Source organism: Bacteroidota bacterium (assembly GCA_016715945.1).
Classification (GTDB): domain Bacteria; phylum Bacteroidota; class Bacteroidia; order Bacteroidales; family F082; genus JALNZU01.
On sequence record JADJXJ010000001.1, the window covers coordinates 173,015 to 288,357 of the forward strand.

A 115,343-nucleotide genomic window follows, 5' to 3' on the forward strand; every position below is an offset into this window, starting at 1 on the left:
GCCCTCGGCCTGTGGTGGTGGTGGCACCTGTGCCATGTGCAAATGTCAGGTGTTCGAAGGAGGCGGAAGCATACTGCCCACCGAAACAGGCTACTTCTCCCGCAAGGAGCAGCAAAACCACTGGCGGCTGGGCTGTCAGGTAAAGGTGCGCGAAAACATGCGCATCGGGGTGCCACCTGAAGTATTCGGCATCAAAAAATGGGAATGCGAGGTCATCTCCAACCGCAATGTGGCCACCTTTATCAAAGAATTTGTGGTGAAACTGCCCGAAGGCGAAACCCTCGACTTCCTCTCCGGTGGATACATCCAGATTGATGTCCCTAAGATTGAAGTGGATTTTGCAAAAGATATATATGTCGAAGAAGAGTATCGCGACGAATGGGATAAGTACAAGATGTGGGACCTCAAGATGAAAAACACCGAAGAGCAGTTCCGCGCCTACTCCATGGCCAACCATCCGGCCGAAAACAATATCGTGATGCTCAATGTGCGCATTGCCACCCCGCCATGGGATCGCAAAACCAATAGTTTCATGAAGGTAAACCCGGGTGTGTGCTCTTCGTACATCTTCTCGCGCAAGCCCGGCGACAAGGTGATGGTTTCGGGACCTTACGGCGAATTCCATATCAAAAAAACCAATCGCGAGATGATGTTCATCGGCGGTGGCGCCGGCATGGCCCCCATGCGCTCACACATCTTCCACCTTTTCCACACCGAAAAGACAAGCCGCAAAGCTACCTTCTGGTATGGCGGCCGCTCGCTGCGCGAACTCTTCTATATCGAAGACTTCCGCAATATCGAAGCCAACTTCCCGAATTTCAAATTCTACGTAGCCCTGTCCGAACCCAAACCCGAGGACAACTGGACCGGCTACACAGGCTTTATTCATCAGGTAATTATGGATAACTACCTTAAGCAACATCCCGAACCTGAGGAAATTGAATATTACCTCTGTGGACCGCCTATGATGAATGCCGCCGTATTCAAAATGCTCGACGAGCTGGGCGTGCCCAAAGAAATGATTGCCTTCGACGATTTCGGAGGTTAAATTTACAGAGACCAGCCCATGGGCTGGTCTTTTCTTTTTAGTGATTTATCGGTTGTTCTCCGTATCTTTGGTTGTTATTCCAAACCTATGACCAAAATCAAGCCGTCAATCTTTCTTGCCTTTGCCACGCTCCTGTTTGCTCTTTCATGCAGGCAAAGCCCGGAAATGAAGAAAATTGTGCTCCAGGGCGAAACCCAGGGCACCTATTATGCAATTACCTATTACGACCCACAAGGGCGCAATTTTCAGGACAAAGTTGATTCCGTGCTCACCGTAATTGATAACTCCCTCTCGCTTTGGATTGATAATTCTATCATCTCAAGAATAAACAGAGGCGATACTTCAGCGGTTCCGGATGACCATTTCATTTATAACTTCCTGCTTTCGAAAGAGGTAAGCGCAGCCACCGACGGATATTTCGATTTTACCATCGGGCCGCTGGTGAGTGCATGGGGGTTTCATCGCAGGAATAAGATGGAAATGACCCCGCAGACCATCGACAGCTTGAAAAGCCTGGTGGATTTCAGAAAAGTGCGCATCGAAAACAATCGAGTGGTGAAAGACGACCCGCGCATCAGTTTCGATTTTAATGCCGTTGCCCAGGGCTATACAGTTGACCTGATAGCTGAACTTTTCGATGGCCTGGGTGTCCAACATTTTATCATCGACATTGGAGGTGAAATTGTAGCCCGGAACCATAAACCCGATGGAAGCCCGTGGCGTGTGGGTATTGAAACTCCTGCCGGATCGAAAGACGATGAGCGCAAGATTGAAACAATCATTACACTTGAAAACAAAGGGCTGAGCACCTCCGGAAGTTATCGCAAATATTTTGAGCAGGATGGCAGGCGCTACTCGCACAGCATCGATCCAACAACGGGATATCCCGTACAGCACAACCTGATGAGCGTGACCGTACTGGCCGAAAATGCTGCCCTGGCCGACGCCTATTCCACGGCTTTTATGGTCATGGGAATGGAAAAAGCAATGGAGATCATACCTTTTCTTGGCAACATCGAGGCTTTCTTCATTTACTTCGAGGACGGACAGTATAAAACAAAAGCGACCCCTGGGATGGAGTCGCTGATAGTTGAATAAACTTTTTCGAACCGAAGGCCTATTGTTCGGCAAGTGATTTGTTTTCGCAGCTGTTGGCTCCGCCACCACAACTGCAACCTATTTTCTGTCCGTTCACATCCACACTGGAGCATTGCTTTTTGAATTCACCGTTTTTCTGGAAGAACATCTTAATGGCAATACCCGCCATTCCAAGGCCAATGAGTACAACGCTGAGCAAAATTATTTTTAGAAACATGGGATGGTATTTTCTGCAAAGTTACTTCTTTTAACGTTTCAAAGCTGTTTTTGTTCTGCTAAACTCGGCAAGCAATATGGCTGCAGCTATGCCTGCATTGAGCGATTCAGCCAGGCTGTCGGCTGCCCGTGGTATGGTCAGCCGGAGGTCAAGGTTTCGCTGCAGCTCAGGCCGTATGCCGTGCGACTCACTTCCGATCACAAGCAAGGCGCCTTCTGGTTTGATCGGGGCTTCATAAATCGATTTTCCATCCATTACAGCTCCGTATATAATGGCATTTTGCAGCCTGGCCTGTTGGATAACGGCAGTGGAATCGGTGCGGATAATGTGGCTGCGGAAGAGCGAACCCATTGCGCTTTGCACCACCTTTGGCTGCCAGGGATCGGCACTGTCGGGTGAGCAAAAGATGTGCTTTACCCCAAACCATTCGGCAGTGCGTACGATCGTTCCCAGATTGCCCGGATCGGCAATCCCGTCGAGCAAAAGGCAGATGTTTTCGTCGAACCTCAATCCATCGGATGAGTATTCGGGGATCCGGCATTCGGCCAGGATGCCCGGTGGAGTTTGCATCTGGCTGATCTGCTGCATTTCGCGCTCGCGAACCACATGCACTTTGTCGCCAAAACGCGATAACCAGCGGTGAGCCGATTGGGCCTCGGTGCAGTAAACCGAAACGGTGTCGACCCGACTGTGCACAAGTTCGGATACCGATTTAACTCCTTCGGCCACAAAACGCCTGGTTTCGTTCCTGTAGCGGCTATCACCAAGCCGCCTCAGGTGTTGTATCTGCGCACGTGTCAACATAAAAAAAGCCCGGATTTCATCGTCCGGGCCAAAGTTAGGTTTATTGTGTCCTTATTCGGCAAATACTTCAAAATCAATCTCGAACTGCACTTCCTTGTGCAATTTGATCTTGGCTTTGTAATTGCCCAGTTCCTTAACGCTTTCTTCGTTGAGATGGATCTTTTTGCGGTCGATCTCAATGTTGGTGGCTTCTTTGATGGCGTTGGCAATCTGTACGGCGTTTACCGAGCCAAAGATCTTGCCGGATGCACCAGCCTTGGCAGGAATGCGGAGCGAAAGACCTTCGAGCGCTTTGGCTACCACCAGAGCTTCGTTTTTGATTTTTTCGGCTTTGAAAGCTTGCTGACGCTTGAGTTCGGCAAGGACTTTGCGGTTAGTTTCGTTGGCAATTACAGCCAGTCCTCTGGGAATGAGATAGTTGCGTGCGTAACCATCTTTTACTGTTACGATGTCGTGGGTAAATCCCAGATTTTCGACGTCTTGTTTAAGAATGATTTCCATGTCTTATTCCTCCGGCTTTTATTTAAGTAAGTCAGCAACATAAGGCATGAGGGCCAGATGACGGGCACGCTTTACAGCCTGAGCTACCTTTTTTTGATACTTGGTTGAGGTTCCTGTGATGCGGCGGGGCAAGAGCTTACCCTGCTCGTTCACGAATTTGAGAAGAAAATCGGCATCCTTGTAATCAATGTACTTGATGCGGTTTTTCTTGAAGCGGCAATACTTTTTCTTTTTGGTATCAACCGCGATGGGGGTCAAATATTTGATTTCGGTACTTCCTTGTTGTGCCATTGTTCAGATTTTTTAAAGTTGGTTACGCATTGGCCTCAGCAGCTTCAGTGGCTTTACGGCGTTTTTTCTCGTTGTAAGCAACTGCGTGTTTGTCGAGCTTCACGGTGAGGAACCTGATAACGCGCTCGTCGCGTTTGAGCTGGGTCTCAAATTCGGCAATCAGTTCGCCGGGTGCCTTGTACTCGATCAGATGGTAAAAGCCGGTCGATTTTTTCTGGATCGGATAGGCCAGCTTGCGCATGCCCCAGTGCTCTTCGTGAACGATTTCGGCACCTTGCTCCTTCAAAAAATCCTGATACTTCTTTACCGCTTCCTTCATCTGTTCGTCAGACAAAACGGGAGTTAAAATGAAAACGGTTTCGTACTGGTTCATAATTAGGATTTTGTAATCAGTAATTTGTAATTTGAAAACGGAGTGCAAAGGTAAGGATACTTTTTGAAAGTTTGCACGCCGAAAGAAAAATAATTGAATTTAAAGTGCTGGTGCTCAGTTCAGGCGTGTTTGAGCAGGGTGTGGCAGATAAATTCGGCTGCATGTCCGTCGCCAAAAATTTCAGGAAAACTGACCGGCCGGGCGTCCAGAAAGGCTTCATAAGCGCAAAGAATAGCTTTCTCATCGGCACCGGCAAGCCTTGCTGCTCCGCATTCCACAATTTCTGTCCACTCGGTTTCTTCGCGCAGGATGATGCAGGGTTTCCGGAAGAAGAAGGCTTCTTTCTGTACCCCTCCCGAGTCGGTAATCACCATGTCGGCCTGATTTTCGAGCCAGATCATCTGCAGGAATGAGGCCGGTTGTACCAAATGAAAATTTTTCTGTGCTTTCAGGGCATCGCGCAGGTTATTGGGCAGCTGCTTGTGCAGCACCGACATGGTCCGTGGGTGCAAAGGCAAATAAACTGAATGTCGGCCTTTTTGAGCTATTTGCAGCAAAGCGCTGAAAATCTGGCTGAGCCGGTGGCTGTCGTCGGTATTGTTGTTGCGGTGTATCGTGCAGAGGATGAAGGGGTTCGCTGACAGTTGCTCGTGTTTTTCCGGCAGTTGACTGGCATTGAGTGCCATTTGGGCAAAATGCAGGCTGTTGTCGTACATCACATCACCGCAATGAAAGATTGCCGGATTGTCGGCTGTGAAAGGCGGCCGGTTGTCGGGCCGGAATCCTTCGCGCAGCAGGTTGTCGAATCCGGTGCGGGTTGGGCTGAACAAAAAAGTGGAACAATGATCGCACACGATGCGGTTGATTTCTTCGGGCATGCTTTTGTTGAACGAGCGCAGGCCGGCTTCAATATGCACGATCCGGATGTTGAGCTTGGCAGCGGCCACCGCTCCGGCAAGGGTGGAGTTGGTGTCGCCGTAAAGTACCAGCATATCGGGTTGATAGGTTAGCAGTGCCTTTTCGATGCCTTCGATCATGCGGGCAGTTTGCACCCCATGGCTCGACGAACCTACGCCAAGATTGATGTCGGGCCGGGGAATCCGGAGCTCATCGAAAAACACAGCCGACATATTTTCGTCGTAATGCTGTCCGGTATGCAGAATCAGCTCGGTAATCTGTTCATCAAAGTGATTCCTGATGGCCCTGCTGATGGCAGCCGCTTTGATGATCTGGGGCCTGGCGCCCACCACGGTGAGTAGTTTCAGTTTTTTCATTTGTGTTATCTGGAAGGCATCAGTCCCTGGTCGGCAAAACTGAAATAGTTGTCGTGTCCGACGATGATGTGATCGAGCACGTTGATATCCAGTAGTTTACCGGCTGAGAATATTTTCTCTGTCAGTTGGGTGTCTGCCTGGCTTGGTCTGAGTTGCCCGGAGGGATGGTTGTGGCAGAGGATGATGTTGGTTGCACCGATTTCGAGGGCCAGGCGGAATATTTTTTTGGGGTCGGCCACGGTTCCGGTAAGTCCTCCCTCGCTGATTTCGGCAATGCGGAGTATCTGGTTGGCCTGGTCGAGCAGGATGATCCAGAATTTTTCGAAGCTCAGGTCGCTGGCCAGGGCATAAATGGATTCGAAGGCGTCGCGGCTGCTGCGTATGCTTTTGCGCTGGAGGATTTCGGCGCTTCGCCTGCGCTTGCCCAGCTCCAGGGCAGCTATGATGGTGATGGCTTTGGCTGTTCCGATGCCCCTGAATTTGGTAAGCTCGTTCAGGCTGAGTTTCGAAAGCTCGGCCAGGTTGTTGCTCACGTGGCCCAGGATGCGCCGCGACAGCGCTACGGCTGACTCCTTGCTGTTTCCCGAACCTATCAGTATGGCGATCAGCTCCGCATCGCTCAGGCTGTCTTTGCCTTTGAGCATGAGCTTTTCGCGGGGTTTGTCGTCGTCGGGCCAGAATTTGATTGGGGCACGTGGTTGTTGCTGATCCATGCTTTTCCGGGGCTTGGCTCAGCAAAGATAGGCATTGAAATTATCTGACCAACACTTACTGCTGGTCAGGAAACTTTTCCGGCCGGGCAAAAGCAGGGTTGGTCAGAAAATCTTCGTCGGTCAGCGCATTCAGAAATGCTTTGAGGTCGTTGCGCTGTGCGGGCGTGAGCCGCACGCCACCACGCATCACGTGATGCATAAGCGGGTCGATGTAAGGCGAGTATTTTACTCCGGTGGAATAGAATTCAATCACTTCATCAAGACTCGAAAAGCGACCGTCGTGCATATAAGGGGGAGTCACGCTGATGTTGCGCAGGCTGGGGGCCTTGAACGCACCGATGTGCGCCGGATTGCCGGTAATGGAATACCTGTCGGCAAGCTGGGCAAAGATGGTGTCTTTGCCATTATTATAAAATAGGTGTGTAGTGAATAGGGGATTGCCACCACCTCCGTGACAATGAAAGCAGTCGGCACCTTCTTCGGTGGTAAAGAGCACAAAACCCCGCAGCTCGGCTGGTGTGAGCTGCAACTCTCCCATCAGGTAACGATCGAAACGCGAATTGGCCGAAACTAGGGTGCGGACGAACTGGGCGATGGCCCGCTCGATGTTTTTGAAAGTGACCTGACTCGAACCAAATGCTTTGTAAAACAGTTCCGGGTAACCCTTCAGGCCCTGAAACAAAGCCTTGACCCTGTTGGTGTCGGCATTCATCTCGTCTTCGGCCATCACGGCTACCCGCACAAAATCTTCGATGTTGCGCAGATTGACATTCGGGTTGTCGGGATAGATAAACCCATTCCAGCCGTATCCGCTGTGGTTCCAAGCCAGATTGAAGAGCGGCAGCATCACGTGTTGGGTCGGTATGCCGGTGATGCCATGCACAAATCCACCCTGAAAACGCGGATGATCGATGCCGGCTTCGAAAGCGTTGGCCTGGATATGGCAGGTGGCGCAGCTCATCAGCGAATCGGGGTGTGTGCGCCCGCTGAGCCTGCCATCATAAAAAAGGTAACGTCCAAGTTCGATGCCCTCGACGGTGAGCGGATTGTTGGGCGGAATATTGAGCTGGGTGGGAAATCCGAACGGAATATCAAGCTGGTAGGGGGTGGGCTGCCAGGTTTCAATGGTCTTTTTTGTGCACGACGCAATGGTCATTGCCACAAAAGCGACTGCCAGGATGTATCTTGTCATTTCGTTGCCGTCAATTTCAGACTAAACACATTGTGCCCGTTTTCACAACCCAGCTTCATGGCGTTTTGCTGCTGCATGATGCTGCCACCCCAATGGTTGTGGTCGTACACATGCGGCTCCCTGAACCATTGGTCAATGTCCATTTGCAGTTGCAAAGCAGTGGTTTTGCCTGCCTCAACAACGATGGCTGCCGGAATATTTACCTCGAAATCGTTGTGGATAAAGCCAACCACAGGCAGTGTTTTTTGAGGTGGTTGATAGCCTTCGCAGTGCTGGGCATGTTTGCAACATTGGTTCATATCCACCATCGCAGCCTTGGGCGCTGCACTGTCGTAAATCTGCCCGATGCCAAGGTGAAAATTGAAAGGTTCGAGCAAGCCATTGTTGTTCAGCCATTTGCCGTTCAGTTTCATGTAATGGTAACCGCCGCCCAGGTAATCGGGCCAGAACATAAACGACTCCGGTGGATTGGTGTATTTCAGGCTTTTGTTCATGGCCTCGTCGAGTCCGAAAACGAAACTTATTCCATTGTATGTGCCCGCGGGTATCCCGGAAAACATTTGCGACAACGTAGCCGGAATATTGCTGTCGAAATAAACCGGCTCCCCGTTGTTCAGCACAAGTTTGCTGCCATCCGGCCGCGTCAGGCTCAGGCGGGAGATAAACCACTGCACCTCGGTGACGAGGTAATTGTTGCCTGCCGCATTGGTGTATATCATTTTGTTGGTTTCCAGCGGTTCCTGACCTACTTTGTGCACAGCAAGGAGCTCTAGGTCGCCGGTTGGAACCTGGCTTGGTTTGTTGCAAGATAACAACGATGCGGCGAAAACAATAATCGGGATTAAGTGCCTGATAAACAGATTTTTCATTGATTTTGAGTTTGGAGTTCCAAGTGTTAAATAAATACAAAAATAATACCAATCTACCTGTGTAACGGACAACCCATTCAGTCAAACTTGGCGGCAAACTATCTTTGCGGTTTAAAACATATACGCAATGAATAACATCAAACCCGGAGATGAGGTTCGTTTTTTGAATGCGACCGGCGGAGGAAGGGTTGTGCGGCTCATCGACAGCCGTATGGCATTGGTTGCCATAGAGGATGGTTTTGAAATCCCGGTGCTTATATCGGAGCTGGTGGTAGTGCAGCCGGAAGCTCCTACCAACAGGCAGGCTGCTACGGATGCGCTTCAAAAGGAATTGCAAGCCAGGCAGGTCGCTGAGGCTGAACTTCAGGACCAGGCGCGTAAAACCCAGCTTCGCCGCTTTGCAAAAAATCCCGAGCAGGAAGGGTTTTATCTGGCCTTTGTACCCCACGAGCAGCAATGGTTGCTCACCGGGCCACTCGATGTGGTTCTGGTCAATCATAGTCCGGTGGAATTGCTTTACACACTGCACATTTTCGCCGACGGACAATGGATGAATGCCGATTATGGCCAGCTTGAACCATACAGCAAGGCTGTGATTGAAACCATATCGCGCGACGACCTCAACCACTGGACCAAAGGTGTGGTGCAAGGCTTGCCGGTGTTCGACCAGGTGGCCGAGCCGCTTCGGCCCCTGCATGCACACTTCCATATCAAGCCCTCAAGGTTTTACAAAGAAGGAAGTTATGTCCAGCTCGCCGTGCTGGGCGAAAAAGCTGTTTTCATGCAACTCGAACCCTTTGCGGCTTTGCGGCAGACTGCAGAGAAAACTGATGCCGAGCCGGTCCGGGTTCAGGCTCCGGTCAGGGAAAAGGCGCTTATCGACAAACACCGTACGGCCGAAGGGGAGGCCGTAGTGGATCTGCACATTGGCGAACTGGTTGACAACATCAGCGGCCTGAGCAGCCACGATATGTTCAACATCCAGCTCGAATATTTCCACAAAGCCCTCAACAGCGCCATGGCGGAAGATTACCATAAAGTGACCTTCATCCATGGGGTAGGAAACGGTGTGCTCAAAAATGCCATCGTTCAGGCCCTTGAGAATTTTGAGGGAACTTCAAGCAGGATGGCCTCGATGAGCAAATTCGGCGTAGGCGCCATCGAGGTGCTCATACGCGACCGATGAACAGTTTTGTGGTCTTTTGTAACATTTTGGTAATTAAAACCTTGCTTTCCTGTTAAGTTTTTTAACAGGCCGGAACCGCCCGAATGCCGGTTGCGGCCCGGCCAGATTGTTTTTTTCGTATAGTTTTGAATTGTATTTAAATCATTCAAAAACAATTTGTTTAACCCATATGAAGCGATTTTTAAACATTCTTTTTTCGATGGAAATGATGAGCCTGATGCTGATTGCATTTGCCATTGCCATCGGCACGGCCACTTTCATCGAAAACGATTTTGGCACCGAAGCCGCCAAGGCGGTGGTGTATAATGCCACCTGGTTCGAAGTTTTACTGGTTCTGCTCGGTATAAACCTGGTTGCCAATGTATTCCGCTACAAGATGTGGCGCAGGGAGAAGCTCGTGATTTTTGTGTTTCACATTTCATTTATCGTCATTCTTGCAGGAGCTGCAATAACCCGATATATTGGCTATGAGGGTATTATGAGCATTCGTGAGGGCGAAACCGAATCTACGATGATTTCCGAGAAGTCCTATGTAGTCACCGAGATCAAAGATGGCGACAAACTGGTGCGCTCGCAACGCGAGGTGCTCATGTCGCCCTTGTCGGAAAAGGCATATCGCGAAAGGGTTTCGATCAATGATAAAGATTTTCGCATCAGGTCGGTGCGCTATATACCCAATGCACAGGAGATCCTTGTACGTGGCAATCCCGGCGAGGGCGAGCCATATCTGGTGATGGTGGTATCGTCTGGCAATGCCGGGCGTAATAATCTGATTATCAAAACCGGAGATCAACGCAACTTTCTTGGTGTACGATACATTTTCAACCAGCCATTCGAGGAAGGTGCCTTTAACCTTCGTATGACCGGCAATGTGGTGGAGTTCAATGCTCCGGAAGTAGTTACAGCAATGGCTATGATGGGTGGAACAAGCGACACCCTGGCAGCAGGGCAATGGCATCCTTTCGAAATGCGTAAGCTTTATGGCATGGGCGATACGCGCATCGTACTGACGGACATTTACGAAAATGGCAAGGTTGACTTTACCAGCTACAAGGGCAAAGACATGCGTTTTATGAATGCCATGATTGTTGAGCTCGAATCGGGCGGACAAACCACAAGCCTTGCCCTGAGGGGTGGAAAAGGTTACAAAGGCGAGCCTGCAGTGACCCAGCTCAACGGCGCAGAAATCAGGATGGTTTACGGAGCTATTGATATCCAGCTGCCATTTTCACTTAAGCTTGTTGATTTTCAGTTGGATAGATATCCGGGTTCAAATAGCCCTTCATCCTATGCAAGCGAGGTGATTTTGATTGATGAGCGCAAAGGAATTGAAATGCCATACAGGATTTTTATGAATAACGTGCTTAACTATGGCGGATATAGGTTTTTTCAGTCATCCTACGACAAGGATGAGCTTGGAACGGTACTGTCGGTGAACAAAGATGCTGCCGGAACGATCGTTACCTACATTGGGTACTTTCTGATGACCCTCGGCATGATGCTGGCCCTGGTGGTGCCCAATACCAGGTTTGCATTGCTCGGAAAACTTATGCGTAAAAAGGCCGGATTTGTTGCTTTGCTGATGATGCTTACGCCAGCCATACAGGCACAAAATCAACCGCATAGTGCCGACATTGGGCAGCTTAAAGTAGTGGACAAAAAACATGCTTCGGCCTTTGGAGAGCTGCTTGTGCAGGACCATGACGGCCGCCTGAAGCCCCTGAATACACTTGCCAGTGAAATGTTGCGAAAGGTGTCGCGCAAGACAAGTTTCGCCGGAATGAATCCTGAACAAGTGCTGATTGGCATGCAGATGGAACCGGAGAAATGGCAGCTTGTGCGAATGATCAAGGTGTCGCATCCCGAACTGAAGAAGTTTCTTGGCATTACCGGAAATCACGCTGCCTTTGTGGACATGCTCGACTTTAATCAGGGCGGGGGATATAAGCTGCGCGACCTGGTGAGCCAGGCCTATGCACGCAAGCCTGCCGAAAGATCGAAGTTCGATAACGATGTGATTGCGGTGGACGAGCGTGTGAATATCGCCTATTACGTCTACACCGGCGAGCTGCTCAAGGTGTTTCCCGATCCGCGCGACTCGCACGCACCCTGGTTTACGCCCGGAACCCGGCCTGCCGGGCTTAATTCCGATGATTCAACTTTTGTTGCCAGTGCTTTCAATGTGTATTTCAGTTCGTTGGCTTCGGGCAATATGGAACAGGCCAACCTTATTCTCGAGGGAATGAAGAATTATCAGCAGAAATATGGTGCTGAGATTCTGCCCTCGCAAGGCAAGATCCGGGCCGAAATGATCTACAACCGCATGATGATTTTCGACAGGCTTGGCAACCTTTACGGATTGGCCGGTGTGATCATGCTAGTGTTGGTGTTTATGAATATTTTCAGAGAGCGCAAATGGATCAACTCCACGCTGAATGTATTTTACTGGATCATGGTGGTCTTCTTTGCCCTGCAAACCTTCGGACTGGCCATGCGTTGGTACATAGCCGGGCGTGCACCCTGGAGCAATGGTTACGAATCCATGATTTATATCGGATGGGTTACCGTGCTGGCAGGACTTCTTTTCGCCCGCAAGTCGCAGATGACCATAGCAGCCACATCCATCATGGCGTCCATCATCCTGATGGTGGCTCATCTTGCCTGGCTCGATCCCGAAATAACCAACCTCGTGCCTGTACTTAAATCGTATTGGCTCACCATCCACGTTTCTGTGATAACTGCCAGCTATGGTTTCTTTGCCCTGGGCGCATTGCTCGGATTCATGAACCTGATTATCATGATTATGAAAACCGAGAAGAACTTTGGGCGCCTCGCTCAGAAAATCAAGGAACTCAACTATATCAACGAACGCACCATCATCATCGGGCTTTACCTGCTTACCATCGGAACTTTCCTTGGAGGCATATGGGCAAATGAATCGTGGGGCCGCTACTGGGGCTGGGATCCCAAAGAAACATGGGCTTTGGTTTCGGTGCTGGTTTATGCCTTTGTGGCTCACATGGGATATGTGCCCGGACTGAAAACCGACTACAGCTTTAGTTTTGCCACCCTGGTGTCGCTGAGTGCAATCATCATGACCTACTTTGGTGTCAACTACTACCTGTCAGGATTGCATAGCTATGCCGCTGGCGATCCGGTGCCGATCCCGACTTTTGTGTATTATACCGTAGCGATTGTAGCCATTGTCTCCATCACAGCCTACCTGAACGAACGCCGTTTCAGGTATCTGCCTGATCGTCAGGATTGATGGACGTTGAACAATGGTGCTTTCATTTTGTTGTAATGGCATGAACAGATTGATATTGCTTGCTGTATGGCTTGTGTTGAGCATGGCCGCTTTCGCCGGGCCGGGAAACAAAACGGTAAAAAACATTCCCACGCTTACATTTGAAGCGTTCGAGCCATTGCTCAGGCAGCAAAACGATACTGTTTACGTGGTAAACTTCTGGGCCACATGGTGTGCGCCATGTGTGAAGGAACTGCCTGATTTTGAGCGCTTAAATCAGAAATATCACCGTAATAAGTTCAGGATGATACTGGTTAGCCTCGATTTCAACCGGCAAAAGGAAAGTCGCCTGTTGCCTTTTGTGGAGCAGCACAAACTGAAAGCCGAGGTGATTCACCTCAATGCTCCTGATGCCAATGCCTGGATTGCCAAAGTCAATCCCGATTGGTCGGGGGCCATTCCTGCCACGCTCATATACAAAGGTAACAGGCAGGTATTTCGTGAAGGAAGCTATACCTTCGAAGAACTTGACCAAGTGGTTAAGCAACTCATCACCAAATAAATACACTGAACAATGAAAAAAATCACACTCATTTTCTCTATGCTGGCCCTGTCGGTTGCACTCATGGCCCAGGGCTATAAGGTGGGCGATAAAGCTGCCGATTTCAGGCTCCGCAATGTGGACGGACGTATGGTTTCGATGGCGGATTATCCTGATGCAAAAGGATTTATCGTGATTTTCACCTGCAACCATTGTCCCTATTCCGTTGCCTATGAAGATCGGAAGATCGAACTGCACAACAAGTTTGCACCCATGGGATATCCTGTGATTGCGATCAATCCCAACGACAGCATCGCCCAGCCGCAGGACAGCTATTCAAAAATGCAGATCAGGGCAAAGGAAAAGAACTTTCCTTACCCTTACCTGCTCGATGCGGAACAGACTGTGTACAAGGAATATGGAGCCACCCGCACGCCCCACGTGTTTTTGCTTCAGCGCCAGGATGCTGATCTGATTGTGCGCTATATCGGAGCTATCGACAACAATCACGAAGATGCCACTAAGGCAGATAAGAAATATGTGGAGAGCGCCATCGAAGCCATTGAGCAGGGCAAAAGTCCTGATCCAGACTTCACACGTGCCATCGGATGCACCATCAAAGTGAGAAAATCCTGATTTAAAGCATAGAAGAAAAGACAAAAGCAAGCGGCACGGCCGTTTGCTTTTTTGTTTTGTCCGCTTTCATGCATGCGGCACACAACAAAAAATAAGGGTTTAACTTTGGCTGCCGAATCAAAAACCAGAAACTGATGTTCAGAAACTTCATGCTGGCAGCCGTGGTCATCCTGGTTGCAACATCTTGTAAAACAAAACAAAAAGAAGCCCGAATGAATCCGTTCATGCAGCCTTACGAAACGCCTTATGGCATACCGCCTTTCGAGCAGATTCAGCTATCCGACTATCTGCCTGCATTCGAAGCTGGTATGGCTGCGCAAAAGGCCGAAGTGGATGAAATCGCAAATAATCCCGAGCCACCCACATTTGCCAACACCGTCGAAGCGCTCGAGCGCAGTGGCGCTTTACTGACCAGGGTAAGCGACGTGTTTTTCAACCTGAACTCCTCACTAACCAGCGACTCCATGCAGGCCCTTGCTAAGGAGATTTCGCCCAGGTTGTCGGCACATAACGACGACATCATGCTCAACCAGAAGCTGTTCGAGCGGGTAAAGGTGCTGCACGACCAGATGGATCAGCTCAGCCTGAACTCCGAACAGCGCATGTTGCTCGACAAATTGTACAAGCGTTTTGTAAGAGGTGGCGCCCTGCTCAATGATGAGCAAAAAGAACAGCTCAGGAAGATTAACGAGGAACTTTCGCTGCTCTCGCTTCAGTTTGGCGATAATGTGCTGGCCGAAAACAACAGGTTCAAATATTTTGTGGACGACATCAGCGAACTGGCCGGCTTGCCTGAGTCGTTTATCAACAGCGCGGCCGAGGCCGCTGCAGCTGAGGGAAAGGCCGGCCAATGGCTGCTTACCCTGCACAAACCCAGCCTGATACCTGTGTTGCAATATGCACACAACAGGGCGCTGCGCGAGAAGATGTTCAAAGGCTACATCATGCGCGGCGACAATGACGATGAATTCGACAACAAGAAGCTCGTATTGCGTTCGGTTGAACTGCGTATCCGGAAGGCACAGTTGCTGGGATATCCTAACCATGCCGCCTTTGTGCTCGACCAATCCATGGCCAAAACGCCCGATGCAGTGATGAACTTTGTGGCCGAGCTTTCGCGCGATGCCATGCCAATGGCGCGCAAGGAAGCCGAGGAGCTGCAAAAAATGATCTATAAAACCGGTGGCAACTTCAAGCTTGAGCCCTGGGACTGGTGGTATTATGCCGAAATGGTTCGCAAGGAAAGGTACGACCTCGATGAGAATGCCCTCAGGCCATATTTCAAGCTCGAGAACGTGCGCGATGGTGTTTTTGCGCTTGCCGGTAAACTTTATGGCCTCAGGTTCGATGCACGCAACGACCTTCCCAAATATCACCCCGATGTGGAAGTGTATGAAGTGACCGAGGCCGATGGCCGCCATGTCGGCATTCTTTATATGGACTACTTTCCGCGTCCGTCAAAATCGGGTGGCGCATGGATGAGCAACTTCCGCGAACAAAGTATCCGTGATGGAGAATTTGTGCATCCGATTGTAACCACCTGCTACAACTTCACCCCACCCTCGTCGGGCATGCCTGCCTTGCTGAGCTGGGACGAAGTGGAAACCTTGTTCCACGAGATGGGACATGCCCTGCATGGCCTGCTGGCCAACACTACCTATGCCTCGCTCAGCGGCACCAACGTGCCCCGCGACTTTGTGGAGCTGCCCTCCCAGATCATGGAAAACTGGGCATCGGAACCTGAGGTGCTGGCCCTGTATGCATTTCACTACGAAACCGGAGAGCTTATCCCTCAGGAACTTGTGGAAAAGATGCAACGCAGCGGAAAGTTCAATCAGGGTTTTGCCATGGCCGAATACCTGGCTGCATCGCAGCTCGATATGGACTGGCATGTGCTTGAGGGCGATGTGCCTCAGGATGTGGATGCTTTTGAAGCTGTTTCGGTGAAAAAGTCAGGTTTGATCCCCCAGATTGTGCCGCGTTACCGCAGCACCTACTTCAGTCATATCTTTTCAGGTGGTTATTCTGCCGGGTATTACAGCTACCTCTGGGCCGAAGTGCTCGACTCCGATGCCTTTGAAGCATTTAAGGAAAACGGCCTGTTCGACCAGGCCACAGCAAGCCGTTTCCGTACCTGGGTGCTCGAAAAAGGCGGCACGGTCGATCCCATGGAACTCTATGTGGCCTTCCGTGGCAAGCAGCCCGACCGCAAAGCCCTGCTTAAAAAGAGGGGAATACTCTGATATTCAAAAATAAAAAGCCGGCGTTCAAGCCGGCTTTTTTTATATAGGTTAGAAAAACTTATTCTTCGTCTTCGTCGTCAAACGATTCGTCGTCATCAAACCTGAACAGGTCGAAGTCCTCGGCCTCGTCTTCTTCGCTGTAAGCGTCGTAAACCGTGGGCTTTCGATCGCGCTTGGCAATCATTTTCTTCACAGGTTTGCGGATAAACTCGTCGTTTTCGGGGAGGTCGTGCCGACGTGTTTTTTTCTTTACCGGTTTCATGTCACAAAGTGTTACGTGATTGGTTTAGATTTAGTTATGAAATTGATTTGATTTAAGGGATTTCTGTTGTGCGCGCATTTGCCATGGGGTGGCAAAATGTATCGAAATATATGGCAGCTTATATGTTGACTTTTTAACTTATTGTTTAACTGATGATTCGGTGTTTCTTCTGTTCAAATCGGTGCAATTTTAATGTTTTTTGTTTTTCACAACATCGGCCATTGAAAAAAAATCTTTAAGGCAACACTCGGTATGGATTTCTGCTTTGGCGGGCAACGCATTGCATGCCGCCATAAGCCTATCTTTGCAGCATGAACAAACAGCATCAGATTCCGGCCGGGGAGGGGCTGCCTCGTGCGCACATCCTGAGGGGACGCTCAGCAGTGATGCAGCTTTTCGGAAATGGAAATTCTTTTGCTGTGCCGCCTGTGAGGGTGGTTTACCGTTGGCATGACGAGCAAGCTGATGTGCCTGTTCAGGTGATGTTTACCATTTCCAAACGCAGTTTTAGAAAGGCCTCGCACCGCAACCGGATACGCCGGCTGATGCGTGAAGCATGGAGGCGTCACAGCAATAGAGTCTGGGAACTTGCCCAGAAGCGTCAGAAAAACCTGCATGTGGCACTCATCTATTCCCGCCAGGATATGCCGGCCTATGCTGCGCTTGAAAGCAAAATAATTCAGGCAATACATCGTTTAACCAGATCCGATGAAGCATCTGATTAACATACCCACTTATCTGGCTATCCTGTTGGTGAGGCTATACCAATATACTTTGTCGCCCTATCTGGGGCGCTCCTGCCGGTATTATCCCACCTGTTCCAACTACAGCATCGAAGCCTTGAAAAAGCATGGCTTTCTGAAGGGGGGATGGTTGTCGGTCAAACGTATTGCTTCGTGCCACCCATGGGGTGGAAGTGGTTATGATCCTGTGCCTTAATACAATAAACTGACAGTTGCATGAAACACTTTTGCTATCTGATTGTCTTCCTGTTGCTTCCGTTTTTCGGGGCAGATGCACTTGTGGCACAAAGCCGCAACAACTTTGAAATCTCAAAGAGCCTTGAGATTTACAACAGCATCCTGAAGGAGCTCAATATAAACTATGTGGACGAGATCAATCCCTCTAAACTCAACGAGGCTGCTATCAATGCCATGTTGCAGGAGCTCGACCCTTACACAGTTTTTGTGCCCGAATCGCAGATTGAGGACCTCCGGCTGATGACCACGGGAGAATACGGTGGCATTGGCTCGCTCATTCAGCAGAGTGGCGAGTATGTCATCATTTCAGAACCTTACGAAGGTTTCCCGGCGCAGAAGGCCGGGTTGATTCCGGGTGATAAAATACTAGAGGTCAATGGTGTGGATATGAAAGGGCGTCCCTCGTCGGAGGTAAGCGAATTGCTTAAAGGTGCACCTGGTTCCACCCTGCGCCTGCGCATTGGCCGCGAAGGGGAAGAATTGCCCCTGGAGTTTGAACTCAAGCGGGAAAAGATTAAAATTGACAACATCCCTTATGCGACTGTTTTTCCTGGCGGAATAGGTTATCTCCGCCTGTCAGGCTTTACTCAGAAAGCTGCCGCCGAGGTGCGCGAAACCATCCTGAACCTCAAAAAGCAGCAGCCGCTCAAGGGCCTGATTATCGACCTGCGGGGCAACGGAGGAGGCTTGCTGAATGAAGCAGTGGATATTGCCGGACTTTTTGTGGAAAAAGGTGAGCTTATCGTCAGCACCAAAGGTAAGGCCCCGGAGCAAACCACTGTGCACCGCACCCGTACTGCCCCGCTCGAACCCGACCTCCCGCTGGTGATACTGGTGAACGAAGGCAGTGCTTCGGCCAGCGAAATTGTTGCCGGAGCCATGCAAGACCTCGACCGGGGTCTGGTAATCGGCCAGAGAACATTTGGCAAAGGCCTGGTGCAGAATGTGGTGCCTCTTGTTTACAATACCCAGCTCAAGCTGACTATCGCGAAATACTACATTCCCAGCGGCAGGTGCATACAGGAGATCGACTACGCCCACAAAGACGAGAACGGCGGCCTTGTACCCGATTCGCTCCGCTCGACCTACAAAACCCGCAAAGGACGCCTGGTGTACGACTATGGCGGCATCATGCCGGATATCGTCATGGACCCTGTGGAATTCAGCCCCATCAGCTCTAGCCTGTTCACCGGCAACTACATCTTTAAGTTTGCCAACGAGTTTGCCCGCACCCACAGCCAGATCCCTCCTCCTGAAGAATTTGAAATCACAGATGAGATCTACAACGACTTTATCAATTTCACCCGCCGGAAAAACTTTGACTACACCACCCGGAGCGAAAAGCTGCTCGAAGAGCTGAAAAAGATAGCCGAACAGGAATCTTACCTTCAGGAGGTTGAACAACATATTGAGCAACTGCGAACTCAGTTCAACGCAATCAAGGAAAAAGATTTTCAGTTGCACCGCCGCGAGATTGAGCAGCTGCTCAGGGTGGAAATAGTTTCGCGATACTACTATCAGAAAGGAAAGATTATCAGCGCTTTAAAGGATGATCCCGAGGTGAAGAAAGCCATTGAATTGCTTAGCAATCCTTCTGCATACCGCGCTGTTTTCGAAAGGGGCCGCATCTGAAAATCCGTTTTGCATGCAGCGACCTGGCATTGACTGGTACTTTATAGTTTTGATCCTGCTGGCTTGCAGCATCCCCTTGTCGGAGTTCGGGATGTCGGTTGCACAGATTTTGCTGCTGCTGGTCTGGATTTTTTATGACCGGCCAACAACTACCGGATTCTGGACTTCAGTGGGGCGAAACATCCGCCAAAGGTGGAGCGCTTTTCTCAGTAACAAAGCCGCTGTTGTCGCTGCTTCAGTTTTCCTTCTCCACATTGTTGGGTTGCTTTATACCTCCGATATGGCCTATGCTTCCAAAGACCTTCGGATCAAGCTGCCGCTTTCGCTGCTTCCTTTGGTGCTCGGCTCAATGCCCCGGCTTTCGGAGAAGAAAACCAATACCCTCCTGCTATTTTTCGTAGCGGCGGTTTTTGCCGGCAGTTTGTTCAGCTTTGCGGCTTATTTAAAAGGAAACTTTACCGATATCCGTGAGATATCCCTGTTTATCAGTCCGGTTCGTTTCAGCCTTACCCTCGTGCTCTCCATCGTCATTTTGATTGTGATGGTGCTAAGGTACCGCAACATGCCCTGGTATATGTATCTGGCTGCAATGGTGTTTTCGGTTTGGTTTTTCTACATCATCAATCTGCTTGAATCGGCTACCGGTTTTATCGCGCTTGTGGTCTTGCTTACCTTGCTGGCTTTTTGGCTTATCTGGCGGATCAGGCAAGCCGTGGTCAGGTGGTCGCTGCTGTTAATGGCTGTGCTCATTCCTGTTTCTGCTTTTGTGTTTGTTGCACGAACCACAAAAGACGTCTCATCGCGGGCTCGCGTCAACCTGGAGCAGCTTGACCAGTTCACTTCCAGAGGCTATCCTTACCGGCACGATACCGTGCATTTTGGCGTGGAAGACGGAAAACACATCGGGCTATATCTGGCCGAAGCTGAGCTGGCTGATGCCTGGAACCAAAGAAGCAGTTACAACTTTTATGGGCAGGACGAAGCCGGACAGCTTATCATGTACACCATCATACGATACATGACGTCCCTGGATTTGCGCAAAGATGCCGATGGTGTGGCCGCCCTAAGCCCGCAGGATATCCGAAATATTGAAAAGGGGATTGCAAATGCCAATTATCTGCAACCCGGATTGCGCACACGCATCTCCAAGGCATTCATGGGTTACCAGAACATGAAATTTTTTGGCGATCCCAACCGAAGCAGCGATTTCCAGCGGATTGAATACCTCAAAGCTTCGTGGCATATCTTTAAAAACAATTTCCTGTTTGGGGTAGGTACAGGCGATGCCCCGGAGGCTTTCAGGCAGGCATATGATGAGCTGAATACCCCCTTGCAGGAAAAATTCAAATGGCGTGCACACAACCAGTTTGTATCGGTGCTCGTTGCCTTTGGAATTGTCGGGCTGATCTGGTTTGTTTTTGCGTTGATATACCCAGCACTAAAGCTCAGACGCTACCATGACCTTATTTACCTGATGTTCATCGTGTTGATGATAATGTCCATGTTCACCGAAGACACCCTGGAGTCGCAGCCCGGGGTCACATTGTTTGCTTTCTTTAATGCCTTTTTCCTGTTCACCGCTGCGCTCAATCCACACAACAGCCATCGCGGCAGGCAATAGCGTGTTTTGTTTACATTTGCAGGAGCAAATCATCTTGACATGGCCAAATCATCCATCGTGCTGGACTATCAATGGTTTTCCAGTCTAGAAGAGCTCCCGGCCGGGGACGCCCGTTTGCTTGCCATGGCGCACGAGGCAGCCACAAGGGCGTATGCCCCTTACAGTGGCTTCAGCGTAGGGGCTGCGGTGCTGCTTGACGATGGCACCGTCATTACCGGCAATAACCAGGAAAACGCGGCTTATCCTTCCGGTTTATGTGCCGAGCGGGTTGCACTTTTTTATGCCTCAGCATTGCATCCCGGTATGGGGGTTAAAGCCATTGCAATTACAGCAAAAAACAAGCAAAGTATCATTGATCAGCCTGTTACGCCATGCGGCGCTTGCAGACAGGTAATGGCCGAATACGAAAAGATGAGCAATCTCCCGATACGCGTCATCATGCAAGGACAGCAAGGGCCGGTGATGGTTATCGAATCGGTTGCCAGCCTTTTGCCTTTCACGTTTGCCAACGACTTTCTGTTCAACCATAAAAACACACCATGAGAAAATATCTCGTTGCACTTTTGCTTCTTGCTCCGCTGTTGGTTTTTTCGGCCGACCCGCTTGCGTTCAGGCTGGTTGACTCAAAAGGCAGAAAGTCGTCGTTCGTAAAGATGCTTCGTGCCGCTTCGCAGGCCGATGTGGTGTTTTTTGGTGAGCTGCACAACAATCCCATAGCCCATTGGATGCAACTTGAACTGACCACAGCCCTTGCCGATAAATTTGGGGAACAACTTGTGCTGGGCGCCGAAATGTTCGAAACCGACAATCAGGCTGCGCTCAACAATTTTCTCGCCGGCCTGATCAATCGCGACAGCCTCCAGAAAGCTGCACGCCTTTGGCCTAACTATAAAACCGATATTGAACCTCTTGTGCTGCTTGCACGCGATCGCAAATTGCCCTTTATTGCCACAAATATTCCGCGGCGCTATGCCTCACAGGTGTTCCGCCAGGGCTTCGAGGCGCTCGAATCGTTGCCTGAGGACGAAAAGGCCTTCATTGCACCTTTGCCCATTGCTTACGATCCCGAATTGCCATCGTATAAAGCTATGCTCGACATGATGGCAGGGCATGGCGGAGGACCAAATGTGGCCAATTTTCCAAAAGCCCAGGCTGTGAAAGATGCCACCATGGCCTGGTTTATTCACCAGAACCTCGCTGCCGGGAAGAAGTTTATTCATTTCAACGGCGCCTACCACTCCGACAACTTTGAGGGTATTGTCTGGTATTTGCGAAAACTCCGCCCGGAATTAAAGATCATGGTCATTTCGACACTCGAAACAGCTCAGCCTCTCCGACTTCCGGACGATAAGAAAGGCGTAGCCGATTTTGTGCTGTTGGTGCCCGAAAACATGACCAAAACCCACTGAGCCGGATCTTATGCTGCTGCTTGCCGAATCGGGCGCAACCCATTCCCGCTGGGCTTTGCTGCTGCCGGATGGTGACGTTCAACGGGTTACGCTGAACGGTTTCAACCCAAACTATCATGCTCCGGAGGAATTGCTCAGGATTTTAAATGAACTGATCGTACAAATTCCTGGCGCCAGTCGGGCAGGTCGGATTGTTTATTACGGTTCAGGTTGTGCCACCAGCGAAAAGGCGGATACTGTCAAAAAGCTGCTTTCGGAGAGATTTCCCCTGATTGGCATCGAAGTTCATGGCGATTTGCTGGCAGTGGCCCGCGGAATGCTTGGTCAGTCACAGGGAATTGCGGCTATACTGGGAACAGGTTCCAATGCCGGATTGTACGACGGACGCCAGCTGCTTAAAACCATTCCCTCCCTGGGCTACATCATGGGCGACTATGGCAGCGCATCGCACCTGGGCAGGTTGCTGGTGCAAGCCTACATGCGGCATGCCATGCCTGCCAATCTGGCCGAAAGTTTTGAAAAATTCGCTGCGCTAAACCATCATAACCTGGTTGCCGCCATTTATTCTCATCCCTCACCGGGAAACTTTCTGGCTTCGCTGGCGCCATTTCTGTCAGAACAACTTCACAATTCCTGGGTAAAGAATATTGTGACACAGTCGTTTGGTGAATTTCTTGCTGAAATGCAGGCGACGCTGGGCACTGCTGAAGTGCATGCCATAGCATTTTCAGGTGCGGTTGCCCATCACTTTGCGCCTCTGCTTGAGCATGCTGTGCGACAGCGTGGCATCAACACTCCGGTCTGGATTTCAGCCTCTCCTTTCGATGGCCTGATACAATATCACCGGAAAACGGTATCAGAATAGCATGTTGAGCTGCAGCATCCAGTGAATTCCTGCCTGCGGATAGAGCCCCTCCATCTCGAGGGCCTGCCCGTCGAGAAAATAGCGGTAAACCCAGCCATTGGCCACATATTGCTGATCGAACAGGTTGAAAATGCCCAGGGTAAGGCGGGTGCGTTCGGCCAGACGTAAGGTAGGGGCGTACGACAAGGTTAGATTTGTAGTGGAATAGGGATCAATACTTCTGGTTTTGCTTGAGGTGTTGTCGAGATACTGCCGGCTGACGTAGTTTGTTTGCAATCCGAGTTCAAGCTGTCCGGTCGGATTCCAGGTGGCCATTAACCCGGCTACAGCCGAAGGTGAGAAGGAGATGTTGGTGTTGCCGTGTCTGATTTCATATTGCAGCGGCTGGTTATTGGGATCGTCCCAATAGTTCCAGTTGTCCACATATTCCACAAAATCAACAATCCGGTTGCTGCTCAGGCTGAAGTGACCGTCGAGCTTAAGCTTTTGAGACGCTTTCCAGGATGCCAGGTTTTCCCATCCGATCCGGTAACTTTTTGGCACATTTGTCATGATGGGCGAACCCACATTGTTGATCTTGCCTGTGAGCACCAGCTGGTTGTTGTAATACATCATGTAGGCATTTGATTCGAGCCGCAGATTGTTTTTTTCAGTGCGCAAGCCTATTTCCACATTATACATACGCTCGGGTTTGATTTCCTGACCCGGATCCAGGTCACGGTAAGCTGTGCGGTTGGGCTCGCGATTTACGATGGCCAGCTGGAGGTAAGCGTGAGTGCTTGTGTTTAGATGCCGGGTAATACCTGCTTTGGGGTTAAAAAAGAAGAATTTGTGAGTTTGGGTGAGGTCGCGCAGGTTGTCGTGGGTGCCTTCGATGCGGTAATCAATCCGACGGAAATGGAGGTCGGCAAAGGCTTCCCATTTGTCAGTCAGCACAATATCGGCCTTGCTGAAAAGGCTGGCATCGGTTTTTGTCCCGGTGTTGAAATACCAGGGCGTTTTATTGTCCACGGCGGCAACCCGCGACCAGATAATGTAACCGAAATGATCGCCCTTGTAATGGTTGATGCCGGCGCCCGAGCGCAGGCTCATGCGGCCTTGCTGCCATTGGTGCCCCAGCTGTGCACCATAAAAACTGTTGTCGAGCCACTTCTGCCTGATCAGGTCGGAGCGCTTGATTTCCACGCCACCCACAACTGGGTTCGGAAGGCCGTATTTGCTGAATCGTTCGTTGTTTTTCCAGTTCTCGTAGTATCCTTTTCCAAGGGTTAGGAATGTGGTCAAAGTCAGCGTATGAAATGGATTCAACTCATGTGCGGCATGCAGCTGGTAGTAATCCTGCTGATAGTTGTCGGTTTCGTTGTAGTAAAAACCAATGAGCTTGCCGTTGGCATCCTTTATTTCGCCGGCCGGGTTATACCTCCGGTTGGTATCGAGGGCGGCGCGGGGTATGCCGTTCCAGGCCTGGTAGGTTTTTTCGGCTCCGCTGCTTGCCATGATTTTAACCAGGCTGCGTTTGCTTGTCCATCCCCCGGCAAGATAAAACGACCTGAGATCGGACGAGGCGCGGTCAATGTATCCATCGGAGGATATTTTGCTCAGCCGGCCTTCGAAGTTAAGCCCTTTTGCGTTTGTTCCCGTACTGAAGTTCAGGGTGTTGCGGAAGGTGTTGAAGGCGCCCGCACCAGTGGTGAACTCTACAAAAGGCGTGTCGGGGCGCGATAGGGTGCTGATGTTGATGCTTGCGCCAAAGGCTGCTGTTCCGTTGGCCGAAGTGCCTGCCCCGCGCTGAATCTGCATGCTTTCGACCGAGCTGGCCAGATCTGGCATATTGACGAACCAGACCCCATGCGATTCAGGGTCGTTCACAGGCACCCCGTTGAGGGTGACGTTGATGCGGGTGATGTCGGTGCCACGTATGCGAATGCCGGTATATCCGATTCCGGCTCCGGCATCGGAATTGACAACCACCGAAGGGGTCATCGTCAGCAGGTAGGGGAGGTCGGGTCCGGTATTGCGGGTCGCAATGGCTTGTTTGTCGAGCAGGGTAAAGGTGGCTGCGCTATTGCCGGTGAGCCGGGTGGCACGCACCACAACCTCGTCCTGAAGCAGGCTGGCAGGCTTCAGGGCAATGCTGATCATCTTGTTGGCATCCACCACAATGCGCTGCTCGTCAGTGTGATAACCTACATAGCTCACCTGCAGCACATACGTCCCGGCTTTCAGTTGCTGAAATACAAAACTGCCGTCAGCGGCCGCAACTTTGTTCAATCCATGGCTTTTGAGGCTAAGGTGCGCTCCGGGCAAACCCTGCCCGGTTTCTGCATCGGTCACCCTGCCGCGCAATTCAAACTGGGCTATGAGCAAGAGCGGTGCCCACAGCAAAGAAAACATCAAAGAAAATTTTGACCACATAAAAATTGATTTAAAGGTTTGATAATGAACCATTAAACCAATAGGGAATGTCTGATTGCTTTTTCCCTTCGCCGGCATTACCCGGATCAGGTTCCAAGGGTATGATCTCAGCCTGTTTTTCATCCCGTCGAAAAACGGGAAAGGCACCCCTATTGAGTTTGTGGCAAAGTTACTGCAATACCGCTTTTTTTGTCAATGAAATTCTGCATTTTCTGTCTTCCAAAGTCAACTGTTATTCTAAATTATTCTGCAAGAAGCTGTAAATCAGACTATATAATTTAGAATCTGATTTAATCGGAATAAAGGTAAATAAATACCTAAAATAGTTTATTTTTGCAAAACATTAACAATTACAACAATGTACGATCATCCAGGCAAGGTATTGATTTCTCCGGAGGACACTTTGTGGCAGATAGCGGAGCGTTATCCTGAGACCATTGCGGTTTTTGTCAGGCATGGCTTTTCGCTTATGGCCGATCCTGAGAAGCGGCTCGCGTTTGGCAGCAAATTGCGGCTCGACATTGCCCTTGGCATGCGTCAGATTGATTTCGAGGTGTTTTACAGCGAGCTGGAAGCTGCGGTCATGAATTCCGGCCGGCAGCCTGAGTACGGACCGGGTGTTGTGCGGGTGAAAGGTTTGTTGCCTTGTCCGGTGCGTTTGCCGCTTCAGGAAAAGCTCGATACCTTTGTAGCTTCGAGGCAGGCTGATGGCCTTGTGCTGGCTGGCGAACTCAAAGCGGCCTCTATGGGGCTGGACTGGTTGAAGAGCGATGCAGAGGCTGCAGCTTCGCCTTCTGAGCTGGACGACATATACCTTTCGGCCGGTTTTGATTTGTTTTTTGAGGAACGGTATTTCGGCAGGTTTATCAAATCCGGACATTTTGTGGATCCCACCGGATGGGACCGGCCAAATCCATGCTTTCCGCAGGCAGGCGTGGATATTCTTGATCCTTTGCGCAGGTATGGGGTTGTTGCTGTGGTTCCGGCTGTCTTTCTGGTAAACACGGCTGAGCTTGCAGGCCGGCCGGTGCCTTCGTCATGGGAGGATCTGTTGCATCCCCAATGGGAGGCATCGTTGAGTTTGCCGGTTTCCGATTTTGACCTGTTCAATGCCATCCTGCTGACTATCAGTAACAAATATGGCATGGATGCAGTGGAAGCCCTTGGGAGGAACATGCAACAAAGTCTGCATCCTGCCCAGATGGTAAAGTCGGAAAGGTTGAGCCGGAGGCCGGCTGTGACAATCATGCCAAATTTCTTTACCAAAATGGCCAGGCCAGGTGGCCCGATGCTGGCAGTCTGGCCCGCCGATGGGGCAATCCTCAGTCCTGTATTTATGATTGCCAAAAGCGATGGGAACAGCCATATCGGGGATGTAGCCTCCTTACTGGCTTCGCGCGAGGTAGGTGAAATCTTGTCGCATCTGGGATTGTTTCCGAGTGTGCATCCGCTGGTGGACAACCGGCTGCCTGCGGGCGCTCCCATGATGTGGCTTGGATGGGATTTTATCGGCTCCAACGATCTGAACACAGCTTTCGAAGCTTGCAATGAACGCTTCAAGAGCGCAACAACATATTAGATATGAATCTGATAACATTTTCCGGTCCGCCTTCTTCGGGCAAGACGAGTGTGATCATCAAAATGGCAGCCCAGCTTGCCCTCAAAGGCCTGAAAGTGGGAGCCGTGAAGTTTGATTGCCTGCATACCGACGATGACCTTGCCTACGAGCGCGCCGGAATTCCGGTAAAAAAGGGGCTGTCGGGTGCACTTTGTCCGGATCATTATTTTGTTTCGAACATTGAGGCCGTACTCGACTGGGGCCTGAATCAAAAGTTCGATATCCTGGTTTCGGAAAGCGCCGGATTGTGCAACCGGTGCAGCCCTTATATCAAAGAGATCACTGCCGTATGTGTGATTGACAACCTTAGTGGCATCAACACTCCGCGCAAGATCGGCCCCATGCTTCGCATGGCCGATGTGGTGGTCATCACCAAGGGCGATATTGTTTCGCAAGCCGAGCGCGAGGTGTTTGCAGCCCGCGTGCATGCGGTCAATCCTGCAGCCATTGTGATGCATGTCAATGGACTAACCGGTCAGGGCTCTTACGAACTGGCAGGTTTGATGCAGGTGGGCCAAAAGCAGGTGGACTCACTCAAGGGCAGCCGCCTGCGGTTTTCGATGCCTTCGGCCCTGTGTTCGTACTGCCTGGGCGAAACCCGCATCGGAGCTTCATATCAGATGGGTAATGTCAGGAAAATAAATATGGAGGAACAGCCGTGACCAGTCATGAAATGTTGCTTGGTTCGAGCCTGAAAGAACTAACCATCAGGTATCCCTACCTCGGTCAGTTCCTCGAGGCCTATCCCTTTGTGCTAAAGCAATCCGGCGATATTCCGCTGGGAGCTGTGCTACGGGAGCTCGAAAGCAGAGACGAAGATCTGGCTTTCGATGCCGGTAGCTTTATAGCTCAGTTGCAGGAGTTTATACAACAGATGCAGGAGTTTCTGGGTCAGGAGCATGCAGCGGTTGAGGTGCTGACTATCTTGCCGGGTTTCGATAAGCAGGGCAATCCGGAGGGATTCGAAAAGCTGGAGCTCGCGAAGGGAAGTGTAACCAGTATAGTCGGGCCGACGGGTTCAGGCAAGAGCAGGCTGCTGGCCGACATCGAATGGGTAGCCCAGGGCGATACGCCCACCGGTCGCCGGGTGCTGGTAAACAACCGGCCACCGCTCACCGACTGGCGGTATGCTTCGGGAAAAAAGCTGGTTGCCCAGCTGTCGCAAAACATGAATTTTGTGATGGACCTCGAAGTGGAGGAATTCCTCATGCTTCATGCCCGAAGCCGGATGATAGCCAATGCAGACGGGCTGGTGCGGCAGATCATAGCTCAGGCCAACGAGCTGGCCGGCGAAAAGTTTGGCCCACATACCCCCATCACCGCATTGAGCGGCGGACAGTCGCGCGCACTGATGATTGCCGATACGGCCATACTCAGCGCCAGCCCCGTGGTGCTGATTGATGAAATTGAGAATGCCGGAATCGACCGCCGCCGCGCCCTCGACCTGCTGATCAGGGAAGAAAAGATTGTGTTGATGGCTACACACGACCCCATCCTTGCCCTGATGGCCGACCAAAGGATTGTAATCAGCAATGGCGGCATCAGCAGGTTGATCAAAACTTCAGATGTCGAAAAGGCGATGCTGGCCGAACTTGAGCATTACGACAAAAAGATGATGCAATTCAGAAATCAACTCCGTCATGGAGGACTTTTGCACGAAATAACTGATTTATAAACCTTTATTATTGAAAGTTATGCACGACGGTTGTACAGGTACATTTACCGACGGAAAAATGGTGGTGGATAAGATCCGCCAGATGGGCTTCGACAAGCAATTCATGCCCGTGGCCTTTACCTTGCAGTGCAGCAATTGCGGCCAGCATTTTGAGATGGAATGCTTCGAAACGCATTGCCCCGGCTGCGGGATGGTTTATGGTGTTACCCCCTGCCATTCCTACGATCCGAACAACATTATGCCAGCAGGAATAGGGTACTGATCAGGACAAGTTTTACTGCAGGCAATGAAAAAGTGGCGCTGGCTTCACAAATGGTTGTCGTTGGTTTTCGGATTGCTGTTGATTTTGTGGGCAGCATCCGGCATTTTGCTCAACCACAGAAGCCTGATCAGCGGGCTTGACGTGCCCCGGACCTTGCTGCCAGAAAATTATAAACCGGATAATTACAACCTGGCCAGCATCAGGTCGGGCTTGCACGAAGGCGACAGCCTGCTGGTTTGGGGCAACATAGGTATTTGGATCACCGACACTGCCCTGGCCGGTTGGCGTCCTTTGATGGATGGCCTGCCCGAAGGTATGGACAACCGCCGTACCATGTGCCTGCTTCGTGCTTCGTCGGGTTTGCTGCTGGCGGCAACACAGTCGGGGCTTTATGCGCTGGACGACAACAACCTCTGGCATAAAATCCATCTGCCGCTCCATGACGAACGCATCATGGACATAAGTGAAGCCGAAGGCAATATTTATGTAGTCAGCAGGTCGGAGGTGTTTGTGTCGCCCGTGGATGGCAGCCTGTTAAGCTTCCGTGAGGTATCGCTTCCTCCCTCTGCGGATGAAGATGGGAAGACCAGTTTGTTTCGGACATTGTGGGTGCTGCACAGCGGAGAAGTGCTGGGCGCTGCCGGAAAGCTCGTTGTGGACTTTTTTGGTTTGCTGATGATCTTTTTTGTGCTGACCGGTTACATTTACTTTTTCTTTCCCGCTTTGATCCGAAGGGCAAAGAATAAGGGAAGAGATGCTGTGGCGCTTGTTGCAATCAACAGGTTTAGCGTGCGTTGGCACAACAAGCTCGGGTTATGGTTTGGTGTTTTTTTGATTTTTACTGCACTTACAGGCATGTTTCTGCGGCCACCACTGCTGATTGCTATCGCCCGGAGCAAGGTGCCCAAGCTGAAAGGAACAATGCTCAATCATCCCAACACCTGGCACGACAAACTGAGGGCACTGAGGTATGACGCGCAAACCGGTGGGTTTCTCATTGTAACCAACGAACGGATCTATTTTACCCCCGACTTGCATAATGAGCCAGCCAGACCATTTCCGGTTCAGCCACCCTTATCCGTTATGGGGATCAATGTGCTGGAGCGACTGGATGACGGATTCTGGCTGATTGGGAGTTTCAACGGCCTGTTCGCCTGGCAGCCTGAACGAGGGGCGGTTGTTGATTATTTCACTGGCGAACCACATCGTTTTAATCCCAATGTGTCTTCGCCCATAGGCAGGAATATGGTTGCGGGTATGATCCGCCTGAAAGCACGGGACATGGTGTTCGATTACAACCTGGGTTTGACGGGGAAGCGTTATGCCATGCCCGATGAACTGACAAGGCAAGGATTTCCGTTGTGGAATCTGGCGCTTGAAGTGCATACCGGACGTGTATTCCAGTTTCTGCTGGGGCCGTTGTATATCCTGCTGGTTCCGGTCATGGGCCTGATTGCGTTGGTTATTCTGATCAGCGGATTGGTGATCTATATCCGGCGCCTGCTAAGAAAGAATCATTCTAAATAAGCGAAATTTTTAACATTTATTTGGAGAATTATGTAAGCTGAATTATTTTTGCTTTAAGAATAAAGGCATTAAAATACTATAATTCTTAAATAAGGTATTCATGAGAACCAAAACAAGCTCGAAGAAGATGCCTGCGGGGTTTAAGCTGGCATTTGTGCTTCTGGCAGGGGTGGGGGCAGGACTGGCTGTCTATGGTTTTTATGCCAGCAGGGCACACAGTTATCTGTCGGACGATCCGCGCACCTGTGTCAACTGCCACATCATGGCGCCGCAGTATGCCACCTGGCAGCACAGTTCACATCGCGAAGTGGCCACTTGCAACGACTGCCACGTGCCACACGACAATGTGTTCAACACCTATTACTTTAAAGCGATGGATGGCCTGAGGCATGCCACGATATTTACGCTAAGGGCAGAGCCGCAGAATATTTTCATTAAAGAGGCTGGTATTCAGGTGGTGCACAACAACTGCATCCGTTGTCACAGCACCCTGATCACCGATGCCAAGCTGCTTGCCCAAACCACGCAGTTTCACGACAAGTTTGGCGAACGCCTGTGCTGGGATTGTCACCGCGAAGTGCCGCACGGCCGGGTTAAAAGTTTGTCGAGCACGCCATATGCACGCGTACCGGTACCTGAGTCACCGGTTCCGGGCTGGATGAAAAACCTGATGAAGTAAAATACAAAAACCAAAACCATTATTATATGAATTCGTTACATCAAGAAAAGAGTAAAAAAGGATTTTACTGGTTGTTGTTTGCAGGCAGCCTGATCGGGGTGTTTTTGCTGGGTTTGCTCGTAGCCTCGATTACCGAGCGCAGGGCGGAGGCGGTGTTTGCTTACAGTCCCAAGGTGGAACTGGCCGATTTTGAACCCAGAAATGAGGTTTGGGGTCAGAATTTCCCTTGGCAGTATGAATCGTACCGCAAGACGCAGGAGACTGACTTCCGCACGCCCCATGGGGGCAACGCCATGCGCGACATGCTTGAGGAAGCACCCGAATTGGTTGTTTTGTGGGCTGGTTATGCATTTTCAAAGGATTACAACCAGGGCAGGGGACACTCGTACGCTATAACCGACACAAGAAACACCCTCCGGACAGGCGGACCTCTGGCTCCGGACAAAGGAATGCCCAGCACCTGCTGGACCTGCAAAAGTCCTGATGTGCCCAGGATGATGAATCAGATGGGGGTAAAGGAATTTTACAGCACCACCTGGGCCGCACTTGGGCACGAGCACCCAAACTCGATTGGCTGTGCCGATTGTCATGATCCAAAAACCATGAACCTGACCATTACCCGTCCGGCCCTCATCGAGGCATATCAGGCTATGGGTAAGGATATTACCAAAGCCACACACCAGGAAATGCGCTCGCTGGTGTGTGCCCAATGCCATGTGGAGTATTACTTCGACAGGAAAAGGCCGGGTGCCGAAGGTGCATTTTACCTGACCTTCCCCTGGACCAAGGGAATGGGGCCTGAAGAGATGCTGGCGTATTACGACGAGTTTGGTTTCAGCGACTGGACACACCCACTCAGCAAGGCGCCAATGCTGAAGTCGCAACACCCGGATTATGAAGTATATACAACCGGTATCCATGCCGAGCGTGGGGTATCATGTGCCGACTGCCATATGCCTTATGTGAGCGAAGGTGGCTTGAAGTATAGCAACCATCATGTGACCTCACCTTTGAAGTACGTATCACAGGCATGTCAGACCTGCCACCGCGAAAGCGAAGCCACCCTGATGAAAAATGTGTACGACCGGCAGAACAAAGTGGCTGAACTGCGTCATAAGGCTGAGAAACTCATTGTGCATGCGCATGTGGAGGCCAAGGCTGCCTGGGATGCCGGTGCTACGGAAGCCGAAATGAAGGATATCCTTTACGACATTCGCGCCGCACAGTGGTTCTGGGATTATGTGGCTGCATCGCATGGTGGATCATTCCATGCCCCAGTGGAAAGCGCCAGGGTGATGGGCAAAGCCATCGACCGTGCACAGTCGGCCAGGGTAAAGCTTGCAAGGGTGTTGGCTACCAAGGGAATAACTGCCGAGATTCCTTATCCCGACATCAGCACAAAGGCCAAGGCACAGGCGTTTATCGGACTTGATATGGACGCATTGCGTCAGGAAAAACAGGTGTTCAAGGAGCAGATTCTGCCGGAATGGGACCGCAAAGCTGCCGAACGCCAGGCCGCCATGCCTATGGTTCGTAAATAAGCTGCTTCATATTTTAAAGTGTTGGTTGTCAGCATGGGGCTGCCTGAAAAGGCGGCCCTTTTGCATATCAGCAGGTTCATATTGTTAAAACTGTATTTCAATTTTTCCGCAACGAAACTCAGTTCTGACTATCAGAGAGACGTTCTGGTCCGGAATTTTTTGCCTTGAAGTTTATTAAGATTCTTTGTGGTATATGACAACTATCTCATAATTAACAAGATGTGCCCTTGTGTTTATAATGCGCACGAAATGTTGCAGTGTAGGTAATCCGGGTTGTCAAAAAAAATCTTGCCGGATACTTGATTTTAGTTAACGTAAACTTTTTTTTTGAATTGAAAAATTATATTTGCTGTGGCATACATGGTAATCCATACCAATATTCTTTTATAAACCAAAACTCAATCCTATGTCAAACAGATTTACGTTTCTGCGTCTGCTTCCGGCTTTGCTGTTCGCATGGCTGTTGGTCGGAAGTAATGTGGTTCTGGCTCAGGAGCCTCCGGGTTCAACCTGTGAGAATCCGCTGATTGTGGACCCTGTGGCTGCGCCATTGGTAGGTTTTCAGATCAATTCTGAGCCTTACGGAAACAACTACAGCTCCACGATGGTAGTTCCGAACACGAGCTATCTCAATGGAAATGATGTAGTTTTCCAGTTTACCCTGTCAAGTCCGTGTTTCATCAATGCCTCCATTCAAGGCTCGTGGACAGGGCTGATTTTTGTGGGTTCGTGTCCGAATGCCGCCAATCCTGTTCCTCGTTTGGCGTTTGCTGGGGGATCGACAGGCGCCACTGTGCCTCAGTTTTCATTGGATCCTGGCACCTATTTTATGATTGCCAGCACCTGGCCGGCTCCACAATTCACCGATATGACCATCAATTTCTCTGCTACCCCCATTCCTCAGGACGCTAATCTAGTGACGAATGTCAGTAGCCTGAATGTGGGTTGGGCAGTGCCTGGCTTTGATACCCAGAGCAAGACATTCACCATCACCAACAACGGTCTTGCAGAAGCTTCCATCAACCCTGCAGCTGTCAGCTTCACCGGTACAGGTGCTTCGCAGTTCTCGGTTGAGTGGCCAACCACAACTGCTCCGGCCTCCATCACACCCGTAACTACCCTCCTTGATGCCACTCAGGCTTCGGGTAACCTGCCGGCTATCATAGACAATGCAGGCAATAACCGTGGTGCGGGATTCAACGGACAATACGTCTTTGTGGCTTCGCGACAGAACGGAAACCATGTGTATTATTGGGATATCAATAACCCGGGTGCTCCCCAGGAGCTCAACCTCACCGGTGTTTCCGGCGGTACGTTTACCCTTTCAGATCTTGCCGTAGTTGGAAACCATATTTTTGTTTCCAACATGGTTTTTGCCGGCGGTGAGTTTAAGGTGTACTATTGGAATGGTCTAACTGCCCAGCCCACGGTGTTGCTCAGCTATCCCAATGCGCCCGCACGCCTGGGCGATGCTTTCACCGTTGTGGGCGACCCGGCAGGCAATGCTTTCCTGATTGCCAGCGGACATGGCACCAAAGACTTTTATGTCTGGGAGATTGTCAACGGCCAGATTCCAAATACTACGCCCGTCGTTTACAACTTCCCGACCATTACCAATGCCAACTTTGGCCGTGTGGTCGGGATTCCCGGATCGAATTACTTTATTGCATCAGGTTCTGGCTTCGGAGTGCTGCTGCTTGATCCGCAGATGAATATTCTGGCCGAAATACCAGCTGCATGGTTCCCCTACTGGAGCATGTACCCGATGGTGTTTTACAGCAGTGGCCAGCGTTATCTGGCATACCACCATGTGCAGACCGGGGCCGGTGGTAACCAAAATGTATTTTATGTGCTCGACCTGAGTGGTCCTGATCTTGTAACTGCATTTAACAACCTCGCAGCTGGAGTGTTTGCCGACAAGGTGGTGCATTCGGTTAACCTGGGCAACGTGGCCAACGGAAATGCCAGCGTAGGCCTGGACAATGTGCCTGATGCACAGGGTAATCCTGTATTCATGGCTTACAGTGCAGGCAACGGTTTTATTGTACAGAAGTTCACCAACGTTGAGCCTGTTGTCATTCCTTTTGGACAAAGCAGAACCGTAAAAGTGAATTTTAACCCATCTGCCACCGGACTTGCCGAGGCTGTTTTGAATATACCTTATAATAACGCCAAAGGCCTGTTGGAGTTGCCTGTTCAGGGCACCGGATACGATCCGATGAGTGCTTTCTCTCAGAACTTCGACGAAGTGAATCCTATTCCTGCCGGTTGGATGCCCGATGGATGGAGTGGCCTGGTGCAGTCCACAGCTGCTACGGCTGTGGTGGATGTGCGAAATGTAGGTTCACCCATATCGCCCCCGAACCACGTTCGTTTGTTTTATGCCACCGATTTGAACGCTAACGTGCTGCTCATTTCCCCGGTGGTCACCAACCTGGCCCAGTCGTGGGTAAGATTTGCCGCCAAGATGTCTGTGAGCACACATACAGGAAATGTGCAGGTGGGTTATACGACCAGCAGAACGAATCCGGCCGATTTCGTACCCGTTCAGACTGTTGGTGTTACCGGAACCTACGCTAACTACAATGTGTCGTTTGTTGGTGGAAGTTTCCCTGACAATGCCTACATCGCATTCCGTTTTGTTCCGGAGGTTGCCAGCCGCACCCTCTACCTTGATGACATTATTTATGAAGAGGTACCCACGCAGCCGGTTCTGGGCGCTGATAAAGACCAGGTGAACTTTGGAAACAATGTATTTATTTACGAAACAGCCAACAATACGCTGACCATCTCCAATACCGGTGCAGGCACCCTCACCATCAACCAGGGAGGAGTGAGCATTACCGGAGCTGATGCAGCTGCATTCAACATCGTTTATCCAGATGGTATGACCTGGCCAATCGCCCTAACAACCGGTCAGACTTTTGTGTTCAATCTTCAGTTTACACCTGCTGAAGCAAGACCTTATGCCGCAAACCTTGTGATCCAGGCAAACACGGCTCAGGGCACGCATACCATTCCTTTGCTTGGAACCGGATATGATGCCACGGTGCAGCCGGGATTCCTTTATGATTTTGTGGGCCAGTGGCCACCTCAGGACTGGCGCAAGTTTGAAGGTTTGTTTGGTACACAGCCCATCGTACCAAGCACAGCAAACATTTGGGTACACAAGAAGTTTGGCAACAATGCCAGCCTGCCGGCCAACAACAGTGCCAATATTAACCTTTACAGCACGTCGCGTCGCCACTGGCTGATGTCGCCCCCCATCAACCTGGGCGATGGCAGGACAACTTACCAGCTCGAGTTCGATCTGGCGCTGACAGAATGGAACCAGACCACCCCTGCAACGCTCGGGCCAAGCCACAAGTTTGCGGTGGTCATTTCTACCGATGGCGGTCTCACCTGGTCGACTGACAACGTGCTGCAGTGGTGGGATCAGTCCACCCCAATCAGCAATACCGGCGATCACATTGTGATCAGCCTGAGTGGTTACAGTGGCCGCGTCATGCTTGGATTCTACGGTGAAGCCACGGTATCAGGAGGTGATGTGGATCTGTTCTTCACCAATGTAACCGTTGTGCCTTCGGCTGTGAATCCATTTGCACCGCCGCAGAATTTAACTGCTACAACCGCTCCCAACAGCGTAACGCTCAACTGGGACGCTCCTGCAGTGAACACAAATGCGCTTAATCCGGAAACTTATTTGCCTGCTATCAACGGCAATGCAGCTCCGGTTGTTGTTGGTTCGGGCTATGATGCAGCTGTAAGCGTAGCAGCCGGAGCATCGGCAGAGCTGATGCAGACCGGTGGTGCTGCCAACCTGCTGCCTGGCGGATACAAAGCCAACAGCACCCGTACCGGCCGCACCCTGCTCCATGACAACGGACCATTCATCAACAGCCCCGGCACAGGTCCTGGCGGTTCGGATGAAAGCATCCTGCAGAACAGCACCCTGGGTATGAACACCCTTGGCGCCGGCATCCAGTATGCTTCGGGCAACCGCATGGCCGACGACGTGGTAGTTCCTGAAACCTGGAACGTGGAAAGCATCACTGTGTATGCATACCAGACCGGTTCGACCACAACCAGCACCATGACAGGCGGTTACATCCAGGTATGGGATGGCGATCCTACCCAGGGTGGCCAGATCATCTGGGGCGACATGACTACCAACAGGATGACAGCTACCGGTTGGACCAACACCTACCGCAGGAGTGAAACCACTCCCGGCACCACCCGTCCGATCATGTATCTTGTACTGGAAACTCCTGGTCTGACGCTTGAGCCCGGCACCTACTGGATTGATTACAGTCTGGCAGGCAGCCTGGCCAGCGGCCCCTGGGCACCTCCGATCACCATCAACGGACAAGCCGTGACAGGCAATGCCAAGCAGTTCCTTGGCAGCAGCCAGACCTGGCAGGACTTCCTCGACACGGGCACCGGCACACCCGCACAGGGATTGCCCTTCCTGATCGAAGGCACTGCCGGTGGCGGTGGCGGCAGCAACCTCGCTGGTTACAACATTTACCGCGATGGTACATTGATTGGCAACGTAGCTGCCAATACCACTACCTACACAGATGCGCCTGTGGCTGCCGGTACATATACTTATGGAGTAACAGCAGTGTATGGCGAACCCAATCCGGGTGAAAGCGAGCCGGTTACAACAACTGTAACGGTGAGTGGTCCAAGTGGCGCAATCATTGCAGTAAGTCCGGAAAGCATCAGCAATACCTTGGAACCAAACCAGACTGGCACGCAAATGCTGACCATCAGCAATACAGGTGGAGAGCTCCTCGAATTTACCATCACTGTGACTACCAATACCCGTGGTACCACGGCAGTTGAAACCCCGCGTGAAGGTTACAGTTTGCCAATGGGCAGCGACCGCATGAATCCGACAGACGCAGCCATACCAGCCGAGCCTGTGATTAAACCGCTCGAAACCCTTGTATATCGCAGCCTGACACAAGGCTTTGAAGACATCACCCTGCTTCCGGGTCTTGGTTGGGCGCTCACCAACAACAGCTCGCCCCTTGGCACCACCAGCTGGTTCCAGGGCAATGCCACGGTATTTCCTGCACAAGCCGGACCTGAGACCTCTTACATCGGGGCCAACTACAACAACACCGGAAGCATCGGCACCATCAGCAACTGGTTGATAACTCCTGTGCTCGAACTTGAAAACGGTGCAACCGTCACCTTCTGGACGCGCACACCTGCCAACAGCACCTGGGCCGACAGGCTCGAGCTGCGCATGAGCACGGCCGGCAGCAGTACGAATGTGGGAAGCACAGCCACTTCGGTAGGTGATTTCACCACCGTGCTGCTTACAGTCAATCCCGACCTGGTACCCACAGGATATCCTCAGGTTTGGACGGAATACACAGCCACCATCAGTGGCCTCAGTGCCCCGGTAAGTGGTCGTCTGGCCTTCCGTTACTATGTTACCGACGCAGGCGCCAATGGAACCAATTCCAACTACATCGGCATTGACTCCTTTGTGTACAGCGGCCAGGGTGGCGGCGGAGGTGGTGGAGATACCTGGCTCACAGCCACACCGCTCACAGGTACCGTACCTGCAGGTGGAAACACCATGGTGGAAGTTGGCTTCAACTCGGCCAACCTGGCTTTGGGTACGTACACAGGTAACCTTAACATTGCCAGCAATGCCACCAACCAACCCAGCCTGGATGTGCCTGTAACGCTCAATGTAGCAGGCCCATCGTACGCATTGCCATTTGAAGAAGACTGGGCAAGCGGCAGCTTTGCCACCAACGGCTGGAGCTTTGATCCTACCCAGGGCAACTGGCGCATAATTACCAGCGCTGGTAACCCGGCACCCTCAGCTGAGTTCTACTGGAGCCCCAGCACACAGAACTACAGCCATGCACTGGTTAGCCGCGACCTGGATGCGACAGCAAATAGTACCGTTATCTTTGATTTCGATATCTTCTTAGACAACTACAACACCTCAACTTTGGAAGAGATGAAGGTGTATGTCTGGGATGGCGCCTCCTGGGTTTTGATCGATACCTTCAGCAATCAGGGCGACGACTTCCCGTGGACAAGCAAGTCATACAACATCACGGCCCATGCTGCCGGAAAGATTACGAGGGTAAAATTTGAGGCCACAGGCGCCAACTCGTTCAACCTCAACTGGTGGCGGATTGACAATATCAAGGTTTATCAGCCTGCAACAGTTGACCTGGCTGCCCTGGCCGTAGTGGGTAATGTTACGCCAACCGTCGGAACAGCTTCGACCTATACTGTTCAGGTTAAAAATAATGGCGGAGCCACCCAAAGCAACTACACTGTAAAACTCCGGGTTAATGGTACGGAAGTTGCCAGTGTAGCCGGACCGGCTGTTGAGCCTGCACAAATTGTAGATGTGCCCCTAACCTGGACACCTGCCACAGAAGGTGCATTTGCCCTCACAGGTGAAGTGATCGTGGCCGGTGATGAAAACCCCGCCAACAACATCACACCTCCGCTTAACGTGCTGGTACAACCCTCGGGTATTGTCGCCATCACCATTGGCGGCCAGACCACCCTGCCCACCTACCGCATTCCCTTCGACTTCTACTGGAAGAACTCCCTGGCACAGACCCTGTTCTATCCCGATGAGATGGACAATACTGCTGGGGCAATCACTGGCATCAACCTGTTTAACAACTTCGCCACCAACCTGCCTGGAAAGGAAGTAAAGATCTGGATGGGCACCACCACCCAGCCCGACCTCTCCGACGGTTGGGTTGATCCTTCCACCTTGACCCTGGTCTTCGACGGTACGGTTGATTTCCCCATTGGCGCCAACACCATCTTTATTCCTTTCAACCAGCCTTACATCTACACCGGTGGTAACCTGGTGCTCTACACCTATAGGGTATGGGAAGACCAGTATTTCAACAGCAACGACAAGTTCTATGTGACTGAGACCCCCAACAAGCCCAACCGCACACGCCATGTGCAGGCCGATGCCACGGTGTACGATCCCACCAATCCGCCTGCTCCGGCAGCCACACAGCTCAAGAACGGACATCCCGACATCACCCTGTTCTTCAACACCAGCGGCCTTGGCGCACTGCAGGGCGTGGTCAGCAATCCGCAGGGTGCACCTGTCGAAGGTGTGAAAGTGCAGATTGTGGGCACCAGCAGCATCACCTACACCAACGCACAGGGACAGTATAACTTCCCCTATGTGATTGCAGGACAGATCAATGTTGAGTTCAGCAAGCTGGGCTACATCACCCAGACCCAGCCGGCCACCATCACTGCCGACCAGACCACCACACTCAATGTGACCCTGCAGCCCATGCCGCAGGTTACGGTGAGCGGATTTGTGGCTGGCAACGATGCCCCCACCGTAGGGCTTGCAGGCGCAGCCGTGGTGCTCGAAGGGTATCAGAACTACAATGCCACTACCGGTGCCAATGGCCAGTTCAGCATAGCCGGAGTGTATGCCAACCAGACCTACACCATCAAGGTGACCAAGGACGGATATCAACCCTACCAGAGCACCGTTCAGGTAGGCGGCACCAACCTGACCCTGCCCAACATCATCCTTACCGAGATCATCCTCTCGCCCAAGAACCTCACAGCTACCATCAGCCCCACCAACCCCAACCTGGTGCAGCTGCAGTGGAACATGATCCAGGAAGTGGAATTCCGTTATGACGACGGTGTTTCCACCGGACAGCTGGGCTTCCAGAGCGGCACCACCAATGGGGTGATTGGCGCCAAGCATCCGCAATCGGCCACCCTGAGCGAGCTGAGCTGGTACCTGACCAGCGAAGGCGGCCCCCATGCCAGCATCGTGATCCGTGTGTTCGGACTGGACGCACAAGGTATGCCCAACAGCGCTAATGTGCTCTACGAAGCCACGGTGACCAATGTGGACAACCAGTGGAACACGCACACCCTGCCGCAACCCATTGTGGCTCAGGGCGGATTCTTCATCGGAGTGGCCTACAACGGCTTTGTAGGGATAGCCACCGACGATGGTGTGGGCGAACCCTGGGTATTCCAGGATGGTACACACTACTACAACAGCAACTACACCTCCGGCACATGGAGCACCTTCGAAAGCCTGGGTGCCGACTTCCGCAAGAACTGTCTGATCAGGGCCAAGGGCGCTCCCGGTGCAGTGAACTCCTATGCCATCACCCCGCCCATCATCAATGGCGAGCCCATGAGCTACATCCCCGGCAAGAAGGTGGAAACCGGCGAGCCTGCATGGAGCAACAACGAAAGCAAGGCCCTGCAGTACTTCAAGGTGTACAAGAATGGTCAGTTGCTGGCCAGCAACATCACCCAGATGGAATACAGCTACATGGAAATGCAGCTGGGACAGCACTGCTATCATGTGACGGCAGTGTATGGCTCGGGCGAGTCGGGACCTTCGAACGAGGCCTGTGTGAACATCCTGGTAGGTGTTGACGAGCAGTTGGAAGCTGCTACCAGCCTGTATCCCAACCCGGCCAGCGAAGCCTTCAGCATCCGCAGCCTGCCCATGCAGCGTGTCACCATAACCAATGCCGTAGGCGTGGTGGTGAGCGATGCCATGCTCAGCGGCGAAACCATGCTCAAGGTGCACACCGAAAGCTGGAAAGCCGGCGTTTATCTCATTCAGATCCACACCGACAAAGGCACCATAACCAAAAGACTGGTTGTAGTGAGGTAGTCTGGTGATACCAATTGACGAAACCGGCCGACCCAGATGGGTCGGCCGGTTTTTTTATTGAAAAGCCTCTGCTTTTTTTATTTCAGTAGCTAATACATTGAAAATCAAAATTCCGACTCGAGGGGCTATAACATCAATCTTAGAAATCTTCTTTATGTGTAAGTGAGTATTTATGCTGGTTGTAGAGTTGCTCGTACTCTTTCTGCCAGAAAAAGTTTTGCTCACCAAATGCCGGCTTGAGTTCATCAATCCACGTGGCATGGAAGTTATAGCTTGCGAAAAACGGTTTACGCACCCAATCCGGATTACGACCTTGCAAAAATTGCAGCACGAACAACTTTTCGCCATGAATTTCGGTCAACCCAAGAACCTGCACCTTACCAGGAGAGGCCGACATCACGGGGCCACGAACAGTTCGTGCAACGCCACTTACCTGGATGTATGCCTTGCGGTAAATCTCATAGGCTTCCTCCAATTTTACGCTGAAATAGTGATGAGCGCCGGTATCGCGGGCCAAAAACATGTAATAAGGGATACATCCCAAACTAACCTGTTTTCGCCACATTTCTGCCCATATATCTTCATTATCATTGATGTGTCGCAATAGTGGCGACTGCGTCCTGATCTCAACATTGACGTTGCGGAGCCGCTCAATAGCATTCTTTGTCTCAACTGTATCCAGTTCAACAGGATGGTTGAAATGGGCCATAATGGTGAGGTGTTTTCCTGCCTGAAATACTTTCTGAAAAAGCCTCATCAGCTCGTCGCTATCCGCATCCGTGGTGAATCGGTAGGGCCAATAGGAAAGGGCTTTCGTTCCCAATCGAATGGTGTGAATATGATCGAATTCAGGCGAAAGAAGAGGCTCGATATACTTTGCCAATAGGCTTGATTTCATAGTTAAGGGATCACCACCGGTAAACAATACATTGGTTACTCCGGGTTTACTGCGCAGATAACCTGTGAGCATGGAAGCTTCCCTGGAAGCAAATCGCATCTCGTCCATACCGGTAAATTGTGGCCATCGGAAACAAAATGTGCAATAGGCATGACATGTTTGCCCCTGGCTGGGGAAAAAAAGAACTGTTTCGCGATATTTGTGCTGAATCCCCTCGAGCCGTCTGCCGTTTTTTATTGGAACGTTCAGGTCAAGCTGTCCGGCAGGATGTGGATTCAATCTCAATCTGATTTGATTGACAGCATCCTTGATCAGCTTTTCATCACCTCCTTGCTTTAATAATGAGTAAATTGTCGCAAAATCGTGAGGTAAAAGCATGTCGCGTTGCGGAAAATTGAGAACAAACATGGGATCTTCTGGAATATTGTCCCAGTCAATCAAATGATTGATTACGTAATTATTTGTCTTAAAGGGGAATACATGAGCAACAGTTTCGATTTCGTTTAAAAGACTGGCGGGGAGCTTTTTTATTTGTGGTATTTCTCTGAAATTTCTTAATGTAAAAACCTTGTATTTTTTTTCCATGTAAGTATAAATTTGGTATTAGGATTACTCCTGAAAATATGTTGTAATGTGTGCTGCAGCTTATCTGGAGATTATCAAATTTAATAAATTTTTTGGAAATGTGGGGTAGCTTGTCCGGGATAAGGCAAGATCAAGTTTTTGTTATGGTATCGATTTGTTTAGCAAGAATAGTTGTCACAGGTAATATTGGCCAGCAATGCCTAAAAAAAAACTCCGGCCTTGACCGGAGTTGATTTGATAAAAGGCTTGTTTGATTCTTACCTGATCAGGATGAGGTTTCCTTTGGAGCGCTGCCAACCCGAGGGAGTGAGCAGGTCCACTGTGTACACATAAGCTCCGCTGGCAGGCAGCTGATGCTGGTGGATGTCGAATTGCGCCTGGCCCTGTGGGAAGTAGCCATCGGCAAGCCGGAGTACTTCTTGTCCCAGGTAGTTGTGGATGCTGACGCGTAACCGGCCTTCGGCAGGAAGGTTAACTTGCAGTAATGTGCTGTTATTGAACGGGTTGGGATAAACCTTATGTGTCAGGTTCTGAGGTTCATTTAGGCCGGTGGTGCCGCTTACGATGTAGTCGGTAGCCAGGGGCACATTGTTGAGGATCTGTGCATTGATGTTCACAAACTCGGTATTGGGCAGCAGTTCGAGGTATCTGGTGCCTGGGACAATGTGCTCCAGCAGCCTGGCCTGGAGGCTGAGCAGCTGCTGACCGGCGCCATATTCACGGCCTTGCTGGTCCATCCAGGCAATGCGCACTTCGCCTTTTTGCTGGTCGATGAAGAAGATGTCGAATCCCTGCAATCCGTTGATTTCGAGGAGTTGTTTGTTGTATGACATTCCCAGGGTGATGGCAGCCAGCCGTTGGGTTTGGTTGATGCGCAGGGGGATGTTAAGGGTTTGTCCCACCGCAGCAGCTATGCTGCCTTCATAGCTGAGGATGGCGCCTTCTTTGGAGCTTAGGGAAGCCGGGATATAGGAGGCATTGAGGTCGCCATTGGCCAGCAGATAGATGTTGAAGAAGTTTGGCCCGTTGGCAAGGGCAGGTAGCTGGGCTTCGTAGAACACGCTTTGTGCAGAGGACGATGCCTGGTAGGCGCCATTGGGCGTGAGCAAGGTTTCCGGGGCTGCGGGATAGCATACCGAGGCGGCATTGGCAGCCCAGTGGCCGGCCAGCTGGAAGTTGTGCTTGTTTCCCGGGAAGGGGCTGGTTCCAGGGAATCCCACGGTGCGGTACATGATGATGAGGGGATCGAGGCCGGTGATGGTGTTGCTGTTGTTGACGTCGGCCGAGAACTCGGCAAAGGCAGTCATAGGCTGTCCGGCTGCGGGCATGATCCAGGGGAAGTTTGCCACCACTGGATTACCGGTTGACATATGGCTGACGATGAGGGCATCCAGGGCCGAGACGCCACCCCAGTTGTTGAAGTTCCAGGTTTGGCCAAGCTGGCCTGAGCTATGGTCTTCCCATAGGCGAATGGTGTAGGTTTTTCCGGCTTCAAGTCCGCCGAAGGTGTAGGTAGTGGCCACCGGCTGGGCATTACCAACCGGTGCGTTGCCATCGAAGAGCTGCACCATGAAGTTGCTTCCGGCAGGCAGGGCAGATTCCACGGGGTTGAAATAAGCCAGCTTGCCCAAGAGCGACACCCCGGAGCTGAAATTGGCAGTCAGGTTGTGGCTGCACAGGCCCGGGACAAAGCTGAAGGAGGGCAGGGAAGAGAGCACATTGCCCTGGCCGTCGGTCCAGTTCAGGAAGTTGAATCCTTGTGCAGGGGTGGCCGTAAGGCTCAGTGGCTGGCCGATGACCGGGGTGCCGGAATAGGTGGCGGTGCCGGCTCCGGCAGGACTCACACCGAGGTTGATGGTCACAGGACTTACCGTAAAGCTGAGGGTGTTGGAGGTGGCCGGATTGCCGCTCACGCAGCTGAGGCTGGAGCTCATGCTGAGCATAAGCTGGTCGCCATGGGCAGGCACAAAGCTGAAAGAGGGGCTGTTTGTGCCGGCGGGGTTGCCGTTGAGCATCCACTGGAAGATGGGGCTGTTGCCACCGTTGACAGGCGTAGCCGAAACATTTGCCTGCTGCCCGTTGCACAGGCTGGTCGAGGCGGTGCTGATGGTGACCGAGGGGGTAAGCAGGGGCGACACCTCCATGAGCACGCCATTGCTGGTGGCAGGGTTGTTGCTCACACAATCAAGGCTGGAGATCATGACGGCTTCCACCACATCGTTGTTGGCCGGCATGTAGGCAAAGGAAGTGGAGGTGCCAGAGCTAAGCAGGATGTTGTTGACAAACCACTGGATGATGGGAGCGCTGCCCGGGTTGAAGAGTTGCGCGCTGAAGCTGACCGTGCTGCCCTGGCAGACAGGATTTTGGGAAGCCTGGATGATGATGGAAGCCATTGCAGGCGTTTGAACGGTGATGGTCAGGGTGTTGGAGGTGGCCACAGCCGGCTGGGCGCAGGTTTCGGACGAGATGAGGAGCAGCTGCACCTGGTCGCCATCGTTTGGTACGAAGCTGAAGTTGGGGCTGTTGGTGCCGGCATTGCTGCCGTTGACGGTCCATTGATAAACGGGGCTTGTACCGGGGTTTTGAGCCGTGGCGGTGAAGTTCACGGCCGTGCCCTGGCAGACGCTGGTTTGGTCGGCCTGGATGCTCACGCTTACCGGTACGGCCGGTGTTTCACTTACCACGGCCTGGCCATTCATGGGCATGGAGCTGTTGCTGTTGGTGGCTACAAGGGTGTAGGTGCCTTCGGTAAGGTTGAGCCATTCCAGCGGACTGCCGGTACCTGCGACAGGGTCGCCAAAGGGGATGCTGTTGCGCAGCAACTGATAGGTGGCAGTGGTTTCGCTACCGCTCAGCGTTGCGCTGATGCCTGTGGGACTGGCCCCCTGGCAGTAGCTGCCACCGCCTGTTAGGTCGAATACAGCCGGAGGAGGCATCAATGTACTGAAGGTAGCAGGTGCACTCCAATCGCTTTGGGCATTGCCCGGACAATTGCTTCTCACATAAAAATCGTATGTGGTGGCTGGCTGCAGGTTATCCAGGTCAAAGGGCACTGCGCCAATTCCCATAATGAGAATACCTTCAAAATTGGGGTCAAATCCAGTCAGGCCGTACTTAAGGTCCCAGCTTAGCACCTGAGGATTGGCGATCCAACTGAGTCTGGCAGAGTTTGTAGTTACGTTTGTGGTTGTCAGACCAGCCGGGGCATTGCACGTTGCTGTGGTTATATCTACCTGGACGACATTCGAGGGGCCGGACTCATTGGCATCATACATGGCGGTGATGTGGTAATCGTAGGTACCCGGCGACAGCCCTGTGTCGTTGTGCGTGAGCACATCAGGAGCAGTACTTCCGATATGTACGTTGTTTCGGAAGATTTTGTACGATGTTACCTGCATCGCACTTCCTTCGATGACGAATGGGATGCCTTGTGCAGTGTTGGTGCCGCTGTCAAGAAGGTTTTGCCATGCATCGGAGGTAAATTGTTTTGCATTCCCTGTGGTGGTTTGTCCGTTGATGGTGATGGGAGGCGCCCAGGGGCCTGAGCTCAGGCTGCCGGCAAAACTTACGTCCACCCAATAAGTTCCGGGTTGCAGATTCAGCCCCGGGGTGTTGCACACAACCCGCATGATGGGTCTTTGAGTGTCCACGGTGGTCTGGCTCACCCTGTAAGCCGTGGCCCAGCTTGTACTGCTCATGCGGTTGGTCGTGGTGTTGCCCCAGATCACCTGGCCACCGGCTGCCGGATCGCCATTCCAGATCTGGATGTAGGCTGCCGTGATGGTGCTGGTGGTCGATGAACCGGTTTGGTACACATAAAAGGTGAAGCTTTCCACCTGCCATGGCGCATTTACCGTGAAATCATCCGCTACCCGGTTTCCGGCCGAAGATTGGGCTCCAAAGCCTAAGATGCTCATATTCAAACTGCTGTTTTGCAGCACACTATGGTCGGAACCACCCGGGCCTGTGCCGGGGCTGTTCACAAAAGGACCATTGTTGAACAATACAGCTCTTCCGCTTTCCACGCGGCTTCCCTGGGGCACAAGTAAAGTGGGGCCAACTGCCAGGACAGTTTCATGGGTGGATGAGTCTATGATAATCTTGCTGATATCCTGAATGTCCGTGTCGATGGCTGAGGCATGAGCAGTGAGGGTTGGAGCCTGCCAGCTAAGCTGTACATTGTTGCCGCCATAGACCATCGCACTCAGGTTTTGTGGTGGCTGGTAAGGGTTTTCGGTGATGGTCACATAATTGGTTCGTGTTTTTGAATACAAGCCGTCCACCAAAAGTGAGATTGTTTTCTGCCCGGGGGTATCGTAAGTTACGGTATGCGGACCTTGTCCGGTGGCGGTAGCCGGGCTGGCACCTGCGCCAAAGTCCCAGCTCCAACTCGAGAAGGAGCCGTTTCCCGAGGCGTCGGTGAAGGTGATGGGCTGCCCGACCATGGCTGTGAGCGGACTTGCAATAAAATCGGCAAACGGACCGGATGGAAGACCGGTTATTTCAATATCGTCGAGCACATTGGCCCTTCCCCAATTGTCAATGCCCTCAAAAGCAATCTGATAGGTTGCACTGGGGTTGGGAAGTTCAATGTCGCTTACCTGCGTCCACTGGGCAACATTCTGGTTGTAGGTGTTGCCTATCTGCACCCAGGGGGAGGTAGGTGAAGTGCGGTAATACAGCTTCAGCTCGTTTTGGTCGGGCGACCAGAATTCCTGGCCATACCAGAAGCTGAGCCGGAGATTCATCAAACCGGAAAGATCAAGAATAGGTGATACCAGTTTTGTGATAAATGGCCCGCCGGAAGTGCTTGTAAATCTGGCATTTTTTACCCCGGAGTGGGCCGAAGTGATGGAGCCTCCGCTTGAACCTGTGGCATAAGTCCACTCCTTGTTGCCTTGCACGAACTCCTGCGTCCAGCATTGACGGGATGGCGAACTATCTTCAAAGCCTTCGGAAAAAGGTAATCCGAAAACTCCGCATGCCGTGGTAAAGTTCCAGACCGGACTGTTCACACTCATCGGGAGGGAGGTATTGTACGAAACTACCTGCCACTGATAAACTGTGGTAGGATTCAAACCGGTATAAGTATAGGTTCCCTGGCTGCCTGAGCTTCCGGCATTGCCCTGGTTTACAACTTTCTGCATGTTGCCGGCCGGGCCGAACCAGAGGTCATATTTGTCCGTGTTGTTTCCCCAGGTCCACTGCAGGCTGCCATTAAGACCTGCACCAGCAAAAAGGTCAGCCGGCACAGGGGTGTGAGCTGCTGTGGGTGCGCCTGGTACGTTGATATCACCACTGATCACGATATCATCCACGCACCAGTAATACGCCCAGGTGCCCTGATAATGCCACCTGAAACGTACGTTGGATTGTCCGGTGAGCGCTGCAATGGTTTGGCTGAAATTGGCCGGGTTGGAGCTGGTTGTGGTCCAATTGGCAATTTCCGTCCAATTCGTTCCACCGTCAATGGAATAATAAAGCCTTGCAGTTGAGGCTATTTGATATTGCCTGAAATAATGTTTAAAACTGAGGTTTACATTCATATAGCCCGACATATCGAAAACCGGGCTGATCAGGCTGGCGTTTTGCGTGTTGTCACTTCCAAAACCATCGCTGTTCAGGTAGGCGTAATTGCCTGTTGTTCCGGTCAAACCATTTGTTATTGTGCCAAACTGCCACACCTGCCCGTTGCCCTGGTGATCGACGATTGTCCAGCAATTCGGCAGGCTGGGTGCGGCATTGAAGTCTTGATTGTATGGCAGGCTGGTAAAAATGCCACAAAGGGTGTAAGCATTGGCATCCCTTCCGGACGAATAGGTGAAGGTGGGGTTGTAGGAAAACAATTTGTAGAAATACTGAGTGTTTGCGTTAAGTCCGGTATGGCTGAAATTCGTAGCTCCGCCTTTGTAGAGCACGGTGCCCCCACCCGGCAGGGTCTGACCCACCGTATAGTTGACCCCTTCAACCGGGGTGCCGATTGTGGCGGTGGGTGCCCATACCAGCATGACATCGTGGTTGCTGGTGTTTTTATTCCAGCTCAGATTGATCTGTGTGGTGCTCACGCCTGTGGCTGAAAAATTTGTGGGGTTGAGCACGCCTGTCAGGTAGTTTTGTGTAGTAAGCAGGGCTTGATGGGCATTCAGTCGGCCCGTGCCCAGTTTGCCGATGAACGACGGGTTTTGGGCATAGTGGTTGTCGGTGGAGTTTCGTAGGATGTCTTTCAGGTCGGCATTTGAGAGTTGTCCATAAGCCAGCGACACCACCAGTGCTGCTACCCCCGAAGCATGCGGGCAGGCCATGGAAGTGCCCTGGTAGAAAGCGTATGAGTTTCCTGTGATGGTGCTCAATACGCCTCTTGCTGAAACTGTATTGGTTTCGCCTCCGGGTGCGGAAATATCCACCCAGGTGTCGTAGTTGGAATACCAGGCTTTTTGGTCGTTATTGTTGGTTGCGGCCACGGCAAATGCGCCGGAGTAACAGCCAGGATACCACTGTCCGGAGGCATCGTCATTACCGGCAGCAAATATCGTGATGCCTCCTGTCATGGCAGCGCCCCCCCCGTTTTGGTTAAAAAAGTCTATTGCGTCCAGAACGCTTTGCTCAAACACACCTGCACTCGTGTAGCCCCAGCTGTTTTGCGATATGGCGGCTCCGTTGTTGGCAGCATAAACCGGCGCCAGATGAAAACCACCGCTTGATGAGGAAGTGAATACCTGGCAGCTCATCAGGCGAACACCGTTGCCCGAACCTGAACCTCCGGCTACGCCGGCCACACCCACGCCATTATTATTTACAGCCGACACAGTCCCTGCTACATGTGTGCCATGATTGTGCGGCACAATGGTAGAGCTGCTGTTTACAAAATTATATCCAATGCCGGGCCACATATTTCCTGCCAGGTCGGGGTGGTCGAACTGGATCCCGCCGTCGATCACCGCAACGATGACATTCGAATTGCCTTTTTCAATTTCCCAGGCTTCGGGCAGGTCGATGTCTTTATCCGCCGTTCCGCCCTGCTGCCCCGTGTTGTGATAATGCCATTGCTCATTAAAGCGGGGGTCGTTGGGCGTCCAGCGTGAGGCCGACCCACTATGGCCCGCGTTACCCTTTTCCTGCAGTTCTTCATCAGCCACAGGCGCGATGAGCCGCTTTTTATACACTGGCTCAGCTACTTCGGTCTCCGGCAAGGCCTGAAGTTTTTTAACCAGTCCGATGATGTCGGGCGAACTGTCCCCAAAGTCAAGTTCATACCACAGGTGAAATCCCCATGCCCGCATGCGGTCGTCGAAACGGAAGTTCAAAGCGGGGGAGTAAAACATCTGGCTGGCTTTTTTCAAACTGTAATCCGACAGTATGGTGTCAAGGGCAGGGATGCCGAAACCCTGTGGGGCGACAATCACATGCTTGCCTTCGATACTGGAAGCCAGGTCAGGACGAAGTTTGATGCTTATCTTGTTGGGCTCGTATGCATCCCGGCTAACTTTATCGAGGTCGATGGGCGGCCGCTCACCCCGGATAGGGCGGTACTGCGCATCAACTGATTGCATGCCGAAAAACAGCATGGCTATCACAGCAAAAAACTGACGAAAAGATGGTGTGATCATGAACATTGGATTGGTCTTAACAATTTTTTACAAATCTAAAAAAATAAAAAACTCCGGCCTTGACCGGAGTTGATTTGATAAAAGGCTTGTTTGATTCTTACCTGATCAGGATGAGGTTTCCTTTGGAGCGCTGCCAACCCGAGGGAGTGAGCAGGTCCACTGTGTACACATAAGCTCCGCTGGCAGGCAGCTGATGCTGGTGGATGTCGAATTGCGTCTGGCCCTGTGGGAAGTAGCCATCGGCAAGCCGGAGTACTTCTTGTCCCAGGTAGTTGTGGATGCTGACGCGTAACCGGCCTTCGGCAGGAAGGTTAACTTGCAGTAATGTGCTGTTATTGAACGGGTTGGGATAAACCTTATGTGTCAGGTTCTGAGGTTCATTTAGGCCGGTGGTGCCGCTTACGATGTAGTCGGTGGCCAGGGGTACATTGTTGAGGATCTGTGCATTGATGTTGACAAACTCGGTATTGGGCAGCAGTTCGAGGTATCTGGTGCCTGGGACAATGTGCTCCAGCAGCCTGGCCTGGAGGCTGAGCAGCTGCTGACCGGCGCCATATTCACGGCCTTGCTGGTCCATCCAGGCAATGCGCACTTCGCCTTTTTGCTGGTCGATGAAGAAGATGTCGAATCCCTGCAATCCGTTGATTTCGAGGAGTTGTTTGTTGTATGACAGTCCCAGGGTGATGGCAGCCAGCCGTTGGGTTTGGTTGATGCGCAGGGGGATGTTAAGGGTTTGTCCCACCGCAGCAGCTATGCTGCCTTCATAGCTGAGGATGGCGCCTTCTTTGGAGCTTAGGGAAGCCGGGATATAGGAGGCATTGAGGTCGCCATTGGCCAGCAGATAGATGTTGAAGAAGTTTAGCCCGTTGGCAAGGGCAGGTAGCTGGGCTTCGTAGAACACGCTTTGTGCAGAGGACGATGCCTGGTAGGCGCCATTGGGCGTGAGCAAGGTTTCCGGGGCTGCCGGATAGCATACCGAGGCGGCATTGGCAGCCCAGTGGCCGGCCAGCTGGAAGTTGTGTTTGTTGCCCGGGAAGGGGCTGGTTCCAGGGAATCCCACGGTGCGGTACATGATGATGAGGGGATCGAGGCCGGTGATGGTGTTGCTGTTGTTGACGTCGGCCGAGAACTCGGCAAAGGCAGTCATAGGCTGTCCGGCTGCGGGCATGATCCAGGGGAAGTTTGCCACCACGGGATTACCGGTTGACATATGGCTGACGATGAGGGCATCCAGGGCCGAGACGCCACCCCAGTTGTTGAAGTTCCAGGTTTGGTCGAGCTGGCCTGAGCTGTGGTCTTCCCATAGGCGAATGGTGTAGGTTTTTCCGGCTTCAAGTCCGCCGAAGGTGTAGGTAGTGGCCACCGGCTGGGCATTACCAACCGGTGCGTTGCCATCGAAGAGCTGCACCATGAAGTTGCTTCCGGCAGGCAGGGCAGATTCCACGGGGTTGAAATAAGCCAGCTTGCCCGAGAGCGACACCCCGGAGCTGAAATTGGCAGTCAGGTTGTGGCTGCACAGGCCCGGGACAAAGCTGAAGGAGGGCAGGGAAGAGAGCACATTGCCCTGGCCGTCGGTCCAGTTCAGGAAGTTGAATCCTTGTGCAGGGGTGGCCGTAAGGCTCAGTGGCTGGCCGATGACCGGCGTGCCGGAATAGGTGGCGGTGCCGGCTCCGGCAGGACTCACACCGAGGTTGATGGTCACAGGACTTACCGTAAAGCTGAGGGTGTTGGAGGTGGCCGGATTGCCGCTCACGCAGCTGAGGCTGGAGCTCATGCTGAGCATAAGCTGGTCGCCATGGGCAGGCACAAAGCTGAAAGAGGGGCTGTTTGTGCCGGCGGGGTTGCCGTTGAGCATCCACTGGAAGATGGGGCTGTTGCCACCGTTGACAGGCGTAGCCGAAACATTTGCCTGCTGCCCGTTGCACAGGCTGGTCGAGGCGGTGCTGATGGTGACCGAGGGGGTAAGCAGGGGCGACACCTCCATGAGCACGCCATTGCTGGTGGCAGGGTTGTTGCTCACACAATCAAGGCTGGAGATCATGACGGCTTCCACCACATCGTTGTTGGCCGGCATGTAGGCAAAGGAAGTGGAGGTGCCAGAGCTAAGCAGGATGTTGTTGACAAACCACTGGATGATGGGAGCGCTGCCCGGGTTGAAGAGTTGCGCGCTGAAGCTGACCGTGCTGCCCTGGCAGACAGGATTTTGGGAAGCCTGGATGATGATGGAAGCCATTGCAGGCGTCTGAACGGTGATGGTCAGGGTGTTGGAGGTGGCCACAGCCGGCTGGGCGCAGGTTTCGGACGAGATGAGGAGCAGCTGCACCTGGTCGCCATCGTTTGGTACGAAGCTGAAGTTGGGGCTGTTGGTGCCGGCATTGCTGCCGTTGACGGTCCATTGATAAACGGGGTTTGTTCCGGGGTTTTGAGCCGTGGCGGTGAAGTTCACGGCCGTGCCCTGGCAGACGCTGGTTTGGTCGGCCTGGATGCTCACGCTTACCGGTACGGCCGGGGTTTCACTTACCACGGCCTGGCCATTCATGGGCAGTGAGCTGTTGCTGTTGGTGGCTACAAGGGTGTAGGTGCCTTCGGTAAGGTTGAGCCATTCCAGCGGACTGCCGGTACCTGCGACAGGGTCGCCAAAGGGGATGCTGTTGCGCAGCAGCTGATAGGTGGCAGTGGTTTCGCTGCCGCTCAGCGTTGCGCTGATGCCTGTGGGACTGGCCCCCTGGCAGTAGCTGCCACCGCCTGTTAGGTCGAATACAGCCGGAGGATTGCCACCTGGCCAGGTGCCTGTCTGACTCTCCATGAGCTGGTTAAGCACATTTCTTACTTCAATTCGTTGAATCACAGTGCCTTGTTGGACGACAAGATTAAATGCTCCTATATTGAGTTCTGATGAAGTAGCTGAAATCAGATTTCCGCCAGAGGGGGCATCGTATCCCAGAATGACGTATTTCTCGGTTAGCGGATAACTTGCGGCAAAAGGTATGGAACCACTAATGTTAGCCGGATTGGTAATTGCGGTGGCTGCCGGCAAGGCCACAGTCTGATAATTAGTGCTATAGGGCGATAACCTGTCGCGATAACTTGCAGAGGTAGAGTTGTTTGAACCTCTCTGGTAAATTATCCACCAGGTAGATTGGGTCGAAGGTGTGCCGGGTATGAGTGGGTTGTCGGCATAGGAAGAACTGGTCACAAACTGGCTGCCATTCCAAACATTATATTGAGACGTGCTATTGAATAAGCGGTATTTTGCTTCGTTGGAAGCATATCCGCCTACTGTCATCAACACGGCACTTTGTGCGCTGGCAGAGGAAATGTCCACCTGCTGGGGCCTGAGCAACACATTGGCATAAGCCGCTGGCGCCTGAGTTGTGGCATTGGCTGTCACGCCATTGGAATAGTTGTTTCCTGCCTGGATGAGGAAAGCCTTGTAGTAGTAGGTGGTGGCAGGCGTTAACCCGGTATGGCTGTAGGTGGTATTTGTTCCTGAATAAAGCACTGTTCCGCCACCGGGAATGGTTTGACCGGCTGTGTAAACAGTGCCATTCGATGGTGTGCCAAAAGTTGAGGTTGGCGACCACACTAGCAGCACATTCGCGCCCTGCCAGCTCAGATCAATCTGGGTCTGACTCACAGCTGTGGCTGTGAAGTTTGCCACCTCGTTGCTGGCAGTTCCGGTGATCTGAATTTCATCCACCGCCCAGTACCAACCAAAATTTCCATTGTAGTTCCAGCGAAACATTACATTGCTTTGTCCGGCCACTGCAGGTATGGATTGAGAGAAAGTTGCCGGATTGGCTGTCGATGCCGTCCAGGTCTGCAGATCGGTCCAGGTGCTGCCTCCGTTTATGGAATAAGAAACCTTAACGCTGCTTCCGGTATAATGACGATAATAGTGTTTAAACGACAGGGTAACAGCGCTGAATCCGCTCAGGTCGATGGTCGGAGTACGCAGGTCGGTGTTCTGGCTGTTACCGTTGCCATACGCATCGCTGTTCAGGTAGGCATAGTTGCCGGTCAGGGCGGGAAGTGGCGAATAACTGCCTGTGATGGTTCCTACCTGCCACACCTGGTTGTTGCCATTCAGACTTACGGTCGTCCAACAATTCGGGAGGGCAGGGGCATCGAAGTTCTGAGTGATTGGTGGGGCATAAATGCCGCAAAGGGTAGTGAACGACTTTTCGTCGCCGTAAAATGTGCCGAAGGCGTTGGTTGCATACGCTCTTACATAGTAGGTGGTGCTGGGATTCAAACCACTGATGCTGCTGGTATAACTGCCTGTGCCAGTGCCATTTGTCGTGAACAGACCGCCGCTAAGGGTAGGGTTAGGACTTGTACTCCAGCAAACACCACGGGCTGTGATTGGTGAACCACCATCCGATGCGATAGTGCCTCCGCTTTGGGCACTATTCAACCCGATGTTGGTGACAGAGGCGGTGGTGAGCTCGGCGCCGCCAGGGATGAAGCTCTGGTTGGCGCCATATGTAGTGCCATCGGCATTGCTGGCGACAATACGATAATGATAGGTCTGGCCGGGAGTCAAACTGCCCAATGTAGCGCTCACCGCAACTGCAGTGCTGCCTGAACCTGCGTTGGAAACAGTTGTGGTATTGCCGTAACCAGTAGTCGTTCCCCACTCAAAATAGTAGGTTGTGTTCAGGGTGTTGGGATTGACCGTTCCATTGATCGTTGCAGAGTTTGGCGTAATATTTGTCGGTGCGGTGGTGACAACAAGAGGAGCATTCCCGATCCGGAAGGTGGCAATACGTGTCTTTGATGCATTACCCGAACCTACATACTGACCTGTAGCCCAGAACGTTTCGTTGTCACTCGGATCAATGGCCAGCATGAAGTAATCGCCCCAACGTTCCGATCCGGTTTGCGAGAGGGTTCCCTCAAGAATTACCTCTTCCGCCACATCCAGGATGCCATTGCCTGCAGCATAGGCAGCTGTGGATTGGCCCGTGAAACGCAATCCCGGGTTGAGGGTCGTGGAGGATATGGAATAAACAAGACCAATCTTCCCCGAAGGTGTCATCGCGATGCTGCCCATCCAGCGCGAATGGTTGTCGGGGGCATACGTGCCTGTTTGTCTGATGGTCCAGGGGCCTGTTCCGGTGCGCCTGAGCTCGTACCACCGTATCCCGGCCTGATCGGTACCGCTCACATCAACAGTATGGCAGGCCACAATGGTTTGATAGGTGCCAAAATTGCGGTATTGTGGCCGGTGCATTATGACCTGGTTCACCGCATCCAGTTTCTGTGTGGTTCCTTTCTGGGCGATATTTTCCCATGTACTTCCAAAATTACTGTCGAAGGCCGGCACATTGATCTGCTGGGTGCGGGCAAAGGTGGAAGAAGCAGGGGTGGTCCAGTTCACATTTAGTTCATAAATCCATATCTGGTCGCTACCTCCCCATGCATCATCGTTGATGGTGATGAAAATACCCGGACTGCCGGCAGGGGCCAGTGGGCCGTCGTTATCAACTGGCGGAACGCAATGAAAACCACTGTTGGGACGGAGGTTGTTTTTGAATCCTACCATTTGTGCCGTGGCACCGATAAGCATTTTATCTCTTTCAAGCACATAGATATCTTTTTTCCCTGCATTGGGCGTGTTGGTACCCATATAATATCCGTCGCGCCAGACACCGAGTTTGGGATAATCGGGCATATCGTCCACATCGAACGAATAACGGTGCCAGGTTCCGCTGGGGTCGGAGCTGGTCGAAACGGCCACCAGCATATAATCGTTGCTACCAGTAATAGAAAATTCTGCCACAAGCCATCGTTGGGCAGCTTCGTCCCAAAGCACAATCGGGTCACCGTCATTGTATTGCGAACCGGTCACGCCCTCGAACAATAAATTCAGATTGGTGGGGCCTGCCACCAGTTGACCACTTTTGTTGTAGATCGCATAAACGGTGTTGATGGTCTGGAAGTAATGCGTTTCATTCACATCACCATTCACATCCGAAGGCTTGTAGGGCGAGGTTTGACCATCAAAGTTCAGAAAAACGGGACGGTTGGTTACTGTGCCCATCTCGGTCTGCCTGATGGGATCCCCGTCTTTCGGGAGTGCGGTCTCGGCAAATGGGTAAAGACGTTGTTTGGGCACCCAGCTTTGCGACCTGAGCCTGTTTTTGCCCTTCTCAACCAAGGCATTGAATTCTTCCTCGGTGAGTTGTGGCAGTTCGCGAAGCGGACGGGAGAGCCCGTGGTATTTTCCAGTAATAACAAGCGGCTCATCATCAATTATCTGACCATTGGCTTCATTCAATGGGAGGAGGCTGGTAAAAAGTAGCACACAAAGTGCTGCAACGAATTTTTTCATTTGGTTCGGAATTCCTTCTGGTTTATGATTCAGTGAAATAATTCAGCAAAAGTATCACTCTATTGATTGTGAAAAAAGCCCGGCAGAAATTTCTGCCGGGCTTTGAAATGAATGCTTTAAGCAATTATCTGGTCATCACAAAGGTACCACGCACGCTGTATGTACGTTGTGCGCCTTCGGCAATGATCCGGTAGAAGTAGGAGCCAGCGCCATGCAGGTCAGCCCGCTGGATGGTGAGCTGCTGTGTGCCGGCCTGCTGGTTGGCATCGAGCAGGGTAGCAACTTCCTGACCCAGGTTGTTATATACAACCACCTTAACCTTGCTGTCCACCGGCAGGGTGTACTGCAAAGTAGCGGCATTGCTGGCGGGGTTGGGGAAGATGCTGTGCATCAGGCTTGCGCTGAGTTCGCCATTGCCCGAACCGGTTTCGATAAAGGCGGTTTTCAGCGTAACAGCCTCGATGTTCAGATTGGTCGAAACAAACTCGGTCATGGGCAGCAGCTCAAACAAAGGCGTACCGGCATGTACATCAGCCAGCAGACGTACCCTGAGGGTAGCGATGGCCTGTCCCTGATTGATGCTGAAGCCGTTGACTTCAACTTTGCTCATTCTCACTTCACCGGCCTTGGTGTCGATGTAGTGAACCGGGAATCCTTCGACGCTGATGAGCTCGATGAGCTGCTTGTTGTATTTCAGGCCCAGACCAGCTGCGCCAAGCATCAGGTTGCGGTCGGCCACAACCGGAAGCACAATTTCATCGCCTTTCGAAGCGCTGATTACGCCTTCGAAGGCCAGGCTGGCATTGCTCTTGCTGTTGCCGCTGATGTTGTGCGAAGCATTCAGGTCACCGGTAGGTACGAGGTAAACGTTATACACGTTCAGCCCATCCTGGAGGCCTGTGAGCGTAGCTTCATAATACACGCCCGAAGCTACCGAACCTGCCTGGTACACACCAAACGGAGTGAATACCGAGCTTGGTGCCTGCGGATACGCCTTGGCCGCATGGTTTTCCAGACGCACGGTTGCAAGCTGGAAGTCGTGTGTGCCACCGGGCAGCGGGTGATAGGTTGGGTCGTTCACAATGCGGTACTGCAACAAGAGGCCATCCAGACCGGTCAGGTCGCCTGAGCTGTTAAGGTCGGCTACTTTGGTGAACAAGGCTGTATAATCGGGAACTGCAACGGGTGCAATCCACGGCAGGCTGGTCAGCACCGGATTGCCTGCACCCATGAATCCAAGGATAAGGGCGTCGATCGAGCTGAGGCCGCCCCAGTTGTTCCACATCCAGGAGGTGCCCAGGAAGGTCTGGTTGGCCTGCTCCCAAACACGCAGGGTGTAGGTCTTGGCCGACTCGGCACCAATGAACTCAAAGTAGGAGTCGAGGTTATTCTCGAAGTTGTAGCTAACCAGCTGCCTGTCGCTAACCGGTTGACCGCCTTCGAACAGCTGTACGTAGAATACGCTGCGGTTGTTGGGCGAGGGAACCACGGTTTCTGCGGCATTGAACAGCTTGATCTGGCCGGCAATCTTGGCTGTCGAGCTGAAGGTTGCCGTGAGCAGTTCGTAGCACTCGGTGATGGTGAAACTAAATGCGGGGCTGGTCGAAACCACCACGCCGTTTTTGTCCTTCCAGTTCACAAATTCCCAGCCCGGGGTGGGTGTAGCAACCACCGGAACCTGGGTACCAAAGGCGTAGTTGCCGCCGCCACTTACTGTACCACCGCGGGTGGGGTTGGCTGCAAGTTCGAGCAGCGGGGGTTCCACATTCATGGTGATGGCGTTCGAAGTAGCCACTGGCTGAACAGCACAGGCATGGTTGGAGGTCATCACTACGGTAACCACATCGCCATTGGCTGGGGTGTAGGTGAATACCGCACTATTGGTGCCGGCATCGTTGCCGTTCACTTTCCACTGGTAGCTTGGGTTCTGGCCGCCATTTACCGGCATGGCTGTGAAGGTAACAGGAGTACCGGTACATACGGTGGTGGCGCTGGCGCTGATGCTCACACCTGCAATCAGGTTGCCAGTCACATTGACCACGATCGGATTCGAAGTGGCTGGGTTGTTGAGTGCGCAACCTATGCTCGAAGTGAGGACTACAGTTACTATATCACCATTGACTGGTACATAGGTGAACGTAGCGCTGTTGGTGCCGGCATTCACTCCATTGACTTTCCATTGGTAGCTGGGTGCCAGGCCGCCGTTGACCGGAGTGGCCTGGAAGGTTGCCGGAGCGCCGATGCAGATCTCCGGTGTAACCTGGCTGATGGTAACACTCACCGGCAGGTCGTTCTGCAGGGTAAGGGTCATGCTGCTGCTCATCGAACACTGGCTACCGGGATCTCCGGTGATGGTGAGTACGACAGAGCCGTTGGCAATATCCTGTGAACCAGGTGTATAGACAGGGTTAACAATGTTGGGATTGCTGAAAGTACCATTGCCGCTGGTAGTCCAGAGCACGGTGGTATAGTTGGATGCGGTAGCAGCCACAATCGGGAACGATTCGGATGTGCACACCGCTCCGTCGCCGCCTGCATTAACCACAGGCGAGCTGATCATGGTAAGTGTGGCATTGACATAGGTGAATTCATAGTTGTTGCTTGCTCCACCCGACAGGGTAATCGGATAGGTTCCGGCAGGACCGCCCGCAACAGCTGTGGTGCTTGCTACCGGCTGTGCATCAAGATTCTCCGGACCTTCACCAGTTACAAATCCACTGTAGCTGAATGTGAGTTCAGGCAGGGGTTGATTCTGACAAACCGTCTTATTGTCAGCTGTCACGGTGAGTTGTTTTTTATTGATGGTAAGCGTAGCCTGAACACGGGCGCTTTCGCAACCTGTTGCGGTGTTTTTGCTTACTGCCCATGCGGTGTAGATTCCGGCATTGGTGGCCAAAGGTGCGGTAGTTACATTGCCGCCTGTGGCTGCGTCGTACCAAACAAGGTCGGTACCGGCAGCAGGTGTAGCTGTAACTGTGTGCAGCATACCATTATAAGTTACCGTAACATTACCCACCGTGGGTGCGGGTATGGCTGCCGGCTGGGTGAGGGTTACCGAGTTGGACACCTGGACGTTGTTGGCGTCAAATACTGTGTAAGTATAGGTGCCAGCTGCCAGACCTGTGAGGTTCTGATCGGTTGAGGTGAAACCATCGGGGCCAAACCAGAGGAAATTGTAAGGAGGCACTCCGCCAATGACTTCAAGGCTGATCGAGCCATCGTTCGATTCGAAGCAGCTCAGGTTTTGTGATGTAGCTGTTACGCTCATGCCGGCAGCAACGAGCACATTATCCACATACCAGTAGTCAAAGTTATAGTGGTCGCCATCAATAACCCATGCAACATAAGTGGTTCCACCCACATTGTTGAGGATGGTTGTGCTAACAAGTTCTGGTCCGACATTGGTTCCGGTTTGTATCGACCAACCTTCATCGGTCCAGTTGATACCATCAGGGCTCGATTGGATTTTGACTACGGGCCAGGGTGTGGAAGAAAATGCATCGTAGAAGTGTCTGAATTGCAGTGTAATCTGCGATTCGCCTGTGGTATTGAATGCAGGGCTGATAAGCCGCGACACACCGACGCCACTCTGATAGGTTGCCTTCATTTCCCAGGCTTGTCCACCGGCAAGACTGGTATTGGAAGTGGCCCAACGGTTCGAGGTGAGCGCACCGCTATAGGTTTGTGTCCAGCAAGGTGGAATGGCGCTTCCGTCGAAGTTCTGGACGTAAGGAATTGGCAGGGTGGTGCAAAGTGTACTCACACTCACTTCGTTGCTAAGGCCCTGACCCTGCGGATAAACAGCGGCTACAGCATAGAAATAGATGCTTGCACCGGCAGTCGTTTCATCAAGGTAACTTGTGCCGGAAACATTAAACTGTGTGTCGTAATTACCGGTTGAGGTTCCGCGGTAAACCACATATCCGGTCGGATTTTTACCCTCGGCTGCCTCACCGCTTGCAATAATTGCTGGGGCTTCATAGCTGAGGCCGATGGATTCGGGTTTAACATCTGAAGTTCTTTGCATCACCTCCGAAACAGGCAGGTACATCAACGCAGGATTGGCATCGCCCGATTTGAGCACAAGCTCGCCTTTGGAGGCAATATTCATGTAAGCACGCATCATGAAGTTGTTGGCCACATTGTTCCAGGCTGTTCCACTGTTGTTGGTCCACTGACTGCGGCCATAGCTTGGGCTGTTATCCGTTCCTACGAATGGCCCGACAGAGCTTCCGGCAGGCCACTGTGTCACAATGTAATAGGTCTGACCTGCGGTGACGTTGAGAGGTGTGGTCAACGGCAAAATAACCCATTCGCCGGTAGTTGAGGTAACAGGCACGTTGCTGAAAGCCTGAATGGGTGCACCCAGATTAGGTTTGCCGGCATCGTCCGGACATAGCATGATATTTTCCCATCCGGTAGGCGCGCCTGTATTTACTCTCGTCAGTACAGCAATGTGCGTGAGCTGGCCATTTTGTGGAATGGTTATTTTCACGTTGAACATATGTGTTGTCGCCGAGGGGTCTGCCACCCAGAACCAGCTTTCGGCAGTATTGTCATCGTATCTGATTTCGTTTGCAGGGAAGATGGGTGCCTGCCAGTTCAACTGTACATGGGTTGGCGCTACAGGTGTAGCCGTGAGGTTTTGCGGACTGTGCACATAACCACGGCCTGTGAGCGGCGCCGTCCATGTGCCATTGTTCTCAACAACCTGCAACTGGGCGTTCTTCTGGCCGGGTGTGGTGGGTTTGAAAACTACACTCACCGTGGCTGTGCCATTAGCAGGAATAGTAAGTGGATAAGTATTGGCATCCTGCTTCATAAACTGGTCCGCATTGGTGCCGGTTATGTTTACAGAGCTGACAGTGATGGCCGTGTTACGGTTGTTAGTTAGGGTAAACTGAATTGGGGCAGACTGCATTCCTGTATAAATATCACGGAAGTCGGCCTGTTCAGGTGTGAACTGGAATGCCGGTTGTTCTTCGATGCGCACATTATCCACGGCAATGTAGTCAACGTCGGCCACCGAGTAGGCATGCCAGCCAAAATAGTGCGGTCCGGTGGTTGTGGGAGTGAAGTTGATGATTTGTTCCTGATAGGTCGGAATAATCATATTGGGGTTGTTCCAAAGCACGGTTCCAGAGCTGATTGCAGACAGGGTGTTGCTACCCGCTACTGTCACTTTCATCTTTTCAGGTGTACCGGCCCAACCGGGAGCTCTGACATAAAAACGGATCAGATAGGGCTGTCCGGCAGTGAGTTGAATACCAGGAGAAACCATCCATTCGTTCTTGGGTAAAGTAGCATGGTAAAATACACCAACAAAATTTGGAGGTGTAACATTACCTATGGTTGTGTTGTTGCTGATGGTCCAGGGACGTGCATCAGAACCGGTATTGGATGCATAGCTTGTCCAGCCCGAAGGCAGTGTGGTGCCTGTAGGAGAAGCATCAAAATTTTGTAAGTAAGGCGTGCCAAACAGGGTGGTTGCATTGGCGTCGACAAAGGTTGTTGAATAAACGGGGCCTGCGGCAACCGACCACACCCTGTAGAAGTATTGAGTTGCGGGACTTAAACCCGTCTGGGGATAAAGTCCGGAGGCCAGACCTGCATAGTGTACGGTGCCGCCACCGGGGATTTGAGCTCCGGGGGTGTAGGTGCCCGAAGGGATGCCAAAGGTGTTTGAAGTGTTCCAGGCGACAAGGATGGCATTGTTGTTTGCATTGGGGGTAACAGTGAATGCCATGGTGGTGGAGCCTGTTGGGGTGGCTGTAAACGATGCCGGCGCTGCAGGAGCAGTAGTGATGTTTCCTGTGAGCGGCGAAGTGGTGCGGTACACCGGACCGGTACAGGTCTCCGACAGGTTGTAAGCAAACACAAAGAAGAAGTATTGCGTGCCACCATCCAGACCTGTGGCGTTGAATTCTGTCAGGTTGCCCTGATAGACAACGGTGCCATCACCAATGGCATCACCTGGAGCATAAAGGGTGTTATTGGTGGGGGTTCCACCCAGGTTGTTGGTGGTGTGGCGAACAACCAGGTAGCCATTGGCAGATGGAGAGGCCGTGAAAGTGCCGCTCACACTGTTGCTGGTGGCTGTCAGGTTGAGGGCTGTGGGCTGGGCGCCGGGAACAGTACAAGGCGGGGGAACCAATTCGATGATGATGTCATCCAGATAGAGATAAAACTGATTAGCTATTGAATATGCCTGAAAACCAAAGTAATAGACTCCTCTGGTGGATGGTGTGAAAATAACCAAGTTGTTTTGTGCCGTTGCCTGGTTGATGTTGGGATGGTCGGCAAGCTCATTTGTCATTGCAGTAGGATTGGGTGCTGTGCCATAGGCCACTTTCATTTTTTCTGTGTAGGTGGTTGAGTTGTTCCCGTATTTGTAACGGATGCGGTACTCGGTCCCGGCTGTTAAATTGATTCCCTGGGTGAAAAACCAGGTATTAGCTGGGTTACTGGCATTATAGGCATAACGGAGTACTTTGGAGTTAAAACCATTGGCAGATACTGCTGCTGTGGCCCACAAATTACCGCTTCCGGCCTGAACAACCTGTGTACATGCAGGAATAGCCGGGGGGGTAACGCTCTCGAAATCCTGAACGTAGGGTATGTTGGTTGCATCACAAGGCGTGCTGAAAGTTGTCGGCCCTGCCCAGTTGCTAAAGTCTGAACCGCCACAAGCCGAGCGAACGTATAAATTGTAGGTCTCTCCACCGGTGAGTCCGGTTACGCTCGCGGTCGTAACTCCCGCTCCTGTACTTCCACTTGCTACCAAACCGGTAGCCCCGCTTCCACCGGCGCCGGAGGTGCGTACTTCCCATTCATACCCGTTGGCCGGTGGCGTGGTAGGTGCAGTCCATCCGATATTGGCTGTGGTTGGGCTGGTGGGTGTGGCAGTGAGCGCTGTGGGTGGAAAACATGTAGGAGGTGCATCAAGGTTGAAGTTATCAAATCCAAGGTAGTAATCGCCACTGGTCCAGTTTCCGGTTATGCGGAATACTACAGTTTGACCTGTTAGCCCAGTTAGGGGATAGGATAATGGCTGCCATCCAGCCACACCGTTGTTAGTTACTGTAGCCAGATTGTTCCAGCTTGAACCAAAATTTGTGCTGTATTCGATAACAAAGTTGCCAGATCCAATTGCTGGAGGATCATTTGGAGCCGAGTAATTTGCTAATTTGTAATCAAAACTAAAAATCATGCCATCTGTCAAGGGTCCAATAGGGACCAACGTGAAAACGCCACTTGTAGCAGAGCTCCATAAATTTTTGTAAATACTATTTCCGGGATTGCCACCAATTGCTGCTGTGGAGCCAATAAGCCAGCCAGTAGTATTCCAACACGCTGGAACTGTGGTGGTGCTGAAACCTTCAAAAAATGGCGGAGCTACTGGGCTGCATGGCGTGCTGAAAGTTGTCGGCCCTGCCCAGTTGCTAAAGTCTAAACCGCCACAAGCCGAGCGCACATATAAATTATATGTCTCACCCCCGGTGAGTCCGGTTACGCTGGCGGTCGTAACTCCCGCTCCTGTACTTCCATTTGCTACCAAACCGGTAGCCCCGCTTCCACCGGCGCCGGAGGTGCGTACTTCCCATTCATACCCGTTGGCTGGAGGTGCGGTAGGTGCAGTCCATCCGATATCGGCGGTGGTTGGGCTGGTGGGTGTGGCAGTGAGCGCTGTGGGTGGCAGACAGGAGGGGGGGGCTGGCGGGGTGAAGGTAAAAGTTAAGCCACTTGGAGGAAAAACTGTTGAGCTGAGCGTCATAGTATTTGATACTCCTGTTCCTGCTGTAGTGCTGCTCCAGTCTGTGGTTGTCGTGCGATTGTGAAAATTTGTAGCAGTTGTTGCCGGTGCACCTCTCAAACCAACTTGAGCAGTGGTTGAGGTACCAGTGGTCATTGTTCCATAAATAAACTCAATTACATTAGTTGTTTCATGTAATCTGATCTGAAAGTTGAACGACTGCCCAGAACCACCATAATTCCGGAAGTTTTTCCATTGCATAACAAGCTGCCTGTTCGGTGCTGTGCCAATGGTTTCATACCGAAGCTCGGCACCTGTTTGTGCCTGAAGGTCACGCGCAAAAGGAACAATCCGGCTTACGAGCAGCGCTGGAGTTATTGTGGTGGTGCTGCCTATTGGTGTATAACTACTAGAAGTAGAGATATTAACCGCTGGGGTCAAAGATGAATTGCCTAGACTGATCCAACCGTTGGCATTGATCGCAAAACGATCGAAGGTGTTTCCATCAAATACAAAATCAAATCCAATGGGCAATCCTACACCTGTTAAGGTGGTTCCACCCAAAGGAACACTGGGGTCAACAAATCGTTGGTCGTCAGTAGAAGTATTACCGAGAAGTGTACCGCCACTTATTTCAGTGTAAGTTCCAGTGGCGCTTGAGAATGTGTAGTTAGCAACCTGCCCGATGAGTGTATTTCCATATAAATACACTAACATTGTCAGAAGTAGCGTTCTTTTCATGATTTTGGTTGTTAAGTGATTATAATGCTTGTCTTTTTCTTTTGTTGGCTAAGATCGTCGGTGTGTTTTGAATGTAAATGGGGCAATCACCTCCCCTGCCTAGGGTGGCATTTGACTGCGCCGGTTTGGATTGCTTTTCATACAGAATATGTTGGTTAATGTTTCAATCAGTTGATATTGAGTAGTTTGCTTAGGTCTGACAAGGTACCTTCCTGCATCAAACCGCCTTCATTGTAAACCTGGTTAAGATGCAGCAATAATACAAAAATATCACGCAATTGTTAAGTTTGCGCTTTTTTAACATGGGCTTGTTCAAAATTTTTTCTGCCTTTGGCTGGCTCAACAGGCACTTAAACTTTCCCGGTGCTTGATGGTTTGGATAGATGTTTTTGTGCATTGATCCCAACCTCTAACTAAAGATATTGAAAATCAATTGCCTAAGTTAAGTCAGTAAATTCACACCCTTTTTCGGCCGAAATCCGGCCATTTGCGGTAAACACCTTTCTACTTTGCTTTGGATTTTTCTCCCTGATAATTCCGTTGGGCCTAAGATAACCATTGAAAACCACAACAACCAGGACAACCACAAACAACAACGACAACCACCGACAACCACGACAACAATGACAACCACCGTCAACCTCCCGTAACCCGTAACTCGCTTCCCCGTCACCCACAACATGGCTTTATTTTCTTGTTCTTTTGCTGGCCCAAAAGAACCAAAAGGCCTCGGGCGAACGAAGCTATCTCCCCGCTCTGCAGCAAGGGCGCAAATCTACGTGAGGAGTGCATTACAGCATGCAAACCCTCTTTTCTTCTAGCCTCATTGCGCAGGAGCAAAACGCTTTACCGGAATTTCTTTAACGCATGCTGTAACGCAAACAGCCCGCGCTGTGCGCGGGCTGCCTCACAAGATTTGCTGCCCTTGCTGCATTCACACCGGACGCTTCCCGCCGTTCGCCCGGCCTCCCCGCCCCGCCCGGTGAAAGCGTCAAGTATTTCTGCTTGAGCACTTTAAGTATAATCTAGCTCTTACAATAAATTTTATTTCATAACTACCTCTCAACCCACGGAAACTTGCAAGCTAAACTGAACCACGACAACAACGACAACCACCGACAACAATGACAACCACCGTCAACCTCCCGTAACCCGTAACTCGCTTCCCATAACTCGCTTCCCCGTCACCCGTCACGCGTCACCTCGTCACGTGTCACCCGTCACCCGTCACAAAAAAAAACCGCCCCGGAGGGCGGCCTTTTTCAGGTGTTAAGTCGTTATTTTACAATTAATTTCGTGTGAACGGTGTGCAGCTGCTTGCCCTGCAAATGTACACGGATGTGGTACAATCCCGGTGCGCCGGTAAGTGCCGCATTGAGTGAGGTGCGGAATACCCCGCCGGCAGCCTGTTGTGTATTCGTCCAGACCACCCTGCCCAACTGGTCGGTGACCATGATGCTGAGCAGGCCGTCTTCGGGAAGGTTGAGCTCGAGTTGGGCCATCTCGTGCGCTGGATTGGGCCACACCGAAGCCTGAAGTACGGATACTTTGGCAGGTGCAGGTGAGTAGAGCACAAGTGCGGCGTCTTTCAATTGTCCGAGTTGTGCGTCAACCAGCTCGATGGTGCGCACATGGGGTTGGGCTGGCAAACCGGTAATGTCGGTTCTCAGGCTGACCAGCTTATCGCCTGCGCGGAACAGCCTTTCCTGATTGAACATTCCAAAGGCACGCAGCATACCACTTGCTTCATCGTAGTTCCACACATCGGCTCCATCCACCTGGCTGATGTTCAAACCTTTGCCAAGTTCGATCTCAATCCGGAAGGCTTTGAGGCTGAAATTGTTATCTGCATAAATACTCAGTTCTGGCTGGTCAGATGTGGCATTACGGATGGCCGGACGGTTTTTAAGTGCGGCATTTTGGTCAAAATACGAGGCGTTCATGTCGCCCACGGCTGTGAAGTACACATTGTATATATTGTTGCCAGGGCTAAGTGCCGGAAGCGTGGCTTCGTAGTAAACCGATGCTGCCTGGCTGCCTGCGGCATAGCTGCCTGTTGTGCTGAACAGCAGTTCGGGTGCAGCAGGATAGGTTTTGGCTTCGTGGCTGGCCACCTTCGATGCGGAGAGCAGGAAGTTGGGCTTTCCGCCGGGGAAGGGCGAGGTGCCGGGCTGACCCACCAGCCTGTAGGCCAGGATGAGCGCATCGCTGCCGGTGATGTCGCCGCTGTTGTTCACGTCGGCAATATAGTTGCCAAAGGGCGTAACATCCTGTCCTGCAGCCGGAAGTATCCAGGGATACTGGGCAATGAGCGGGTTGTTAGTTCCCACATAGCTGATGATGACTGCATCCACAGCGCTGGCGCCTCCCCATTGGTTAAAGGTCCAGCTGTTGCCCAGCAGGGTGCTGGGTGTTTGTTCCCAGATCCTGAGGGTGTAGGTTTTGCCGGCTTCGAGGTTGCCAAACTCAAAGTAGGAAGGCAGGTTTAGTTCGAGGTTGTGGCTGATCAGCTGGCGCGGACGCACTGCAATGCCATTCTCGAACAGCTGGGCATAAAACACGCCGTGTGCATTGGGCGAGGGGATGATGGTTTCGTTGGCGTTGAAATACTTCAGTTGTCCCGAAAGTTTCTCCTGACCGGTACCGCCTGCCAGATCGAGCACAATGATGTTGGCCAATCCTCCGTTGGGGTTCGCGGTGTTCACGCTGCCCCAGAATCCGTCGGCACTGCTCAGGCTGTTTACGACTTGTCCGGTAACCAGGCTGCGCTCTTCAACCCGGCGGATCCCCTGTGGATTGAGGTTGGGTACGATGCCACCCCATGCGCCGTTCGTACCAGCTACATTATCGCGGTAGAAATTGGGGTAGCTGGTGGCGCTGAAGTCGAGACCGGTGGTTTCGATGCTGGTGCCATAGAGCGGACGACCGGCGCCGGCGGCATTGTCATATACAAAGGCAAAGTTGCGGGGCGAAGCGTTGGAGGTTGCCCTGACACCTGTGCCGGAGGCCGCATCGGCAGCGGTGCCAAAGTCGATGACCTTCACGGCATCGGTAGTGAAATAAGTTACAGGTGCAGTGCCGCCTTCACCATCGTTGAGTCTGAGGCGCATCATCACCTCCTGGCCGGGAGTGAAACGTGCATTGCCGGTGGGTTCAATCATAAACCAGCCGCTGTAGCTGCCATTGGCATCGGTGGTAAATTCGCCGTACTGACCTGCCACGGCAAAACCAGGCGACGAAGTGCGGAAGAAGTTGTTGCCGTTCACATACACCGGATTACCGGCACCGGCAACGGTGGGGCCGTCGGCAGCGCTCACAGCCTGGTTGGTGTAGCGGTAAGTGCTGTTAGGTTTCAGGTTTTGCAGCCTGAGCCTGAAGGCATAGGGCAGGCGGTTGTTGTTGGTGCCGTTCACACCCTGAATATATTGCGGCAGCACCAGCGCAGTCATCGAAGGCGTGCCCAAGGTGGCGCGGCTGGCCTGAGGCACCATGCCATCGGTTTTGTAATTGACTGTCGCACCAGTGCCATTGTATGGATAGAGCTTAAAGTAATAGGTGGTCTCCGGGTTCATTCCGGTGAACACCGCCTGCTGCTGCCCTGCCGGTATATTCCTGACCAGCAGTCCGTCAGCTTCTGGCTGACCGTCCATCGGGGGCACGATGGCGGCGAAACCTTCGGTCGAGCCTTTGATCAGATAGAACTGGGCATTGGGAACGGCATCGAACCAGGTGGCCGTCAGTTGGGTTTGCGTGTTCACCGCTACCTGGAACATGCTGGCATGTGCCGGAGGCTCGGCTGCGGGCGGGATGACCGATCCCTGAAGGGCCAGGGTCTTGTTGTCGGCGCCGGCCGAGGTAGCTGTCAGTTGCTGGTTGTAAGTGCCTGCCGCCAGACCTTGCTTGAGCCGGATATAAACCGTTGTATTGGCTACTGTTCCTCCCGTGTGGTTGAGGCTCAGGCTGGCCTGACCGGAAAAGCCGCTTCCGCCGGTGAGCGAGAGCTCATAGGCTGCAGGTGCAGTCAGCTGAACCGGGCCGCTAAGGTTGGTACCTGAAACCGTAAAGCTCTGAGGTGCTGAGGGTCCCTGACCTTCCACATAACTGAAACCACTCAGGGCGGTGGGCGTCAGGGTGAAATTGGGTGTGAAGTCGAGGTTGATAACCAGCACGTTATTTAACCCGCCTGTGGGATTCACCGTATTGGTGCTTCCCCACATGCCGTCGTTGGAGCTTAAACTGCCTAGTAGCTGACCATTGCTGAGGCTATATTCAGAAATAAGGTTAATCCCACCAGGCAGCATATTGGGAAGGATGGTGCCAAATGCGCCTGGGAGGCCGGCCACGTCGTTTCTGTAATAACCAGGATAAGAGGTGTTTCCGGCAAAATCAATGCCAGAAGGTTCGATATGTGTACCGGCAACAGGTCTGTTGGTATTGCGTACGCTTGTATAGAGGAAGACGAAATTTTTGGGTGCAAAATTGCTGTTGGCACGCAAAGCGGTACCTTGAGCAGCATTGGCTGCAGTACCGAAGTTGATGACCGTTACATTCTGCGTAGTGAAATAATGCACTGCAGTAGTACCACCGGCACCGTTATTCAGCCTGATGCGCATGGCCACTTCCTGCCCGGGAGTGAACCGCGCATTTCCTGTGGGCTCGAGCATAAACCAACCTGTGTAATTGCCGTCGGCATCTGTGGTGAACTCTCCATATTGTCCTGCTACACTGAATCCCGGAGATGTGGTGCGCACAAAATCACCGTTGGGCATCACATAAATCGGATTACCGGCGCCGCCAGATGTGGCTCCGTCAGTGTTGTTAACTGCCTGGTTGATGAAGCGGTATGTGGTATTGGGATTCAGGTTGCTGAACGAAACCCTGAATGCGTATGGGAGACGGGTGTTGTTTGTGCCATTCACACCCTGAATGTATTGCGGCAGGAGAATTTCAGTCATCACCGGACCGGCAGGGGTGGTGGCGGAAGCCTGAGGTACAGCGCCATCCGTTTTGTAATTGATCGAGCTGCCGCTGCCGTTGTAGGGAAAAATTTTGAAATAATAGGTTGTTGACGAGTTCAAACCCTCAAAGGTGAACGATTGCACACCGGCAGCCACATTGCGCACCAGGGTAGAGTTAGTCTCGGCTACGCCATCTGCGGGAGCAGCGATGTCGCCAAAACCTGTGGTGCTTCCTTTAATAAGGTATCCTGAAGCTGTAGGCACGGCATCTGTCCAGCTTACATTGATCTGACTGCTGTTGAGCGCATTGGCTGCAAAATTTGTGACATGGTTCTCCGGTTCAAGGATACCCGGGTTCACCGTGCCCTGAAGGGTTACAGAACGGGGGTCGGCGCTTGGCGAACCCATCAGGATGGTTTCGTTGTAATTTCCTGCGGCCAGACCCGCTTTCAGACGCACGTAAACGGTAGTAGGATTGAGCGTTGTGCCGGTTGGGCTCAGAAATATCTGGGTGTAGGGATCGAAATTCGGGGCATTGGTGAGCGAAAGTTCGTAGGATGGAGGCGCATCAATACCAACTGCACCCACAAGGTTTGTCCCGCTCACCACAAACGACTGTGTGGCCGAAGGTCCTTGTCCGGCAGTGTAGCCGAACCCACTGAGGCTGGTAGGGCTTACAGCAATTGCAGGTCCCTGCTTGAGGTCAATCACGATCACATTTGATGTACCACCGGATGGATTCACCGTGTTGGCGGTTCCCCACTGTCCATTGTTCGAACTGAAGCTGCCGGCCACAGCGCCGTCGGCAAAGTTGCGCTGCTGGATCAGTTTCACGCCGTTGGCATTCTGATTGGGGATGATGGCCGCAAAAGCCCCGTCGTCGCCCACTACATTGTTGCGGAAAAAGGCGGCCCAGGTAGTGGCCGAATAATCCAGACCGGTAATTTCGATGGGTGTGCCGTAAAGTGGCCGGCCAGTGCCGGAAGTATTATCGTAGAGGAAAGCAAAGTTGCCCGGCATAAAGTTCGACTCAGCCCTCAGTGCTGTGCCCTGGGTGGCCGAGCCGCTGGTGGTGCCGAAATTGAGGACTTTCACGGTATTGGTCGTGGTCAGGTAGGTTACGGCAGTTGTTCCGCCAGCGCCATTGTTCAACCGGATGCGCATCTGCACGTTGTTACCGGGGGTAAAGCGTACATTGCCGGTGGGCTCGTTCACAAACCAGCCTGTGAAAACGCCGTTGGCATCGGTGGTAAACTCTCCGTAGGCTCCGGCAGTGGCCAGCGAGGGCGAGGTGGTACGCGTAAAAGTGCCGCTGCTGTTCACGAAGATGACATTTCCAGCTCCGCCGGCGGTTGGGCCGTCAGTTCCATCCACAATCTGGTTGATGTATCGGTATGTGGAGTTGGGCAACAGATTACTGAGTGTCGCCCTGTAGGCATACATGATGCGGTCGTTGTTGGTGCCGTTGATGCCCTGAATATATTGAGGCAGAAGTACTTCCGTGAGGGTGGGTGCATTGGTAATCAGGATATTGCCTGAGGTGGCGCTGCTAAGGCCGGTGGCAGTGGCTTCTATGGTGTAGGTGCCTGCCTGATCGAACTGGATGTCGTTGAAGGTGGCAACACCATTTACAGCTGCTTTGGTCAGGGTACCGGAAATTGCGCCAGGTCCTGTTGCTTTGGCTATGGTGATGTTGCCCGTGAAACTTCCATCCACCGAATTGTCGGGTCTGCGGGCTTCCACAGTGAAACTGGCCAGATTGGTATTCACCTGGCCATTGGCAGGAACGCCAATGAGTGCAAGCTGCGATGCCGGCGCCAGCACGGTGAAAGTGGCAGATGTGGCCGGGCTGAGGGTCATGCCGGAAGTAGCTGTGGCAGTGATGCTTACGCCTGCCTCTGCTGTATTGTAAGTAACATTGTTAAAGGTCACACTGTTTTCGCCTGTTGCAATGGTGGCTGTCAGGGTGCCGCCCAGGTTACCGGTGCCCGTGGCCAAACTGAGGGTGACTTGCGTGTCGGTGGTCACATTTGTGGGAACATTGCTGTTGTCCAGGGCCTGAACGGTTACGGTAAACGGAACGTTTTGCGTGGGGTTGTTCCCATTGTTCACCGGACTGACGGCCAGCTTGGTGGCTACACCACCCAGGATCAGGTCGCCGCCAAAAACTACATTGTCGAACCTCCAGGTTCCTCCCGTTGCAACAGCGTTCACATTATTTGCCTGCCTGAACTCGCCGGTATTGGCATAATGTGCTGCAAGGATGCGGACGCCGAAGTTCGGATTGTTGTTCGCTCCGGAAATGCCTGAAAAGTTGATCACCCTGCGGCCCCAGCTGTCCGAAACATTGCTTCCAACGGGATTGGAAGCATCAATGCGTCCGTTGTCGATGCCACCACGGTTGAGGCATTGACTGAGATAATTGGTGTTGTCCACATCCAGGTTGATCCAGTCGGTGCCATTGAGGGTGTACTGAATGCGTGCAGTGCGTGTGGCGGTATTGGAAAGCCTGTGGTCATAAGCAAACCAGATGTTTTCTCGACCCGTGGTGGGTACCATAAATTGTACACCACTCGATTCGTTGCTTGCTCCGGGAGCAGCCGTGCCTATTGCCCAGGCATTACCGCTCGTTTGTGCACAACCTGTAGTGGTGCCCGTGGCGCTGCCTGGCCCGGTCATGCTGCCAACAACGCTGGCCGTACCTGTGCCGCTTGTGGTTTCAGGACTGGCTGCTGTAAAGGTGCCGGTAAAATTCCAGGTGGTGAAAGCTTCGTTCAGCACCGCACCTGATACGTTGATGTCCACCGAACTCGCACCCGGGCTGGATGCTGCGAAAGTTTGCTGGTAAATGCCCGCTCCCAGGCCTTCTTTCATCCTGATCCAGAGTACACCACCAACTGCACCAGCCGTTGGAGTTAAGATAAGCGGGTTCTCAGGCGTAAAAGGTGCCGCAGTGGCTGATATTTCGAATCCGGCCGGCGGGGTGATGGACAGGTTGCCGGTAAGGTCGCTGCATGAAAGAAGAACCGATTGCATGTCCGATGGACCGGCTCCTTTATAATATTGAAATCCGAAAAGTTGGGTCGGGGTGATCGTGATGGTTGGCGAAGGCGGGTTTGTGACACTGCCGTTCAGGGAAACCGTCTTGTTGTCGGCTCCTGTGGATGAAGCTGTTATGTTTTCACCATTGTAGTTGCCCACAGCCAGGCCGGCTTTGAGGCGAACGTATATGTCTGTGGAAGCAACCGTGCCTCCGGAATGGTTGAGTAAAATGGGGTTTGTGGCCACAAAGCCCGCTCCGGTGCCGGTCGATATTTCGTAATTTGCCGGTGGGGTGATGGTAATGGCTGCAGTAAGGTTGCTGCCACTGATGCTGAACGACTGCTCAGCCGAAGGACCGCTTCCCACCACATAGCTGAAGCCGGTTAGGGAGTTTGGGGTAACGGTTATTGAAGGAGAACTTGCAGGTGTGCCGGAAATACTTATATCGTCCAGCGAGAAACTTGGGCGACCACCTGATCCGCTGATTTCGCGATAAACCCAGCGCAATTGAACTTCAGCCTGGTTATTGCATGCTGCAGGCAGCGTCACACTTATAGTTTGAGGACTCAGACTGCCTGTGCCTGAAGTATTGTCAGATCCCCCCGGATTTTGATATTCCGAACCACTTACGTTCGTAAAGCTACCAGAAGTTCCGATTCTGTATTGTAACCCAATAGCACCAATTCTTTCTGTGGAAACCTGTCGCTGGGTGGCTGCAACAAAGGAAACATTGATGCTGGTGAGTCCGGTTGTGTTGATGGAAAGCGCAATGCTTCGCAAAGCCGAGCCGGTGTTTAGCATACCGATTTTTCCGTTCATGTCGAAAACACCAGCTGATGTAGATCCGTTTGTCCCCGCTGCCAGAGCCTGGTTTCCGTTCGGAGCTGCTGTGGGAAATGAAGTTGAGGTGCTTCCACTAATCGTCCAACCTTGAATTCCTGCCGGGTAAATGGTTGTTGTGCCCGTGAACGAAGCAAAATCCTGTGAATAGGGCAGGGATTGTGCTGTAGGATTAGATTGTGACCAAAGCGTGCTCAGGTTGAACAGCATCAGACCAACAATCAGAGTTAATGATTTGATTCTCATGAAAATGTGTATTAAACGTTAATGATTTTTTTCAGATCACTAAAATGTGATGATTGGCATATTTTTTTTGAAGAAGTACTTAAGCAGTCTGGCCTCAAAATTAGCTAAAAATGCATGGTTTTGAATGTGCCCGATCTCAGCGGATATTGCCATTTTGTAAACATTTTGTCAACTTTGCATCAAAACATAGAACAAATCCCGCAAACCTTTTCAGCTATCAAAGGTTTGTTGAAAAAACGAAACCATGCGGCTCAAAATTTGTATTTTGTCAATCTTTGGTCTGATTACTACGCTTCCCTGCTCCAAAGCCCAGCCACTTACACCATTACCTCAGGACGACAACCCGCCCGGAGCAAGTGCCGGCCTGAGTTATCTTGCCCTCGGCGATAGCTACACCATAGGTGAAGGGGTGACCGAAAACGAGCGTTGGCCCATGCAGCTGGCAGCCCAGCTGAACCAGGCCGGCATTGCTGTGGAAAAGCCCCGCATTGTGGCCCGCACCGGGTGGACCACCGACGAGCTGATGGCTGAGCTCAACCGCCTGCAAATTGCCGATACTTTCGGATTGGTGTCGCTGCTTATCGGGGTGAACAACCAATACCGCGGCAGGTCGTCCGCACAGTTCCGGACCGAGCTGGTGCAGCTCATCCACAAAGCCATTGCTTATGCGGGTGGCGATACCAGCCGGGTATTCCTGGTCTCCATACCCGACTGGGGGGTAACTCCTTTTGCCATGGGGCGCGACCGTGCCCGCATCGCGCGCGAGATTGATGAGTTCAACGAGGTCATCAGGCAGGAAGCCGCAGCTCGTAACATCCTGTTCTTCAACATCACGCCCATTTCGCGGCAAGCAGCTACCGACCTCTCACTCCTTGCCCCCGACCGCCTGCATCCCTCCGGAAGCATGTACCGCATGTGGGTGGACATGATGCTCCCCGGAATCATCAACATCCTTGGGCAACCATGAGCATTTTGCAGCATCTGATGCAACGGGCCATCGCGCTCGATGCCTCCGATCCGTTGGCAGGCCAGGCAGCTGAGTTTGTTGATGACAACGACCTGATTTACCTGGATGGCAATTCGTTGGGCAGGCTGCCCAAAGCCACCGTCGCCTTGATGAACGACCTGATCCTCCGGCAGTGGGGCAGCCGGCTTATCCGCTCCTGGAACGAATCGTGGATCGACCTGCCAGGACGCATTGCTGCCAAAATTGCTCAACTCGTCGGGGCAGGGGAGGACGAAATATTTGTAGGCGACAGCACGTCTGTCAACCTCTACAAACTTGCCTATGGGGTATTGCAGCTTCAGTCGGGCCGAAAAACCATTCTGAGCGACGAGCTGAACTTTCCCTCCGATTTTTACGTGCTTCAGGGCCTGGCACACGGACTGAACAAAGGGCATCAGTTGCACATCCTGCCATCTGCCGATGGAATAGCTGCGGACATCGGCCTGCTGCGCTCATCCATGAACAAAGATACCGCACTGGTTTGCCTGAGCCACGTGGCATTTCGTACGGCTTATATGTACGATATGGCTGAGGTGAATGCCATCGCAGCCGAAAATGGAGCTATGGTGATCTGGGACCTGAGCCATGCGGTGGGTTCCGTGCCCGTACAGCTTAGGGAGCATGGTGCACAGCTTGCTGTGGGTTGCACCTATAAATATATCAACGGTGGTCCGGGCGCTCCGGCTTTTCTCTACGTGGCACGCGAGATGCAGGAAAAATTATCCACCCCCATCTGGGCCTGGTTCGGTCATGCCCAGCCTTTTGCTTTCGCGCACGAATATGCACCCCGGCCGGGCATCTGGAAGTATGCCGCCGGCACCCCTCCCGTGCTTTCTCTGGCGGCCATCGAACCCGGACTGGACCTCCTGCTCGGGGCAGGCATCCATAAGCTGAGAGCCAAAAGCCTGAGCCTTTCCGAACTTTTTCTCGAAGCATATCATGCTGTGCTCCAGCCGCTTGGATTTAAAATGGCTTCGCCATACACGCCTCTGCACCGGGGGTCGCACATCGCCCTGCGCCATCCCGAAGGCTACCGCATCTGTCAGGCACTCATCCAGCCCCATGACAAATCCCGACCCATCATCCCCGACTTTCGCCAACCCGACATCATCCGCTTCGGCTTTGCTCCTCTGTACAATACCCACCGCGAGATTGTGGAAACAGCCGCCCGCCTGGCGGAAATTATCGAAAACAGGTCTTATCTGGAATACGACCCAAACCCGGCAGCCGTTACCTGACCGGGGCGCGAGGTTTACGACAACAGGCGGGCTATTCCCCGCGTGCTTCGGAATTGCTCAAGCAAGGTTTTGATAATCACTGTGATGGGAATGGAAAGGATGATGCCAGGTATGCCCCACATATAACCCCAGAAGGTCAGCATGAATAGTACAGCGAGTATGTTGATTCTGAACGATTTGCCCATGAAGATTGGCTCCATTACCGAGCCAAACAGCAACTGGGTAGCTGTAAAAAGCACGGCTATCAGCATAACCGATGCGGCGCTGTCGAGCTCCACAAAAGCAAAGGCAATGGCCAGCAAAGTGACAACCACCGAGCCAATGAGCTGCACAAAATTCAGCGCAAAGGCCAGCAAACCCCAGAACAAAGGAAAGTTCAGCCCCATGCCCCAGCTGATGAGACCGAAGGACAAACCTGTAAGCAAGCTGACAAAAGTTTTGACCTCCAGGAATTTAACCACGCTTTGCTCGATAGCGATATACGTTTTAACCGACCTTGTTTTGGTGTTGAACAAGGTCTGACCCATCAGTTTTTCCAGGTTTACAGAGCCGGCCAGAAGCAACACAAGAAAAAAGAGCGTCAGAAAGAGGAACGTCAGGCTGCGCTGTATCGTCCCCAGGGTTTGACTGAAGTTGCCAAAGATAAGCTCGCTCACCTGTTTGCTTTCGAGCAGGCTGCGCACGACGGATTTGCCGTTCTCGGCTTCAATGCCCAGCATTCCGGCATAAGGTGCAATGGCATGTCCGAGGCGGGAATCGAACTTCTGAAAAACGACCTCCTGGTTGTCGATGATCTGCCTGCCGGAAAGCTTGACTGCCAGGCCAAAACTCAGCCCGATGAGCACAATAAGCCCGGTTACTATACTCAGGGCCAGAATCCTGTGAATCCCTCGCCTGAGCAGCCTGCGCATCAACGGCATGAACAGCAGGGTGAGGATGAATGCCAGCATGAGCGGCGCAAAAATAAATGCCAGCTCCTTGAGGATATAAAATCCCAGTGCCACAGCAAATCCGGTCAGGATTTTGTTGGTTGTTGTCAGGTCGTTCATCCGCATTGGTGCTGATTTTTAGTTGTATCGTCCCGTGTCGGGCCGGAAAAGCATGTATTTGGAAGAAAACCCGAAAATATGCGACTTGATGGGGGCGCTGCCTTCGGTACCCACAACAAACCTGAACCTGTAAGGCTGTATCTCGCGCTGACGAATGCCGCGCATCAGGTCGCGCTTTTCAAAGGTCAGGATGAATTGGTTGCCCGTTTCATTCCTGTCGAGCCTGATATCGTCAATGCCAAGTTCCTGCAAGCTTAGTTTGAATGCTTCACCCTTTGTGGGGATAAATTCCACAAAAGCCTCTATCGCATCCAGGGGTTCGCGGCTGCGCAGCCGGAGTTCGATGGCGGCTGTTTCCCACCTGGGATTCAGTTCGGTCACCGTAAGCAATTTACCCCCGCTCACCTGTTCCGACACTTTGTAGTGGCGTGGCTGGGCATGATACCACCTGCGAAACCAGATGGCGCCGCCGATCAATATGGACAAGAAAATGATGCTGAACTGTTCCTGTGTCATCATGTGCTTAGGGACAATGCAAAGATACGTTTACCAGCAGAGGCGATTTAACGGCTGCCCGGTAAATAATCTTAAAGCTTGTTAATCAATATGCTGCGTCGGTAGGGGTGGTTTAAGCTTCATCCCTGAGCTTCAGGCTTTTTTTGTAATTTTGCGGCTCAAAATCCGAATCATCCATGTTTGAAGGTCTAAGCGAAAAACTCGAACGTTCATTTAAACTGCTTAAAGGTCAGGGCCGGATCACCGAAATCAATGTGGCCGAAACCCTGAAGGAAGTCCGTAAAGCCCTGCTCGATGCCGACGTCAGCTTCAAGATAGCCAAGGATTTTACCAACACGGTGAAAGAAAAGGCCCTGGGGCAAAAAATCCTCACTGCCGTTTCTCCCGGCCAGCTCATGGTCAAGATAGTTCACGACGAGCTGGTCGAACTGATGGGTGGCGAGCATGCGGAGCTCAACCTCAAAGCCAATCCGACCGTCATCCTCATCGCCGGCCTTCAGGGTTCGGGTAAGACGACATTTTCGGCAAAGCTGGCCAACTTCATCAAGCGCAAAAAAGGCAAACAAACCCTGCTTGTGGCCGGCGACGTGTATCGTCCGGCAGCCATCAACCAACTCAAGGTGCTGGGCGAACAGATTGAGGTTGAGGTGTTTGCCGATGAGCAGAGCAAAGACCCCGTTGGCATTGCCAAACGTGCGGTGCAATATGCCAGGGAAAAGAACTTCAATGTGGTGATCATCGATACCGCCGGGCGCCTGGCCATTGATGAACAGATGATGAACGAGATAGCTGCCGTAAAGGCCGCCGTCAATCCCCACGAAACACTGTTTGTGGTGGATGCCATGACCGGTCAGGACGCCGTGAACACTGCCAAGGCCTTTCACGACAGGCTCAACTACGACGGGGTGGTGCTCACCAAACTCGATGGCGATACGCGCGGCGGTGCCGCCCTCACCATCCGTTCGGTGGTGAGCAAGCCCATCAAATTTGTGGGTCTGGGCGAAAAGATGGATGCCCTGGATGTTTTCTACCCCCGCCGTATGGCCGACCGCATCCTTGGCATGGGCGACATCGTCAGCCTGGTCGAACGCGCCCAGGAACAATACGATGCCGAAGAAGCCGAGCGCCTGCGCAAAAAACTGGCCCGCAACGAGTTCAACTTCAACGACTTTCTGAAACAAATCCAGCAGGTCAAGAAGATGGGCAACATCAAAGACCTGGCTGCCATGATACCGGGCATGGGCAAGGCGCTCAAAGACACCGATATCGAGGACGACGCCTTTAAAAGCATCGAAGCCATCATCTACTCCATGACCCCGGAAGAGCGCGAAAACCCAAAAATACTCAACGGAAACCGCCGCAAACGCATCGCCAAGGGCAGTGGTACCGACATTGCCGAGGTGAACCGCCTGATCAAGCAATTCGACGAAATCTCGAAGATCATGCGCAACCTCACCAGCGGAGGAGGAAAGAAAATGATGCAACTGATGCAGCAAATGCGCAACCGCTAAATGGCAGACATGCAGGAGAAACTCATTGACGGCAAAGCAGTTGCCGAACAAATCAAAAAAGAAATAGCCACCCGCACAGCCGCCATCATCGATGCCGGGCAAAGGGCGCCTCATCTGGCTGCCATTCTGGTGGGCAACGACCCGGCCAGCGAAACCTACGTGGCCTCCAAGGAGAAAGCATGCCGCGCGGTCGGAATCACCAGCTCCACCTATCGCCTGCCGGAAAAAACCTCGGAAAAGGAATTGCTCGACATCATCCGCTTCCTCAACGAAGATGACGAAGTTGATGGTTTTATTGTCCAATTGCCTTTGCCCGCACACCTCAATGCCGACAAAATCATTGAGCACATTGCCCCGGCCAAGGATGTGGACGGCTTCCACCCGGTGAATGCAGGCCGAATGATGGCCGGCTTGCCCGCTTATCTGCCGGCAACCCCGTACGGAATTGTGGAATTGTTGCACCGCAGCCAGATCGAAACGGCAGGAAAACATGTGGTGGTCGTAGGCCGGAGCAATATCGTGGGTACTCCTGTGAGTGTGCTGCTATCGCGCAAAAACCCCAAAGGCAATGCCACCGTCACCCTTTGCCACAGCCAAACCACCGACCTTGCCATGCATACCCGTCAGGCCGACATTCTGATTGCCGCCATAGGCGTGCCCGAATTTGTCAAAGCCGATATGGTCAAGCCGGGAGCAGTGGTGATTGATGTGGGCATTCACAGGCTGCCCGATTCCACCTCCGAAAAAGGCTACGTCATCAAAGGTGATGTGGCTTTCGACGAAGTAGCCAAAGTGGCATCGCGGATCACTCCGGTACCCGGGGGCGTTGGCCCCATGACCATCGTTGCGCTGCTCAGCAACACCCTCGAGGCCTATAGCAAAACCTTCTATGCCTGATGTCCGGCAGTGTTAAATTGTTTGTCCTGAGTCTGTTAACCCTCGCGCTGGCTAATGCATTGCAGGCACAGAAAATTCCTCGCCACAGGCAGGCTGGCACTTCCGAAACCAATCAGGGAAATTTTGCACATTGCCGTTACCCTTCAATAAAAAGCTCTATTTCAACACTTTACGATCTGCCGGCCGAAGTGCGCGAAACTTCCGGGCTGGCATGGCACAACGGCAGGCTGTTTACACACAACGACAGCAAGCACCAGCCAATTGTCTATGCCTTGTCGCCCGAAAACGGGCAGATCCTGCAGCGCATCAGAGTGACCAATGCAGTGAATGTGGACTGGGAGGAACTCGCTGCCGATGACACTTACCTCTACATCGGTGATTTTGGCAACAACTCCGGCCAAAGACGTGAATTTCAGATCTATCGTGTGGCCTGGAACAATATACCCGAGAGCGGCGATGCCGATGTTCAGGCCGACACCATCGTTTTTACTTATCCCAACCAGCCCGAAAACCTGCGATACCTTGCACACAACTTCGATTGCGAAGCCATGATTGCCACAGACGAGGCGCTGTACCTGTTTTCGAAAAACTGGGCTGACGGGCGTACTTTTCTTTACAGCTTGCCGAAACAGCCCGGAAAATGGAAAGCCGAATTTGCAGGTGTTTTCAATAGCGCCGGACTTATTACCGGCGCTGATTACCAGCCCGAAACCGGATTGCTGGTGCTGGTCGGCTACACCAACCGTACCTGGAAACCCTTTGCATGGGTGTTAAACGATTTCGCAGGAAACGACTTTTTCTCAGGAAATAAGCTGAGAATTAATCTCAAGGGCCTCGTTGCCAATCAGATTGAGGGTGTTGTATTTCAAGCTCCTGCCAAAGTGCGCATTACCTCCGAACGAAGCAAAGCTTCGCCGGCCCGCGCTTTCGAGCTGGATGCGAATAACATTATTTCAATAGATCAACCGCCTCTGTCTCATCCACATGCAGATTGTGGACGGAAACTCAGGCTGGAGCAAAGTCCCGAAGGCATCGCAATTCATTTCTCGCGACGCCAAAAACAGCCTCTTGTGGTTTATTTCGAGGATGAGGCATCGCAGGTGATGCACTATCAAAGACTCCATCCTTGCCGGAACAAAAAAAGTTCATTCCTTCCAACAGCTTCCATACCCGATTCAACGGCTTTTTTACTCATTTCAACCCCAAAGTTTCAGACACGATGTCCGATCAGATAAACAAGGCTATCACAGAAAACGATTTGTTTGAGGGTGGTCGCAAGCTTCCCCTGATGGAGGAGTTTTATACCATTCAGGGCGAAGGGCACAACATGGGCCAGGCGGCCTACTTTATCCGCATAGGTGGATGCGATGTGGGTTGCAGCTGGTGCGACACCAAAGCTTCGTGGAATGCCGAGGTGTTTCCGCCGGTGAGCGCCGATGCGATTGCCGAACGTGCTGCAGAATTTCCCGCAAAAACAGTGGTGGTCACCGGAGGCGAGCCTTCCATGTATCCCCTGGATTATTTTACAACCAAGCTCAAATCGTTGGGCATCAGGACGATGGTTGAAACTTCCGGTGCACATCCGCTCACTGGGCAGTGGGACTGGATTTGCCTTTCGCCCAAAAAATATTTTCCGCCCCGCCCCGAAATCTATCGCAAAGCCCACGAGCTCAAGGTGGTCATCCAGCACCAGGCCGACCTGGAATGGGCCGAGCGAAATGCCGCACAGGTGCACCCGGCTTGTTTGTTATATTTACAGCCTGAATGGAGCGTTTCGGAACATATCATGCCCTGGCTCACCGAGTACGTGATGCAGCATCCCCGCTGGCGCATCAGCCTGCAGAGCCACAAATACATGCGCATTCCCTGAGGATTGTTCTTCTCCTTGCATCTTTTCTTTTTCTCACGCCTGAGCCCGGGCTGGCGCAAAAAATGAAGCGCAGGGATGCCCAACTGCTCGACAAAGCAGAATTCCACTTTCAAAAACAGGAATACCCGACAGCAATAGCGCTGCTTCAGCAATATGTGCAGCGCCGTCCCGATGAGGGCCATGCGTGGATGCTTCTGGGAGAGGCCGGATTGGAAACAGGCGACAATGCGCTCGCATTCAATGCTTTTGAACGGGCGCTCATGATCGATAGCCTCAGGTACCGACGCGCCCTGGCCATGGTGGGCGAACTTCATCTCAGGCAGGAACAATACAGCCAGGCTACAACAGCCTTTGCCAGGGCGCTTGCTTCGGGCGCTTTCAGGGAAAATGAACGCATGTTGCTCCAGGAACGATTTAAAATCAGTGAATTTAGGCAACAGCTTGTCTCTAATCCACACCCTGTCCTACTTCATAATGCCGGAACACCGCTCAACACCCCTGACGACGAAATACCAAACTCTATCCTGCTCGACGGCAGCCGGCTGCTCTTCACCCGTAAGCAAAACAGTGGGGGACGCGACAGACAGCAACCAAAAGAAACTTTTCTGATCACTTCGCAAAACCAGGGGCAATGGTCTGAACCTGATGAATTTATGCCCTGGAGAGATTCTGGTCTGAACATGGGTGCACCAGCCCTGGCCCCCGATGGCAATGCCCTTTGGTTTGCCGGATGTGGCTGGCCCGGTGGTTTGGGCAGTTGCGACCTTTATGTGTCGTATTTCGAAAAGGGAGCGTGGAGTCTGCCTGTGAATACTGGTCCGCAGATCAATACTGCGGCATGGGAGTCGCAGCCCGCTATATCGGTTGATTGTACCACGTTGATTTTTGCCAGCAACCGGCCGGGGGGTTATGGGGGATCAGACCTGTATCAGGCTGTGCGTCTGCCGGATGGCCGCTGGTCATCACCTCAGAACCTTGGCCCGCTCATCAATACTGCGGGCAATGAAATGGCGCCATTTTTCCATCCTGATGGCATCACCCTGTATTTCAGTTCCGACGGCCACCCGGGAATGGGCGGTTTCGATCTTTTCATGACCCGGCTCGACCTTGCCGGCCGGTGGTCAGCGCCGTTCAACCTGGGCGTACCCATCAACTCTCCGGCGGACGAACTCAATCTGGTAACCGATGCCAGAGGTGCGGTAGCCTGGATGGCTGCACAAAGGCCGGGCGGCATGGGAGGATATGACATGTATAGCTTCGAATTGCCGGCTGAATTGAGGCCACAACCACTTCGCACGGTAAAGCTGCGTATCACCGATGCCATAAACGGCCGGCCAATCCGTGCCTTTGTCAGGGTGAATGCCCTGAGCGATGGCAGCTTGTTTTTCGAGGGAAGCAGCCGCGATACCGACGGCATACTCATGTTTCCGCTGCCCGAAGAGGCAGCCTTTGCCTTGTTTGCCGGCAGCGAAGGCTACCTGTATTTTTCGGAGCAATATGTGTTCGAGAAAGATGACTCCGAACCTCAGCTATCGCTCGAAATCAAACTCATGCCGGCCCTCGAAGGTCAGCGCATGGTGCTGAAAAATATCTACTTTGCCTTCAACAGCGCAGAACTGCTGCCCGAATCGCGGGCGGCGCTCGAACACCTGCTGGAGTTTTTCAGGCAAAACAACGACTGGCAGGCCGAGATCGCCGGGCATACTGACAGCGTGGGTACACCTGCTTTCAACAAAAGACTTTCGCTCATGCGTGCCCTTGCCGTGCGCGACTGGCTGATACAGCAAGGTGTTGATCCTCAAAGGCTTGTTGCTGTTGGATATGGGGCCGATCAGCCTTCGGCAAGCAACGCCACCGAAGAGGGCAGGGCACAAAACCGCAGAACAGAGATCGTATTGCGTAAGAGATTGTAGAACGGCTCAGATCAACCGTTTGAGCCGGAACCGCACGGTAAAGATCTCCTTTTCGCGCCGCACAACCAACTGCACCACCGAATTGGGGTTGCTGCGGAAGATGGCATTGATCTGCTCGAGTGTCAGCTCGCCCGCGCCTGTGTCGTTTACCGCCAGAATGACATCCCCGGGCCGGAGGCCGGCATACCAGGCCGCCGAGTACATGTTCACATTTGCAACTGTGAAAGTTTTGAAGTTCTTTCCACCCGCAACCACATCAATGCTGCTCATGTTGTAGTCGAAACTTTTGCGAAATGCATTGTTGGGCCGCAGGTACATTTTCTCGTTTTTGTAATCGAAAGTAGTTGAGAATCTGCTTAATATCTCGCCTCCGACCGATCCGATCCTGCCCATGGCCGAATCTGTTGCCGAGGTGTACAGATCGTTTCCGAAGGATGCAATAACGTTGCGCAGCTCAAAGCCGCCAAGGGCAAAACTTCTCAGCCTTGCCAGGTGGCCATGCACTTCGCCGCCCAGGCCAAACCCTACTACCGAAGGAATATTGGGCACAGGAAGATAAATCTTTTCACTTCGGCCTTTGTCGATCAGCAGGCTATGACTGGCGCCGGTATCAATCAGAAACCTCCCTGAAACACGGCTTTTATCGGCTTGAACCACAACCGCATCCACATAAGGCCGGCCACCGGCTATGGCCAGATCCACCGGTTTGCTTTTTCTGTATGGCTTGAAGGCCTCATGCGTATAAACAGTGATGCGCCTGCTTGCATAGTTGATATGAACTACGAAATGACTGAAAAAATCATAACCCAGTATGCCATGCACCTCCTTGCCGAGGTGGTTCTGAAGTTTGAGGTAATCTTCCCCCAGCACAATGATGGTTTGGCCTTTACCGGTTACCCCGGGCAGCTGCAGCTTCACATCGGGCACCACAAAGGCTTTGATTTCGCGTGTGAGACCCAAACCTGCCACCTGCACAGGTCGCATCTGATTGGTATCAAAATCGTTCCGTTCGTTATTGGTGAGCAGCGTAGTGCGGACACCAGTATCGAGAATAAAATTCCGGTTGAGGCTGTCGTTGAGTTTTACGGGTACAACGATCAGGTTGTTGATCAGCTCGAATCCGAAGCTTGTGCGTCCAACTGACCCATCCAGCCTGAACCCGATAAAGCCGTGGTTCGGTTGCGCCGGAGCGATCAGCGCAATTGTCAGAAAGAAAACCATCAGTCGTATTCGGGCACCCATAAATGCAAATCTTTAGCTGCAAATACAAGTATGCAGGCCAAAGGTTGCAAAAGATACGAAAAATCAAAATTCGATGGTGTAGGTAATAGTGCCCTGCGATCCAGTGTTTGACTTCGTAGTATTTTGATTGTCAGAGGGTTTGTTTTTGTCTGAAGGCACTACAGAATAAACCATGGAAGCAGGCAGGCGGAAAGGGATGTTTGTTTTCCCTTTCGACCGCAGGCGCATGCCCCTGTTTTTCACTTTTTCGAAACGTAGCAGGCGGATAAGCCTCAGGGCTTCTTCGTCGAGTCCGTACCCCAGACCTTTGATCACACGTGCGTCAAACACAATGCCATTGTCGTCCACCTCGTATTCCACCAGCACATTTCCTTCAATGCCATGTTGCAGGGCTTCATGGGGATAGACCATATGCTCCTGCAGAAAAGTGGCAAAAGTTTTGCGCCCACCTGTAACTTTGGGCAGCTGAATAAAATTTTGTTTGCGTGGCTTTTTCGACATGTACGAACTTTGTGCAAAAATAACATCTCGGCCACAATTCCGCTCCCAAAAAACGAATGCCTGGCCTATCCGGCCAGGCATTCGATAATTAACTTTGAAGGTTCGGCTACTTAACTATCTGGTTTCCCATGGCCTTCCATTCATTATAGCCTCCGTCGTAAACTTTGACTTTCGGATAGCCCAGCACGCTGGTTAACACAAAATAGGTCTTGCCCGCACGTACTCCGGTGGAGCAATACAGAATGATGGTCTTGTCTTTTGTGATCCCTTTCTCGGCAAACATTTTCTCAAGTTCGGCCTTGCTTTTCAGCATGTGCTTGTCGTTGAGCAGGGTAGTGTGATCCATATTGACTGCACCGGGCAGGTGTCCTGTACTTTTGTTCTCTACACCTTTAAATTCGCCAGCTTCGCGAACGTCAACCAGCACCATGTCAGCGGCTGCTGCGGCTTTCTTTGCTTCCTCAACTGAGGCCATCAATGCCGGATTTACCTTGGGTGTAAAGGTGGTCTTGGCCACAATGGTAGGATTCTTTGTCACCGGTTTGCGTCCGGCTTTCCAGGCTTCCATGCCGCCTTCGAGAATCTTCACATTGGGAGCACCTAAGTACTTCAGTATGAAATACAAACGACCGCTGTATTTCATTGAGCCCTCATCGTACAACACAATGGTCTTCTTTTCGCTGATGCCGTTCTCGCCCAGGATTTTTGCAGCCTGCTCCACTGGGATGAGCAAACCTTCGATCTCGCCGGGTTTAAAGAAAGCTTTGTAGGATACGTTAACAGCTCCATTGATGTGGACTTTTGCGTATTCTGTCTCAACCTCGGCCGAAACCACAACAAAATCGGGGTTTTTGAGCTGTTTGGCCAGTTCATCCGCACTGATGAGATCCTGTGCAGCTAATCTAAGTACCGAGCTGGCCAGAAGGAAAAGAAAAAACAGTTTTTTCATGGATTTAGAGTTTTAAGAGTTAAAATTTTACTTGCAATTGTACGGCAATCTGGTCGTTCTTGAATTCGACAGGTTCCTCTGCGCGGTAGATGTAATTCACCTGAAGCCGGGTCCAGTCGTTGAAGAAGTAATTAAAGCCAAACGTCATGTTCGACTCCTTGTATGCGGTGGCATTGCCCGAATCGAAGAAATCGAAACGGAATACCGGTTCAACGTTCCATTTGGTAAGGTAAGCCACGGTGGCATAACCGCCGCTGCGTTCCTTACCCAGGTCGATAAGATTGCCGCTGCATCCCCCCCCGAGATCGCGGTTGAATTCGCCCTTATCGTAGATATATTCACCCAGGAAGGTGAAGTTCTTGTAGTTGGCTTTAATTTCTCCACCAAGGGTGGTGCGCGAGTCGGTGTTGTTGTTCATCGATGGGAATCCATGCCTGAAACTTCCGCCGATGCGCAGCCAGTCCATTGGTTTGTAAGTAACTCGACCCACAAGGTCTTTTTTCTTGTTATTGTCCTGACGAGCAAGGCCACTTCCGTTCATCAGCCCAAGCTGATAGGCGAACCTGGTTTTCTCGCTGCCTCCCATAAACACCAGTCCCAGATCGCGGAATGGAGCTACAGTCTGCAAGGTGGCCGTGGAACGATAAACGGTGATCAGGTCGTTGCAGGGGGTGTTGGTCTCAAGGCCGAATGGGGTTTTGAAACTACCTATGCTCACTCTTGCCCAGTCGTAGCGGTTGTAGGTAATAAAAGCGTCAAGCAGATAGGGATTGGGCGAAATGAACGGGCTCATCTCCAAAACAACATAGTAATAAAAGTCGTAAGGAATGTTGCCCTGCACGCCGAGCCTGGCGCGTTCGAATGCAAAGCCGTTTTTGGTAGGCTCGGTAAAGTGGTAGTTGTATTGCGACTGCAGAAACCCAAAGGTCTTGAGTCCGTCGTCCGAAACTGGTCCGCCACACCCCTGAGCTTTCATTTGCAAGGCCAGAGGGAGGAGCGACAACAGTATGATGAGTTTTTTAGTTGACATCGTAAAATTCCTTTTTGATTATTGAACAAAAGGCAGGTTCTTCACCATACCGGGCGACCATTTGTTGGAAGTCCAATGGCTGTGACCGTTATAGAACCTGTTCATTCCCCACAGCACACTGTATGCATCGTATCCGAGCACACGCAGCCAGGCGGTGATGGCACCCGAGGTCTGGCCGGTGTAGCAATAGGTGGCAATGGGTTTCGACGGATCGAGGTACTTAACGCTTTCGTCGGTGATAAGCAAGGGGTTGATCCTGCGGGCGTTCTTCACATGGCCAAATGCGAGATAGTCAGCTTCAGGGAAATAGTTGTTCACAAAATAGGCATTGGGGTCGTTGAGCAGGGCATCAGGTGTAACCGTTTTAAAGCCGTCGTTCAACACTTTTTGCACGCGCAGGCGGAGAATTTCGGCCGGATCGGTGGTGTTGATGTCGCTGAATTTTGGGGCTTCATAGGTTACATTGGTCGGGGCAGCTTCATTGGTCCAGTTGGTGCTGTTTTGTGCAATGTTTCCAATGTTTTGCGACCACACGTCGAAGGTGGCATTCCAGCGGCTCATGCCCCATTTGAGTGCCTGGGCGTTTTTGTATCCCGAAAGGCGGAGCAGACTTACAGCAAATGTGGCGGTCTGGCCGGTTTTGCACACCACCAGAATTTGTTTGTCGCCAGCTTTGGCTGCTTCGGTGAGGATGTCTTTCAGGTCAACCCTTACCGCACCCTGAATATGACCCTGGGCATATTCGGCAGGCGTGCGGATATCAATGATGTAACGGTTGGCTACTGCATCAACATTGTCTGGGGTATCGAAAACAAATCCCTGAATGATTTTATTGAGGTCGAGGTCTTGTTGCACCAGATAATCGGTGAGGATCTTCTGTGTGTCAACCGGATTTTCATTCTCTTTTTTGCAACCCGTGAATACCAAAGTCGGGAGCACAAACAGGGCGATCAGATAAAAAGCTAACTTTTTCATTTTTTTGTGATTTTTAATGAGTAACTATTTGATAATTAGATCTTCTATTTAATTCAACTTAACATCCTCCCGACGAAGCCGGAGCGCTGCTGTGGCCGCCAAGCTTGTCGAGGTCTTTTTCGATGAGATCGGGATAGGTGAGTTCCCAGTTTTTCCAGCCACCCTCGAGGGCGTAAACGTTTTTGTAACCCAGCTTGCCAAGGGTTTCGGCTGCCAGGATACCACGCTGCCCTTTCTTGCAGTAAACAATAATCTTGTCGGTCTTTTCAGGAAGGTACATGCCTTCGTTTTCCCAAAACTCCGGGTCGGCTATGTTAAACTCCAGGCTGCCGCGCGGAAGCACTATCGATCCGGGAATATAGCCGTAGTAATGCTCCTTTTCCTGGCGCACGTCAATCAGGATATAGGTTTCCTCACCGGCCTCCATCATGTCGTGCAGCTGTTGCGGCGTCATCAGTTTTACCACTTTGGTAGCCCTGGCCACCATTTCGTCGGCCGACTTAAATTGTTCCTGTTTTGAGCAGGCAGCACCGATGAGCATTGCGGCAGCTAAAAGAATGATCAGTTTAAATGTTTTCATGATATTGTTTTTTGTGTGCTTATATTTCTGCATTTTCACCTTCGCCAGCCAGGGCTGCCTTTTCTTGTTGTTTTGCAACCTCCTTTTCATAGCCCGAAATCATGGCCTTCAGGTTCGATGTGATTGTATTGCCTGTGGTGGTCATATAAACGTGCACAATCACAAAAGCAACCACCAGGAATGCACCAAGTGTGTGCAGCAGCACGGCGATAAACAGACCGTCCGCATCCACCGGATTTTCCGGATAGCCGAAATACATATATGCCAGGCCCGTAAGAATCTGCACCGGGAAAATCAGGAACAGCAATCCGGCGTAGGTGAGTCGCTGAAGGGGATTCAGTTTGTTGTAGAGTTCCTTATGCGTCGGATGGGGCATGCCCTTAAACATTCCGGAAGTGTAATAGCGCACCTGTTCTTTGAGCTTCTTTCTGGTGGGAATAAAATTGATGTATTGATTGGTGACAATCATCCAGAAGATGGATACCACAGCCAGGCCCATAAACGACCAGGCAGCAGCATTGTGAATTCTGACCGAATTTTCAAACCCCAGCAGCGTAAAACTGCCGTGGATCTCAAATCCTGTGAGGGTGAGCAACATGACCAGCAGCATTTGTGTCCAATGCCAGAAGCGCTCAAATTTCAGGTAGAGGTAATGTTTCTTGTATTTCATGGTTTTCGTGGTTTTTTCAGAATATACGCTTGATGGAGTGAAACACCACACCGACGACCGACAAAAGGATGATGGCAATGCCCGAGTAATCAATGGCTTTTGAATAATCTCTGCCGGGCAGGTAGAAGTCGTTCAGTTTGGCCAGGCGTCCTTTTTCGGAGCGGGTGTGGCAATCGGTGCAACTCAGTGTTTCTTCTTTCACACTCACCATATGGTTAAGTGGCCAGTAAACCTCCGTTTCCACAAAGTCGTATTCACCGCTCCACTCGCGCCCGTATGCTTCCATGCCAAGCCTGATGGCAGGTTCCCACTCCAGGTCTTCCCAAAATGCGCCTTCACCTTTGTTGTGCGCAAATAGCTTCATTGTGATTAGCTTGCCGGTTACCGGGTCGTAGGCCTGCTTTCCGCGATGGATCTTCACCGGCCAGATTTTTGAGTTCGGATCGCGATACTCCCCATATAAGGTATTGATCTGTACCGGAATGCTTGTGATGCTGTCGTCCATGATGTTGTGGTTGGCCAATCCGTTAAACCACAGATAGTCGGGCTTCACGTGATCGTCATAAACAAAACGTCCTTTGATTGACAGGTAACTGTAGTTGTGATCGGCATCATATTCCTTTATGGCATTGCCATGTTCGTCTTTGCGTCCTGCCTTGCTCCAATCCCAGTACATTACCGTAGCATTCACTTTTGCATAAACAGGGATGTGGCAGGTCTGACAGGCTACTTTATTATAGTGAAAATCAAGTATTTTGTCGTTGTGTGGGGTGGATGTGTGGCAATTTTCGCAGCTGATGCGGTTGTCGTTGCTGGCCGAAACTGAATACGAACGGCCCTTGATGTTGTGCCTTTCGGTGATGTGGCAATCAATACAGGTCATGTCAGGCCCGTCCACACCCATGTGCACATCCACCTTGCGCGTGGTATTGTTCAGGGCTTCCTCCAGGTCGCCGTGCTTCACATTGTTGCCACCACCACCATAAAAGTGGCAGACCCCGCAATTGCTTCTGTCGGGATGGCCCACATGCTGCGCCACATAGTTATAGTCCGGTACCTTGAACTCCGCATTTGCCGTTTCGGGAGTGGCCGGCCAACCTGCCATGCCTTTTTGTTTAAAATAGGTGTCGGTCTTATCGTGGCATACCAGGCAGTCGATGTTGTTGGGGTTGCTGAAGTCGAAAGTGTTGTCTTCCCAGCCATAACCAATATGACAACGCATGCACGACCCGTTGTTGCCAATCGGACCGGTGCAAAAGTTGTTGTTGATATGCTTCTTGCCAATCTTCACCAGTCCTTTGCCAGGCAGCTCAACTTCGCGCTCCCAGAGCCAGTGGGTGCTGATCATCAGCTCGTCGTCGCGTTTGTTGTGGCAACTCAGACAGGCTTCCGTAACCTTGCGGGGGTCGGTAAACTCCTGCTGCAAAATGGCAAATTCGCTGTGGTCAACTTTTGGTTGCTGCTGCGACCTGAGTTCTACTTCTACTTTTGGTGGATCGTTGCGCTTGAGGCCAAAGTGAATTGTGAAGTAAATCACAAGCACAGGCAACACAAAGACCACCAGAAAGGATGTGAGTTTTTCGAGTAGTGACTTCATACCGGGGTTTGTTACTTTTTTCACAAGCAAAGCTACACTTGTATTTAAGAAAATTTTAACAAAACACTCCCTTGTGCCTCAAGTGGTTTTGCCTTTCTGGTCAGCAAAGGGTTTGACGGCTGTCAAGTGATTATTTGACAGAAAAAGATTATATTTGCTAATGCATCACATTCGCACAAGGAATGAACTCTACGAAAACGCTTCAAAATACGGGTGCCAGCTGTTCAATCGGTTCCACCTCGCTCGATTGTATCAATGTGCTCACACCCGACGAGCTAAACCTGCTGCAGCAGCACACCGTGGATGTGCGTTACGCAAAAGGCGAAATGCTTTGCAAACAGGGCACCTTTGCAGCCCACATCATGATTCTGAATAACGGCCTTTTGAAAAGTTTCATAGAGAGCGGCAACGAAAGCCTGATACTGCAAATATTTGCTCCGGTGAGTGTGGTCGGCCTTGCCAGCCTCTACGAGGGCAGCAATGTGTTTCATCATTCCGTGCAGGCTTACCTGGACAGCGATGTAAGCCTGATTGAGATCAATGCATTACGCGAACTCATAAAAAGCAACGGGAACTTTGCCAGCAAAATCATCAGCATCATCGCCGAACAAAAAATTATAACCTCCGGCCGTTTCTATTGCCTCACCAAAAAACAAACTTATGGCAGATTCGCCGATGTGTTGCTCTGCCTTGCAAACCGGATATACAAGACCCAGAAAATCCCCGTTCAGCTCTCCCGGCGCGATTTTGCCGAACTCAGCGGCATGTCGGTCGAAACAATAGCCCGTATTCTTACCAAATTCAAAACCGATGGCCTGATCGAGCTGACCAACGACTACATCGAAATACTCGATTACGAAACCCTGGCTCTGATCAGCCAAAAAGGTTGAGATTACACCGACTACCTGATACGATAGTCGGAACAAACAACCTTCTGTGCTACATTTTCGGGGAGAATCTAAACAGCGTTGACCGCTTGTTGCGTTCGAGGCATACCAGGGTCTCCAGGCTTTTTCGGTCGAAGTCGTGTTGCTCAAATGCCTGCTCGAAAGCGTGGATTGCTTTTTCCGGATGGTTGTTTTCTTTACTCAGATGGGCCAGAAACAAATGCCTGAGCTTCGTGCGGCAATGTTTGGCCACAAACCCGGCTGCCTGGTGGTTCCCCAAATGTCCGTGCATGCTGCTGATGCGTTGCCTAAGGTAAGCCGGATATGGCCCGGTTTCCAGCATATGGCTGTCGTAGTTTGCTTCAAGGATCAAAATTTCAGCCTGAGGTAGCCAGCCTGCAGCCTGCGGACCAATATGACCAAGGTCGGTGGCAAAAGCCAGACTGCTGCTCCCGTTGCGGAGATAAAAACCAACCGCACCTGCAGTGTCGTGCGATACTTCAAACGGAGTGATGTTGAAACCTGCAAGCCAGAAGCTTTTCCCGGGCTCAATCACTTTGAATGCATCCTTCAGGCATGAATCTGGTTTCGCCTCTGCTTGCACAGCAGCCGCCACCTGTGGGGTGGCGTATATATAATAGGAGTGCTTGCTCACAAGGGCTTCAAGCCCGGATATGTGGTCTATGTGATTGTGGGTCAATAGTATACCTTCAATTTGCCATGCGTTGCGTCCGATCTCAGTCAGGTATTTCCCGATGCGTCGTGCGCTAATGCCAACATCGATCAACAAGGCGCCTTCACCATGCCCTACATAGTAACAATTTCCACTGCTGCCGCTGGCAAAGCTGCAAAATTCAATCGCATACAGTTCGCTGAACAAGTCCAAAACCTGGGAGGGATTTTTGGCAAAATTAACCAAAGAGCCTGTTTTTTTTGGAATTTTGCGGTCAAAGACCCAACACCACATGATCTTACCAGGTTTCGATCCCAATGCACCGGCTGCCCACGATGCCGGAATTTTCGGCCTCCCTTTCACCGAGGAGGACGCCGGCATCGTAATCATTCCCGTAAACTGGGAACTTACAGTGAGTTATGGCTCAGGCACATTCGCCGGTCCGGATGCCATCAAGGAAGCTTCTATGCAGGTTGACCTGTATCATCACGACTTTCCCGAGCTGTGGAAAAAAGGCATCTGGATGGATGAGTTTCCCAAACATTTCAAAGTGCTGCATACCGGATTGCGCAAAGATGCACGCACCATCATCGAGGCACTGGAGGAGGGAGTGAATGTGCTCGAAAAGCAGAAGTACCGCGAGATGTACGAACGCATACGCCGCGCCAACGAAGATGTGCGTACCTGGCTTGCAAACCGTGTGGACTGGTGGAAAAAAAGAGGAAAAATTGTGGGTGTGGTTGGTGGCGACCACAGCACCCCCCTGGGATACCATCATTATCTGTCGGGAAAAGTTGATTATGGTGTGCTGCATGTCGATGCCCACCTTGACCTTCGCGAGGCCTACGAAGGTTTCAAGTATTCGCACGCTTCCATCTTTTACAATGCCTTGCAATACGATAGCCTGAAGCGCTTGGTTTCGGTGGGCATTCGCGACTATTGCGAAGAAGAGGCCCTGCGCGTGGCCAGCCAGCCCGAGCGTATCAGGGTGTTTTTCGACCGCGACCTGCGCCGCCGGATGTTCGAAGGACAAAGCTGGAAATCCTTGGTCGATGAAGTGGTCGCTCATTTGCCGGAAAATGTGTACATCTCGGTGGATATTGATGGCCTCGATCCCAAACTTTGCCCAAATACAGGAACTCCTGTGCCGGGAGGCCTGCAATATGAGGAACTGATCTATCTGCTCAACGCAGTTATGGCTGCCGGAAAAAAAATCGTAGGCTTCGACTTGTGTGAGGTTGCTCCCGGCCCGGACGACCAATGGGATGGCAATGTGGGCGCCCGCGTGCTGTTTCAGCTTTGTGGCATTGCAGCAGCCAACCCGGCCCAATTCACCTGATGCTGAATCCTATTCTGCCCAGCGGGGGTAATTCGCTGATTTCCATTTTTGTTACTCTTGCCCACTGTGGCCCCCGACGGCACCATTCAACGAATGCGTCAACAGCCCCGGGCTCACCTTCGGCCTCCGCATACACACTGCCATCCGGCTTGTTCTGAACAAAACCACTGACACCCAGGCTCCTGGCCTGACGCTCGGTGTAATACCTGAAACCAACACCCTGCACTCGTCCATAAATCCGTAAGGCGACTGCTTTTGTACTCATGGGTTTAAACGCTTCATGATCAAAGAATTGATCGATTCGAAAAGTTGGTTGGGCTGCATCCCTCTCCAGTTGAAGTGGTCGAACTTGCCTCCAAAAGCCAGGTAATAGTCCAGCCGTGCCGCCGTGAAATCACGAATCACATGGTCACGGAAATTCAGGCAAACAATCCAGCCATCCTCCACATTGTCGAACCACTCCTGGTAATAATCGTCGGTATCCGAATGAAAGCTAAGTACGTTTTCGCCGATCAGGATAAAATATTTGATGCCCTCGGCGATCATCACTTCAACCACGTTTCGGTAAAGATACATGATGTCGTTGTAGAGCAGGTCGTTCCACTCTCCGATCAGCTCGATGATACAAAACTTCTTCTGATAATTGCAATAGAGTATCTTGAGGTACAACGTTTCCGATCCAAACTCATCCCACTGGGGATGGATGAGGTAATTGTAAATTTTGTTGGTAAAATAAAATTCGCTGTACCGCCTCCTGTAGAAGGGCGACGCTGGATCCTGTGCGGCAACATAAAGATGGCGCCAGTTGAAATGGGGTTCGATGTCGTGCATGGTCAGATAGATCCGCCGGCCAGGTGCAGGCCGAATAAACATAACAGCAAACCTCCGGCATTGTTTGCCATCAGGTTGAGCAGAAACATCCCCCAGCCATATTGATGCAGCATGTTCACGCTGTCGAAGGCAAAGGTGCTGAAGGTGGTGAAGCTACCCAGTATGCCCACCAGCAGAAACAATCGCATGGCAGGAGGCGCACTGAAACGTTCCATGTAGCCCCAAAGCAGGCCAATCAAAAAAGAACCTATCAGGTTCACAATCAGGGTGCCGGCCGGAAACGAGCGGCTAAACCAGCGGTCGGCCAGCAAAAAAACTCCAAAACGTGCGGTGGTACCAATGGCGCCTCCCACGATAATCAGCCAGAGTCCAAGCGCTTTTTCCATGGTCAGAGTGCAAATTTAATCCCGGGTAAAGTGCGTAGGTCGTTATATAGCAGATGCATCTGGTCGTGGTCGGTGAGGGTTACCTGTACACTGTAGCTCACAAAGTTGCCTTTGCTGCTCATCTTGCTGGCGAGAAAGGTAAACGGTACCTTGACCCGCAAAAACAGGCGCTCCATCTCTTCTTTCTGCACCAACGGCAGGATGTGGCTGTCGAGCACAATCTTGAGCACATAGGTGACAGGAAAATCGATTTTTTCTTTTTGATTCATGTAGTAATGTCTGTTTGAAGGTAGGCTTATGTGCACTGCTTCAGACGATTAAAGTTCTCGTGTCAACTGAATACCACCCCATTTATGGGGCCTTCCACCTTGAAATTCTGCCGACAAATATACCACCTTAAACCCAAAGCCTGTGCGACCCTGCCAGTACGACAGGCCAACATTCAGCTCACCTACATTTCTTTCCAGCTGTTGGTAGGGAACGACGTATTGTCTCTCTGCTTTCCAGAGGCTACCCCTCAAACTGGCCTTGTGCCATACCTTGTGTGCATAAAGTGTGGCAAACAAGTGCAACGAACGCCAGCCCGTCGCACTGCCTGAAAAATTCTGGTTGAATGCAAAGAATACCGAGGCACTGGTTTCCAAATTGCCTGCCCTGGCCATGCTGCCCAGCGAAATAGAACCTGATGTCCAGTTAGTTATACGTTTTTCCAGAGCCAGGTTATAATTGAGCAACAGTCCGCTGGCAGTTTGAAAATCCCAACCGCTGGGCTGGAGTTCGTGCACAGTGCGCTGCAGCCCGCTTGCCAGTGATGCTTTTCCGGTCAGCCCGATCACAAAAGTGCTGTGCATCATCAAACCACGTTTGGGTGCAGTACTGCTTCGTGTGAACCCGGTAAAAAGCAGGCCGGAAAACGGATGATCGCCAACTGGTGGAACCTCGGTCTCAGGATTCAATCCGGTGTACATTTTTTGGGTGAGCTTCACAGAAAAAATGTCCTGTGCTTCCTTCCCGAGACCGGGCAAAATTTTGCTTTTCCCCAAAAATGAGAGCGCCGGCCCCGAAAAACCGATGGCAATTCCGTTTGTGTAGTAATAGTCTGTGCCTGTAAAGATGTCGTTGTCAAACTCAATCAACAGGGTGTTTGGCCCCATGGATGCTGCGATATCAGCCGGGATCAGCTCCTTTTGGCGCAAGACTGTGGCGCTGGGTCTGGCAGGAATCAGTTGCCCTTCCCTTCGACTGACCGTCGGCATGTTTACCCCGGCAGGCCTTGTCAAATCATTTGAACGGCTGGGGCTTTGGGCCAATGGTATTTCCACTTTGGACAAGCGCTGCACAGATTCTGTTGAGGTAGCAGGGGAGGGCAGTGGGTATTCAGGTTGCGGATAATTGACAATCAGGTCCTGTTTTGCGATATCGCATCGCAAAAGAAGAAGGATAGAAAGTAGCAGGGCGATACGCATGCCTGACAAATGGCTTGCCCAAATGTAACTATTTTACCCTGTTATGGTTGCGCAATCAGAAAATCTTGGGATAGCGCGAGGGGTTATATTCGTGCATGATGTTGTACACACTCTCAAACACATCTTCTGCATTCGGGTTCGAGAAATAGTCGCCGTCGGTACTGTAGGCCGCACGGTGTTCTCGGGCTGTAAGGGTAGCGGGGGCGGCATCCAGGTAGCGGTAAGCTCCCTGCACCTCGAGCACCTGCTGCATCATGAAGCTTGTGGCACCCCCGGGCACATCCTCGTCGAAAAAGAGCACTTTGTTGGTTTTTTTCAGCGATTCGGTGATAGTGTGTTTCAGGTCGAACGGAAGCAGGGTCTGCACGTCAATCAACTCAACCTCAATGCCAAACTCGCTCAGCTGCCTGGCTGCATCTTCCGCAATTCTGACGCAGGAACCATAAGTGACTACGGTAATATCGCTGCCTTTTCTCAGGATTTCGGGTGTGCCGATGGGAATCCTGAACTTACCGAAGTTCGATGGTTTGCGTTCCCTGAGCCTGTACCCGTTGAGCGGCTCAATGATCAGTGCCGGATCGTCGGAAGCCAGGAAGGTGTTGTAAAAACCTGCTGCCTGTGTCATGTTGCGGGGCACGGCCACATACACCCCTCTGATCGAGTTGATTACCATGCTCAGGGGCGAGCCGGCATGCCAGATGCCTTCGAGCCTGTGGCCGCGTGTGCTCACAATAAGGGGGGCTTTCTGGCCTCCTCTGGTGCGGTAGCGCAGCGTAGCCAGGTCGTCGCTCATGGCCTGCAGGGCATAGAGCAGATAATCGAAATACTGTATCTCGGCAATCGGACGGAGTCCACGCATGGCCATTCCTATGCCCTGCCCGAGAATGGTAGCTTCGCGGATTCCGGTATCAAAGATGCGATGCTCCCCGTATTTGGCCTGCAAACCCTCGTAAGTCTGATTGACCCCACCGATCTTGCCCACGTCTTCGCCAAAAGCTACCAGCTCGGGAATAGAAGCAAACAGGGCATCAAAATTGTCGCGAATGATTTCACGGCCGGGCACCATTGGCGCATTGCCGGCATATTCCGGGGCCACACCCTCAACCAAAAGGGCCGAATGCCTGCTTTCGGAATAAAGGTGTGCACTGTAGCACTCATATCCCTCGGCAAGTTCTGCCTGCAGCCATCTGGTTACATTGGTCTTGAGCGAGTTGCGCGGGTCGCTGCACGAATTGCAGATCAAGCGAAGGATTTTTCGTGCCGACGAGATGATGTCCTTGCGAATAGGCTCGCCCACACGGGCCAGGTCGGACTTGATGCTGTTTATCTTACTGGTTTTGGCGCAATTGCAGGTGGTCACGTCCACCATTTGCAGAAAGTCGTCGCGTTTTTTAAGCAGTGGCTGCTGGAAATTGTTCCACGCATTGCGCCTGGCTTCTCTTGCACGTTGCTCGGCCTGTTGCTCAATCTCCGTCAGCTCCTCCTGTGTGGCCAGCCCCTGGGCGATGATCCATTGCCCAAAGTTCAGCAGCCCGTCACGCCGGCGCTCATCTTCAAGTTGTTCAGGGGTCTTGTAACGCTCGTGCGAGCCGGAAGTGGAGTGCCCCTGAGGTTGGGTACATCCCACTACGTGGAAGAGCACCGGAATGTGGTCTTTCCGACATATTGCAATTCCCTCACGGTAGGCCTCAACCAGTGCGGGATAATCCCAGGCATTGAGGCGATAGATCAGATATCCCTTGCCACTTTCATCCCTCCGGAAACCTGACAACACTTCAGAAATGTTCGATTTGGTTATCTGGTAATCGCCAGGTACCGAAATGCCCCAGCCGTCGTCCCAAACCGAAATGGCCATGGGCACCTGCAAAACACCGGCCGCATTGATGGTTTCCCAAAAATGTCCTTCGGCGGCCGAGGCATCCCCTATGGTGCCAAAAGCTACCTCATTGCCTTTGATGGAAAATTGAGTAAACCCATGAAGGCTCTTGTTCTCCCTGAACAGTTTTGAAGCATGTGCCAGTCCAAGCAGCCTGAGCATCTGACTTGCAGTGGGCGAAGTGTCGGCGGCGGAGTTTTTGATTTTCGTCAGGTTCTTCCAGTTCCCTTCTTCGTCAAGGCTCCGGGTAGCAAAGTGGTTGTTCATCAGCCTGCCACCATTTGATGGGTTTGCCTCAAGGTCGGTGTCGCCGTAAAGCTGGGCAAAAAGCTCCTCAAGGGTGGTCATTCCAGCCGCCAGCATGAATGTCTGGTCACGGTAATAGCCTGATCTCCAGTCGCCCGGCTCAAATGCCTTGGCCATAGCGAGTTGCGGCAGCTCCTTACCATCTCCGAATATGCCAAACTTGGCTTTTCCGGTCAGTACCTCCTTGCGGCCAATGATGCTCGCATAACGGCTTTCCCATCCGATCCGGTAGTCGTTGAGTACTTCGTCTTTCGTTAAACCGGCCGGAAGAATGTCCGGCAGTTCTGTTTTTTCCATGCCTGTTAAGCGGTTGTTTAACTCTTTATAACAAAACTTATGGGTTCATGTTTAACGCGCCTTGTGCAGGCCACATTCCTTCTGTTCGGGTTGTTCCCACCACCACCGGCCTGCCCTGATGTCCTCGCCCGGGGCTACCGCCCTTGTGCAGGGCTGACAGCCAATGCTCGGATAGCCCTTGTCGTGCAGCGTGTTGTAAGGCACATTGTGTTGGGCTACAAAAGCTTTTACCTGATCATCGGTCCAATTGATCAAGGGATTTATTTTGATGAGTCCGTGAAGTTCGTCCCACTCAACAGTCTGCATATGCTGCCTGGTGACCGATTGCTGCCGGCGCAGCCCCGTGATCCATGCTTTGCAGCCCTGCAATGCCCGCGCCAAAGGTTCACTTTTTCGTATGTTGCAACACAATTTGCGGTTCTCGATGCTGTCGTAAAACAGATTGATGCCTTTTTCATTCACCATCTTTTCCACCTGCCTGTAGTCGGGAAAGCTGAGCCCGATGTTTAGCTTGTACTTGGCCGCCGTCCGGTCGATCAGCTCATAGGTCTCAGGAAACAGGCGACCGGTGTCGAGGGTAAATATTCTGATTGGTAATGCGCGAATTGCAATCAAATGTGTGATCACCTGGTCTTCGAGTCCCAGACTGGTGGCAAAAGCTATCTGGTTTCCGAAAGTTTTGCTTGCATCGTGCAGTATATCAGTTGCATCCAGGTTTTGATATCGTTCGTTAAGCTCGGCAATGAGTGCTTGCATGGCCTTGGTCTTTTTCGCAAAGTTAATCAAAGCAGCTTTTCAACCATCCCGGCTTGTCGCACCCTGCCAAAAGCTTTGCTTACTTTTGCCAAAAAAGGAATGAGGGTTCATTTTATTGCGATAGGCGGCAGCGCCATGCACAATCTGGCCATTGCCCTGCATCTGAAAGGGTTCAAGGTTTCAGGATCGGACGATGAGATTTTCGAGCCGGCAAGCTCAAGGCTTCGTGCTCACAGGTTGCTGCCTGCACAGCTTGGCTGGTTTCCCGAAAAAATAGTGGCTGAGCTCGATGCGGTCATCCTTGGCATGCATGCCCGGGCCGACAACCCCGAGTTGCTTCGGGCACAGGAGCTTGGACTCACGATTTATTCCTTTCCGGAATACCTATACCAGCAATCGCTCGACAAGACCAGAGTCGTCGTTGCCGGCAGCCATGGCAAAACTACCATCACTGCCATGATTCTTCATGCACTCAAGGCGGCCGGGATGGATGCCGACTTTATGGTGGGAGCTTCCATTCCGGGTTTTGATGTCATGGTCAGGCTCTCGGAGGATGCCCGTTGGATGGTGCTCGAGGGCGACGAATACCTGAGTTCGGCCATCGACAGGGTGCCAAAGTTCTGGCACTACCATCCACATATTGCTGTGCTCAGCGGTATCGGCTGGGACCATGTGAATGTTTTTCCAACCTACGAAATTTATCTGGAACAGTTTCGTGAGTTTATCCGGCGTATTCCGACGGATGGTGTCCTGATTTACAATCAGCTCGACGAGGAGGTACATAAACTTGCCCTCGAAGCCAGATGCCGGACCATTCCTTATACGCTTCCACCCTACGCAACGGGCAGCGATGGCATGCGGATCATTGACGCGCAAGGACATGCATGGCCTTTCCGACTTATTGGTTTGCACAACCTGTCGAATCTGATGGCAGCACGTGAGGTTTGCCGCCTGGCAGGCCTGAGCGACGAGGCCTTCTTTGCAGCCATGTCGGGCTTTAGCGGGGCGGCAAGGCGGCTTGAGTTGATTCACGACAGTTCGCAACTGACGGTGTACCGCGATTTTGCCCACGCGCCATCCAAGCTTAAGGCCAGCATCGAGGCGCTAAGGTTGCAGTATCCCCATCGTCGGCTGGTGATCTGTTTCGAACTGCATACCTACAGCAGCCTGTCGGCAGATTTCATGCCCAACTATCATGGAAGCCTCAACCCTGCCGATGCAGCCGCCATCTTTTACGACCCGCACGCCGTAGCACTAAAACGACTCGAACTGGTCAGCCCCGACTACATCCACCAGAGTTTTGGATTGCCTTCGGCTTCCGTCCTGAACGATGCTGAAGCGCTCAAAAGCTGGCTCATTGCACAGTATTCACCCGGCTGTGTGATTGGTCTGATGAGTTCAGGAAGCTTTAACAAGCTGGATGTGAATGCGTTGATTGCAGAGCTCGAAAAATAAAAAAACCGCCCTCAGGAGGCGGTTGATATTTTACATAGCTACCTATTAGCTGTTCATCGAAATCAGGAACTCCTCGTTGGTTTGGGTATAGCGCATCTTGTCGCGCAGGAACTCCATGGCTTCGATGGGCGTCATATCCGAGAGGTGGTTGCGCAGGATCCAGACTCTCTGCATGGTTTCCTTGTCGAGGAGCAGGTCTTCGCGGCGTGTGCTTGAAGCCACAATATCGATGGCAGGCCAGATGCGCTTGTTGGCCAGGCGCCTGTCGAGCTGCAGCTCCATATTGCCCGTTCCCTTAAACTCTTCAAAGATCACTTCATCCATTTTCGAGCCGGTGTCGATCAGGGCAGTGGCAATGATGGTAAGCGAGCCACCATTTTCGATTTTACGCGCTGCACCGAAGAAACGCTTTGGTTTTTGCAGTGCATTGGCTTCCACACCGCCCGAGAGCACCTTGCCCGAGGCCGGAGAAACGGTATTGTATGCACGTGCCAGACGGGTAATCGAATCGAGCAGAATGACCACATCATGTCCGCACTCCACCAAACGCTTTGCCTTTTCCAGGACAATGGAGGCAATTTTCACGTGCTTGTCGGCCGGTTCGTCAAAGGTGGACGAGATGACCTCAGCGTTTACACTGCGGGCCATATCGGTAACTTCTTCAGGGCGCTCGTCGATAAGCAGGATGATCAGGTAAACTTCTGGATGGTTCTTGGCAATGGCATTGGCCACCTCCTTGAGCAGAACGGTCTTACCAGTTTTTGGCTGGGCTACAATCAGTCCGCGCTGGCCCTTGCCAATGGGGGCAAAGAGATCCATGATCCGTGTGGAGAGTGTCGCACCCTGATGGCCTGTGAGCCGGAATTTTTCGTTGGGAAAAAGCGGCGTCAGGTAGTCGAACGGGATGCGGTCGCGAATCTCATCGGGCAATCTTCCGTTGATGGTGTCCACCTTAACCAGCGGAAAAAACTTTTCACCTTCGCGGGGCGGACGGATCATGCCACGCACGGTATCGCCCGTCTTCAGCCCGAACAGCTTGATTTGCGATTGCGACACATACACATCATCAGGTGAGTTGAGGTAGTTGAAATCCGACGAGCGGAGGAAACCATATCCCTCTGGCATGAGCTCGAGCACCCCTTCGGCAGGAACAATGCCATCAAACTCAAATTTGTATTCTGGCTTTTGCTGCTGATGTGGTTTCTGAGCTTCCTGAGCAGGAGCAGTTTGGCTTTCATGGCCCGAAGACTGCTCTGCCTGCTGATGCCGGTTTTCCCGTTGCCCTTGATCCCGGCCGGAAAAATCTTCGCGCTGTTTCTGCTTCCAGTTTTGCTGCTTAAAATCCTGTGGCCTGTTCTCGAAAGCTTTCTTTTCAGCCTGACGAGGTTGTTCCACCGGCCTGGTTTCAGGTTCGGGCTGGACGTGCTCTACGGGAGAGGGCGCGGAACTTGAGGCAACAGCCTGCTTTTCACTTCGTCCGGCCATCAACTCGCTGGTGTTGAAAACCTTACGCGGCCTTTTTGGACGGTGCTGACCTTCATCCGTTTTTGATTCGGTTCTTGCTCCATCTACCGGGGCTTCAATCTTTTTTTCTGAGGTGCCTTTCGCAGGTTCTTCTTGACGTGCTTCGACCTTGGCGGGGGCCTGGGCTATTGTTTCAGCTTCGGGTACTGGCTCGGCAGTCAGGTTTTCTTTTGGTTGTTTTTCCTGCTCGGGAGTTACGATCCTGGCCCGTCTGCCACGTTTTTTCTTTTCTTCTTCGCCAGCTTCTGGCTTTGACATGGGCTGAAGCGCCTGCTGGTCAAGAATCTGATAAATGAGATCCTGCTTGAGCAGCTTATCAAACTTTGGGATGTTGAGCGACTTGGCAATCTCTCTCAACTCGCCTACAAGCTTATTATTAAGCTCGATAATATCGTACATATAAGGAATGATTTAAAGTCTGACGAAAAGATTCGGAACTTTGGTTTGTGAGGCTTTGTGCAAGCTCGAAACAATGACCGGGAAGTGAACCTGATAAAGAATTCAGTGCAAAAATAACAATTTATTTACCAAACCACAAATTCTTTTTTTCAGCATAATCCATTATGCGCTTTTGTGCACCCATTGGTGAGATGCCGCTGGCAATTGCTATTTTTGCAAAAAATGCATCAAATGATTCAGCGCATTCAAACTGTTTATTTGCTTCTGTCGGGCATGGCATCTGCTCTTTTGTTTTTTTTCCCGATTGCATGGTACTATGGCGAGCTGCATACACTTACCTTCTACATCCACCTGATCAAAGATCATGTGCCCTCGGCTGAGCCTCTGTTCGCCAAGGGTTTCCTCACAGTACCGGTTATTTTTACCATTGCGCTCATTGTGATGCCGGTTGTTCTGATCTTCGGATATCGCAACCTCGAACAGCAACTCAGGCTCACACGGATTCACATGATGTTTCTCCTGGTTTTTATTGCCCTGCTCTTCTTTTATTACACCGAAGCCATCGCAACAAAGGTGAATGCTTCTGCCGAATTTTCGTTCGGGATTTTTCTTCCACTTATTGCTCTGATTTTCAATTATCTGACACAAAGAGGAATTATCCGGGATATCCGTTTGATCCGCTCAGTCGACCGCATTCGCTAAAGCGCTGCTTCTGTCCGATTCCCAGATCTCCAGGTCTTTCACCATGGAGTGGGCTACCGAAAGGCGAACCATGGTGATTTTTTGGTGAAAGCCTTGTATTCCGGCTGCACCTGGATTGATGAACAACAGTCCGGCTTTTTCATCGTATTTCACCTGCAGGATATGGCTGTGGCCTGCCACAAGCAATCCGGGCTTGTGTGCCTTGACCGCCTGTGAGGCTTTGGCGCTGTACTTTCCTGGCCGTCCGGCGATGTGCAGCATGACCACTTTCAGGCCTTCTATCTCAAATACTTGTATTTCAGGTAGATGCATCCTGACATGGTGGTCGTCTATGTTGCCATACACGGCCCGTAGTGGCTTTATCTGCCTGAGCCTCATGATGATATCTTCCGATCCAATGTCGCCCGCGTGCCAGATCTCGTCGCATCCGGCGAAAAATCCCGCAGCTGCGGGATGAAGAAATCCGTGGGTGTCCGAAAGGATGCCTATGCGTTTCATTTTTAAAAGGCGTAGCTCAAGCCAATGCTTAGTACTTCCTTAAATTGTGTCCGGGGTCCGCGTTTACCGTTCTTGTCCGTAATCTTAATGTCGTCGTCATAAATCAGGTGTGCGGAGATGTTGGCATTCATCCAGCTGTTTACCTTCATCACCAGCAGATTTTGGAAGTCAACATCCACATTCTGGGGGTTCTTGAGATAGTCTGAGAATAGCTCCAGCTTTGAAGTGAGGGTCACATTTTGAAAGATTTCCTTTTTAAACCGTACTGTAGCTTTCGAACCAAGCTCGGTGCGCAGTTTTTTTCCTGCTTCCACACCAAAGGCTCCGGCATTCGAAAGCGAGTCGTCTGCCACAATGGTCAGTCGTCCTGTAACAGGTAACCATGTAACCGAGAAATAATCCACTGGCTTCCAGTCGCCACCTGCACCCAGGGTGATATATGCAGGAGCAAAGGGCCGCGAAATCGGGTTGGTGCTGTCTTTGGCATAATTAAAACCGTCGCGCAACTGCGAGCGAAACGAAAGGGCCCCGGTGTAAAAAAGCTTCTCGGTGGCTTTCCGACCATACGACGAGTTGAACTCAAACTTATCATCGGTTTTTATGGGCTTCAGCTTACCGATTAAACTGTAACCGAGATTCATGTCAATGTTGTTGTCGAACTTCATCGCTCCTTTGGCATAATTGAAATCGTACCTGAACAACATCAGGGTGTTCAGTGAGCTCTGCCCGCCGGCAGCCCAGTTCGACAAATGACTTTGGGAAAAATTAAATCCCACCTTTCCGGCTGTTTTCCAGTGCGAAAGTGTGTCTTGTTTGGCCAAAAGGCTGTTAGCGGCAATAATAGCCGGGATTAGAAAAAGGATTGTTTTTTTCATTTTGATGCTGAAATGTGTTAAAGTCCTGTACTTCTTTGATTGGGTATGGCTCTTTGCATGCTGTCTTTGAGCCGGAAAACAATTTCCAGCTCTGCGTGGCTACGAACGGATTCGCCGGCTCGCCTGCCTGCTTTCCAGGCGATCTGTTCCAATATCCGGATGGCTTCCTGGTCGCATCCACCGCCAACGCTCTCCTTCACCCTGATGTTTGAGGCAAGTCCGTTGGTTTCGACCACAAAAGCGAGTACAACCGTACCGGAAATGTTGTGCCTGACTGCCATCTCGGGATATTTCATCAGGTGAGTGATGTATGAACTCAGGCTTCTGAAACCCTCGGGAAGTATGGCCTGAGGGGCTTCGGTGAGTTGTTTCGGACTGTAAATAACCCCTGGTATGGAATCGTCATCACCAGGCCACAATTCACGTGCGGTTGTTTTTTGCCGGTTTTTCAGATAGGTCTTCGGATTGAAATCTATGGTCAATGTTTCAGATGATGTTATCGGCGTGCCTGCAAACTCAGCAGGCTTCCATAAGATATGCTTTGCCAGCCGGAGCGCCTCCTGGTCAAGTTCATGATCTAACCCTTTTACAATATGGTAGTTGCGCGTACTGCCATCGGGCAACACCTCGAGCGATACAGTCACCTTGCCTTTAATGCCCTTCGACAAGGCCTGCTCAGGATAATGCATGGCTCGCTCAAAGTAACGTTTCACAACCGCTGGTTCCGACAGGGGAGATGCCGGAGTGCTGGTCTGGGCTGAAAGATTATCTGCCGAAATCAGTATCAGAAACGCAAGCAGGATTGCCATGAACGTATTTGTGATCCAAAAACAAAGTTAATTTATTCCGCAGGTTTTTCACCTGATTTTTTATATGGCGGCCTATCTTTGCCGGCAAATGAACATGCCATGTCAGGTCAGCAAAGCCAGATGATCTACGGTACCCGGCCGGTCATAGAAGCCCTCGAAGGTGGATTGGAGCTCGACAAGCTTTTGTGCTCCGTGGTGGTCGCTCTCCCCAGCTCCACCAACTGCTTACGCTCGCCCGTGCGCAGGGTGTTCCGGTGCAATATGTGCCGGAGGAAAAGCTGAACCGGCTCACCAAGCAAAACCATCAGGGGGTGGTGGCCTTCACGGCCTCGGTAAGTTACCAGAAAGTTGCTTCGCTTTTGCCAATGATCTTTGAGGCCGGACTGGATCCGTTTTTTATTCTGCTTGATCATCTCACCGATGTGCGCAACCTTGGCGCCATTGCCCGTACTGCAGAGGCATCGGGCGCGCACGGACTGATCATTCCTTCCAAGGGTGGGGCAATGGTGAGTCCGGATGCCATCAAGACTTCGGCCGGCGCGCTCACCCGCATCAACGTATGTCGCGAGGAAAATCTTGCTCAGGCGGCCCGCTACATGCACGAAAGCGGGATGAAGCTGGTTGCCGTTACCGAAAAAGCTGAACTGGAAATCTGGAATGCCGATTTGACTGGGCCGGTAACGCTTATCCTTGGTGCGGAAGATACCGGTATTTCCAGCCAATTGCTGACCATGGCCGACATCCTGGTGCGCATCCCCATGGCAGGTCAGATTGCCTCGCTCAATGTGAGTGTGGCAGCCGGCATGGCGTGCTACGAACTGATGCGGCAAAATGCAGCTAAAAATTAAAAAGGCCATCCGCAACGGACAGCCTTTCAAATAATTTTCTGAACCTTGTCGGTTACTGACGGGCTTCCTTGATTCTTGCCTTCTTTCCGCGAAGTGCACGCAGATAGAAGATCCGTGCACGGCGCACGCGACCTTTCTTGTTCAGTTCTATCTCTTCGATCATAGGTGACGAAACCGGGAAGATGCGCTCAACACCTACGTTGTTCGAAATCTTGCGGACAGTAAAGGTTGCAGTGGGGCCGGAGCCAACCTTCTGAAGCACAACGCCTTGAAATTTTTGCAGACGTTCTTTATTGCCTTCAACAATCTTATAGGTCACCGTGATGGTGTCGCCCGGCTCGAATGCCGGAAAGTTTTTTACGCTTACCTGCTCCTCCACATACTGAATTAAGGCGTTCTTGCTCATTGTATTATAGGTGTTTGGAAGATGTATACCTCATTTGAAAAGGGAGTGCAAATATACAAACTCTTTTGAGAATCAAAAGCATTCATATAAAAGTTTTCCATAAATAAGGTGACGAAATTTTTAAGATACTGATTTACAATAAAAAAGATGCCGGGGACTCCCGGCATCTTTTTTTAGGGTTGATATTCAGGTTTATTTCTGAATGATCAGCTTCTGGGTCATGCGTTGACCGTTGGATGTGATGGTCACAAAATAGATGCCGCTCCTGAGGCCATCGAGGGCGAGGCGAAGTTCATGCGAGTCGTTCAGGTTGAAAGTGCGATCGAGCACAATCAGATTCATCCTGTTCGAAACCTGTACCTGCACCTGACCGCTGAATCCTTCGTTCAGGCTGATGGTGGCGAAATCTCTTGCCGGATTCGGCTGCAAACCAAAAGTGAGGGGCAAATCGGTAATGGTGAAGTAGCCGTCGCTTTCGTCGAAAATTGCCGGACTGACTACACTGGATACCCTCACCTTGAAATAGTTGCCCGTAGGCGTGGCCATCGGAACTGTCCAGGGGTAGGCCGAACCTGTTACGTTGCCGAAAATGGGGTGAGTGGCCTGGAGTGTGTTGGTGTTGTCATATTCCATCAGGTCAACATTCACGTTTTCCGGAATGTCGTCAATCCATGCAATCCAGAATCCGACACCTCTGTAAAGGGTTTCACCGCCATTGGGCTGCAGCACCTGGATGGTGCCTCCGGGAGTGTCGGCAAGCTCAAAGTCGTTATTACTCATGTCGGCTACAGCGCCACCATTGGCAGTAACGCGAATCCGGTAATCTGTACCCGTTGGGTAGGTGAGCGCTGGAATGCTCCAAACCCAGGTTGATCCGCTTACATTGGTAACCAGATTTGCGTGGAATACACCGCCTTTCCAAAGTTCGATGTTGAAGGGGCCAAACACGCCATCCGGATACCATGAAATCAGGTAGCTGTTGCCACGAATCCATTTGATTCCGGCTACATTTGGTTGCTGAACCTCAATGGTACCGCCCGGCAAGTGATCGGCGATTGTAAACAGGTTGTCACTTTCATCCTGAATTCCTGCAGCATCCACTCTGATGCGGTACTGTCCCAGCGCCTGTCCGGCAGGGATATTCCATACCCATGTGGAACCGGTTACATTGTTTGCAAGGGTTGCCACCACCGTGCCACCTGAATTTATCAGGCGAATGCGCACTGGCTCAACAACATCGTCAATCCAGCTAATCAGGTAAGAGCTGCCGCGTAACCAGGTAATACCAGGGTCGTTTGGCTGAAGCACAGTGATGTAGGTGCCTCCATGTGTGGCAGAAATCTGGAATCCATTGTCGCTGGCATCGGCAAGGGTACGGCCATTGCCCAGTACTTCGATCTTGTAGTTGTTGCCAGTCTGAATACAGGTTGGCACAGTCCATGTCCAGGTGGAGCCACCCACATTGGTGCCAACAGTCAGGCGTTTGGTACGAATAAAGAAGTTATCAAAATACAAGGCATGATCGTCAACCGTTGTGCCATCATTCTCCTGTCCTTTGTTGAAGAACCTGATTGCATCCGGAGCACCGCTTACAGGGAAAGTCTGATCATAAGGTTCGACACCATCGCGACCTGTTCCGAAAACTCTTACCGTGCCGGCAACAGCATCATAATCGAAATTGATGGTCATTGCAGCAAGGCCTGCATTGCTGAACATTGGGCTGCCGTTAATTTCAATTGTGCTGCTGTTCTTATCATTGACTACAGTGAATAGCGCAGTTCCTCCGATTCCGCCGGTGTAAACAATAAATCCTTTTTCACCGGTTGTGGCATTGCCGCTACCGAGGTTGAAACCCCATGTGAACGAAAACATGAATCCATCAGGTGTGGCATAGGGACCAAAAGTACGGTCGGCATGTACGAAGTTGCCATCATTTCCCGGGTCGGAATAGGCAACAATTCTGTATGCGTTGGCATCCATTCCTGTAATTCCGGCTGCAGCAGGATTGCCCTTGTTTCCAATGGCAAATCCACCAGGCACGTTAACCTTTGTTACAGTCCAGGGATTAAAGTTGCAACCCGTATTGCTGCCAGTGTTGAAAGATCCGCCACCAGTGTTATCACTTGCAATCCAGAAATTGGTGTTTCGGATCAGGTCGATGTCCACGGGATCCGGAATGTTGTCAATCCAGGAAACAAGGTATTGTGAGCCCCTTACCCACTTGATTCCGGCAGCATCAGGCTGCAAAACGGTGATTGTCCCTGCAGGGTAATCAAGAAGCTCAAAGTTGTTGTCGCTCAGATCGAATATTGAAGGATCGCTCACACTCGATACCTTAATCTTATATTGGTTGTGGGCCGTCAACAAGGTGCTTACACTCCAGACATAGGTAGAGTTCTCTACGTTGGTGGCTATAGATGTGGTGGTGGAGTTCAGGACATCAACCAGGTCGATATTTACATTGCTGAATACGCCCACCGGATTCCAGCTGATCAGGTAATCAGTACCTTTAACGATCTGGATTCCGGGTAGTGAGGGCTGTTCAATCGTAATGGAAGTGCCTGGTAATGAGGTAACAAGTGAAAAGTAATTATCACTTTCATCAGTGTAAGCAGGGTTAATGGTACTTGTGACGCGCACTTTGTATTGTGTGCCGGTTGTAAAGGTGAGTGGATCAATATACCATGCGTATGTCGAATTGGCTGTTGATGCCACAATTGGTGTTACAGTTGGTGTAAGGGTGGAATAATCAACAAGATCAATCTTCACCGGTTGGGTGAAATTTGTGTTCCAGGAGATCAGCCTCGTTGAGCCGATATCCCACACAATACCACTGAGGTTGGGCTGCTCAACGGTTACGAACGGCTGTGCCTTTACGAAACCAGACAGACCGAGCATGACCAGGATGGTCAGCGCTGAAAGGGCTTTGAGTAGAGAATTTTTCATAGTTCCAAGGTATTTGATTTTCAATTATTCATTCATTTGAGATATGTTATCCGATGGGTTGATGTACCTTCAGGCGATGAGATTTTCATAATGTAGGAACCTTCTCTCAGGCCAGATTTTTCGAGATCAAGCGTGATAAAAGGTTCGGCTGGTTGTCTGAGTTCGGTCACTTTTCTACCATCAGTGGCAAAAATATGGATATCCAGTGGATCTGATGATAATAAAGTGTTAATTATGAAAAGTTTGCCGTTGGCGGGATTCGGATAAACCTTGGTGGAAGCCGTTCCTGGTTTTTCACGAACGCCCACCAGCATGCTTGTAAATCCGGCCTCTGCCCGGTATCCCTGAAATCTGAGCGTCTTCAGGCCGTAGTTGTAATTAACCTCCAGTTGGTTGTCCTGATTCTGTTGCCAGCTGTTGTTCCAGGTATAGGCGTTTGATGAGGTCACATTGCCGTAATCATCAATGGCTTTGGTAAACATATTCTGGCTTACCCAGGTTCCCTGCTGCCAGATTTCAAAAACAGCAAGCTGTGCAGTTCCGTAATTGTTGTTGCTATATGAACGCCTCAGGCTGTTTTGCCATGTGCTGCCTTGCCATACCTGGCGAATCACAGTTTCCGGAAAGCCCAGCACATCGTAGGTGTAGAAGTACTGTTCGCTGTTTTGCCAACTGTTGTTGAAAAGTTGGCTTACGTAGATGGTCAATTGATTGGATACGTTGTAACTGAAAACCTCCCTGTAGAAGTCGGACTACTGGTTGCCTGTCCATTGCTTCATGGTCATGGTTAACAGGTTGCCTTGTGCATCGTAGGTATAAAGGTGTTGATTTTCGTTGGCCCAGTTGCCGTTAGTCCAAACCTGGCGTTCTGCCTGTATCAGCTTGTTTTCCTGCCAGTTATAGAATTCGTAAGTCTGGTTGACCCAGATGCCGCCCGAAAATACTTCCTGCAGCATGCTGAGCTGGAGCCCGGAGGCCGACCAGGTGTTGGTTGTTTTCCTGAAATCGGTCCAGCTGCTGGTGCTGCTGTTCCATATTTGTTCAGTGTGCGTCAGGAGCTTGCGGTTATCGTTGTAAGTGAAGATGTTGCGGGATGTGTTTACCCATGCATTACCATTCCAGGCTAGATACAACTGGTTAGTCATATTGCCCGCTGCATCGTATGTGCGATTTTCGATAGACTGGTTAACCCAGGTTGCCCCTTGCCTGATGCGGAGGAGCATCGTAAGCAATTCTCCATTGGGCGAGAAAATATAATCGAACCTCTGGAGGTTGGATTGTGTGGAATAAACCAATACGGAGTCGGGGAAGAATTGCAGACTAGAAGTTTGTTCTACGACATTCTCATTTTGAGAACTGTTGAACAAACGGAGCTGCTGGATGTCCAGTGCAGGTCCTCTTAATTGATCAACCGGACTGTTGAGCCCATCCCCGGCAGCGTCGAGCCGGGTGAATAACAAAGTCAAAAGAAGCAGGGCAGCTGATCGAATCAGAAAAGCCGATATTTTAAAAGCTGGGAAGCTCATCTTCCCGGATGTGGTTGGCAAGAATTTCATACGATTTAGTTGTACAAAAATTGTGCCTTGCTTGTTATATTATTTAAAATATTGATAATCAGCATTATAATATGTAAATAATATGTTAAATTCTGGGGAGTCTTCCAAAATTAGGAAAAAAATTCCCAAAACAATCATCAAATAGGTTATTGCCATCATTTTAACTAAAATGATATAAAATACTGAAAATAAGAGTATTAAAAGACGATTGCGATTGAAGTCAGAATTGCATACTCATAGAGACTTTCCGAAATCTGGAAAATCATTTTTGCTTGCTTTTTGTATTAAAATCTGGTGAATGCGTTCCACTTCGCGCCTGACTTCCGCAGACTTTTTTGAATTTTTGAATTTTGCATTGTAAGTTGTTGTATGTCTGTGTTTTAAAAATTGGGTGTTTGGAATTTTGGGTGTTAATTTGGTTTTTGTTATGATATTTGCGGGTGTTTGTCAGGAAGCTAAAGCATAAAAGCGGCAGGATCTATGTACAAGTAGTTGAGAAGCTCGACCGCAAGTATAAAGTTAGGAAGAGTTTTGGGGCTGCCACTGATGAGGATGCTTTAGAGGCTCTGGTAAGACGGGCTCAACAATGGATTAAAGAGTATCAGTCGTTAGCGGAGTTTGACTTTGACCAGGAGAGAGCCGTTTATGCGGGTCTGCTCGACGCTATCACATCCCACAAGCTTGTTGGTATCGATCTGATTCTGGGAAAGATATTTGATGAGATTGGTTTTAATCAGGTCATTGATCCGTTGTTTAAATACTTGGTTTTGTACAGGTTGGTTTATCCCAGGAGTAAATTAAAGACAACAGAATACCTTTACCGGTATGCCCAGAAATCCATTTCGGAGGACAATATTTATCGATACATGGACAAGCTTTATAACACTCAGAAGGAGCTTGTTCAGCAAATCAGCTATAAGCACACGATGCGTATACTTGCCCAAAGGGTTCAAGTGGTGTTTTATGATGTAACGACGATTTATTTTGAGACCGACGGTGAAGATGATTTTCGGCGCACAGGATTTTCGAAAGAAGGAAGGCATCAAAATCCACAAATTGTTTTAGGGCTGCTTGTCAGTCAAGGAGGCTATCCTTTGGCTTACGATGTTTTTGATGGAAAAAATTCGAAGGGCATACCATGTTACCCGTTATCAATGGGTTCAAGCAAAAGTATAACATCGAAAAACTGACTGTTGTAGCTGATTCAGGTTTGCTGTCGCAATCTAACATTGAAGAGCTTACAGTCAACGGACATGATTTTATTTTAGGAGCAAGGATCAAAAATGAAGCTCAGTGGATAAAAGAAAAGATCTGCAGCCATACTTTTAATGATGGTGACACAATAGTCATTGAGAAAGAAGGGTTCAGGCTTTTAGTCAACTACTCCCATCAAAGAGCAGAAAAAGATAAATACAACCGGGAAAAGGGGCTTAAACGATTAGAAAAAGCAATCAAGACAGGCAGGCTTACAAAAGCAGCTATCAACAATCGAGGCTACAACAAATTCCTGGAAATAGATGGGCAAGTTCAAGTTCGCATTGATCAGCAAAAGATACAGCAAGACCAAAGATGGGATGGCTTAAAGGGATACTTGACCAATTCTACCCTGCCCAAAGAGGAAATACTTGAAAACTACAACCAACTGTGGCTAATTGAGCGTGCTTTCAGAATTGCTAAAACAGATCTGAAAATCAGACCAATCTTCCACTATAAGCAAAGAAGGATTGAAGCACACATCTGCCTGAATTTTGTGGCATATAAAGTTTTCAAAGAGCTTGAAAGACAGTTAAAAGAGAAATGTTCAGATCTCTCAGCAGAAAAAGTAATTGAAATCGCACAAAGCATTTACGAAATCGAAATTACCACCCCAAAACAAAAAGAAAAAATCAAGAAAATCCTACTGCTGACCGAAGAGCAAATGAAACTGGCCCAAATCTTTGATATAGGGTGTTAATTTGCGGAAGTCAGGAAAAAATTCCCAAAACAATCATCAAATAGGTTATTGCCATCATTTTAACTAAAATGATATAAAATACTGAAAATAAGAGTATTAAAAGACGATTGCGATTGAAGTCAGAATTGCATACTCATAGAGACTTTCCGAAATCTGGAAAATCATTTTTGCTTGCTTTTTGTATTAAAATCTGGTGAATGCGTTCCACTTCGCGCAATGTGTCGGGCCAGTCAATGTTGTTGATTATGAAATCGGCCAATGGAATTTTCTTTTCATCCTCCCACTGTCGTTGCATACGGGCTTCTATTTCTGCTGTCGAATGTCCGTCGCGAAGTTTAATGCGTTCAATGCGCACATCCTTTGGGGCGGTAACCAGAATCGTATAGTCAAGTTGCTTGTACCTTCCGGTTTCGAAAAGTATGGCAGCCTCATACAACACATAAGGTTGCGAACGGTGCGCCTGATACCAGTGCCCGAAACGGGAGGCAACTATCGGATGGATTTTTTCTTCCAGCAACTTGATTTTCAATGGGTCGGAGAAAATTATTGCAGCAAGTTTCTGCCTGTCCACCTGACCCTGGTGGTCAAAGATTTTTTCAGA

General features: G+C 51.4%; 76 protein-coding genes, 2 pseudogenes and 1 riboswitch (2 of these 79 running past the window's edge). Of the genes and pseudogenes, 35 read left to right on the plus strand and 43 right to left on the minus strand.

From position 1 onward, the window contains the following. Both IPM52_00630 and IPM52_00635 read left to right on the plus strand, forming a co-directional pair. Nucleotides 1-1,048, plus strand: the 3' portion of a protein-coding gene (locus tag IPM52_00630) for an NADH:ubiquinone reductase (Na(+)-transporting) subunit F (GenBank protein MBK9290132.1). It extends 215 nt beyond the left edge of the window; only the last 1,048 of its 1,263 coding nucleotides appear in the window; its start codon lies beyond the left edge, outside the window; it ends in the stop codon at nt 1,046-1,048. An 87-nt stretch (nt 1,049-1,135) separates the two neighbouring features. Beyond that, nucleotides 1,136-2,146: an FAD:protein FMN transferase gene (locus IPM52_00635; GenBank protein ID MBK9290133.1), complete on the plus strand. Its 1,011-nt coding sequence runs from the start codon at nt 1,136-1,138 to the stop codon at nt 2,144-2,146. A 19-nt stretch (nt 2,147-2,165) separates the two neighbouring features. Here IPM52_00635 and IPM52_00640 read toward each other — a convergent pair whose 3' ends face one another. The 9 genes from IPM52_00640 to IPM52_00680 form a co-directional block, all read right to left on the minus strand. Next, nucleotides 2,166-2,363: a membrane or secreted protein gene (locus IPM52_00640; protein ID MBK9290134.1), complete on the minus strand. Its 198-nt coding sequence runs from the start codon at nt 2,361-2,363 to the stop codon at nt 2,166-2,168. Between the two features lie 30 nt (nt 2,364-2,393). Further along, nucleotides 2,394-3,167: an RNA methyltransferase gene (locus tag IPM52_00645; protein MBK9290135.1), complete on the minus strand. Its 774-nt coding sequence runs from the start codon at nt 3,165-3,167 to the stop codon at nt 2,394-2,396. Nucleotides 3,168-3,218: 51 nt separating this feature from the next. Then, a complete protein-coding gene (locus IPM52_00650) occupies nt 3,219-3,668 on the minus strand; it encodes a 50S ribosomal protein L9 (protein ID MBK9290136.1) in 450 nt (149 codons plus the stop codon). Between the two features lie 18 nt (nt 3,669-3,686). After that, nucleotides 3,687-3,959: a 30S ribosomal protein S18 gene (locus tag IPM52_00655; GenBank protein ID MBK9290137.1), complete on the minus strand. Its 273-nt coding sequence runs from the start codon at nt 3,957-3,959 to the stop codon at nt 3,687-3,689. 22 nt (nt 3,960-3,981) lie between these two features. After that, nucleotides 3,982-4,332 (minus strand): 30S ribosomal protein S6, encoded by a 351-nt coding sequence (locus IPM52_00660; protein MBK9290138.1) that lies wholly within the window; start codon nt 4,330-4,332, stop codon nt 3,982-3,984. Nucleotides 4,333-4,451: 119 nt separating this feature from the next. After that, complete coding sequence (gene wecB / locus IPM52_00665; GenBank protein ID MBK9290139.1) at nt 4,452-5,606, minus strand: UDP-N-acetylglucosamine 2-epimerase (non-hydrolyzing); 1,155 nt, start codon at nt 5,604-5,606, stop codon at nt 4,452-4,454. Nucleotides 5,607-5,611: 5 nt separating this feature from the next. Continuing rightward, nucleotides 5,612-6,319, minus strand: a complete 708-nt coding sequence (gene radC, locus IPM52_00670) for a DNA repair protein RadC (protein ID MBK9290140.1) — start codon at nt 6,317-6,319, stop codon at nt 5,612-5,614. 55 nt (nt 6,320-6,374) lie between these two features. Continuing rightward, nucleotides 6,375-7,511, minus strand: coding sequence for a cytochrome-c peroxidase (locus tag IPM52_00675; protein MBK9290141.1), 1,137 nt, complete (start codon nt 7,509-7,511; stop codon nt 6,375-6,377). Next, nucleotides 7,508-8,380: a hypothetical protein gene (locus IPM52_00680; GenBank protein ID MBK9290142.1), complete on the minus strand. Its 873-nt coding sequence runs from the start codon at nt 8,378-8,380 to the stop codon at nt 7,508-7,510. Before IPM52_00680 ends, IPM52_00675 begins: the two co-directional genes overlap by 4 nt. 127 nt (nt 8,381-8,507) lie before the next feature. Here IPM52_00680 and IPM52_00685 point away from each other — a divergent pair, with 127 nt between their 5' ends. The 5 genes from IPM52_00685 to IPM52_00705 all read left to right on the plus strand — a co-directional run bounded on the left by IPM52_00685 (nt 8,508) and on the right by IPM52_00705 (nt 16,233). Further along, nucleotides 8,508-9,566, plus strand: a complete 1,059-nt coding sequence (locus tag IPM52_00685) for a DUF2027 domain-containing protein (protein ID MBK9290143.1) — start codon at nt 8,508-8,510, stop codon at nt 9,564-9,566. Between the two features lie 169 nt (nt 9,567-9,735). Next, a complete protein-coding gene (gene ccsA, locus IPM52_00690; protein MBK9290144.1) occupies nt 9,736-12,834 on the plus strand; it encodes a cytochrome c biogenesis protein CcsA in 3,099 nt (1,032 codons plus the stop codon). Between the two features lie 40 nt (nt 12,835-12,874). Further along, nucleotides 12,875-13,375: a TlpA family protein disulfide reductase gene (locus tag IPM52_00695; protein ID MBK9290145.1), complete on the plus strand. Its 501-nt coding sequence runs from the start codon at nt 12,875-12,877 to the stop codon at nt 13,373-13,375. 12 nt (nt 13,376-13,387) lie between these two features. Continuing rightward, nucleotides 13,388-13,990, plus strand: a complete 603-nt coding sequence (locus IPM52_00700) for a thioredoxin family protein (GenBank protein ID MBK9290146.1) — start codon at nt 13,388-13,390, stop codon at nt 13,988-13,990. 134 nt (nt 13,991-14,124) lie between these two features. Further along, entirely contained in the window at nt 14,125-16,233 is a 2,109-nt protein-coding gene (locus IPM52_00705) for a M3 family metallopeptidase (GenBank protein ID MBK9290147.1), read from the plus strand. A gap of 58 nt (nt 16,234-16,291) precedes the next feature. Here IPM52_00705 and IPM52_00710 read toward each other — a convergent pair whose 3' ends face one another. Continuing rightward, nucleotides 16,292-16,495, minus strand: coding sequence for a hypothetical protein (locus IPM52_00710; GenBank protein MBK9290148.1), 204 nt, complete (start codon nt 16,493-16,495; stop codon nt 16,292-16,294). 311 nt (nt 16,496-16,806) lie between these two features. Between IPM52_00710 and IPM52_00715 the strand changes: the two genes are divergently transcribed. From IPM52_00715 to IPM52_00745, 7 genes are read left to right on the plus strand one after another with little or no spacing between them, the layout of a single operon-like run. After that, complete coding sequence (locus IPM52_00715; protein MBK9290149.1) at nt 16,807-17,220, plus strand: ribonuclease P protein component; 414 nt, start codon at nt 16,807-16,809, stop codon at nt 17,218-17,220. After that, nucleotides 17,204-17,434, plus strand: coding sequence for a membrane protein insertion efficiency factor YidD (gene yidD, locus IPM52_00720; GenBank protein ID MBK9290150.1), 231 nt, complete (start codon nt 17,204-17,206; stop codon nt 17,432-17,434). The genes IPM52_00715 and yidD overlap by 17 nt, the downstream gene beginning before the upstream one ends. Before the next feature lie 20 nt (nt 17,435-17,454). After that, nucleotides 17,455-19,107 carry a PDZ domain-containing protein gene (locus IPM52_00725; GenBank protein MBK9290151.1) on the plus strand — a complete coding sequence of 551 codons (1,653 nt, stop codon included), beginning with the start codon at nt 17,455-17,457 and terminating at the stop codon, nt 19,105-19,107. Between the two features lie 13 nt (nt 19,108-19,120). Further along, nucleotides 19,121-20,728: an O-antigen ligase family protein gene (locus IPM52_00730; GenBank protein MBK9290152.1), complete on the plus strand. Its 1,608-nt coding sequence runs from the start codon at nt 19,121-19,123 to the stop codon at nt 20,726-20,728. A 39-nt stretch (nt 20,729-20,767) separates the two neighbouring features. Further along, nucleotides 20,768-21,271: a cytidine deaminase gene (gene cdd, locus IPM52_00735; GenBank protein MBK9290153.1), complete on the plus strand. Its 504-nt coding sequence runs from the start codon at nt 20,768-20,770 to the stop codon at nt 21,269-21,271. Then, entirely contained in the window at nt 21,268-22,137 is an 870-nt protein-coding gene (locus IPM52_00740; protein MBK9290154.1) for a ChaN family lipoprotein, read from the plus strand. The genes cdd and IPM52_00740 overlap by 4 nt, the downstream gene beginning before the upstream one ends. A 10-nt stretch (nt 22,138-22,147) precedes the next feature. Next, nucleotides 22,148-23,002, plus strand: coding sequence for a hypothetical protein (locus IPM52_00745; GenBank protein MBK9290155.1), 855 nt, complete (start codon nt 22,148-22,150; stop codon nt 23,000-23,002). On the opposite strand, the gene IPM52_00750 is transcribed toward IPM52_00745, so the two are convergent. Beyond that, nucleotides 22,994-25,396: a TonB-dependent receptor gene (locus tag IPM52_00750; protein ID MBK9290156.1), complete on the minus strand. Its 2,403-nt coding sequence runs from the start codon at nt 25,394-25,396 to the stop codon at nt 22,994-22,996. The genes IPM52_00745 and IPM52_00750 overlap by 9 nt on opposite strands. A gap of 66 nt (nt 25,397-25,462) precedes the next feature. After that, a riboswitch (TPP riboswitch) is annotated at nt 25,463-25,578 on the minus strand. Between the two features lie 197 nt (nt 25,579-25,775). On the opposite strand from IPM52_00750, the gene IPM52_00755 reads away from it, so the two are divergent. From IPM52_00755 to IPM52_00790, 8 genes are all read left to right on the plus strand, one after another. Beyond that, nucleotides 25,776-26,996 (plus strand): ABC transporter substrate-binding protein, encoded by a 1,221-nt coding sequence (locus tag IPM52_00755; GenBank protein ID MBK9290157.1) that lies wholly within the window; start codon nt 25,776-25,778, stop codon nt 26,994-26,996. A gap of 2 nt (nt 26,997-26,998) precedes the next feature. Continuing rightward, nucleotides 26,999-27,697, plus strand: coding sequence for a hypothetical protein (locus tag IPM52_00760; GenBank protein ID MBK9290158.1), 699 nt, complete (start codon nt 26,999-27,001; stop codon nt 27,695-27,697). A gap of 11 nt (nt 27,698-27,708) precedes the next feature. Continuing rightward, entirely contained in the window at nt 27,709-28,710 is a 1,002-nt protein-coding gene (locus tag IPM52_00765) for an ATP-binding cassette domain-containing protein (GenBank protein MBK9290159.1), read from the plus strand. A 19-nt stretch (nt 28,711-28,729) separates the two neighbouring features. Continuing rightward, nucleotides 28,730-28,972 (plus strand): hypothetical protein, encoded by a 243-nt coding sequence (locus IPM52_00770; GenBank protein ID MBK9290160.1) that lies wholly within the window; start codon nt 28,730-28,732, stop codon nt 28,970-28,972. Nucleotides 28,973-28,996: 24 nt separating this feature from the next. Then, nucleotides 28,997-30,499 (plus strand): PepSY domain-containing protein, encoded by a 1,503-nt coding sequence (locus IPM52_00775; protein MBK9290161.1) that lies wholly within the window; start codon nt 28,997-28,999, stop codon nt 30,497-30,499. 127 nt (nt 30,500-30,626) lie between these two features. Further along, nucleotides 30,627-31,178: a cytochrome c nitrite reductase small subunit gene (gene nrfH / locus IPM52_00780; protein MBK9290162.1), complete on the plus strand. Its 552-nt coding sequence runs from the start codon at nt 30,627-30,629 to the stop codon at nt 31,176-31,178. Between the two features lie 26 nt (nt 31,179-31,204). Next, nucleotides 31,205-32,719: an ammonia-forming cytochrome c nitrite reductase gene (nrfA, locus tag IPM52_00785; protein ID MBK9290163.1), complete on the plus strand. Its 1,515-nt coding sequence runs from the start codon at nt 31,205-31,207 to the stop codon at nt 32,717-32,719. 406 nt (nt 32,720-33,125) lie between these two features. Continuing rightward, the gene (locus IPM52_00790; protein ID MBK9290164.1) at nt 33,126-41,402 is read left to right on the plus strand and encodes a DUF4623 domain-containing protein; all 8,277 of its coding nucleotides are present in this window, start codon (nt 33,126-33,128) and stop codon (nt 41,400-41,402) included. 139 nt (nt 41,403-41,541) lie between these two features. Here IPM52_00790 and IPM52_00795 read toward each other — a convergent pair whose 3' ends face one another. From IPM52_00795 to IPM52_00815, 5 genes are all read right to left on the minus strand, one after another. Continuing rightward, nucleotides 41,542-42,885, minus strand: a complete 1,344-nt coding sequence (locus IPM52_00795; GenBank protein MBK9290165.1) for a lysine 2,3-aminomutase — start codon at nt 42,883-42,885, stop codon at nt 41,542-41,544. A gap of 257 nt (nt 42,886-43,142) precedes the next feature. Next, nucleotides 43,143-50,492, minus strand: a complete 7,350-nt coding sequence (locus tag IPM52_00800; protein MBK9290166.1) for a S8 family serine peptidase — start codon at nt 50,490-50,492, stop codon at nt 43,143-43,145. A gap of 97 nt (nt 50,493-50,589) precedes the next feature. Then, nucleotides 50,590-56,829: a T9SS type A sorting domain-containing protein gene (locus IPM52_00805; GenBank protein ID MBK9290167.1), complete on the minus strand. Its 6,240-nt coding sequence runs from the start codon at nt 56,827-56,829 to the stop codon at nt 50,590-50,592. A 124-nt stretch (nt 56,830-56,953) separates the two neighbouring features. Continuing rightward, nucleotides 56,954-64,603 carry a choice-of-anchor J domain-containing protein gene (locus IPM52_00810; GenBank protein ID MBK9290168.1) on the minus strand — a complete coding sequence of 2,550 codons (7,650 nt, stop codon included), beginning with the start codon at nt 64,601-64,603 and terminating at the stop codon, nt 56,954-56,956. A gap of 1,997 nt (nt 64,604-66,600) precedes the next feature. Next, nucleotides 66,601-74,409: a T9SS type A sorting domain-containing protein gene (locus IPM52_00815; protein MBK9290169.1), complete on the minus strand. Its 7,809-nt coding sequence runs from the start codon at nt 74,407-74,409 to the stop codon at nt 66,601-66,603. A 244-nt stretch (nt 74,410-74,653) separates the two neighbouring features. On the opposite strand from IPM52_00815, the gene IPM52_00820 reads away from it, so the two are divergent. Both IPM52_00820 and kynU read left to right on the plus strand, forming a co-directional pair. Continuing rightward, entirely contained in the window at nt 74,654-75,376 is a 723-nt protein-coding gene (locus tag IPM52_00820) for an SGNH/GDSL hydrolase family protein (protein ID MBK9290170.1), read from the plus strand. After that, entirely contained in the window at nt 75,373-76,653 is a 1,281-nt protein-coding gene (gene kynU / locus IPM52_00825; protein ID MBK9290171.1) for a kynureninase, read from the plus strand. Before IPM52_00820 ends, kynU begins: the two co-directional genes overlap by 4 nt. 14 nt (nt 76,654-76,667) lie before the next feature. Here kynU and IPM52_00830 read toward each other — a convergent pair whose 3' ends face one another. Both IPM52_00830 and IPM52_00835 read right to left on the minus strand, forming a co-directional pair. Further along, nucleotides 76,668-77,702: an AI-2E family transporter gene (locus IPM52_00830; protein MBK9290172.1), complete on the minus strand. Its 1,035-nt coding sequence runs from the start codon at nt 77,700-77,702 to the stop codon at nt 76,668-76,670. Between the two features lie 18 nt (nt 77,703-77,720). After that, the gene (locus IPM52_00835) at nt 77,721-78,221 is read right to left on the minus strand and encodes a hypothetical protein (GenBank protein MBK9290173.1); all 501 of its coding nucleotides are present in this window, start codon (nt 78,219-78,221) and stop codon (nt 77,721-77,723) included. Between the two features lie 173 nt (nt 78,222-78,394). On the opposite strand from IPM52_00835, the gene ffh reads away from it, so the two are divergent. The 5 genes from ffh (at nt 78,395) to IPM52_00860 (ending at nt 84,409) form a co-directional block, all read left to right on the plus strand. After that, nucleotides 78,395-79,729, plus strand: a complete 1,335-nt coding sequence (gene ffh / locus IPM52_00840) for a signal recognition particle protein (protein MBK9290174.1) — start codon at nt 78,395-78,397, stop codon at nt 79,727-79,729. Then, nucleotides 79,730-80,626: a bifunctional methylenetetrahydrofolate dehydrogenase/methenyltetrahydrofolate cyclohydrolase FolD gene (gene folD / locus IPM52_00845; protein ID MBK9290175.1), complete on the plus strand. Its 897-nt coding sequence runs from the start codon at nt 79,730-79,732 to the stop codon at nt 80,624-80,626. It abuts the gene before it with no gap. Next, nucleotides 80,626-81,861, plus strand: a complete 1,236-nt coding sequence (locus tag IPM52_00850) for a hypothetical protein (GenBank protein MBK9290176.1) — start codon at nt 80,626-80,628, stop codon at nt 81,859-81,861. The genes folD and IPM52_00850 overlap by 1 nt, the downstream gene beginning before the upstream one ends. Next, nucleotides 81,846-82,496, plus strand: a complete 651-nt coding sequence (locus IPM52_00855) for a 7-carboxy-7-deazaguanine synthase QueE (GenBank protein MBK9290177.1) — start codon at nt 81,846-81,848, stop codon at nt 82,494-82,496. Before IPM52_00850 ends, IPM52_00855 begins: the two co-directional genes overlap by 16 nt. 62 nt (nt 82,497-82,558) lie before the next feature. Further along, on the plus strand, nt 82,559-84,409 hold the full coding sequence (locus IPM52_00860; GenBank protein ID MBK9290178.1) for an OmpA family protein: 1,851 nt from the start codon (nt 82,559-82,561) through the stop codon (nt 84,407-84,409). A gap of 6 nt (nt 84,410-84,415) precedes the next feature. Here IPM52_00860 and IPM52_00865 read toward each other — a convergent pair whose 3' ends face one another. The 8 genes from IPM52_00865 to IPM52_00900 all read right to left on the minus strand — a co-directional run bounded on the left by IPM52_00865 (nt 84,416) and on the right by IPM52_00900 (nt 91,953). Further along, nucleotides 84,416-85,651 carry an aspartyl protease family protein gene (locus IPM52_00865; protein ID MBK9290179.1) on the minus strand — a complete coding sequence of 412 codons (1,236 nt, stop codon included), beginning with the start codon at nt 85,649-85,651 and terminating at the stop codon, nt 84,416-84,418. 63 nt (nt 85,652-85,714) lie between these two features. Beyond that, nucleotides 85,715-86,152, minus strand: coding sequence for an energy transducer TonB (locus IPM52_00870; protein MBK9290180.1), 438 nt, complete (start codon nt 86,150-86,152; stop codon nt 85,715-85,717). A 106-nt stretch (nt 86,153-86,258) separates the two neighbouring features. Beyond that, the gene (locus IPM52_00875) at nt 86,259-87,101 is read right to left on the minus strand and encodes a sulfurtransferase (protein ID MBK9290181.1); all 843 of its coding nucleotides are present in this window, start codon (nt 87,099-87,101) and stop codon (nt 86,259-86,261) included. Between the two features lie 19 nt (nt 87,102-87,120). Next, a complete protein-coding gene (locus tag IPM52_00880; GenBank protein MBK9290182.1) occupies nt 87,121-88,131 on the minus strand; it encodes a hypothetical protein in 1,011 nt (336 codons plus the stop codon). Nucleotides 88,132-88,149: 18 nt separating this feature from the next. Further along, nucleotides 88,150-89,106, minus strand: coding sequence for a hypothetical protein (locus IPM52_00885; protein MBK9290183.1), 957 nt, complete (start codon nt 89,104-89,106; stop codon nt 88,150-88,152). Nucleotides 89,107-89,164: 58 nt separating this feature from the next. After that, complete coding sequence (locus tag IPM52_00890; GenBank protein MBK9290184.1) at nt 89,165-89,686, minus strand: rhodanese-like domain-containing protein; 522 nt, start codon at nt 89,684-89,686, stop codon at nt 89,165-89,167. 19 nt (nt 89,687-89,705) lie between these two features. Next, the gene (locus tag IPM52_00895) at nt 89,706-90,356 is read right to left on the minus strand and encodes a cytochrome b/b6 domain-containing protein (GenBank protein ID MBK9290185.1); all 651 of its coding nucleotides are present in this window, start codon (nt 90,354-90,356) and stop codon (nt 89,706-89,708) included. Nucleotides 90,357-90,372: 16 nt separating this feature from the next. Further along, nucleotides 90,373-91,953: a tetrathionate reductase family octaheme c-type cytochrome gene (locus tag IPM52_00900; protein MBK9290186.1), complete on the minus strand. Its 1,581-nt coding sequence runs from the start codon at nt 91,951-91,953 to the stop codon at nt 90,373-90,375. A 182-nt stretch (nt 91,954-92,135) separates the two neighbouring features. Between IPM52_00900 and IPM52_00905 the strand changes: the two genes are divergently transcribed. After that, the gene (locus IPM52_00905; protein ID MBK9290187.1) at nt 92,136-92,843 is read left to right on the plus strand and encodes a Crp/Fnr family transcriptional regulator; all 708 of its coding nucleotides are present in this window, start codon (nt 92,136-92,138) and stop codon (nt 92,841-92,843) included. Between the two features lie 49 nt (nt 92,844-92,892). Here IPM52_00905 and IPM52_00910 read toward each other — a convergent pair whose 3' ends face one another. Next, nucleotides 92,893-93,726, minus strand: a complete 834-nt coding sequence (locus IPM52_00910) for an MBL fold metallo-hydrolase (protein MBK9290188.1) — start codon at nt 93,724-93,726, stop codon at nt 92,893-92,895. 79 nt (nt 93,727-93,805) lie between these two features. On the opposite strand from IPM52_00910, the gene IPM52_00915 reads away from it, so the two are divergent. Next, on the plus strand, nt 93,806-94,852 hold the full coding sequence (locus tag IPM52_00915) for an agmatinase family protein (protein ID MBK9290189.1): 1,047 nt from the start codon (nt 93,806-93,808) through the stop codon (nt 94,850-94,852). On the opposite strand, the gene IPM52_00920 is transcribed toward IPM52_00915, so the two are convergent. The 7 genes from IPM52_00920 to IPM52_00950 form a co-directional block, all read right to left on the minus strand. After that, complete coding sequence (locus IPM52_00920; protein ID MBK9290190.1) at nt 94,845-95,117, minus strand: acylphosphatase; 273 nt, start codon at nt 95,115-95,117, stop codon at nt 94,845-94,847. The genes IPM52_00915 and IPM52_00920 overlap by 8 nt on opposite strands. Then, nucleotides 95,114-95,683: a hypothetical protein gene (locus tag IPM52_00925; protein MBK9290191.1), complete on the minus strand. Its 570-nt coding sequence runs from the start codon at nt 95,681-95,683 to the stop codon at nt 95,114-95,116. Before IPM52_00925 ends, IPM52_00920 begins: the two co-directional genes overlap by 4 nt. Before the next feature lie 2 nt (nt 95,684-95,685). After that, nucleotides 95,686-96,069, minus strand: coding sequence for a CrcB family protein (locus IPM52_00930; protein MBK9290192.1), 384 nt, complete (start codon nt 96,067-96,069; stop codon nt 95,686-95,688). Nucleotides 96,070-96,071: 2 nt separating this feature from the next. Continuing rightward, entirely contained in the window at nt 96,072-96,338 is a 267-nt protein-coding gene (locus tag IPM52_00935) for a DUF493 domain-containing protein (GenBank protein ID MBK9290193.1), read from the minus strand. 48 nt (nt 96,339-96,386) lie between these two features. Continuing rightward, entirely contained in the window at nt 96,387-97,325 is a 939-nt protein-coding gene (locus IPM52_00940) for a lipid A deacylase LpxR family protein (protein ID MBK9290194.1), read from the minus strand. A gap of 265 nt (nt 97,326-97,590) precedes the next feature. Beyond that, a complete protein-coding gene (locus IPM52_00945) occupies nt 97,591-100,014 on the minus strand; it encodes a transketolase (GenBank protein MBK9290195.1) in 2,424 nt (807 codons plus the stop codon). Nucleotides 100,015-100,065: 51 nt separating this feature from the next. Then, complete coding sequence (locus IPM52_00950) at nt 100,066-100,770, minus strand: phosphoadenylyl-sulfate reductase (protein ID MBK9290196.1); 705 nt, start codon at nt 100,768-100,770, stop codon at nt 100,066-100,068. Nucleotides 100,771-100,869: 99 nt separating this feature from the next. On the opposite strand from IPM52_00950, the gene IPM52_00955 reads away from it, so the two are divergent. Then, nucleotides 100,870-102,225, plus strand: coding sequence for a peptidoglycan synthetase (locus IPM52_00955; protein MBK9290197.1), 1,356 nt, complete (start codon nt 100,870-100,872; stop codon nt 102,223-102,225). A gap of 45 nt (nt 102,226-102,270) precedes the next feature. On the opposite strand, the gene rho is transcribed toward IPM52_00955, so the two are convergent. Next, nucleotides 102,271-104,148 (minus strand): transcription termination factor Rho, encoded by a 1,878-nt coding sequence (gene rho / locus IPM52_00960; protein MBK9290198.1) that lies wholly within the window; start codon nt 104,146-104,148, stop codon nt 102,271-102,273. Nucleotides 104,149-104,379: 231 nt separating this feature from the next. Here rho and IPM52_00965 point away from each other — a divergent pair, with 231 nt between their 5' ends. Continuing rightward, a complete protein-coding gene (locus tag IPM52_00965; GenBank protein ID MBK9290199.1) occupies nt 104,380-104,850 on the plus strand; it encodes a DUF4293 domain-containing protein in 471 nt (156 codons plus the stop codon). Here IPM52_00965 and IPM52_00970 read toward each other — a convergent pair. Genes IPM52_00970 through IPM52_00980 form a run of 3 tightly spaced genes read right to left on the minus strand, consistent with a single transcriptional unit; the run spans nt 104,830 to nt 107,032 of the window. Beyond that, on the minus strand, nt 104,830-105,348 hold the full coding sequence (locus IPM52_00970) for a metallophosphoesterase family protein (protein ID MBK9290200.1): 519 nt from the start codon (nt 105,346-105,348) through the stop codon (nt 104,830-104,832). The two genes, IPM52_00965 and IPM52_00970, sit on opposite strands and share 21 nt — an antisense overlap. A 2-nt stretch (nt 105,349-105,350) precedes the next feature. Further along, complete coding sequence (locus IPM52_00975) at nt 105,351-106,223, minus strand: DUF3078 domain-containing protein (protein ID MBK9290201.1); 873 nt, start codon at nt 106,221-106,223, stop codon at nt 105,351-105,353. Nucleotides 106,224-106,240: 17 nt separating this feature from the next. After that, nucleotides 106,241-107,032 carry an energy transducer TonB gene (locus tag IPM52_00980; GenBank protein MBK9290202.1) on the minus strand — a complete coding sequence of 264 codons (792 nt, stop codon included), beginning with the start codon at nt 107,030-107,032 and terminating at the stop codon, nt 106,241-106,243. Between the two features lie 120 nt (nt 107,033-107,152). Here IPM52_00980 and rlmB point away from each other — a divergent pair. Further along, nucleotides 107,153-107,880: pseudogene (gene rlmB / locus IPM52_00985) on the plus strand (23S rRNA (guanosine(2251)-2'-O)-methyltransferase RlmB). A gap of 52 nt (nt 107,881-107,932) precedes the next feature. Here the strand turns inward: rlmB and rplS are convergent. The 4 genes from rplS to IPM52_01005 all read right to left on the minus strand — a co-directional run bounded on the left by rplS (nt 107,933) and on the right by IPM52_01005 (nt 112,788). Continuing rightward, complete coding sequence (rplS, locus tag IPM52_00990) at nt 107,933-108,286, minus strand: 50S ribosomal protein L19 (protein MBK9290203.1); 354 nt, start codon at nt 108,284-108,286, stop codon at nt 107,933-107,935. Between the two features lie 192 nt (nt 108,287-108,478). Beyond that, on the minus strand, nt 108,479-111,232 hold the full coding sequence (locus IPM52_00995; protein ID MBK9290204.1) for a T9SS type A sorting domain-containing protein: 2,754 nt from the start codon (nt 111,230-111,232) through the stop codon (nt 108,479-108,481). Nucleotides 111,233-111,264: 32 nt separating this feature from the next. Continuing rightward, complete coding sequence (locus IPM52_01000; protein ID MBK9290205.1) at nt 111,265-111,939, minus strand: T9SS type A sorting domain-containing protein; 675 nt, start codon at nt 111,937-111,939, stop codon at nt 111,265-111,267. Nucleotides 111,940-111,984: 45 nt separating this feature from the next. Further along, on the minus strand, nt 111,985-112,788 hold the full coding sequence (locus IPM52_01005) for a hypothetical protein (protein MBK9290206.1): 804 nt from the start codon (nt 112,786-112,788) through the stop codon (nt 111,985-111,987). 440 nt (nt 112,789-113,228) lie between these two features. On the opposite strand from IPM52_01005, the pseudogene IPM52_01010 reads away from it, so the two are divergent. Next, nucleotides 113,229-114,742, plus strand: a pseudogene (locus IPM52_01010) (IS1634 family transposase). 133 nt (nt 114,743-114,875) lie between these two features. Here the strand turns inward: IPM52_01010 and IPM52_01015 are convergent. After that, on the minus strand, nt 114,876-115,343 hold the 3' portion of the coding sequence (locus IPM52_01015) for a dephospho-CoA kinase (protein ID MBK9290207.1). The gene runs 153 nt beyond the window's last position; only the last 468 of its 621 coding nucleotides appear in the window; the start codon falls outside the window, past its right edge; it ends in the stop codon at nt 114,876-114,878.

What these genes read in the sequence shown, in the direction of transcription:
- IPM52_00805 (MBK9290167.1), bottom strand. Translation starts at nt 56,829, where the DNA reads ATGAAAAAATTCGTTGCAGCACTTTGTGTGCTACTTTTTACCAGCCTC.
- IPM52_00730 (MBK9290152.1), top strand. Translation starts at nt 19,121, where the DNA reads ATGCAGCGACCTGGCATTGACTGGTACTTTATAGTTTTGATCCTGCTG.
- IPM52_00755 (MBK9290157.1), top strand. Translation starts at nt 25,776, where the DNA reads ATGTACGATCATCCAGGCAAGGTATTGATTTCTCCGGAGGACACTTTG.
- IPM52_00765 (MBK9290159.1), top strand. Translation starts at nt 27,709, where the DNA reads ATGTTGCTTGGTTCGAGCCTGAAAGAACTAACCATCAGGTATCCCTAC.
- IPM52_00950 (MBK9290196.1), bottom strand. Translation starts at nt 100,770, where the DNA reads ATGCAAGCACTCATTGCCGAGCTTAACGAACGATATCAAAACCTGGAT.
- yidD (MBK9290150.1), top strand. Translation starts at nt 17,204, where the DNA reads ATGAAGCATCTGATTAACATACCCACTTATCTGGCTATCCTGTTGGTG.
- IPM52_00860 (MBK9290178.1), top strand. Translation starts at nt 82,559, where the DNA reads ATGAAGCGCAGGGATGCCCAACTGCTCGACAAAGCAGAATTCCACTTT.
- IPM52_00935 (MBK9290193.1), bottom strand. Translation starts at nt 96,338, where the DNA reads ATGAATCAAAAAGAAAAAATCGATTTTCCTGTCACCTATGTGCTCAAG.
- IPM52_00810 (MBK9290168.1), bottom strand. Translation starts at nt 64,603, where the DNA reads ATGACGCTCAGCTCAACAGTTTTTCCTCCAAGTGGCTTAACTTTTACC.
- IPM52_00975 (MBK9290201.1), bottom strand. Translation starts at nt 106,223, where the DNA reads ATGAAAAAAACAATCCTTTTTCTAATCCCGGCTATTATTGCCGCTAAC.
- IPM52_00800 (MBK9290166.1), bottom strand. Translation starts at nt 50,492, where the DNA reads ATGATCACACCATCTTTTCGTCAGTTTTTTGCTGTGATAGCCATGCTG.
- IPM52_00795 (MBK9290165.1), bottom strand. Translation starts at nt 42,885, where the DNA reads ATGGAAAAAAAATACAAGGTTTTTACATTAAGAAATTTCAGAGAAATA.
- IPM52_00980 (MBK9290202.1), bottom strand. Translation starts at nt 107,032, where the DNA reads ATGGCAATCCTGCTTGCGTTTCTGATACTGATTTCGGCAGATAATCTT.
- IPM52_00900 (MBK9290186.1), bottom strand. Translation starts at nt 91,953, where the DNA reads ATGAAGTCACTACTCGAAAAACTCACATCCTTTCTGGTGGTCTTTGTG.
- rho (MBK9290198.1), bottom strand. Translation starts at nt 104,148, where the DNA reads ATGTACGATATTATCGAGCTTAATAATAAGCTTGTAGGCGAGTTGAGA.
- IPM52_00705 (MBK9290147.1), top strand. Translation starts at nt 14,125, where the DNA reads ATGTTCAGAAACTTCATGCTGGCAGCCGTGGTCATCCTGGTTGCAACA.
- IPM52_00740 (MBK9290154.1), top strand. Translation starts at nt 21,268, where the DNA reads ATGAGAAAATATCTCGTTGCACTTTTGCTTCTTGCTCCGCTGTTGGTT.
- IPM52_00745 (MBK9290155.1), top strand. Translation starts at nt 22,148, where the DNA reads ATGCTGCTGCTTGCCGAATCGGGCGCAACCCATTCCCGCTGGGCTTTG.
- nrfA (MBK9290163.1), top strand. Translation starts at nt 31,205, where the DNA reads ATGAATTCGTTACATCAAGAAAAGAGTAAAAAAGGATTTTACTGGTTG.
- IPM52_00940 (MBK9290194.1), bottom strand. Translation starts at nt 97,325, where the DNA reads ATGCCGACGGTCAGTCGAAGGGAAGGGCAACTGATTCCTGCCAGACCC.
- wecB (MBK9290139.1), bottom strand. Translation starts at nt 5,606, where the DNA reads ATGAAAAAACTGAAACTACTCACCGTGGTGGGCGCCAGGCCCCAGATC.
- IPM52_00965 (MBK9290199.1), top strand. Translation starts at nt 104,380, where the DNA reads ATGATTCAGCGCATTCAAACTGTTTATTTGCTTCTGTCGGGCATGGCA.
- IPM52_00675 (MBK9290141.1), bottom strand. Translation starts at nt 7,511, where the DNA reads ATGACAAGATACATCCTGGCAGTCGCTTTTGTGGCAATGACCATTGCG.
- IPM52_00815 (MBK9290169.1), bottom strand. Translation starts at nt 74,409, where the DNA reads ATGAGAATCAAATCATTAACTCTGATTGTTGGTCTGATGCTGTTCAAC.
- IPM52_00650 (MBK9290136.1), bottom strand. Translation starts at nt 3,668, where the DNA reads ATGGAAATCATTCTTAAACAAGACGTCGAAAATCTGGGATTTACCCAC.
- radC (MBK9290140.1), bottom strand. Translation starts at nt 6,319, where the DNA reads ATGGATCAGCAACAACCACGTGCCCCAATCAAATTCTGGCCCGACGAC.
- IPM52_00645 (MBK9290135.1), bottom strand. Translation starts at nt 3,167, where the DNA reads ATGTTGACACGTGCGCAGATACAACACCTGAGGCGGCTTGGTGATAGC.
- IPM52_00830 (MBK9290172.1), bottom strand. Translation starts at nt 77,702, where the DNA reads ATGAACGACCTGACAACAACCAACAAAATCCTGACCGGATTTGCTGTG.
- IPM52_00925 (MBK9290191.1), bottom strand. Translation starts at nt 95,683, where the DNA reads ATGCACGACATCGAACCCCATTTCAACTGGCGCCATCTTTATGTTGCC.
- IPM52_00895 (MBK9290185.1), bottom strand. Translation starts at nt 90,356, where the DNA reads ATGAAATACAAGAAACATTACCTCTACCTGAAATTTGAGCGCTTCTGG.
- IPM52_00660 (MBK9290138.1), bottom strand. Translation starts at nt 4,332, where the DNA reads ATGAACCAGTACGAAACCGTTTTCATTTTAACTCCCGTTTTGTCTGAC.
- ffh (MBK9290174.1), top strand. Translation starts at nt 78,395, where the DNA reads ATGTTTGAAGGTCTAAGCGAAAAACTCGAACGTTCATTTAAACTGCTT.
- IPM52_00945 (MBK9290195.1), bottom strand. Translation starts at nt 100,014, where the DNA reads ATGGAAAAAACAGAACTGCCGGACATTCTTCCGGCCGGTTTAACGAAA.
- IPM52_00695 (MBK9290145.1), top strand. Translation starts at nt 12,875, where the DNA reads ATGAACAGATTGATATTGCTTGCTGTATGGCTTGTGTTGAGCATGGCC.
- IPM52_00710 (MBK9290148.1), bottom strand. Translation starts at nt 16,495, where the DNA reads ATGAAACCGGTAAAGAAAAAAACACGTCGGCACGACCTCCCCGAAAAC.
- IPM52_00640 (MBK9290134.1), bottom strand. Translation starts at nt 2,363, where the DNA reads ATGTTTCTAAAAATAATTTTGCTCAGCGTTGTACTCATTGGCCTTGGA.
- IPM52_00655 (MBK9290137.1), bottom strand. Translation starts at nt 3,959, where the DNA reads ATGGCACAACAAGGAAGTACCGAAATCAAATATTTGACCCCCATCGCG.
- IPM52_00775 (MBK9290161.1), top strand. Translation starts at nt 28,997, where the DNA reads ATGAAAAAGTGGCGCTGGCTTCACAAATGGTTGTCGTTGGTTTTCGGA.
- IPM52_00790 (MBK9290164.1), top strand. Translation starts at nt 33,126, where the DNA reads ATGTCAAACAGATTTACGTTTCTGCGTCTGCTTCCGGCTTTGCTGTTC.
- folD (MBK9290175.1), top strand. Translation starts at nt 79,730, where the DNA reads ATGGCAGACATGCAGGAGAAACTCATTGACGGCAAAGCAGTTGCCGAA.
- IPM52_00685 (MBK9290143.1), top strand. Translation starts at nt 8,508, where the DNA reads ATGAATAACATCAAACCCGGAGATGAGGTTCGTTTTTTGAATGCGACC.
- ccsA (MBK9290144.1), top strand. Translation starts at nt 9,736, where the DNA reads ATGAAGCGATTTTTAAACATTCTTTTTTCGATGGAAATGATGAGCCTG.
- nrfH (MBK9290162.1), top strand. Translation starts at nt 30,627, where the DNA reads ATGCCTGCGGGGTTTAAGCTGGCATTTGTGCTTCTGGCAGGGGTGGGG.
- IPM52_00770 (MBK9290160.1), top strand. Translation starts at nt 28,730, where the DNA reads ATGCACGACGGTTGTACAGGTACATTTACCGACGGAAAAATGGTGGTG.
- IPM52_00865 (MBK9290179.1), bottom strand. Translation starts at nt 85,651, where the DNA reads ATGGGTGCCCGAATACGACTGATGGTTTTCTTTCTGACAATTGCGCTG.
- IPM52_00995 (MBK9290204.1), bottom strand. Translation starts at nt 111,232, where the DNA reads ATGAAAAATTCTCTACTCAAAGCCCTTTCAGCGCTGACCATCCTGGTC.
- cdd (MBK9290153.1), top strand. Translation starts at nt 20,768, where the DNA reads ATGGCCAAATCATCCATCGTGCTGGACTATCAATGGTTTTCCAGTCTA.
- IPM52_00820 (MBK9290170.1), top strand. Translation starts at nt 74,654, where the DNA reads ATGCGGCTCAAAATTTGTATTTTGTCAATCTTTGGTCTGATTACTACG.
- IPM52_00835 (MBK9290173.1), bottom strand. Translation starts at nt 78,221, where the DNA reads ATGATGACACAGGAACAGTTCAGCATCATTTTCTTGTCCATATTGATC.
- IPM52_00920 (MBK9290190.1), bottom strand. Translation starts at nt 95,117, where the DNA reads ATGAGTACAAAAGCAGTCGCCTTACGGATTTATGGACGAGTGCAGGGT.
- IPM52_00635 (MBK9290133.1), top strand. Translation starts at nt 1,136, where the DNA reads ATGACCAAAATCAAGCCGTCAATCTTTCTTGCCTTTGCCACGCTCCTG.
- IPM52_00930 (MBK9290192.1), bottom strand. Translation starts at nt 96,069, where the DNA reads ATGGAAAAAGCGCTTGGACTCTGGCTGATTATCGTGGGAGGCGCCATT.
- IPM52_00855 (MBK9290177.1), top strand. Translation starts at nt 81,846, where the DNA reads ATGTCCGATCAGATAAACAAGGCTATCACAGAAAACGATTTGTTTGAG.
- IPM52_00890 (MBK9290184.1), bottom strand. Translation starts at nt 89,686, where the DNA reads ATGAAAACATTTAAACTGATCATTCTTTTAGCTGCCGCAATGCTCATC.
- IPM52_00955 (MBK9290197.1), top strand. Translation starts at nt 100,870, where the DNA reads ATGAGGGTTCATTTTATTGCGATAGGCGGCAGCGCCATGCACAATCTG.
- IPM52_00905 (MBK9290187.1), top strand. Translation starts at nt 92,136, where the DNA reads ATGAACTCTACGAAAACGCTTCAAAATACGGGTGCCAGCTGTTCAATC.
- IPM52_00970 (MBK9290200.1), bottom strand. Translation starts at nt 105,348, where the DNA reads ATGAAACGCATAGGCATCCTTTCGGACACCCACGGATTTCTTCATCCC.
- IPM52_00750 (MBK9290156.1), bottom strand. Translation starts at nt 25,396, where the DNA reads ATGTTTTCTTTGCTGTGGGCACCGCTCTTGCTCATAGCCCAGTTTGAA.
- rplS (MBK9290203.1), bottom strand. Translation starts at nt 108,286, where the DNA reads ATGAGCAAGAACGCCTTAATTCAGTATGTGGAGGAGCAGGTAAGCGTA.
- IPM52_00880 (MBK9290182.1), bottom strand. Translation starts at nt 88,131, where the DNA reads ATGTCAACTAAAAAACTCATCATACTGTTGTCGCTCCTCCCTCTGGCC.
- IPM52_00915 (MBK9290189.1), top strand. Translation starts at nt 93,806, where the DNA reads ATGATCTTACCAGGTTTCGATCCCAATGCACCGGCTGCCCACGATGCC.
- IPM52_00885 (MBK9290183.1), bottom strand. Translation starts at nt 89,106, where the DNA reads ATGAAAAAGTTAGCTTTTTATCTGATCGCCCTGTTTGTGCTCCCGACT.
- IPM52_01005 (MBK9290206.1), bottom strand. Translation starts at nt 112,788, where the DNA reads ATGAAATTCTTGCCAACCACATCCGGGAAGATGAGCTTCCCAGCTTTT.
- IPM52_00870 (MBK9290180.1), bottom strand. Translation starts at nt 86,152, where the DNA reads ATGTCGAAAAAGCCACGCAAACAAAATTTTATTCAGCTGCCCAAAGTT.
- IPM52_00725 (MBK9290151.1), top strand. Translation starts at nt 17,455, where the DNA reads ATGAAACACTTTTGCTATCTGATTGTCTTCCTGTTGCTTCCGTTTTTC.
- kynU (MBK9290171.1), top strand. Translation starts at nt 75,373, where the DNA reads ATGAGCATTTTGCAGCATCTGATGCAACGGGCCATCGCGCTCGATGCC.
- IPM52_00850 (MBK9290176.1), top strand. Translation starts at nt 80,626, where the DNA reads ATGTCCGGCAGTGTTAAATTGTTTGTCCTGAGTCTGTTAACCCTCGCG.
- IPM52_00715 (MBK9290149.1), top strand. Translation starts at nt 16,807, where the DNA reads ATGAACAAACAGCATCAGATTCCGGCCGGGGAGGGGCTGCCTCGTGCG.
- IPM52_00760 (MBK9290158.1), top strand. Translation starts at nt 26,999, where the DNA reads ATGAATCTGATAACATTTTCCGGTCCGCCTTCTTCGGGCAAGACGAGT.
- IPM52_00700 (MBK9290146.1), top strand. Translation starts at nt 13,388, where the DNA reads ATGAAAAAAATCACACTCATTTTCTCTATGCTGGCCCTGTCGGTTGCA.
- IPM52_00875 (MBK9290181.1), bottom strand. Translation starts at nt 87,101, where the DNA reads ATGAAAAAACTGTTTTTTCTTTTCCTTCTGGCCAGCTCGGTACTTAGA.
- IPM52_00680 (MBK9290142.1), bottom strand. Translation starts at nt 8,380, where the DNA reads ATGAAAAATCTGTTTATCAGGCACTTAATCCCGATTATTGTTTTCGCC.